A 115,343-nucleotide genomic window follows, 5' to 3' on the forward strand; every position below is an offset into this window, starting at 1 on the left:
CACAGGTCTTCAAGAACATGCATCCGGTTATGCTTACGCCTTACTGTCCTGTGTTGCACTTGATTTGACAATTGGGGATCGAAAAAAACTTCCAGATATTGGGACTTATTCCGCCGATTTTTGAAAACTTTAGTATAATGAACTTAAGCAGTCATTAGGATTATCATTTGGAGGGATATCTATGAGTCAAGAATTAAACGATTTGGCCGAAGCAATCATCGCCTACCAAAAGAAATACGATAAGACAGACGGAGAGATGGCCTTTGGCTCTCGCATTTCAGTTGAGAAGTTTCACGGCATCAAGACTGGCGAACTGCAACCAACTAGTGAAGAACAGAGCTCGTTGAAGGGCTTAATTGCTTCAAAGCCGCACTAACAACCAGCGCATTCTATTTAAGATCAAAAACAGCCGTTTCAGAAAAGTTTCGCCAGTCACCTGGCCGCCTTTCTGAAACGGCTATTTGTTTATCTTTTAAAACGTTAATCGGCCAAGCGATTCCAGGCCGTCCGGTACGCGGTGGCCGTGGCATCGTCAAACGCCACCAACCGCACGTGGGTCAGGCCGGAACTGTGAGCCAATTCATCGCCAATCGTTTGGGTCGCGACGGCCGCCGCCTCTTCCAGCGGGAAGCCATACACGCCCGTACTGATTGACGGAAAATCAACCGTGTGACAGTCGTGGGCGACCGCAACGCGTAAACTGTTGCGATAACAGCTTGCGAGCAACTCGGCCTCCCCCTGTTGCCCCCCCCGCCAAACGGGACCGGGCGTGTGAATCACCCAGGTTGCTGGCAACTTGAAGCCAGGCGTAATCTTGGCCTCGCCCGTCTCACAACCGTTCAACGGCACACAGGCCGCAAACAGCTCGGGACCCGCAGCCCGGTGAATCGCGCCGTCGACCCCGCCGCCACCCAACAACGTGGTATTGGCGGCGTTCACAATCGCATCAACTTTACTCTGGGTGATGTCGCCCCGAATTACCGTAAAATCAGCCATCCACTCACTCCTTTGACCACGGCCAGTGCCAGTGATGCTTCGGCTTGGCCGCCTGGTCATCCCGGTCCTTCAACCGCTTCATCCCCTCGCGGTACGGGTTGGCGTACAACGAGGACAAGTTCAATTTCTGACTAGCCGGCTTGGCTGGCTTTTCTGACTGCCGGTAGGGTCGGAGATCCGTTTGACACTGCGGGCAAACGTCATCGTCCGCCGTCACAGCCGCACCGCAATGCGGACAAAATTTCAACGCTGTTGCCAAGAGACTGCCTCCTATTCGTGGTGCCGTTGTTGCTGATGTGCTTGGTTCCGCGCCAGGTTTTTCTCGCGCGTTTCGGCAGCGGTCTTGGCCGCTTCGACCTTCCGCTTTTCCCGGTCGATGACCCGTTGTTTGGCCGCGGCCTTCTTCTGTTCTTCGGCGAGCTTACGCTTCTGTTGACTCCTGTAGCTAAAGTAGCTCCAAACCCCAACGGCCAGTAATGCCACCACGATTTGAATCGGAACCAGCACCCAGTTGACGTTCTTCGCAAAGAAGGCGTCATAGATGATCAACAACACCGCCATCGCGCCAACCACAGAGAGGGTGTCGCGAATCCAGCGCGGTAAATTTTGCCATTTCATGTAAAAAACTCCTTATGTACGGCAGCGCCATTCCGCGCCACCAAATTTCATTGTTTAGCTTTGGGGTTAAATCCGTGTTGTCCGCGCCTCCAGAATGGTGAAAATAAGCGTAGCACATTCGTTCCCGGCGGCGGGCTCAAACGGCCCTGCTGTGGGGCCCGGCTCCAGCCTGAGAAGCGGTCTTCCGCCTCGACTTGAAACCTCACCAAACCCGTGAGTTTCCAAGGTCGGCCCATGCTCTAAACTGAGAAAATCACTCAGTTAAGACCATCGACACAGCTGGTCGGTTTGGCCCGCCTCTGGTCACTAACAGCGGCCACGCATTTTCACCATCCCTGCGGCTAACATTGGTTTAACCCGTAACTAAACGGTTTGTCACCGACATGAGTTGTTCTCATGCCTTAACTATTTTTATCACTTGAGCTTGATTTCTCAAACTTCTAACAAAAAGACTTTAGGCAACACCGTTTTACAAATCGCCTTCGACCCGCAACTGGTGTTCCGTGAGGTAGGCGTCGAGGTAGCCGAATGACAGCTCCTCCACGTCTGCGATGCGGTAGGCCTTGCCGACCTGGTCGATTTCGTCTTCCGAAACCTCGTGGAAAATGAAGCGTTCGCCACCGACCCGACTGGGGTAACCAGTCTGACTGTCGTTATCCTTGAGTTTCACGTGGATAATCGTCCGGAACGTCGCGGCCTGACTCAGCCGTTCGCGGAACTGGTCCACCGTGGCATCAAAGAGACGTTCGTCATTTAACACCGGTTGCAGCGGTTGTTGGCGCGCCCGGTTCAGTAGCGAGAAGAGCCGCATCGTTTGGAGATAATCGGATTCGACCACGATGGCGTTCACATCGCTCAGCCGCATCAGGGTGTAGCCCCCGAATTGCCCCGACATATCGAGCAGGTTCATGATGACTGAATCGTCCGTCAACACGTTGATCTGCCCCACGAAGAAGAGGTCCTTGTTGTGCTTGGGAATCAGCGCCACCAAGGGATCCTTCCCGGCTAGCTGTTGCAAGGTATCGCGGAATTGGGTGGGATCCTCGACCGCCACCTGTTCCACGTGCGTGAGCTTTTGCAAATGGGGTGCCGCGATGCCCTGTAACGTTAACTCCTTGCCTTGAAACTCAATGACTTCAATGTCCGCGGGATTCAGAATCATCGCCGGCTGGTCAGAATAATCAAATTTATTGATCAACTGCACGCCGACCTCTTCACTCGCCACACTGGTCACTAAGCCTTCATAAAAATGTTCATCATTTTTTAAAACCAACATGATCACCAGGTGATCGACCCACGCGTGGCTCAAAACCTGCCGCCGCAAATCGCGTTGGGTGTCGAATTTCATGGTCAGCCCACCGGCTTGAATAAAGCGCTCTTCTTGCGCCGTCTTCATCCGAAAGGACATGTTGTCCAGATCATCACTAGAGAATTCGACCTCATCGATCACGTTCAGCGCCAGGAAGACCGCACCGTCCGGCAACCCAAAATCATCGTAGGTTGCAAGAATGATGCCCGTCTCACCGACCGTCGTCACGTAACCGGTGTAGACGACCTCCTGGTTCGTTTGGTAAACGTTGACCAGTAAGCGTTGGGCCAGTGCCCGGTTTAAATCATTCACAATTGAATTCACATGACGACCCCCTTTTTTAGTATACGTTATCCCCTAATAGGTAAAACGTATTTATCTGAAAATCTTACCATATATTGACAGAAATAGCCCGTCAGTAGTCGCGGCCCGTTTAGGATACGGCAGTGCTCAAGAATTGTTTGAGCTCGGCGCCCTGTAACCCGGCGCTCAGGCCCACTAATAGCTTAATCCGTGCTTTCTGCCCGTTCAGCCCCTGACACAGCATCAGCCCCATCTTGCGCAGCTCAATGCCACCGCCCTCGTAGTCATAAATGTCCTCGGCGACGCCATTATAACACCGTGACACCAGAACTAAAGGAATCTGCCGGTCTAACAGCCGTTGCACGGACGCCAGCGTTTTCGGTGGTAAATTCCCGGCACCCAGGCCTTCGATGACCACCCCGGCTGTCTCATCGTTATCGAGAAAATCAAACAGGCTCCCGTCCATCCCGGCGTAGGCCTTGATCAGGTAAACGTGGTCGATGACGTGATCAATATTGCAGGTATCTTCCCGAATTAATTTCTGAAAATAAACCGCGTGGTCCTTGGCAACGATCCCAATCGGGCCAAACGTGGGCGTCCGGAACGTGGCCACGTTAGTCGTATGGGTCTTGGTCACGTAGCGGGCCGTGTGAATCTCATCGTTCATCACGACCATCACACCATTTCCGCGTGAGGCGTCGTCTGCGGCCACTTCAATGGCGGATTGAAAATTGTACAGGCCATCGGAACCAACCTCATTAGAGGAGCGCATAGCCCCCGTCACGACAACGGGAATCGTGCTGGGGAGGGTCAGATCTAAGAAGTACGCCGTTTCTTCCAGCGTATCCGTCCCATGGGTGATGACCACGCCATCGATGCCATCCTTCTCGGCCTGGTCGATGCGTTCCTTGATCTGTAGCATCTCCACCGGCGTCATGTGGGGAGATGGCAAATTAAACATTTCATCGGTAAACAATTCCACCCGTCCGGCCAGAATCGTTTCCTGTTGGGCAATCGGGTTCTGCGCGTTCGGCACAACTTCCCCCTGATCATTTTGCGACATGGAAATCGTCCCACCGGTATGAATGGCTAAAATTTTCTTCACAGTTGTCAACTTCTTTCAGTATTAGTTAATTTCATTGAATGTTTTATGTTTATTGGTTATCCCTGGAATAATGTTGCGGTAAGTCTGGTTCGGTCACGATCATGACAGCTTGGCGCCACCTATTGCAACACGGCCAGTCGTGACGTAATCATCTACTCGACAGGCTTAGCTGGAGTTACATTCTCAACTCAGCCAACCATCGAAATACACCGACACACCCCAATCTATCGCAGCCACCAAAGCAACTTGTAGCAAAACCATCCACTCGGCGGGCTAAACCAGTGTCAGCCACAGGGCTGGGAAAACTGGGTCGGTCGTGGGAGTGACCAGGCCCAGTTTTCACCAGCCCGGAGGCGCTGCAAGAAACAAAAGGTTCGAACCAAGCCCGCCAAGTAGATTCGTTATCCACATTGTACCGTATTTGCGATAGAATTAAGTTAGAATTCAGAGAGGATGTTAAAAATGTCCAAAAGAGAAGACGAAGAAAAAGGCTACATCCCAGGCGTCCACGTCCACCCCAAAAAGTACAGCTCATCCGGGGGTATCGCCGACTGGGGCCCGCTCCTGACTTGGTTCAACGGTCTAGTCAAATCTTTGTGGAACTGGCTCAAAGGACTCTGGTCGAAACATAAGGCCTCCTAAATCGGTATTGTTATTTTTATTTTTCAGTGGTAAAGTAAATGACATTCCATTAAAAAAATAAGTGATTGCCTATATAATGCCAAGATAAGGTTGGCGAGTTTCTACCCAGAGCCGTAAACTCTGGACTATGAGCAAATTGAGGACGAAACTCTTTTTGCCGATGAAAAGAGTTCGTCGGCGAGTTTTCAGTAGCCCCCTTTTTGCAAAGGGAGCTTTTTTGTTTTCAAAATTAGCTTGGCGGCGTATGGACATCACGAGAAGGAGGAAACATTCTTGCAGTCCACAAAGTCCGCATCATCCGTTTCGTCATCAGAAAAAGGGCCAGCGTTACCCATGTGGCGCGCGGCCATTCTCGGTTTCCAGCATTTATTAGCCATGTACTCTGGTGACGTCATCGTTCCCCTACTGATTGGGGGCGCGCTTCATTTCAACGCCATGCAAATGGCCTACTTAATCAGTGCGGATATCTTCATGTGTGGGGTTGCAACCCTGCTCCAACTCAAACGCACCCCGCTGACCGGGATCGGCTTACCCGTCGTCCTCGGCTGTGCGGTGCAGGCCGTCACGCCCTTGAGCGCCATCGGAAATCAATACGGCGTCGGCGTCATGTACGGCGCCATCATCAGTGCCGGAATCTTCGTCTTTCTCAGCGCGGGCTGGTTTTCTAAAATTAAGAACTTCTTCCCACCCGTGGTGACTGGCTCACTCATCACCATCATTGGCTTCACGCTGATTCCGGTTGGCTTCCAAGACCTGGGTGGTGGGGACGCCGCGGCCAAGAACTTCGGTGATCCCAAGATGTTACTGGTCGGCTTCCTCACGATGGGCATCATTTTAGGACTAAATGCCTTCGCCAAGGGCTTTCTTAAGTCCTTGGCCATTCTGGCGGGCATCCTGATTGGGACCTTCATCGCCGGTGCCATGGGCATGGTCTCGCTAAAGGCGGTCGGCCAAGCCAGCTGGTTCCACCTGCCCCAATTTTTCTACTTTGGCACGCCCAAGTTTGAGTGGTCATCCATCGTCACCATGATCCTGGTCTCCCTGACCACCATGGTTGAATCGACCGGGGTCTTCTTCGCTTTAGGCGATATCACCGGCAAGAAGATTGGCGAACAGGATTTGAAACGTGGGTACCGTGCGGAAGGCATCGCCGTTATTCTCGGTGGGCTCTTCAACACCTTCCCCTACTCGACCTTCTCCGAGAACGTTGGGGTCGTACAGTTGTCCGGCGTGAAAACGCGGAAGCCCCTGTACTTCTCGGCCGCCTTCTTGATGCTGTTGGGTCTGTTGCCTAAGATTGGCGCACTGGCCACGGTCATCCCCGACGCTGTCCTGGGTGGCGCCATGATCGTCATGTTCGGGATGGTTGGGGTTCAAGGGATTCGGATGCTCCAACAGGTTGATTTCCAAAATAACAACAACCTGTTAGTCTCCGCCATCTCCATTGGCCTGGGCTTAGGCGTCACCGTCTATCCTCAGATTTTTCAAGCCCTGCCCCAATCCTTACAAATCGTGATGAACAATGGGGTCGTCATCGGCAGTTTCTCCGCCGTGCTCTTGAATATCATCTTCAACATGCGACCCAACCGCGCTGTAACGACCGCCCAAGCGCAGGTCAACAGCGACGCCCAACCTCAAAATAAATAAGTTGTTGCGCAAACGACTGACTGGGTTCCTTTGCCCGAGTCAGTCGTTTTTTTGAGTTAAATATAATTAACATTATACTATATTCATACATCAAATGACTTTCTTCCAATCGACATCCATGATAAGCTATTAGCACGTCTTATTTTTTCAGACAATAGCCCACTGTGTGACAGGAACCTTACAAACGGTTAAGAGTCCTTTAGTTTTTCCCCTGCATCTGCGTATAATATAAGCATGTTCGAGATAGGATTAGTCAACAATCTCAGCATTTATAGTCGGCAGTTGGTTTTACTAGATTCAATGAACCATATGCCGAAACGATTTGAAACTAAGCGTCATAGTATCTATGACAGCCTTCCAGGGATGGCACAACGTCACTCTGCTACCCAGAGTACAGAACGGACCACACGATTGTGGCTAAACCAGTGTCAGCTGCAGGGCTGGGAAAACTGGGGCGGTCGTGGGAGTGACCAGAGGCGGGCCAAACTGCCCAGCTGTGTCGATGGTCTTAATAGAGTGATTTTCTCTATTTAGAGCATGGGACAACCTTTGAGACCGGTTCTCAGGCTCAAAGTTGAGGTGAAAGCCCGCCTTTTGGCTGTAACCGGCCCCACAGCAGGGCAGTTTGAGCCCGCCGCCGGGAACGGACGCGACCAGGCCCATTTTCACCAGCCCGGAGGCGCTGACAAGAAGACATTTAACCGCAAAACAATTGATAGGAGAATTTGCCATGCTAAGCATTCAACATATCAGCAAAGAATTCGGCCCAGTCAAAGCCCTGAACGACGTCACCTTTGACGTCCCAGATGGCCAGATACTGGGCCTGATCGGCCAAAACGGGGCCGGCAAGTCGACCACCTTTCACAGTATCCTGAACTTTATCGACTACGGCGGCAGCATTCAGTGGCAGGGCCACACCCTGGCTGCCGAGGATTTCGACCACATCGGCTACCTGCCAGAAGAACGGAGCCTGATGACCAAGCTGACGATTGAACAACAAATCATTTACTTGGCCCGACTCAAAGGTCAACCGGCTAAAGTCATTCGGCCCCAAATCGACGACTGGCTTCAACGATTCGATGTTAAAGGGACCCGTAAGAGTAAGATCAACGACCTGTCCAAAGGGAATCAACAGAAGGTCCAACTAATCTGTACGCTGATTCACCAGCCCGACCTGTTGATTCTGGACGAACCCTTTAGTGGACTGGACCCGGTCAACGCCGACCTCCTCAAGCAAGCCATCGTGGCGGCCAAGGAACGCGGCGCGGCCATCATCTTTTCCAGCCACGACATGGAACACGTCACGGCCGTCTGTGACCGCCTCGTGATGCTGCGGAAAGGCAACGTCGTGTTGCGCGGGACCCTTGAGGACGTGCGTGAACAATTTGGCAAGACTGAGCTATTTGTCACGACCGACTGGACCACTGAGCAGCTTGCAACCTTAACCGGCGTCGCCAGTGTGACCCACCGGCACGGTAACCGCTACGTCCTGCATTTGACGGACGCTGCGGCCGGCCCCGCCATTTTCGATGCCCTGACGCAGGGCCATTACATTGAAGAATTTAGCCAACAGCCACCGACCCTTGATGAAATCTTCCGTTTGAAAGTGGGTGAGGAACATGTCTAAGACCTGGGTCGTCACGTTTGAAACCTACCTGCGCCAGATTAAATCCTGGAGCTTCCTGTTCATGATTCTGGGGCCATTTGTCATGATTGCCCTGACCGTCGGCATTAGCTATGTCAGTGCCAATAGCAGTCGTAGTAGCCAACAGGTCGCCATCATTAGCGATTCAAAGGTGCTTCGCCAAAGCTACCTGCAACAGCACCAGGACGGCATCAATACCAAGATCACCACGACCGCCGCGGCCAAGAAGGCCCTGAAGGCCAACCACCTGGCCGGCTACCTGACGATAAGTACCAGTGGCAAACACCTGCGCGGGGATTATCACGGGAACAAGGCCATGGCCAACGGGCTGAAGGCGCAGGTCCAAAACTTCCTGACGCAATATCAGACCATTCAGAATTACCAGGCTGCTAAGCTGAGTCCCCAACAGAAACAGGCCCTCACCCAGACGCCGGTGCTCAAGCAGCACGTGGCCACCAAGGACGGCGCCACCAACCTGGCGAAGATTATCTCCTTCTGGATTCTGATCACCATGATCTACATCATCCTAATCACCTACTCCACCATCACGGCCCAAGAGATTGCGTCGGATAAGGGCACGAAGATTATGGAAATCATCTTCTCAAGTACCACGGCGACGAGCTACTTTGTCGGCAAAATCTTAGGGATTCTGCTGGTCATCGTCACGCAGATTGCCATCTACCTCCTGGGCGGCTGGGCCGGTTATGGATTGGCCATGCACAACGCCGGAATCAAACGCCTGGTCAGTGCCAACCAATCGCTGGTCGACAGTGTCATTCACAACATCGTCAACCTGAACCTCCTGTACGTCTTGCTGGGGGTCGTCATCTACACGCTTCTGGCCGCCTACAGTGGCGCGCTGGTCTCCAAGGCGGAGGATGCTTCCAAAGCGGCACAACCCGTGGTGATGCTGGGAATGCTGGGCTTCTTTGCCGCCTTCCCGTTCCAAAACAATTTGGACGCTTTGGCCGTTAAGATTTTGTCCTACGTGCCCTTCTTCTCCTCATACTTCATGCCGATGCGGGTCATCAACGGCACCGTCAGCCTGGCGGAACAACTGGGCTCCCTGCTCGTCTTGTTAGTCACGATTGGCCTGTTCGCCCTGTACATCGGCCGCCAGTATCAACGACTGATGTTGCAGACAGACAGTGAAAATATGTGGCAACACCTAATTCACAGTTTTAAGGACTAAATGCAATAGCCATTTAGCCATTAACATTTCACGGCAACGTGCTATAATTAATGGCGTAAGTGGTATGGGCCCTTAGCTCAGTTGGGAGAGCGCCTGCTTCGCATGCAGGAGGTCGTCGGTTCAAATCCGGTAGGGTCCATTGCGTGAGTTTTATTGAGATGGTATTTAAATTAATAGAGGGTGAGCTGATTTTTTTCAGCTCACCCTCTATTTTTGTTAGACGTTACCGCCAATCATTTTCTAAAACCGAATAACCACTTTTCCCTTCGGATGGCCGTTTGCCAGATAATCTAACGCCTTATTGATATCCGTCAGCTTAAATTCAGTTGGGTCAACCGCTGGTTCAATCTGGTTGTCTTCAACAAGTTTAGTAATCTTCTTCAGTTGTTCGCCATCACTTCTCACAAAAATAAACCGATAGTCGGCGCCTGCTCGTTTGGCCTGCCAATCAATCCCGCTACCGGCAATCCCGATTAAAGCCGTTTTCCAAAATGGCATCTGATGATCTTTAGCAAACTGGCGATTAGGGGTCATGATCAAGGACAACAATCGTCCACCTGGCTTCAAAACCTGAAGCTCATGATTCAGCTCCGTCTTCCCAACCGTATCAATGACGTAATCAACGGGTTCGAGATGCTCCCAATAATTTTGTTCACGATAATCAAAATACTGTTCGACGCCCATATCCATTGCGGATTGCTTCGAACGCGCATTTCCACTAACCATGACCCGCAAACCCATTTCTTTGGCAATTGGAATGGCCATCTGTCCAAACGACCCAGAGCCACCCGGAATCATCACGCTTTGTCCGGGCCGGGCACCTAATTCTTCAGTCAAGCCTTGGTACGCGGTCAAGCCGGTTAAGGGCACTGCCGCACTGTGCACAAAGTCCAGGCCGGCCGGCTTCAGTGCCACGGCACGATAGTCGATGACCACATATTCTGCAAAGGCACCAATTTTTTCTAAAGGCAACCGTGAGTAAATTTCATCACCAGTTTTAAAGTCTTTGACGTTTTTGCCGACTGCTTCAACAACCCCCGACAATTCGTTTCCCGTCGTCACTGGCAAGGCATAGTTCTGTAACAACTTCAGATAGCCGATGCCAATTAACTTTTCCAAAGGATTGACGGCCGCTGCCTTTACTTTGACTAAGACCTCATCCTCAGTCGGCGTTGGTACGGGGATATCCTTAACAACTAATTTAAAATTTTTGTCGTATTTCAGTAATTGGGCAGCTTGCATCTTGTCAATTCTCCTTTGCTTGTTAGCGAGTAATATCGTTCTGTCTTTTTTAGTTGAGAACATCTTATAATAATTAGTTACAATAGTAAAATAAAGTTACTTTTATAAAGACAATGCCATCTACCATAAAGACACATCCTTGTCACAGTCTTGTTAATCCCATAAATTAATTTATATAATTGTCATCAATCTAAGCTATGACGCCTTTGTCCGAGATTCTCCTGTTTTTTGTAAACAAGTTTTCCAGCCTGAATCGTGGTACACTAGCACTATCTAAATAAGGAAAAGATGAGGTAACGCTATGATGACAATCATCCACCGTTTCGTCCTGACTAGCCTGTCATTGCTTTTGATTGGTGCGAGCCTATCCCCCACTGTCGTTCAGGCCGCCACGCCCTCAACGGAAACGAATTCCCCTGATACACAAACCTACAAGTTTGATTCCGCAGAATTGCCGTACAACATCATCACCGATGAACAAGGGCATACTAGCAAGATGTTCTGGTTTCCCAACGCCACTGCCCATGAGTTTACAGCAGAAGAAATCACCGATTCAGACTTTTTTACTAACAGTGTAACCGGAGGCAATCCATCGGATAATAACGTTTTCAATGTGGTTGAAGCTATGAAAGGTCTGATACAAGATGGGCTGACCGTCACCTCCGATGAACATCTAGATCAATATCTGCTTGATAAAAAAGTCTTTCCAAACATTAATACGCTAACAGACTTTACTCAAACCTATAAGACTGCAATCTACATGTATACTTGGCTTTACCAAGCCGCTGCGGATAAGGTCGTAAATCATGTTGATTTTGACTCAGCTCAAGCGCACTATGAAGCGACTTTGCAGAAGCGGCTTACAGACCTGGGTAACCTGATGGACGCGGACACGCTCGTCACCTTGAATGGTTTGTTCTCAGATAAGACCAAATACGATAGCAATCTTCCTCAACTGCTACCCTTCGCTTCCGCTAATTATTTAATGAGCTCCCCGGAAGAACTGGTTAACCTTGACCCTGTTGCATCTGAAGCGAAAGCAGCTAAGCTACTCCAAACACCCATTAAATCCTTCATTCATCATAATCCTGACGGTAAAGTCATGGCCGATGGCGTGTTGGTTTCCTATCCGCTTCTGACCCCCATTACCTATGTCTTCAAAGCACCCACCGCACCAGGACCTGGCTCAACGCCACCACCTAGTCAGCCAAGTCAGCCAGTCATTGTCCACTACCTTGATGAACAGGGCCAATCCCTCAGACCAACTAAGACCTTGACTGGCTCGCTTGGCAGTCGCTACCAAACTCAGCCCCTCAACGTCCCCAGCTACTACCTCGTCAAAACGGTCGGTCAGGAGACTGGAATCTTTACAACGAGCAAACAGACAGTCACCTATACCTACCACCCGAATATCGTCGCTCCTGTCGGGAAAAACAGTGTCGTTTACGCCACAAAAGGCCTAAGCCTTTACGCCACTCCCACCTTTACCGCTTCTGCAAAGATGACCCACTACGCGAAAAAGTCTCGAATCAATCGACCAATGTTTAAGGTCATTGACTTTGCGACCTCACGGAATGGCCTTAAACGTTACCGGGTGAAGGACCTTACTGGTAAAGGGACAACCGGATATATCACCGCCAGGTCCACTTACGTTAAGGCCGTCTACTACGCTAATAAACCTAAGCAACTCACGGTTATCAATCCCCGTGGCCTGAATGGCTATGCGCAGAAGAATTTGAGTGGCAAACGGACCCACTACCGGCAGGGACAAGTTCTTCGAATTAAACGGATCGTTACCCACAACCTGACGACGCGCTTCGTGCTCCCAAACGGTCAGTTTGTGTCGGGAAACAAGAAACTAGTTATTGCTGGCAAATACACGATGCCTAAACGGGTTCAAGCCAAGACGGCCGTCAACCGTTATGGCACAGCCAACTTGACGAACCGCAATCGGCATTATCCTAAGAAGACTCATGCAACCTTCACCGTTAAAGGTTGGGCCTACTCCAACGCCAACAACTTCCGTAAGGGCGACACCCTACGCTACAAGGTTGCCGGTGGCTACATCACCGGGAATAAGCAGTTTGTGCGTGTGATCCACTAACATCTGAACAACCTTAATAGGGCATGAGCTAAGAAATCAGCTCACGCCCCTTTTTGTCATTTTGCTTAAAATGCCTAGCCCTCTAATTCAAGAATTTGGTAATCATATCCTAAATTTTTAACGAACCGCAAGACGTCATCACTAGCCACAAAAATTGTACTGGTATTGATGTTAGGGTGGAAACTCATGCGCTTCTCACTCAGGATGGCTTTATCAAAGTAAACCTTCACGTCATGATCCTGGTTGTTCAACAATCCAAAGATGGAAACGATGCCGGGGGCCAAGCCCAGCTTCTCAAACAGCAAATCATCGTGGCCCATCTTGGCCCGCTTGGCGCCGGTCAGCTCTTCAAATTGATGAAAATCGAGCCGCTTGGCATCATCCATGACTAGCAAATAGCATTCGGTTTTCTTCTTGTTCGTCAAAAACATGGTCTTCGTCCGGACACCTTCAATGCCCTCGATGAATTTGTCGGCTTCTTCAGTGGTGTGGGCAACCGCGTGATGAACGATTTGGTACTGAATGTTCATCTTTTTTAAGGCTTCTTCGACTTGTTTGTCAGGTTCCACAGCACTCATCCCTTCGAATTCTGTATTTTTAATAGCGGTTACATTTTAACTTATCATTTATCTTAGCATTAACCTTTAGCGTTGAACACACATCGCGGCCATTTAATTTCAGCAATCGTGCCTAAGCCAAGGCCGACAAACTAGCGATAAACCGAGTCAACACCTGTGATTGCGGCTGATTCTTTCGCTGAACGTAGACGGTCGTGAGGGCTTGCTTGGCAAAGTTGGTCGGCAACACCTGTAGCTGACCCGCAGTCAGTTCGGATTGCACCACGAATTGTGGTAAATAAGCCACCCCGAGATTACTCATCACACTTCGTTTCACGGCCTCGACGCTCCCAATCTCTAACAAATTGGTGACCCGGATGTCACGTGCGGCAATGGCCGTCATGAATTGCTTGTGGTAAATACTTTCGCGGTCGTCCGTGATGACGGCACAGGCAACTTGCTGGTGGTGTCGTTGAAAATTTACCCTCTGCGGATCTAGTTGGGCACTAGCAACCAACACCAGGGGAACCTGTCCCAACCGCGTCACCGCCAAGTTATGACCATAGCCACCGACATCATAATGGATTCCCAAATCGACCGTCCCCGCAGCCACGCGTTGGGGAATCGTAAAACAATTGGCCATCTGTAACGACAACTGCACGGCCGGTAGTTGATGGTGAAACGCCTGTAACACCGGCTGCATCCGATAGGTCAACAACGTATCGGGAATGGCGATTCGCAGCTCACCGGTTAAGTCGGCCGCGGCTTTGCCATAATTTTTCATCTCGGACACCGTTCCTAAGATGCGCGCAATATCCGGCAAGATCTGCTTCCCCGCCGCCGTGAACACCATCTTACGACCAACCTTTTCAAATAATTGCAGGGATAGTTCCTGTTCTAGCTGTTTGACCTGAAAGGTTACCGTAGACTGGGCATAATTCAATTGATTCGCTGCGGCCTGAAAGCTCCCCGTTTCCGCAATGGCGCGGATGGTTTTTAAGTATTTAATATCCATGTCGGCCCACCTCTCTCACTTCAATCCATCGAAAATGTTGCATGCTTATATTGATTGTTTCAATTAGACTGAATGATTATTTTGTCCTAGTATAAGTACCAATCACATGCCTGTCAATGGCACGTAGCAGAGAGGAAGTCCCACATTGGAAATTAAACCTTACACCCCCAAATACCGCAATCAAGTGATTGCCTTAATTCTTTACCTACAAAACTATGACAATCAAGTTGATCTCTCGTTGGAAGAACAACCGGATATGGCGGACATCCCCGCCCACTATTTAAATGGTCAAGGTGGCTTTTGGCTGGCCATCAACAATCAGGACATGGTTGTGGGCACCATCGGCCTGCTGGTCGAAAATAGCCAATACGGCGTCCTCAAGAAATTCTTTGTCCATCAGGATTACCGGGGCACGGCAGCCGACGTCTCCCATCGACTATTTGCGACACTGATTGCCACGGCAAACCAGAGAAACCTTCAACATATTTTGCTAGATACACCGGCCGCCTGTCATCGCGCGCACCACTTTTATCGCAAGCATGACTTTAGAGAAATCCCCCGGACCGCTGTCCCTGTGCGCTACGACTTTCCAGACCGGGAGTCCATTTTCTTTGTTAAAGACCTGTAAGTCATTAGTCCACCAAATTTTCACCTGCCACCGTCATCAAATTAACCCTTACAAAACTATACAGTGTGCTGTACAATTTAATCATGAGGTGATGAAATGATTGATGATGGCATGGTTGCGCGCCAGTTGTTACAGCTGGCCCGTCGAATCAAGCAACGGCGAAACCGACACATTCAAGATTTAGATTTAACGACCGGACAGGGGGATGCCCTAAAGTACTTCGCAGAAAATCCTAACCAGACAATTGCGACGTTCAAAGACTACCAGGGCATCACCCATCAGACGGCCCGAGTCATCGTCCAGCACATGGTGGCCCTAGGAGTTGTCACTTTGACAGCCAATCCGCAAGATGGTCGGTCAAAATTAGTGGTGGTCACGCCGCTGGGGTTATCCAAATATGCCCAGTTAACGAAACACGGCTGGCGAACGAGTGAAGAACTTTTCGCTGGCTTTACAGCCGCAGAGCAACAACAATTTTTAGCATTGGCTCGACGCGCTAACGCAAACTTAGAAGGGAAATGATTGGGCGTGCACACACGCTTATACAGTAAGAATGTTCTATTAGTTTTAATCGCAAGTTTCTTTTACTTAATGAGTCCCATGTTGATCAATCCGGTCATCGCGGGCTTTTCAGCAAATAGTGGGGCGAGCAGTATTTTAGCCGGGGTGATTGCCGGCGCCATGAACCTAACCGCCCTCGTGTTACGGCCGCTAGCAGGTAATTTAACCGATCGTATTTCTAAATACAGCCTCACTCTAATTGGTGGCATCTCCCTGTTGGTGGCAAGCCTGGGGTATACGTTTACCACGAATGTCGCTTTAATTCTGCTTTTCCGTGTGATTAGTGGTTTTGGCTATACCTTGTGTTCAGTCTGCATGGCGACCTGGATAGCCGATCTCTTACCCGCCGACCGAATCGGTTCTGGCATGGGCATTTACGGCCTATCAAGCGCCCTGGGCATGGCTGTGGGCCCGGCATTCAGTGTCTACTTATACCAACAGTACAACTACCAAAGCGTCTTTTGGGTCGCATCTTTCTTTAGCGTTTTAATGTTGATTGTCATTCAATTTGTCAGCAACCGAGGGCTTCCCAGCCGGCCCAAGGCAACGCAGTCAAAGACAGCTAAAAAAATCCAACTGGTTCAGCCTAAGGTCGTCCCTTTGGCAATCATCTTACTCTTATTCTCCTTACCCTATTTTGCTACGGAAACCTACATCGTGAGCTATATTGCCCATTGTCACTTTGCCGTCCCGGCAGGCGCCTTCTTTCCCGCTTACGCCATTATCTTGTTAGTAATGCGCCTGCTGCTACGCGATGCCTTTGACCACATCCCGTTTAAAAAATTCTTCTGGTTATGTTTAGGCTTTAACCTATGGGGCATCATTGGACTCACCGATTTAAAAAATTGGTTGATGTTGTTCCTGGGCGCGTTCGGCTTCGCGGCTGGTTATGGCCTAATGTTCTCAATTTGCCAGGCGAAGGCGCTGACACTAGTCCCCATGTCGGATCGCGGCTTAGCCAATAGCACCTTCTACATTGGCGTGGATATCGGGATGTCGGGCGGACCGGTACTGGCCGGAATTATCACGGCCGTCTTACCCTGGACGTGGCTCTACCCGGTCATGGCACTGTCGTTACCCGTGACGGTGGTCGTTTACCTGGCCAATCGACGGCTATTAGCCTAACATTTAATGTGAAAATGTAAATTTTTAATCATTTCCAACTTTTATCAAGATAAATTGAAACTTATCGTGAAAGCGACCCGTGATAGGCGTATGATAGGAATACTGCTGTTTTTCGGCGTCCCACCAGTGGTCGGTGGGCGGTGACTGGGGCAGTCGGCTATCTTATACTTATGTGGAGTTGAAATTATTTATGCATGATTCTTTATTCATTCGGTGCATCGCCGAATTTATTGGGACGGCCATCATGGTTGCCCTGGGTAACGGTTCCGTTGCCAACGTTGAGCTCAAGGGTACCAAAGGCTATCACGGCAGTTGGCTGTTGATTGGTTGGGGGTACGGGATTGGCGTCATGATTCCCGCTCTCATGTTTGGGACCATTTCCGGGGCCCAGATCAACCCGGCCATGACGATTGCCTCGGCCGTCGTCGGCAACTTCCCGTGGCAAGAAGTACTGCCCTACGTGGTGGCGCAACTGCTGGGGGCCATCATCGGTCAGCTGGCCGTGGTGCTCGCCTACAAGCCCTACTACGAGAAAACAACGGATACGGAAGCCATCCTGGGAACCTTTTCCACGATTGATGCCGCCAATAGTAAGCTGAACGGCTTCATCAACGAATTTCTCGGGACCTTCCTGCTGGTACTGGGGGCCGTTGCCATGACCGCTGACAAATTGGACCCCCGCGCCGACTTCATTGGCCTGGGCTTCCTGGTCATGTGTCTGGTCGTTTCCCTGGGTGGTCCCACCGGTCCGGCGTTGAACCCGGCCCGTGATCTGGGTCCCCGCCTGCTGCACGCCATCTGGCCGTTCCCCCACAAGGGAAGCTCGCAGTTTGAATACAGCTGGGTGCCAGTCATCGCGCCAATTGCCGGGGCCATCTGTGCCACGGTTCTCTGGCAAACGGTTTTTAACTAAAGTTATTCAAAAAGTCATGTTCGCGCTGAACATGACTTTTTCGTTTCTATTTTTTAAACAGCCGGATAACTACGCCGCCACCTGTTCTCTGCTTCCCCGTTTTCTTTTTAAAAAAATCGCCACCTAAAACTGACTCTTCAAACTTCCAATATTCTTAATCACCACCGAAGTACTGCCATCCGGATTCGTTTCAAACGCAATCGCATCCCGGTTCTTCAACAAGCTAATCGGCACGTTGATTTCAATCCCATTATCTAACTTGATCTTTTGGCGCTCATATTTCTTTTCAAAATAGTCCGCGTTGGGGACGGTAACGACTGGTTCAATCGCCTTCTTAGTCAGTTGGTCCTTAAATTCTGCTTTAGCTTCTTCTTTCTGGTCAAACACCACATCGGCGACATAATCATTATCGATGACGCCATCCGTCTCGATACTGTCGTGAATCGCCTGTTGCGTCTTGGACGTGATGGTGAAGTCATCCCCGTCATCGTACTGTTCTGAAATTTTTTGAATCGATTTTTTGATCTGCTTAACGTTGTTCGAAACTTTGACGGGAACCGCCGCAACGTTAAGAAAATCCCGCGACATCAGCCACTTACCACTGGCACCCGTGTACTGCTGTTCACGTAACTGAACTTTATCGCCATCAATCAGGAGCATGTTCTTGACCCCCTGACCAGGCGATGGCAGGATACTATTGTTTTGAACGATGTTATTAACCAAAGCATCCTCGTCATACTCAATGTTGTGGATATAGCGCTGGGTGTAATCCAACTTGGCAATCCCAATCATTTGGCTCAAGTCCTCTAGTTCGACGTTAAAGAATAACAAGTCGCCACCGGGAATTTTTTCATTGACCTTGATACTGTCAAAATAATCCAGCGCAAATTTTTCCGTCAGTTTTTGAAAATCGTCACGCCCATTCCAGAACTGTTCGAGCATCGGAATCCGTGATAGCGCCAACTCTACATATTCACTTTTTTCAAATTTATCAATCACTTTTTCAACGTACTTGGAAATTTCAAGGTTATCCTTAGCAATCTCTTTTTGCGACAAAATAACGTTGCCGGAGTCCTTATCCAAGATGTGGTCAATCACATTTAGAATTCGCATTACTTCTCCTCATTATGCATACCGGTATTGAAATACGGTTTAGTTGCTGGTAAAACCCAGCTAATATCATTATAGCTAGTGTTGACTACGAAAGCTATCGCCACTAGCCGCTCTTATTTCGTCTAAACCAAGTGACCAAACAAGCGTATACTGGTGAAAACAAAATTGCGTTTAAAAAAAGTTTCGCAAAATGAGGCATTTCCGACTATCCTAGAGAGGTAAGCAGGATGAAAATGGAGGTCTTCAAGATGGAATTTAACGTCACACGTGACGGGTTAACTTTAGCAGGCATTTACGAACCAGCACCGCAGCCCAACGGCACGGTTGCCATTCTCATGCACGGTTTCACGAGCGACCGCGGGTACACGCCCACGGCCTTACTGGTTCAACTGGCCCAACGTTTGCGGGCAATTGGTGTCAGTACCGTGCGCTTTGACTTTAACGGCCTGGGACACAGCGATGGCGACTTCGCCAACATGACCGTTCTCAACGAAATCGCCGATGCACAGGCCGTGTTGACTGCCGTTCAGACCCGACTCAAGCCACAGCGGATCGACTTGCTGGGTCACTCCCAGGGTGGCGTGGTCGCTAGCATGCTGGCTGGTTACTACCCCGATGTGATTCACAAATTAGTGTTGATGGCGCCCGCCGCCACACTGAAGGATGATGCCATTGCCGGGCACACCCGTGGCTTGGCTTACGACCCGCACCACATCCCCGCCCAACAGCCCATGGACAACGGCATGACGCTAGGCGGCTTTTACCTCCGCACGGCCCAACTGCTCCCTATCTATGAGACCGCGCAGGCCTTCGCCGGTCCCGTCTGCCTGATTCACGGGGACGCCGACCAAATTGTGGCCCACCGCGCATCCGAACGCTACGACGCCGTTTATCAAGACAGTACCCTGCACCTCATCCCCGGCGCCAGTCATCGGCTAGACGGTGACGCCCGCGAGACGGTCCTGCAGCTAGCCACCGACTTTATTCAAGATTGATTATCGAACGCGCTCAGTCAGCGACTGGACGCGTTTTTTGTGGCTATTTTTCAGGGGATTCATCACCCAACTGGTCGTTGATTACCTCCCCTAATTATCATGACCAACCTGCTTCTTTTTTCGTTCCCTTTTCCCGAAAAACCCGCTATAATCAGTTAGGTTACACCAGATTTCGTCAAAAAATTCTAAGCATAGAGGAGGTAGCCTGATGACGCAACCGATTATTACCTTGCGCAATGTCACCAAACGTTACGGGACCCATACCATTCTAAAAAATATCAATTTGACACTGGAACCCGGGAAATTCTATACCCTGCTTGGCCCGTCAGGCTGCGGTAAAACCACGATTCTCCGGACGATTGCCGGCTTTACCGATGCCACTGACGGCGACGTCTTATTTGCGGGTGACCGCATCAACGACGTTCCCGCCAACAAACGCAACGTCAACACGGTCTTCCAAGACTACGCGCTTTTCCCCCACCTGACCGTGGCGGAAAACGTGGCCTTCGGGTTGACCCTGAAAAAACGCCCCAAACCAGAAATTGCCGAACGCGTCGCTCAAGCCTTGAAGCTGGTCCAACTGGCCGATTACGGCGACCGGGAGATCAGCGCGCTCTCCGGTGGTCAGCAACAGCGAATCGCCATTGCCCGCGCCATCGTGATGGAACCCCAAGTCCTGTTGCTGGACGAACCGCTGTCCGCTCTGGATGCCAAGCTCCGGCGACAAATGCAATACGAACTGCGCGACCTGCAGCAACGATTGGGCATCACCTTTTTATTCGTGACCCATGACCAGGAAGAAGCCCTCGCCATGAGCGATGAGATCTTCGTCATGAGTCAGGGTGAGGTCCTGCAGAGCGGCTCCCCCGTCGACATTTATGACGAGCCCATCAACCATTTTGTCGCCGACTTCATCGGGGAAAGCAATATCTTACCCGGTAAAATGATTGCTGACTTCCAGGTGGCCTTCGGGGGCCATCAATTTGAATGTGCCGACGCCGGTATCCCGGTCAACGAGGCCGTGGAAATTGTGATTCGCCCCGAGGACCTCACGCTGACCGACCCGGCCAATGCCAAGCTGACCGTGACCATCGACACCCAGCTGTTCCGGGGCGACTACTACGAAATCGCCGCCACCGACAGCCTGGGCAACGACTGGCTGATTCATTCCGTCAATCCCGCCGAGGATGGCGAGAGCGTTGGCATCACCTTCCGCCCACAGGACCTCCACGTCATGCGGTTCGGGGAAAAGGAAGCCGAATTCGACGCGCGCCTCGAGACCTACGAAACGGAGGATGAGTCCCATGACGAACCGTAAAACGTGGCTGTACTTCATCCCCTACGGCCTGTGGCTCGCACTGTTCGTGATTGCCCCGGTCGGCCTGATCATTTATCAATCCTTCTTTGACCTCGGTCACCACTTCACGGTGGCCAACTACGGCACTTATTTTCAGTCGGCCACCTATCTCAAGATGACCCTCAACTCCGTCTGGTACGCCTTCTTGATCACGCTGTTCACGGTGCTTATCAGTTACCCCACGGCTTATTTTCTTCATCAATTAAAACACCGCCAGTTCTGGCTTCTGCTGGTGATTCTGCCGACCTGGATCAACATCCTGCTCAAGGCCTACGCCTTCATCGGCATCTTCAGCCAGGCCGGCCTCGCCAATCAGTTCCTAACGTTCATTGGCATTGGCCCGCAGCAAATTCTGTTTACCAACGCCAGCTTCATTTTCGTGGCAACCTACATTCAGATTCCGTTTATGATTTTGCCAATTTTTAACGCCCTCGACGACCTCAATCCGGCGTTTATCAATGCCAGTAAGGACCTGGGAGCCAGCGCCTGGCAGACCTTTCACCGGGTGATCTTCCCGTTAACGCTGCCCGGCGTGAAGGCTGGCGTCCAGGCCGTGTTCATCCCCTCGCTCTCCCTCTTCATGTTGACGCGCCTGATTGGCGGCAACAAGGTTATCACGTTGGGGACCGCGATTGAGGAACACTTCCTGACGACCATGAACTGGGGCATGGGCTCCACGATTGGCGTCGTCTTAATCGTCGCCATGATCATCGTGATGACCCTGACCGGCGACCAGAAGCCGAAGGGAGGGACGCCCCGATGAAACGCCATTTAGCCAACACCTACTTAGTTCTCGTCTTCATTATCTTGTACGCACCCATCCTGTTTCTCATCGTCTACTCCTTCAGCCAGGGCGATACCATGACCAACTACCACGGCTTCACCTGGCGCCATTACCAAACGCTGTTCAGCGACGCCCGCATGCTGGCCATCGTGGCCAACACGCTGCTGGTGGCCCTACTGTCCTCGCTGATTGCCACATTGATTGGTACCCTGGGCGCGCTCAGCATTAATCGGACGACCAAACGCGTGACCCGCGAGTCGCTGCTGACCCTGAACAACGTCTTGATGGTCTCGCCCGATGTCATCATTGGGGCCAGCTTCCTGATCTTCTTCACGATGCTCAAGATTCCCCTGGGCTTCGGCTCCGTTCTGATGAGCCACATCGCCTTTGAGATTCCCATCGTGGTCCTGATGGTGCTACCCCGGTTGCGCGAAATGTCCACCTCCATGCTGGATGCCGCCCAAGACCTCGGCGCCACGACCCGGCAGTTACTGTCGCGCGTCATCATTCCCTTTATCTCACCAGGAATCTTCGCCGGCTTCTTCATGGCGCTCACCTACTCGCTGGACGACTTCGCCGTAACCTTCTTCGTCACCGGTAACGGCTTCTCGACGCTGTCCGTGGAAATTTACTCACGGGCCCGCCAAGGCATCAACCTCGAAATCAACGCGCTGTCCGGCGTCATGTTCCTCTTTTCTCTGTTGCTGGTTGGCGGCTACTACTGGATTCAACAGGCCAGCCAGAAACGCAAACACCGTAAGCGGGAGGTGGTTTCATGAAACGCTTAGTGACCATGGTCGTGGCCCTGCTCGCCATTTGCGGCCTGCTGGGCTACACCAGCAATCGCCTGGAACGGTCCAGTGGAAGCACCGGTGACAAGGTGCTGAACCTGTACAATTGGGGCGATTATATTGACCCCAGCCTACTGACCAAATTTCAAAAGGAAACCGGCTACCATGTGAACGTCGAGACCTTCGACAACAACGAAGCCATGTACACTAAGATCAATCAGGGGGGCACTCACTACGATTTGGCCGTGCCGAGTGAATACATGGTCGCCAAGATGAAGCGTGCCCACCTCTTGAAGCCGTTGGACCAGAGTCGGCTGACCGGTTGGCAGAACTACGATTCACAGTTTCTCAACCAGTCGTTTGACCGCGGCAATCGCTACTCCATGCCCTACTTCTGGGGCACGCTGGGCATCATTTACAACGATAAATTTGTCAAGGCCAGTCAGGTCCAGCACTGGCAAGACTTGTGGTCCCCGAAGTTTCGCGACAAGATCATGTTGATCGACTCGGCCCGCGATATCATGGGGATGTCCCTCGTGACGCTGCACAAGTCGATGAATACCACGGATCCGGCAACGTTGCTGGCGGCCGAACACAAGCTCAATCAATTGGCGCCCAACGTGAAGGCCATCGTGGCCGATGAAATCAAGATGTACATGACGCAAAACGAGGCGCCGCTGGCTGTCGACTGGTCCGGTGAGGCGGCAGAAATGCTGGCCAACAATAAACACCTGCACTACGTCGTCCCAAGTGAGGGCAGTAATCTGTGGTTTGACAACCTGGTCATCCCCAAGACGGCCCAGCATACCAACGCCATCTACGCCTTCCTCAACTTCATGAGTCAGCCCAAAAACGCGGCGCAAAACGCTGAATACATTGGCTATGCCACGCCGAATCGCAAGGCCAAGGCGCTCCTGCCCAAATCGGTTCGTGATGACCGCCAGTTCTACCCCACGCAGGCCACCATCGACCATCTGCAGGTCTATCGCGACTTGTCGCCAGCCAAGGTCGAGCTTTACAACGACCGTTATCTAGAATTCAAGATGCACCACTAGGTTGGCCTGTCAGCGGACATCGTCACCGACTGACAACTTACTAGCTGATATTAGCTTTGCTAATGATTCGAAAAAACTACGATTATCTGTACGCTTACAGATAGTCGTAGTTTTTTTGATGCAACTTATATAGGAGTCACTATTTTATCCTGGGTAAATCGTTGATTCGCTTAAGAAGTATTGGGTCTTGCCGACCTTGTACCCCGCAGCGATTTCAACCGAGTTCAGAACGTTCTTAGACTTGGCGTTGTAGAACATCGTGCCATAGAACTGATTGAGGCGCTTAATCGTTACCTTATAGCGGTAATTGCCCTTCTTGCTGACCTTACTCCCGATGGCCTTAGGCACGGCACCCTTGGTATAGAGGGTCAGCGTGCTTTTAGACTTCGACGTCTTGGTAATCTTCATGGAAGTCGTGGGGTTTTTATCTACGCCGTTCACCCTGAAGGGACTGCTCTTGTAGTATTCCAGGTAGCCATTGGGCGTCACGTGGACCCGCGCCATCTTGGCCTTGGTATCGTTCTTAGGATATTTCGTGCCCTTGTACAGGTTGCCATCGGCCATGTAGTTCCGCAAAGCCCCGTCCGGATAAGTCTTCTGGGTTGCGTAGAAGCCAAGATACTTGGGCACTGACACGTGTTTGAAATTCTTGGTTGTCGCCGGGATTGATTCCGTCATGGTTGGCGACAGCTTGTAAGTCTTGCGAATGTTATAACTCAATTGATTGATGTTGAGGCCGACCCAGGTCTTGCCATTGCTAGCACTGATGGCTTGAATCTGGACCACGGTGCCCTTAGGAATCGTAATGGTCCCCTTCTTCACCGAATTCTTGGTGACAATCTTCCGTTGCGTCTTTAAAAATTTATGCGTGGTCACGCCCAAATACTGGGTACTGGCCTGTGCCGGCAAGGTACCGACCCCACACATGCCAGCGGCGATTAGCCCCGCCACAATCCATTTGCCTTTAATCAACTTGAACATCCTCCCAAAATAAGGTTTGCACTTATTATACGCCAACCAGAGAAAAGACGGCAGTAAAAAAAGCTCGTGAATGGGCGTCTCCGCACCCACTCACGAACTTCTTTAACCGAAACTCCCAGCGATATAATCTTGGGTCACTGGAATTTGCGGATTGCTAAACATGGTCCCGGTCGGCGTGTACTCCATCACGTGACCGAGGTGGAAAAAGGCACATTGGCTGCTGACCCGTGCGGCCTGCTGCATGTTGTGGGTCACGATGATGATGGAGTATTTCTTTTGTAATTCCAACAGCGTTTCTTCCACCTTCACCGTCGAGATGGGATCCAGCGCGCTACAAGGTTCATCGAGCAAGAGCACGTCGGGTTCCATGGCAATCGAACGGGCAATACATAACCGTTGTTGTTGCCCACCAGAGAGGGACAGGGCACTCTTATCAAGACTGTCCTTAACTTCATCCCAGAGTGCGGCACCCCGCAGGCTCTTCTCGACCCGTTCTTCCAATTCTGCCTTATTCTTCAGGCCATTGGCCCGCAACGCGTACACAATGTTTTCCCGAATCGACTTGGCAAAGGGGTTAGGCCGTTGAAAGACCATCCCGATGTGCCGGCGAATCTCGTAAATGTTTACGGTCGGTTCATTGATATCCACATTGTGGTACCAGATTTTTCCCGTCACCGTGGCAATCCCATCGTTCATGCGGTTCAGTGACCGCAGATACGTGGACTTCCCGGAACCAGAAGCGCCAATCAACGCGGTGATCTGGTTCTTCGGAAAGGCCAGGTCGGCGTCATGCATGGCGTGGTTGGCACCATAGAAGACTTGTAGATTCTCAGTCTTCATGGCTAGCGATGTCTTATCATCAAAGGTTTGCACCGCTGTTTCTTCAAATGAATATTGTTTTAACATGGCTGCTCCCCCCTATTTGCTAGCCGTGACGCGCCGGTACAGGAAGTTCCCCAGTAACCGGGCACCCAGGTTGAATAACAGAACGGCAATGATCAACACAGCTGAGGCTGCAGCGGACAGTTGGGCTGCATTGTTGGCTAGCCCTTCCGTGTTAACCTTCCAGATGTGGACCGCCAACGTTTCCGCTGGTCGGAAAGGATTCAACGGACTGGCTGGATCCATGGGATTCCAGTCACCAAAGTTGGTCACAGGCGCACTTTGACCGGCCGTGTAAATCAAGGCAGCGGCTTCCCCGAAGACCCGCCCAGCACTCAACACGATTCCAGTCACGATTCCTGGTAAGGCCACTGGCAAGATGATGCCAATTTCCGTTTTCCATTTGGATAAGCCCAATGACAGGCCTGCTTCCCGTTGACTCCGAGACACGGCGCTCAAGGACTCTTCAATGTTCCGCGTTAATAACGGGAGGTTGAAGAACGTCAGCGCAATGGCCCCAGAAATAACGGAAAAGCCAATTTTAAATTTCACCACGAACAGCAAGAACCCAAACAACCCAACGACCACGGAAGGCAGTGAGCTCAGGACTTCAATCGCCGAACGAATTAAACTCGTCCGCCAGTTGTCCTTGGCGTATTCTGCCAAGTAAATCCCAGCGCCCAAGGAAATGGGCACGGAAATCAACATGGTCAGAATCAACAGATAGAAGGAGTTAAACAGCTGAACACCAATTCCGCCAGCACCACTAAAGGCATCCGTCGTCCCCGTCAGGAATGACCAGCTCACGTGCGGCAGTCCTGAAATCAGGATGTAAGCCAGTAAGAAGACCAAGATACCCACGACCGTCGCCACGATTAGATTAATCACGACCGTCGCCAAAAAATCAGTTCGTTTAGCGTTCATGTTTCAGTTGCCCCCTCTTAGCAATGACCCGCACGAGTGCGTTGAAGAATAATGACATCAGTAACAGGATCAGAGCCAAGGACCATAAGGCGTTGTTTGGCAGCGTCCCATCAATCGTATCCCCGATACCAGTGGTTAGTTGACTGGTTAATGTTGAAGCGGGTGAAATTAAGTTCTTAGGCATAATCGCCGCGTTCCCGATAACCATTTGAACGGCTAAGGCTTCCCCGAAAGCCCGGGCCATCCCAAAGATCACGGCCGTCAAAATCCCCGGCGTTGCTGAACGCAGGATGACCCGCGAAACAGTTTGCCAACGGGTTGCACCCAACGCCAAGGAAGCTTCCTTGAAGTGGCGAGGCACTGCCCGTAAACTATCGACCGTCATGGATGTAATCGTTGGCAGGACCATGACAAACAGCACGAAGGTAGCGGAAATAATTCCGAACCCGGAGCCGCCGACCACGTGGCGCATGAATGGCACCACCACGGCCAGGCCAATGAACCCGTACACAACGGAAGGAATCCCAACCAGCAATTCAATCACGGGTTGTAAGAGTTTCCGGCCCTTGTTTGGTGAGATTTCGGTCATGAAGATGGCCGTCCCAACAGCAAAGGGTGTGGCCACAATCGCAGCGGCAAAGGTCACCGCGAAGGACCCGACAATCATCGGTAAGGCCCCAATATGACCTTGATCAGGCGCCCAGTTGGTCCCAAACAAGAACTTGGTCAGGCTAACGTGGTTCTGGGTAAACGTGGCAACCCCTTTAGACGTGATAAACCAGAGCATTGACGCCACCACCAAGATGATGACCCCAATACAGAGGTAGCTAATCCCTTTACCCATCCAGTCCTCACGTGTGGCCCGCGTGGCGTGATGCAAGCGCGCTGACCAGTCGTTGGACTGCGATTTCTGTTTCTTAAGTTGAAAATTTGTTTGCTCCATCTGTTGACTCCCCCTTAAAAAAAGTGAAGGTGCTACGACCGCACCTCCACCCATGTGACTACGACAATTTGTTCGTGGCGCTTAGTTCTGGGTCACAGTTCCCTTAGCGTCCTTAGTAACTTTCATATCATGGATACTGATGTAGCCCATGTCTTTAACCAAACTGTCTTGAACAGTCTTGGAATCCATGTACTTCAGGAAGGCAGCAACGGCTTTGTCAGGCGTGCCCTTCGTGTACATGTGTTCGTAGGACCAGATCTTCCACTTGTTGTTTTCAACGTTGTTGTCCGTTGGCGTGACGTTGTCAATGGAAACAGCTTGTAACTTGTTCGTGAAGTATGAGAAGGCCAAGTAGCTAATGGCACCAGGTGTCGTGGCAACAATCTTTTGAACGGCACCGTTAGAGTCTTGTTCTTGTGACTTCACAGCGGTTGCGCCCTTGAGAACAGCATTTTCAAAGGTTGCTCGCGTCCCACTACCTTGCGCACGGTTGATGATGACGATCTTCTGGTCTTTACCGCCAACTTCTTTCCAGTTGGTAATCTTACCAGTAAAGATTTGTTTTACTTGCGCCATCTTTAAGTTCTTGATGCCGGCATCTTTGTTCACAACGGGTGCCATCCCAACAACGGCAACCTTGTGGTCAGTCAATTTGTCTGCCTTGATACCTTCTTTTTCTTCAGCGAAGATATCTGAGTTCCCAATTGAAACGGCCCCAGCTTGCACTTGGCTTAACCCAGTTCCGGAACCCCCACCTTGAACGGTCAAGTTAACCTTGCTGTTCTTAGCTTGGAAGTTGGCGCCGGCCTTGGCAGCCAGTGGTTGTAAGGCGGTTGACCCCACAGCCGTGACCTTGCCAGAAAGTGCTTCACTACTGCTACTCTTGCTGCTAGTCGAACTGGTTGCCTTACCACAGCCCACTAATAGTAAACTGATTGTTGCAATCCCCATCGCTAACTTTGTTCCCTTATTCATCTCTGTCACTCCATGTCTTTTTAAGATATAGTAGAACCACCACAACGTAAGCTAAGTCGCAAATGTTTCGTGGTGCCTCCCCTTAACTTACAAGGCCAATTCTACGTGGTGAATTTATGTTTTTCGTCGCAATCGTGTAAATTTTCGGTAAATGTTGCCGAAATCTCTATAAATTCGTTTATATTGAGATACTTAACCCCCAAACACGATTAATCAACTAATTACGGGTGATTAATTGCGTAATATCAAGAGAATGGCTAGAATTAAAGGTAAGAGGTGACCAGAAGTGGCAAATAAAAATGCAAAAGCCGCACGGCACGCCATCATCGTTGATATGAACGACTTTTTGATGGACTACGCTGCCAACAAGTTAGGGAAACAACCCGACTTGGCTGAAAAGGTAGCAGCTGCCGCAAAGAATGATCTTTCAGAATTAGACAGCCTATTTAAAGACAACGGTGTCGGTCGACGGACCAAGTACCTGGACCTCGCTGCGGGCTTTCTCCGCGACGAAGCCGATGCTGACGACGAAGACACCAGTCACGATTTTACCGCTGCTAGCGACGCCTTGGCTAAAGAAGCAATGGCTTACCTTAGCAGCCACACCAACGAGTTCGACCGTTGGGAAGAAGAATAAGCGCTGATTGAAACACAAAACACCCCACGAAAAAAATTCGTGAGGTGTTTTTATTTTGCTTTACTTCCACTGCCAGAGGTCAGCCTTCATGTTGGTCGCAATGATTTTGGCCAGCAAATCAACAAACTGATCGGGCATGTAGGCGGTCGTATCCAGTGTCGTTGCCTGGTCGTTGACCTTAGTGATGGTCAGGCCTTGATGTTCCAGCGTCAGCCCGTACTTGGGGGCAATCTGGCAGAGTCGTTCGACTTGTTCTTCGTTCACGGGAGGTCCTCCTTGTCTAGTGTCTTTACCACGAGCTTAGCCAATCCCCCCGGCCACGTCAAGTTGAACTAGTCTTTGCTTTCGCCTCCGGGATGGTAAAAATTGACGGCACCTATCGTTCCCGACGGTGGGCTCAAACTGCCCTGCTGTGGGGAACGGCTCCAGCCTGAGAAGCGGTCTGGGGCCTCGCCTTGAAACCTCGCTAAGGTTCGCGAGTTTCCAAGGTCGTCCCGTGCTCTAGGCTGAAAGGCCCTCAGCCAAGACCACCGACACAGCTGAGCAGTTTGGCCCACCTCTGGTCACTAACACTAGCAGCCATTTTTACCATCCCTGCGGCTGACACTAGCCCAGCTCCAACTTGACCTTGTCGTTTGTCTTCCTAACTATTTTCCACACCAATTGTTCATAAATAAACCCCATGACTACGGAAAAAGCCATGAGGCAGAAAAGTTTTAATTTTAAAAATAGTAATTGTTATCAGCTACCAGACATAGAAATGAACTCGCCAATGTAAGCGACCAGAGGCGGGCCAAGAGTCCCAGCTGTGTCGATGGTCTTAACTGAGTGAACTTTCTCAGTTTAGAGCATGGGACGTCCTTTGAGACTGGTGGTTTTCCAGGCTTAAAGGCGAACTGGAAGACCGCCCCTCAGGCTGGAAGCGGGCCCCACAGCAGGGACTCTTGAGCCCGCCATCAAGAACAACCTGACGACTGTCGTGAAGCAATTGGCAACACAACTGGTTCTCACAACCACCGTGTAAGCCGTGAGGGCGGCGAAAATAACGTCAGCTGTGGGAATGCCCTTGGTAGTGTTCTTAGCTGCTTAGGGCATTGGCGTCTTTGAGACGTGGCCTACGGCTCAAAGCGAGGTCGAAGACCGCTCTCTGGCTTCGACCGTCCGCCCCAGCGTTCCATGTTATTTTCGCCGCCCGGTAAGGCGCTGACAACGACTGACTTGGCGTTTAATAACAATACTTGTCTTTGGCTAATTGCTGATGAATGGCGGCGGCTAATTGGGCTTCGTCTGGACCATCCGTCACCACCTGCACAAAGTCACCCCCATGCTTCGAAAGCTCCGCGACCTCCTGGGCTCGTTTGGGATTCAGGTCCGTGTTGCGCACCCGAATCGTCGCCGTTCCTGTGTAACGCTGACAAATTTTCTGGAGCGCGGCACTTTCGTCAGTTGCGGGCATTTCTTGGTATAATGGGAATCCGATTGTTTTCATCTGTAATCACCTCTGAATTAATTGTAAGCGATTACATAGTCTTTGCCAATACCTTTTCCCATTTTTCACAAAGTCACTGACCGAACCCTTCCTACAGCCGCTGCTCTAGGAAAAATCACATGGCATTTTGGTTCACGACTTTCCGAACACGCGTTCAAACCCGGGGCAAAGTGTGGTATGATATTGCCAGAAATGGAGGCGATGGCGGCATGACCACCAAACTTGGCGTCCGGGAATTAGTGGAGTTCACGCTCCGTACCGGCGACCTCAGTGCCACTTCCGGCAGCCAAAACACGGCCTTACTGGGCGCACAGATCCACCGTCGTCTACAAAAACAACGCGGTGAAAATTATCAAAAGGAATACTACCTCGATAAAGAACTGACCCTAAACGGCGACGACTACCTGCTTCACGGCCGGGCCGACGGGGTCACCCTGACCGAAGACGCCGCCAGCATCGAGGAAATCAAGACGTCTGAAACCGTCTTTGACCAGCTGAGCGACAACACCCTGACCCTCTACTGGGCGCAGGTGAAAATTTATGCTTACCTTTTAATGGAAAAGGAATCTAATTTAGATCAGGTCACATTGACCCTGACCTACTTTCAGACCAACACGGAAACGACTACCCAAACGGACCAAATCATCACGCGTGAAGCGGCCGCGGCCTTCTTTAACCAGGTCATTACGGAATACATTACCTGGCTTAAATTCCGCTCGGACCTGCGTGAACGACGGGACCCCACCATTCAGGCGCTGACCTTCCCCTTTGGTCAGTACCGACCGGGGCAACGCGAGCTCGCCGTGGCCGTCTACAAGACCATTCTGACCAGCAAACGCCTCTTCGCCGAGGCCCCAACTGGGACCGGGAAGACCATTTCCACGCTGTTCCCGACCATCAAGGCGATTGGCGAGGGCGTGATTCAACGCATCTTCTACCTCACCGCCAAGCAGAGCACGCGGCGGGTGGCCGAGGAAGCCGTCGACCTGATGGCCAGTCAGGGACTGAAGCTCAAGAGCATCACCCTGACGGCCAAGGATAAGATCAAGTTTCCCGAGGAGGCCGACCTCCAGCCCGACGAGAACCCTTATATGCTGGGCTATTACGACCGGTTGAAGCCGGCCTTACTGGACCTCATTCAACATAATGACCAGCTCACCCGCCCGGTCATCGAAGAATACGCGCGCAAACATACGCTGGACCCGTTTGAATTTCAGCTGGATGCGAGCCTCTTTTGTGATATCATCATCGGCGATTACAACTACCTCTTCGACCCGCAAGTCCACCTTCAGCGCTTCTTTGCGACCGAAGACCCCGATAACTTTTTCCTGATCGACGAAGCCCACAACCTGGTCAGTCGATCCCGCGATATGTACTCAGCGGAAATCAATAGCCAGCCGCTGGACCGCTTAATCGAAACCAGTCGGGACCTGGCACAAGCCACGCCCAAGCTGCGACGGCGGCTCCAAGACCTGCGTGCTACCTTTAGTGACATTGCCCAACCATTGATTGACGACGGCCAAACCGACAGTACCTTTTTGATGCCGCCGGAAAACTTCGACCACGACCTTAGCCGCTTGGTGGAGGCCATTCACGACTGGTTGGTCGACCAGCCCCAGACGCCCTTCACCCAGGCCATCCTCGACTACTACTTCGCCGCCATCAGCTACCAGCGCATCGGCGAGTACTATGACGACACCTACCGCATGCGCCTCGAGCTGGACAACGGCAATATCATGCTCAAGGAGTTGTGCCTGGACCCCAGCGCCTTTCTCGCCGACAGCCTCGCGCTGGGCCACGGCGCCGTGCTCTTCTCGGCCACCCTGTCGCCCATGGACTACTACCAAAACGTATTGGGCGGCGACCAGGACAGTCTGGCCTACCAGCTCGACTCCCCGTTTGAACCCGCGCACCAAGAAATTCTAGTCACGACCTACATTCAAACGACTTACAAGCAGCGTAACGCCAATCTCGCCAACATCTTACTGGCGATTAAAAATTTGATTGATGGCAAGACCGGCAACTATCTAATTTTTTTGCCTTCCTATAGTTATCTACTCGACGTCAGCCAGGCCTTTCATCTGGCCTACCCGCACGTCAAAACCGTCTGCCAGGAATCGCAAATGGCCGAGGCTAATCGGACGGCCTTTCTCGCCAGCTTCACGGCCAATCCCAGTGAAACGCTGGTCGGCTTTGCCCTGCTCGGTGGCATTTTCTCCGAGGGTATCGACTTGAAGGCCGACCGCTTGATTGGCGTTGGCATCGTTAGTGTCGGCTTGCCCGGACTCAATCCGGAGACCAACCTGTTGCGCGACTACTTTGACGAGCGCTCCCACCGTGGCTTTGCCTACGCCTACCAGCTCCCCGGCTTGAACAACGTGTTCCAGGCGGCCGGCCGGTTGATTCGCGGGTCGAAGGACGTGGGGGTTATTTTACTGATGGATCAACGGTTCGCCAGCCCCCGCTACACCAACCTGTATCCACGCCACTGGCAACATTTCCGCCGAATTTATCGGCCCGAACAGCTCAGTCCCGCGATTGAAAATTTCTGGCATCAGGAGGTGCCCCAATGAAAACCAAACTCACTTTAGAAATGGAAGCGACCCTCTACGCCTACTGCCGAGAAGCTGGCGCGTTTGCGGTCGAAGAGGTCACCATGCCCGACGACGCTGGGATTGTGGACACCCTGAGCTACCAGGAGATGTCCGATAAATCCATCGAGTGGCGCTGCTATGAGCTGAAGGTCACCAAGAGTGACTTTCACTCGAAGGCCAAGCTCTCCTTCGTCGGCCACTACAACTATTTCGTCCTGCCGCTCAAGCTCTACCAAACGGTTCAAGACGAGATTCCACCCCGCATCGGCGTCCTGATTTACCGGCCCTTCGATGCGGAAATGCTAGCGACCGCAACCGAAGCACCCAGCACCCCGGGCTACCTGACCGTGGCCCGGCCGCCGCGTCATCAGGACCTGCAAGTCTCCGCCTCGGAACTGACGACCCGCTTCATCGCCTCGCAGGCACGGGAGGTCGGCAAGGCCAAACAGATGGCGACCGGTCTCAAACAATATTCAACCGACCGGCTCTACCAGGAATTGAAGAAACGCCATCAACATTATGATATCTACGATCCGGATGCCAACTTCTATGATCAGTTCATCGAGGATACGCAGTCGACGGCGGTCACGGCCCTTCAGAGCGAAATCGATGCCCTAAACTTAGAACGGCACGACCTCCAGCAAGAGTTAAAGGAGCAGCGGCCATGATTTATTTCCCTTACTTTCGCGGGCGGCAATTCGACCTTTTGGCCCTGAAAAATATTGCCCAACAACACATTCTGCCACCGAACATCATCCCGATTATCGAACCTGTCCGGGACATCCGGGCTTTGCCCCAGACCGTGGCGGCCTTCGTCGAACACGACCAACCGCTAGTGGTGATCGCCAATCCGACCGTCAGTGACTACGCCTTGACCCAACAAAAGCTCCACGATTGGCGGCCCTACGCGGATAATCCCCAGTTAATCGTCGGCCATATTCTGACGCCCACCATCATCCCCGCGAGTCTTCAACCAGCCGCGGAACACCGGACGTTGCTGGTCGGTCGCCAATACGATGAACTGGTTGCCGCCCAACATGCTGGCTGGCTCAACGACCCGAGCTACCTGCTAGTACCGCCTGAAGCACGGATTCGCCAGCTCATCACCCGGCCCACCGTCAGTCTCTTTGACCATGCCTGGATTCCGGAGCACGAGCGCAGTTACGCCGACATCACCGATGGCTTCTTCAGTGACGACTGGGTGCTCGCCACCCTCGACAGCTATCACGGCGTCAGTGACTACACGATTGGTGGCGCCCATTACAGCGAGCACGGCTACCCGGCCCGCGCCGTCACCCTGCACCTCACCTACTTTCAGGGTGACCAATTGCGCATCCACCGCTTCGTTTCCGATGACCGCGAAGACTTCCGCCATCCCAAGGAGAAATTTTTCCAGGCCGTTGCCAAGCTGGCCGCCTGGTTGCCAGACCACCCGGATGTCCAAACACCGGCGGCTCTGGCCCTGGCGGACTACCATGCCACGCAACATTTCCCCGGACTGGGCGTGGTGAAGCGCCTCAGCCTGGAGCACCATCTACAAACTATGGCCACTTACTTTAAAGCACACTATCCAGAATAAGGTTGTCGAGATTGCCGTTCCCGGCGGCGGATTCAACCTGATCTGCTGTGGGGAACGGTTTCGGCCTGTGAAGCGGTCCTACACCTCGCCTGAAAGCCTGGAAAGCCACCAGTCTCCCAGGTCGTCCCGTGCTCTAAACCGAGAAAACCACTCAGTTAAGACCACCGACACAGCTGTCCAGGTTGATCCGCCTCTGGTCACTAATACTGTCCAGCTATTTCTTGATTTGCGAAATCAGACCAGGCCACGAATAGTTAACATCCCCCTATGCTAGTGGAAATTGCTCACAACAAATCGCATCCTTAACACATCACTAGTTTGCGTGAGAGACCCGCTACCAGCCGTCAGACCGTGAAAATTAGTAACACTGCACAACGTTAGTGACGACCTCATTTTTAATTTGTGAAACATGACCCGTCTGCCAATCGTTAAAGCACGCTTCCACATTAATGTAGAAAAATTCATACCACAGTAGAACATTGCCAACGAATCGCTTAGTTGCATGGAAAATCCACGTCAGCCGCAGGATTGGTAAAATGAACCCGCGAGGACAATGTCAGTGACCAGAGGCAGATCAACTTTCCCAGCTGTGTCGGTGGGCTAGGCTGGGGAGAATTTCCCCAGCCTAGCCCACGGGGCAACCTTTGAGACCGCTTTTCAGGCTCAAAGTTGAGGTGGAAGCCCGCCCTTCGGCTGGAACCGACCCCATAGCAGGGAAGGTTGAATCTGCCGCCGGGAACGCCACTTTCGGCCACCGCGTTCCGGCTCAATTTTCAACAGTCAAAAGACATAAAAATAGCGCCTGGGAAAAATTTTCCAAGCGCTATCCGTTTAATTATTTAGAATTTAGCTGGTAAGACGCTGACACCTTCTGGGACCATGAAGTCCTTTTGGGCCAACGTTAACTTCCCACTCTCGGCGTCGCGACTGAACAACGAAGCGTTATCGGAGTTTTGGTTAACGACCAGCAATAAGCTTTGGTCTGACGTCCAGTTGAAGTCCCGTGGGAAGTCACCTTCCGTGGAGATCCGTTGAACCAGCGTCAACGTGCCATCATCAGCGGTGGCGAAGACAGCCAGGGAGTTGTTCCCCCGGTTTGAGACGTAAATGAACCGCCCGTCCTTGCTCATGCGAATGGCTGCGGCACCGTTGTGCGTGGTCCAGTCGGCTGGAATCGTGGAGATGATACTCTTCACAGCCAGCTTGCCGGTGGCGGCGTCGTAGCTTAACGTGGCCACGTTGCTGCTTAATTCACCAACGAGGTAAGCGACACCCTTTTTGTCATCAAAGACGATGTGCCGTGGGCCGTAGCCAGCTGGCATGTCGAGTTGACTGACGGGAGATAATTTGCCATCATCAGAAACGTCATAAACGTAAACCTTGTCGGACCCTAAGTCACAAACGACTAAGCGGTTGTCCGGCGTCAGGTCAGCGAAGTGGGGATGGGGACCGTCAGCTTGTTCAGGCGCTGGGCCAACGGGATCCTGGTCAACGACCTTATCCGTTTCCTTCAACGTCCCATCAGCGGCGATGGCGTAAACCGTCACAGCAGCCGTATGGTAATTGGCCGTGTAGACCAACTGCCGCGCTTCATCAACCGACACGTAGGCTGGTGAGGCACCCAATTCCAAGACCTGTTGAATGGCCCGTGGCTTTTCTTCAGATACATCATAGATGATCAACCCACCGTGGGTCGTGCCATCCGTTTCTTTTTTGTTGATGACGTACAGGCGCTTAGCTGCAGCCTTTGCGATGTAAGTCGGGCTCCCAGCTGATGCTAACCATTCGCAGTCCATTAACTTAGGCGCTGCGGTGTCTACGGTTACCCGGTAAATCCCACGACTAATGCGCTTGGTATAAGTTCCAATGTAAAAATCTTCCGTCATGTGTGCTGCCCCTTTCAACTTGCCAATATCACTCTTAAGTATAGCACAGCTGGCTAGTAAAGGCCGGTGAAGTCATTTTACGGGACGGAAGCGTGCGTCAGTCACCCTAGTGGTTACCAAATATCTCCGAAACTTAGTTGCAACCATCCTCTGAGATTAGTATGATGTAATGTAACCACCCGCTTAAAGAATAAGCCGTTTGACGGTCGGCTCACACTGACCGAAACCCCTTTTCTCTAAGCCAATGCACGTACCTACAGAATGACTGCCAAGAAAGGACTCACCGCACATGTCTAGTTTCGAAGGGTATCATCCCCTTTTGACACCGCTATTTCGTTTCGACTGGCTCACCCAATTCAAGTTAAAAAATGTGGCGGATCTCACCACTAATGACCTGGGGGCCACCGCCGACTGGGTCAACGCCACCATGCACGACACCATGGACCGTTCCGCGCTCACCTGGGGCATCGAACGGCGCCGGACCCACAAACTCATTGCCTGGGGCGGCTTCAGTGACCTCGACCTGACCGCTCATACCGGTAAAATTGGCTTCAACGGCAAGCGCGTGCCCGTCAACGAACAACAGGAAATTGTTGACCGACTGGTTCATTTCGGTCACGAAGAACTTCAACTGACGGACATGACCCTGACCAGCGCCGGCAAACTAGACGACGCCGTGCTGGCCGCTGCTGGCTTCGTGCAAACGGACGGCCAGTGGCGCTGGACGTTCCGCCGCTAAAATTAAGTGTAAACAAAAGCCCATTTCTGCGCGAAATGGGCTTTTTTCTTATTTCGAGGCAAAAACTAATAATCCCGTGCCACCAGTGGTGCCGGTTGGCGTGCCAATCTTACCGGCAATCTGCCACCGTTGCAGGTCCTTTTGCTGTTGGGCAGTCAGCTGCGCATCCACCGCCTGCTTGACCGCGGCCGCGTTGGTCGGGTCACTCACATGGAACCGCACCAGGTAAAGGGCACTGTAGCTAGCATTATTGGCGGTCAACAGCTGATCAAAGTCATCTTGGGAACTTGTGATCTGCTCCGTTAAAATGGGCTGATTGTCCGCTGAGGCAAAGACTTGATTGACCGCGGCCATCAGGTCACCGTCGTAGGCCGCGTGCGGGAACAACTTCATCAAATTGATGTCGGCTGGTTGGAGCCCGGCCGTCTTGGTAGCCGTTGCCCAGTTCATCGTCGCCGTCGTTGCCGCTGCGGGCGTGCTGGCCGCGGACTTCAAGTAGCCACGCCAGATCCACCCACCGTGCTGACCATCGGCGCTGTTCACGTGATAGTAAATTAAGTACTTCCCGGTAGCCACGTCGTACAGCTTTTCATGGGCATTCGTGTACCACGTCACATCCGGTAGACTGCTGTTGTACCCATACCAGGTGCCTAAATGTTTGGAGTACCGACTACCCTTTACGGCGGTCAGCGCGTGCCGCTTCATACTAGCACGCCAAACCAACCGAACGGACTTGGACCGACTGGCGGAATATTGAGACTTGGCCGAAGCCGTAACCGTCCCCAAGCCGCCGACCAAACTAATACCGACGCCTAACGCAATGATTCCTTTAACAAATTGTTTCATGTTCAAACCTCCCCGATTCTTCTTTTAGTTTAGGTGGGAAACGAGTTAAAGTCTACTGGATTTTTTCAATCGTTGCGCAAAATTAAGTAAACCCCGTAAGCAAAGAGGTAGCACCGAGGTCAGAAACGATTCTTATAAGCTTCCATCGTAAGCTGTTGTCGAGTGTGAGAGCAAAATAATTCGATGAAATTTCCAATAATAAAAGAGCCCTACCTATTGGCAAGGCTCCGCTCAGTCATTCTTAAATTTACGAGCTGAAGGTTGAAATTAAATACCTAAAGACTTGAAAAGATCTTCCTGATTGTGAGTGGTTGTTAACCTTTCAGTTTCATTAACAACATCATCAATTTCTTTTTGGATTTCAGGACGTACGTTAGACTGCGACCGTGTGAACGTAGATTGGTCCTCCATTCGTTTCTGTTCTCTAGTAACAAATAACAATCTAGCCGAAGCTATTCGATTTTGATCCAATGTTTTTACTCCGAATGCTTTTATAGCTTTAGCTTTCTGCGAGACATGTAATGCCATAATTGATTTCATTTTTAGCTTCATGAGTACTCCCTCTCACACAGATTCAATCTAAACTCCCACCAGAGCAATGGGCATGCAACTCACTGGATTAAACCGATGTTAGCCGCAGGACTGGGAAAACTGGGCCGGTCGTGGAAGTGACCAGAGGCGAGCCAAGGTGACCAGCTGTGTCGATGGTCTTAGCTGAGGTTTCTCACTCAGCTTAGAGCATGGGACAACCTTTGAGACCGCTTCTCAGGCTCAAAGTTGAGGTGGAAGCCCGCCCTTTGGCTGGAACCGGCCCCACAGCAGGGCGCCTTGAGCGCGCCGACGGGAACGGACGCGACCAGGCCCATTTTCACCAGTCCGGAGGCGATGACTACATCCGTTTAATCCTCGGTGACGCGCTGGTTTAGCTCTTCGGCGATGCTGAACGACTCGCTGTAATAAGCGTCGTGCACGCCCAGGTAGTAACACCCCAGGCTTCCCAACGCCACCACCACAAAGTCCAGCGGATATGGCAACCAGCCAACACCGCCAAACTCATGGCTCCCAACCAACGACATCACTGTCAGCCAAATCATTTCGGCCAACAACCAGCGGCTCCCTTTGAGACTCGCCCGTAACGCGCGCCAGCCAGCCGGTTGCCGCACTTCATAGTAGACGTAGAACACCAGGCCCAACGCAATCACGCCGAAGACCTCAATCGTCGTCGGCCACTTGGCCCAGTAGATCGCCAGGCTGGCTAAAATGTAAGCCAGCGGTGCCCACCAATGCAGGCCTCGCAGGCGAAATGGCCGGACAAACTTCTTGCCCTGATGCCGCAGCGCTGCCACCGTGACCGGTCCCGTTAAATAAGCAATCAACGTGGACGTGGAGATGACATTTGATAAGGCACTCCAGTTCCGGAAGCCTGCGACCAGCACGACACCCAGGAACATGTCGACAATCATCGCCCGCCGTGGCGTTTGATATTTCCGATTAATTTCACCCAACCGCGTCGGCATGTGCTTGGTGCCCGTCATCGCGGCCAGCGCCCGACTCGTGGTGGCCACGAACGAGACCCCGGTCCCAAATGGCGAGACGAAGGCGTCCAGGTACAGCAACGTCGACAGCCAGCCCAGATTCAAGAGAATGGCCAGGTCGGCGAATGGTGACTGGAAGTTGACCCCCTGCCACCCGTGCGCCAGGTTGCCAGCGGGCACGGCGCCAATGAAGGCCACCTGCAGCATCGTGTAGATGACGGTGCTAATCCCAAAGGCAATCACGATGCCCCAGAGAATGTTGCGCTCCGGATGCTCGATTTCATTGCCCATATTAATCGTCGTTTGAAAGGCATTGTAGGAGAAAATAATCCCCGCGGCGGTCGTGGCCGAGAAAATCGACGCACTACCACCTGGCATAAAGCCCGCTGTCTGGCTGAAATTGTGGGGATCAAACCCGGTCCAAATCAACACGATAATCGTCAGCGTGGGAATCAGTAATTTAAAAATTGAAATAAAACTGGTAAAACGTGTCAGTAATTTGACTGACCAAAAGTTTAACAACGTAAAGGCTAGGATGAACAAAAAGACAATGACTAACCCTTCATTGGTGATATTGCCATTTTTTAAAAATCCCCGGGTCCAGTTGGCCCATGACCACGGCCAGGACGCCATGTACTGTACGGCCGCAACGGCCTCAATCGGGATAATGGTTAAGAGCGATAACCAGTTCGCCCATCCGGCAACGAACCCCAACAAGGGCCCGTGGGAGAAGGCCGCGTACTGGCTCATCCCCCCGCTGGTCGGAAACATAGTCCCCAACTCGATATAATTCAGGGCAATCAGGCCAATGACCACGGCCCCTAAAATCCATGATAAAACTGCGGCCGGACCGGCAATCTGGGCGGCCATCCCCGCGCCAAACAGCCAACCCGAGCCAATGATGGCACTCAGCGTTAACATGACTAGCGAAAACAAACTCATCTTGCGCTTCAAGCCAAATTCCTCACTTTCAAAAAATAATCACGCAAAACAGTGCTAGGTAGCCGGTCAGACTGACCAACCCCCAAAACTAATTTTGATATGTTCGACTAATTTTACACTTGCTATCTGGCAATGCAATAAGAAAGTGCAAAGTCTTTGCTTAGAAGGCGCTGACCCATATCTCATTGCCCAACAAAAACAAAACAGGCAGCGGACGTTTCCCAAAGGATAGTCGCGCTGCCTGTCGTTAAGTTATCAGTAAAATAGCTGTCTAATAATAGAATCAATCAATACATTTCCCGCTTAAACCAGCTAGTGTCACGCGACCAATCAGCTAATGGGTTAAACCCGTGTCAGCCGCAGGGCTGGTGAAAATGGGCTCAGCCGTGGGAGTTGCCTTAGCGGGTTTCCCGCTTAGGCAACTGCTATCTTTGAGACGTGTTCTTCGGCTCAAAGTAAGTCCGAAGACCGCACCTCAGGCTTCGGACGTGCGCCCACAGCGCCACGGCCCATTTTCACCAGCCCGGAGGCGATGAAACCACGCCAGTTCAACCCATTTAGAAGAATTGGCCGACGTAGTAGTGGATAAACATCGTGATGATCCCCACGATTAAATTCCGAATAATAGCCGTCTTAACCAGCCCATGCCCCAGCTTAGCGCTCAGGAACCCGGTCAACGTCACCGAAATCAGCACGGCCACGATGGTTGCGGGCCACTGCGTCGCTGCCGGGAACAGGGTCATGGCTGCCAAGGGGAAGATGCCCCCCAGGCTAGCCGCGAACAATGAGGAGAATGCGGCGTCCCACGGGTTCATGTAATGGCCCAGTTGGATGTCATCCTTCACGTTGACCACCGTCTTCAGCGCGTCCTTGGCCATTAAGTCTTGGGCAATCGCCAGCGACGTTTCAGCGGACACGCCACGGTCTTCATAAAACTGTTGCACGGCCGCCTGCTGATCGTTGTAGTTTGATTTTAACAGTGCTGCTTCCTTGGCAACTGCGGCCTTTTCCGTATCCTTTTGCGTGCTGACTGAGGCGTATTCGCCGGACGCCATGGAAAACGCACACGCCAACAGGTCCGACAACCCGGCGATAAAAATGGTGAACTGGTTCGTCGTCGCTGCCGCCACACTGAACAGTACCCCAACGACGGTCAGAATCCCGTCGTTTGAACCCAAGACGCCGGCCCGTAAGGTGTTTAATTTTTCATCCATGGTCAGCTGTTTCTTTTGCTTCTTCGTTTTCAATTCTTGATTCGCAACCATTGTGTGTAACCTCCCTTATGCCTGACGCTTACGCAAATAACCGGCCGATGCCGTACGTGACTAACATGGTTAAGATTCCCGCAATCACGTTTCGCGCGGTCCCGTTACGCCGGTTGGCATTTCCCAAAACCGCCGCCACGTAGCCGGTAATTGACAACGCCACCACCACGGCCAGGAAGGTCCCGATGATCCGCCAACTCTTAGGTAATAAGCTAATCGACACTAACGGCAAGATTGAACCGGTCGGAAATGAAATCATCGACGCGATGGCCGCGGAAAACGGATTGGTGTACTCCCCTACGTTAAAGCCAAACCGTTCCCGCACGGTCGTCTTCACGGGGTCGTCCGCCATCATTTCCTTGGTCGCCTGTTCGGCTAAGTCTGGCTGAATACCACTGGCCAGGTATTTATCCCGGACAAAGCCGTACTCACCCTCGTAGTCTTCATCCAATGCCACCGTTTGCGTTTCAATCGCCTTACGTTGCGCATCCTTTTGCGTGTTGACCGAGACGTACTCGCCCATGGCCATCGACACCGTCCCGGCAATCATGCCGGCAATCCCGGAAATAAAGATGGCGTAACTGCTGGTCGCCGCGCCGGCCACCCCTACAACAATCCCGGCTACTGACAGGATGCCGTCGTTGGCGCCCATGACGCTCGCCCGTAACACGTTGATCCGTTGCGCCAAGGTTGCTGGCTTCTTTGCTTTCTTCATCGTATCCGCCCCCAGATAGTTTTTAACACTCATGTTTCATTTTAACACTAACAGAAATAAAAGTTTGGGATAGCTAACACTTTCCGCTAGATTAGAATCGTTATTAACTGTAACCAAAATCCATTGTACTCACCTAACTAGAAAATGTAAACTTAAATTGGCCATTTTCTTAAAATAAATACGATTCATTCTAAATAAGGCTTTTTACTGGAACTCCTGGCTAAATGTGGTTTAATAGAGTCAAACTAGATTGATTCCAAAAAAGGATTTACTGTTTCTATGGAAGATGGTTATAATGGTCAGGTCGAGTTTTTTCGGGGTGAACAGGCCCCCGACCTGCCTAACTGGCTTATCACATATAAGGAGGGACTACCCTTGGCTGGTCAGCAACAGCTTTTAACGCACGCATTACAAACTTTAAAAGAACACCACGTCCGGGTCACCCCGCAGCGGCAGGTCATCTTGACCTACCTCGTGACCCATCACAATCACCCGTCCGTCGACACGATTTTCAGTGCCCTAGCGACCGAGCTACCGAACCTTAGCATGGCGACCGTCTACAACACCTTAAACCTATTGGTGGACCTGGGGATCGTCATTGAATTGCCAAATGACAACGGCGGGATTCGCTACGACTTCTACGGACGGCCACACTACCACGTCATCTGTGAAAATTGCGGTAAGATCACCGACGTCTTCACGCCCGACTTTTCTAAAATTGAAAACGAGCTGAATCAACAGGCCAGCGAGCAAACCGGCTACCTCGTGACGAGCAATCACGTGGAGGTTTACGGGTTGTGCCCCGAGTGCCAGCAGAAGCTTCACATCGATCCGCAACGTCAGACCTGGGCGCAACAGAAATAGGCCTTGACCTTGTGTTTGGGGTTCGTTCCCGGCGGTGGGCTCAAACTGCCCTGCTGTGGGGTCGGTTCCAGCCTGTGGTGCGGGCTTACACCTCAACTTTGAGCCACAAATCGGTCTCAAAGCTTGCCCCGTGGTCTAAGCTGAGAAAGTACCTCAGCCAAGACCACCGACACAGCTGGGCAGTTTGGCCCACCTCTGGTTACTGACACTGGCCAGGCTATTTCTATCGGGCTCCGTGTCGTGTGATTTCGTTCTACTGAGTTTGATTCTATACAAGATTAAATCAACTTATACAATTACCGATGATGACTTAGCCCAGGCTTCTTGTGCCTAGGCTTTTTATTTGGTCGACCATTTTGATTGCGTGCTACGGCGCCTAGGGGTACCGGATTCTGGGAGCCCGCCTTTAGCTTGTTAGCCCTTTCAACCGTTGACTTTGCTAACTTTCACAATCATTTTCATAGAAAGCGTCCGCAGGCCCGGTGTGGCAATGTTACAGCCACATTACAGGTGACGCTAAGTTTTAATCTATTTGCAAACACCCCGAACAAACGCCGCCACCGTCGATATAAGCCGCGTAATATTACGCATAAAGCCCCGTCTGACGGTTGTCGTGGCCGCTGATAATGTATATAGTTGATAACGAATATTAAGCAATAACGACTGAGCAACCGGGGAAACCGGTTGTCGTAAAAAATAACGACGAAAGATTTGAGGGATGATCACGGTGAAAATGCATAAAATCGTTTTAACTGCACTGGCTACTCTGGGAGCCGCCGGCGTTTTAGGCTTGTCTACCACGACAGCATCTGCTAGTTCTAAGGTCAATAGTTACATTAGTAGTGAGAAAATCACACCAGCTAAGGTAACCAAGTCCATCTGGAGCGGCTTTCCAAAGAACAAGTACCGTCACGGCAAGGCTAAGCCTGAAGGGGTCGTGATTCACGAAACGGCCAACCCTTCTTCAACGATTTACAACGAAATTGCCTACATGAAGCGTAACTACAACAACGCCTTCGTGCACAGTTTCGTTGATGGCTCCCGGATCATCAACATCGCCAACACCGACTACTTAGCTTGGGGGGTTGGCTTCCCTGGGAACGCCCGCTTCGTCCAATTTGAACAGGTCGAAGTTCACAGCAAGTCCGCCTTTGCCCATGAAATTTCCAACGCGGCTTGGTACACGGCTTACCTCTTAAATGAATATAACTTGAAACCAAACGATGCCGCTTACGATGGTAAGGGGACGGTCTGGTCACATGGTTCAGTTGCCAAACATCTTGGTGGCTCCACCCATACCGACCCGGTTGGCTACTACGCTAGCGCCGGTAGCAAGTACTTCGGTCAAAAGTACACCATGGCAATGTTCTACGAGATGGTTCAGAAATACTATAACGCCATGAACGTTAAACACACCAAGTTGGTGAGCGCTAAATATACTTCAGTGAACAAACAAGCGAAGTTAAGCAGCAAGTACAAGAAGTTTAACCTCTACAACCACGTGAAGAACGTCAGCAAGAATGCCAAGCGTCAAAAGTGGTCCAAGATTTCCCCTAAGATTGGGAAGACCTACTACATCGACATGCAGGCAAAGAAGAGTACCGGCCAAACCTGGTACCGCATCAGAACTTCTAAGAATACCAAGAGCAAGACCCGCTACTGGGTTTACTCTGAAAATCTGACTGGCGTGAAGAACGTGCCAGCTGCGACGACGACCAGCTCAAGTTCCAGTGCCAGTTCCGAAAGCACGGTCCCAACTTCCGCTGCTTCTAGTACCGGTGCCAGCACGACTGAAACTAGCAGTGTTAGCAGCAGTAACTAAATAAATGTGACATCCCTGAACGGTCCCCCTTCATTGGCGGGACCGTTTTTTTGCGTTTGATCTGGCGTTTCCGTTCCCGGCGGTGGGCTCAAACTGCCCTGCTGTGGGGTCGGTTCCAGCCTGTGGAACGGGCTTCCACCTCAACTTTGAGCCACAAACCGGTCTCAAAGGTTGCCCCGTGGACTAGGCTGAGAAAAGGCCTCAGCCAAGACCACCGACACAGCTGGTCAGTTTGGCCCACCTCTGGTCACTGACACTGATCACGCAAACAAAACGGTCCTAGCCCTCTCACGTCCATTGCGAACTGTACTGACTACCAATTCTCATTTTTCTATTCATTACTCCTCACTTGTCAGCTTTATCCCTCCCACCTTAAGCAAACCTTACCGAAAACTTGCCGCCGTCTTAAGACCTCCTTGCTACAATAGCATCATTAAACCATTGGGGAGGAAACATATATGGTTACTTCAAAATTTCGGATAGGAAAATTAATCTTACTCACTAGTTTTGTCACCTGTTTAGGCACCGTGACCGCGTACACGACGGCATCGGCCGCTGACCAGTCCGCTGTCAGTGCCCTTCGCCAACAGGCCAAGACGCACCGTAAGCTCCAGAACCTCCGCGACAAGCTCGGCACCCTGCAAAAGGTCGTGACCAATGATCGGCACATCGCCTACCGCCTCGACAAGAAAGTTCGTGGCTACTACGAACTAACGGACCGCGAGAAACACACGTCCATCCTGGGTGACTTGGCATCAGAAGAACACGCGGACCGCTACAATTTTATGGCCGTTAGAACCTACTATGGCAGTAAGCAGACCCTCGTCGCCGTGCGAATGTACGACCTCTACGACACGTATAAGCCGCTCAGTCAGGCCCCCGCCCCAACACAATTGGCGGTCCCCGATTTTGACGATGAACCCATCACCGGGTACGTTCCCATCCAAGCGCTTCACGAGGTCCAACCCGTCGTTCGCCAAAAGAAATTGGCCAACGTGCCCTATTATCTCAATATGTTTGACGGCTACAACATGGCAGCTACCTATAAGATGACGGTCATGCGGGTCTGGAACGCCATTCCCGGCAGCCAACCCAACGTCACCAGCAACGATGTGAGTCCCTACATGTACCAACAGCTCTACGCCACCCGTGAAGCCACCAATAACCAGGGGCGCACATACCTGTACCTGCGCAATAAAAAAGGCGCAATTGGTTGGGTGCGCAAAAGCCATCAACTTTCTCAGGGTAAATACGTCAGCCCCGTTGACCGCCTCCTGCACGTCCAAAAGTACGAACGCCTGACCCGGCAGATTCAACCGTTAGCCACGCGACATGGCTATCACCTCTCCCAGCGCGTCTACAACGTGTACGACCGTTTCGGCCGGCTATCCCGCAGTCTGGCGATGAGCTATCTCTTTTACCCCAATCTGTTCATTATCAAAAATAATCGGGTGGTCACCGCTAAGTTCTATGACCACGACTATCACGTCCTTAAAAGCGTGCACAACGCCAAGGGCTTAAAGAAGGTCACGGTCAATCCGAAACCGGGCACGTTGGATTATTGGGACGACAATTCGCGCTACGCCACCTTCAATGACATGGGCTCTGACAAACTCTACGACCTAACCGATGGCTTGGAAGACCCCGAATCGACCTACGGGACCATCTCGGTTTCCCATACCGGTTACGCCGTCATGAAGAGTTCGGGCATGGCATCAATGGAATAGACACGAACCAAAAGACCTGCACCGGATCAATGTCCAGTACAGGTCTTTTGACTGCCTATTTAGAAGTATCTTTCATCGCCCGTTTCCGTTGACCGGCCACGGCACGGGTCATGACCCACGTCGTGATGGGCACGGTCAGAATCACGCTGACCATGGCAAAGAGAATCATCAAGATTTCAGAGACAAATATTTTATCGTTTAAGATTTCACCCACCGAGTAGTGAACTCCGGTGAACCAAATGAACAAGGCCAGGAAACCGCCGAAGAACCCGAAGAATAACGTGTTAAACGTGGTCCCAATAATTTGCTTGCCCACGGCGATGCCATCCCCCAGCAAGGCCTTTAAAGCGACCTGCGGGTGTTGCTCAAGGATTTCACTGAGCCCGGCTGAAATGGCCATGGCTGCCTCGGCAATGGCCCCCAGCGTGCTGAGAATGGCTGTGGCGGTGGTTACCTGCACGAAGTTCACCCCGACCAAGACGGAGAGGCCTTCCAGGTCCTCACTGTCCTCGGGACCAAATCCCTGGACCAACGCCCAGTGTTCGACCGGCACAATCAAAATGATCAACATGACCAGCACCACGGCCGACGCGATGAAGGCCACCGTGCTAGAGAGGTCGTCGCCACTGCTCATGAAGATGGTCAGTGCCAGCACCAGCATCCCCACGACCAGTGTGACGATCAACGGTGAAAATTGAAAGGCCACTAAAACAATGGCCAAGTACAGCAGGCCAAAGTTTAAAATCAACGCCAGAAACGACTGGGCCCCGGCCTTGCCACCGACGAGGACCATCAAAATCAAGAGGACGAGTCCCAAAACACTAATCGTACTCATGCCGTCACCTTCTTTGCCATGAACCGACTAGCCAGGAAGCTCGCCAGTGGGACCGCCAAGACGATACCAATCCCACTGATCAGGCTTTGGACGACGCCCATCGACATGTTCATCGAGAAGGTGTAGCCCCAGCTGTTGCCGTTTTTCAGGTACAGCATCGCCATCGGGAAGGTATCGGCCACGAAGATAAAGAACAGCACGTTGATCAGCGGTCCCATGATGGTACTGCCGATTTGCCGACCAGATTTAAAAATCTGCGTTGCCGACAGCTCCGGGCGTTCCCGTTTCAACGCAAAGAGTGAGGAAATGATATCCGTCGACTCGTCCATCACGGCCCCCAGGGACCCCAGCAAGGTCTCGGCCAGAAATAGCGGCCGTGGCAGTTGCGTCACGTACTGCATGGACTCGTAGTACATGCCCTTTTCGTGGGTAAAATGGAAGACCAACAACGCCGTCACCAGTGCCAAGGCCGTGCCCCCCAGCGTGGTTGCCAGGGTAATCAGCATTTGCCGGTTGGCCCCCAGCACCAGCCACAGCGTCAGCGTCGCAAACACCACGGAGAGACTGCCGAAGATCCACAACACCTGCGCCCCCTGAGTTGAGCCATTTAACAGAATTGCGATTAGGAAGAGGATTCCGTTCGCCGCCACACTCAGAAAGGCCATGAATCCGCTGAACTGCATAATCAATAGAAGTAACCCGACGACCAGCCAGATCATGAAGACTAACGGCGTGTCACGCTTCACATCCTTGGCACTCGCCGTCAAATGGGTCGCGCTGTGGGCGTGAACCACCACAAAGAGTTGGCTGCCGACGTGATAGCGCTGATCCACGGCGCCCGACCGGGAATACGTGTTGGTCACGGTCAGCCGCTGCCCCTTGTAGGTGCCGTTTAAAATTTTGCCGTGTAGCGTCTGCTTGGTCTGGCGGTCAACGTTGTGGAAATCATCCGTCTCCTTGGTCGCCGCCCCCGTGTCAACGCTGGTCACCTGCATGATGGGGTCGCTGTAAATGGCCGCATCGTGTTGGGTACCCCAGACCAGCAGGCCACCGACCAAAATTGCCAGGACCCAGGTCCACCAGCGTCCCTTTTTCGTTTTAAAAAATTGCATGTTGCCCGTCCCTTTCTCACCGGATTTGCCGCGTTGAACCCAATATACCACTTTCTGACAGGTTGAATTGGCTTCCCGGAAAATTTTAACAAAATCACAGTAACCCGCGTTCTGTCAAGGCTCCAGAGTGGTCGAACCCAGCTAAATCCCGTGAAAGCCTTGCATTTTCGAATAAAAACCAGTACACTTACAGTCGATTGTTATTTTAATTAAGCGAGGGTTTTTACAATGAGAAAAGCACATCCAAATGGCGTACAAGGCCGCCGCAAGGTTAACCGTAAAAAGGACCGTAAGCGCCGCGACGAAATTTCTGACTTACAACGTTGGTTAAAGAACAAAAAGTAAGCTGGACGCCAATACCATAGAACGCACTGACAATTTATAATTGTTGGTGCGTTTTATTTTGCTTTCAAATATTTTCTCCCTTATTCAGACCGAATGAAGGGTAAAAGAAAAAAGCCTGGGATCAACTCCCAGACTTCATGTTTGTCATTTAATTGCTACTACCTACTCTAGTTGACCAATCAATCCAACGTCCAACGGCCTGACACCACTAACAACACAGCTCGGTGAACACTTCTAGTGACACCTGCCAAGTAAGCGGGCCGAACCAGTATCAGCCGCGGGGCTGGGAAAACTGGGCCGGTCGTGGAAGTGACCAGAGGCGAGCCAAGGTGCCCGGCTGTGTCGATGGTCTTGGCTGGAGTCTTTTTCCAGCCTAGCCCATGGGACAACCTTTGAGACCGCCCCTCAGGCTCAAAGTTGAGGTGGAAGCCCGCTTCTCAGGCTGGAACCGGCCCCACAGCAGGGCTCCTTGAGCGCGCCGCCGGGAACGGACGCGACCAGGCCCAGTTTTCACCAGCCCGGAGGCGCTGACAACACCAAGAGACAGGCTTACTTGGTCATGTAGATGTAGAGGTGATCCGTTGAGAAACCAGTGTTGAACCGCACGCCATTCGACCGAATCGTCTTAGTCGTCGTGGATGAGCTGTTCTTCTTAGCATCCTTCAGAACCTTTTCAAACTTATTGATGACATACTTTGGCTTGGCCTTCAGCGTCGTCCCCAACAAGGCAAACGTGGTTCCAAAGGTCTTCTGACCGTCCTTGGTCTTCATCTGCTTGGTTGGCACGATCAGCGCTAAGCCCATCAACTTGCCATCCTGCACGTTGCCCCGCACCGTCACGTCCTGGGTGTCGATGAGATTTTGCACGCCATCCTTGGCCGTGGTTGGTAACAGGTCGTCCTTGGCCTGCTTCTTAGCGGTGACCATTTGCGCCTGTAATTGCTTGGCGGCAGCTTGTTGTTGCTTAGCAGCGGCTGCGGCGGCCATGGGGTCGGTCTTAGCTAAGGCTGTCAATTTTTTCTTAGTCGCGGCTTGGGTCTTTTGCGCCTGTTGTAATTGCTTTTGGACCTTCTTTGGCAAATGGGTCCCAATCACCATCTGGTTGTAAGTGGCCGCTAGCTTCTTGTAGTTGCCCAGGGCCGTGACCGACTTGACCGTCACCGTCTTCTTGGCGTTGCCCGCCGTCAGCTTGACTGTTTGTCGCTTGGCCGCTGCGGGGACTTGGAAGAAGTAGGTCCCGCCGTTCACCTTGACGCTGTGCTTGGCCCCACCATCGACCTGGTAGTTCACGGTCTTGGTCTTGGCGTCACCTTTAATCACCGCGGTCAAAGCCGTTGGGTGGTAACTGGTCTTGTTCGTGGTCAGTGCGTTACTCGAGCAGCCGGCAAGGGTCAAGGCTAACAACCCAACGGCGCCCAACAAAAACTTTTTCATATTTTTCCATCCCTCAATGATTAATATCCGTTTACTGGCACCGGCCATCGGTTGCACCGCTACACATATACTTGGTTTATCTTACCACATTCTTTCACACTATGGGGCAAACTTTATGCGGGACATTTCCATTTAATGTCACACTAATTTTACGAGCTCCAAAGTCCCCTGCCACCACTGATTTACCCCATTAAAAAAGTCCACCAACTCTGAAATGAGCCGTGGACTTCAATAATAGCAAGATGCAATTTTAACCTGAATTAGTCGACAACCAAGACACTCGTGTCTGAATTGTGAACGACATAGCTAGTGGTGGATCCCATGATGGCGCGCCCGAAGCCGTGGACCCCAGAACGGCCGATGACCGTCAGTGAGGTGTGTAGTTCAGCCGGCAACGTCTTGGCAATCGTGGGTTTTGGCAGGCCTACCCGGAAAGAGGTTTCGACCGGCACGCCCTGTGCTTCCACTTCTTCAACCGCACTCTCCAAGAATTTTGAAGCGGCATCCTTGAAATGGGTCACGATTTCACTACCGAATTCCGCGCCGTAGTGGGCATAGGTCTGATCGCTGGCGACGGAAACGATGAACAATTTAGAACCCAGCTCCTTGGCTAATTTGGTGGCCTCAATCAGTGCGGCGTGCGCATTTTTGCTACCATCCATTGGTACTAAGATCCGTTCATACATAATATCCCGTCCTTTCCATAGTAAACCATCCATGTGGTATCGTTTCTACATATTTATCATAACAATTAAACGGCTTACGTGGAAGCGTTTTACCTATTTTTTCACGAGATTTTTAGGGTACGCGCTGAAATGTTAGGCAATTCTCATTTCCCGACGAAATTCCACGCTTGCTCGCAAGAGTTACTTACCTTTTGTCCTTAGAATACAAGCTGAATTATCTTAACCACCCTCCGCGAGCGCAATCATTTTCATCCCCACTCTTCAGGCCGCATAATAACGGTATGCTGAGTTAGTGAAGAAGAACCGTCATTGTGCGCGATAACTTTGCTGAAGCAGCAATTCGTTTTTGGGGGAGGATTTTATGATGAAAAACGAAGATAGAGTATTCGAGACGTTTCTACGGCAATATCGGTCAATCTTTCGGGTGTTGATCAATGCGGCCGAACAGATTACCAGTCAGTATTCAGTGAGTTTTGAACAATATTTACTGTTGAAACAGATTCATGAACAACGCAACATTACGTTGAGTGAACTGGCGGATTCCACCCGGACCACCCGTTCCGCAGCGGCGCGGAAGTTACGGGCTTTACTGTTAGATGGCTTCGTAGAACAAGAAGCCAAGATGGACGATCGGCGGGTCAAGTACCTGCGCCTGACCGCCAAAGGGGCTAACGTAGAGCATGACATCCGGCAAGCCTTTCTGCAGAGCGCCACGACCTGGGAAGAGATTCCTAGCGACCTGACCGGGGAAGACATTAACCAGTTCTTTACGCAGTATCAGCAGAACATTGCGATTTGGGACCGGACGCGGCCTAAGTTCCGGCGCCCGGTTCTCCGCGCCAAGAAACCTGCTGCTGGCAACGACTAACCTCGGTTCTGGTTAAACTTGTGCTTTGTCAGCGCCTCCGGGCTGGTGAAAATGGGCCTGGTCGCGTCCGTTCCCGGCGTCGCGCTCAAGGAGCCCTGCTGTGGGGTCGGTTCCAGCCAAAAAGCGGGCTTCCACCTCAACTTTGAGCCAAAAATCGGTCTCAAAGGTTGTCCCATGGGCTAGGCTGGAAAAGAACTCCAGCCAAGACCATCGACACAGCCGGGCACCTTGGCGCGACTCTGGTCACTTCCACGACTGGCCCATTTTCACCAGCCCTGCGGCTTACACTTGTTTAACCCGGATTAGTCGTTGGCATCAGCGATTGTTGCTTGCGTTTTCTATTTGGGCGTTTTCCACCTTAACTTTGGTTACACCTCAACCAAGACCATCGACACAGCCGGGCGCCTTGGCGCGACTCTGGTCACTTCCACGACTGGCCCATTTTCACCATCCCTGCGGCTCACACTTGTTTAACCCGGAGTAGTCGTTGGCATCAGCGATTGTCGGTTGGGTTTCTGCTTTGGGTGTTTGCCATTTCTACTTTGGTTGCACCTCGACTAAGATCATCGACAAATTTGTGTTTCCGATTCGTGGTTCCTGGGGGCAACTGAGATTCAACCCAAGCCACTAGCCAACGCCAACAATCACCAGAACATTAATCGGCGTTAGTCTTTTTCCACCTAGCCCTTTTCGGCTACTGACATTTTCACCGTAACTGGTTCAAACTTCGACTATTTTCACCCACTGACAGGTTTCATCGTCGGTTCGTTTTACACCCAGTTTTACTTAAGTCTGGGAGCCCATCTGACGCTCTCAGGCTTATTTTTATGGCTTACTTGGCCATTATGAGAAATTCATGATAAAAAAGTTTCCTTTTGCGCGTGAAAGGGTTAACCTGTTCTTAACAAATAGTTTTAAGGAGGATTTCTGTATGCGACTTGATAATTATTCGTCCAACCAAACCCTGCCAACCATGGCTAGTGGCTTCCCGGTGGATACAGCTAAACTGACCGACGACCTGTACGACGCGGTCAACGGCAAATGGGCCGAACAGGCGACCATTCCTGGGGACCACTCCTCGACTGGTGGCTTCATGGACCTGGTCGACAACATTGAACACACCCTGATGAGCGACTTCGACGACCTGTTGGCTGGCAAGCTCACCCCGGCTAACCCTGAGATGGCTGAGTTCAAGAAGCTATACACCTTAGCCCTGGATGCCGACCGCCGCAACAAAGACGGCGTGGCACCGCTCAAGCCTTACCTGGCTAAGATTGAGGGTCTCAAGGACTTCGCTGACCTGAACGCCCACCTGGTTGAATGGTTCCAAACCGACCTGCCAACCCCCGTTGACATCAGCGTTGAAGCCGACATGAAGGACACCAGCAACTACGCCCTTTATTTGGACGCCCCAAGCCTGATTCTCCCCGATAAAACTTACTACGAAAAGGATAACCCCGCTGCTAAGCAATTGATGCCCGTCTTCACGACGACCGCCGTCAAGGTCTTGGTTTTGGCTGGTTATGCTGAAGACCGTGCCAAGGAAATCGTGGAACAAGCGAAGACCTTCGATGCCCAGATTGCGCCACACGTGAAGTCCGCGGAAGAATCTGCCGACTACGTTAAGATGTACAACCCATTCCCACTAGCCGACGTGGATGCCAAGATCGACAACCTCGATTTGACCAGCACCATCAAGGGCTTGATCAACGACGTGCCTGCCCAAGTCATCCTGCCACAACCGACCTACTTTGATGCCGTTAACGACCTTTTGACGCCAGCCAACTTTGATAACTTAAAGAGCTGGATGCTGGTCAACACAGTTCTCGGCGCCACGGGTGCTTTGACCGAAGACTTCCGTCAAGTCGGTGGCACTTACCGGCGGGCCCTGTCCGGTCAAAAGGAAGCGCGCTCACCTAAGAAGGCGGCCTACTACCTGGCAACCGGCACGTTTGGCCAAGTCGTCGGTGACTACTACGGTCGCAAGTACTTTGGTGAAGCTGCTAAGGCCGACGTCCGTGAAATGGTCCTGAAGATGGCGCGCGTTTATCAAAACCGGCTCAAGTCCAACGACTGGCTAAGCACCGCCACCAGCGAAAAGGCCATCGTCAAGCTGCAGAAATTAACCATCAAGGTCGGCTACCCAGACGAAATCGACCCACTCTACAGCAAGTTTACGATTGACGAGAACGCCTCACTCTTTGAAAACTTACAAAACATTACCGAAATCATCATCAAGAATCACTTTGGCCACTGGGGTCACCCCGTTGACCGGAAGCGTTGGGACATGAGCGCCAACACCGTCAACGCCTACTACTCCCCATCGAACAACGAAATCGTCTTCCCCGCTGCCATCCTGCAGAAGCCATTCTACAGTTTGGACCAACCAAGCAGCGCGAACTACGGGGGTATTGGGGCCGTCATTGCCCACGAAATTTCTCACGCGTTCGATAACAACGGCTCACAATTCGATGAATTTGGGAACCTGAACAACTGGTGGACCGACCAAGACTTAGCCCACTTCAAGGACTTGGCCCAAGCCATGATCGATGAGTTTGACGGCATCGAATTCGCTGGCCAAAAGGTCAACGGGAAGCTGACCGTCTCCGAAAACATCGCCGATGCCGGTGGGCTGAGCTGTGCCTTAGAGGCCGCCAAGTCTTCCACTGAAATCGATTTGAAGGCGTTCTTCATCAACTGGGCCAACGTTTGGCGGATGAAGGCCACGACTGAATACATGCAACTGTTGCTGTCAATCGACGTCCACGCCCCAGCTAAACTGCGGGCCAACGTCCAGGTCAAGAACCTCGACGACTTCTTCAAGACGTTCGATGTCAAGCCAACGGACAACATGTACCTGGCACCAGACAAGCGGGTTAAGATCTGGTAAGACTAGTCTCTGTCAGCGCCTACCGGGTGGTCAAAATAGGACCGGTTCGCTGTGGAAGGACGGTCGAAGCCAAAGAGCGGTCTTCAACCTTGCTTTGAGCCGCCAAAAACGCGTCTCAAAGTCACCATTTTCTGAGCAAACCACTCAGAAAATCCAACGGCTAGGCCTATTTTGACCGCCCTCTCGGCTGACACTAGTTTTAACCAGCAACTTATCCCACACTTTCTAATCCACAATACAAATAACCATAACCTTCATAGTTATGGCATCAAAAAACTCTCGTAACCATTATCGGCTGCGAGAGTTTTTTCGTGGAATCATTTTTAATTGCAACTAGTGCGCACAACCTACAGCACCTAGTCAACGCAAGAACAATTGAAACAAATCAGGCACTGTGTCTCCTCAGACTGGAACCGACCCCATAGCAGGGCCGCTTGAACCCACCGCCGGGAACGCTTGCTAAAGCCTTATTTTGACGTCTTCTTAGCCAGCCGCTTAGCATCACGTGCCGCCTTCAACTCGGCCTTTTCCTTGTTACTAGGCACTTCCTGATACCCATCCAAATGGTTTACGTAGCGGGCCATCGCGAAAAGATAATCCGATAAGCGGTTAAGGTATTTCAGAATGGCTGGTTCCAACGGCTGCTCGAGGTTCAACGCGACGGCTGACCGTTCGGCACGCCGCGCCACCGTGCGGGCATACTGCATCCGCGCGCCGGACTCAGAACCACCGGGTAAAATGAACTCCCGTAACTCAGGCGTATTGTCCATAAAGAAGTCGACTCGTTCCTCCAGCGCCGTCGTATCCGCCAAGGTGATCTCCTGGTGGCGTTTCACACTGATGTCGGCCTCCAACTGATACAGCTTGCGTTGCACCTCGCTGAGCTCAACCACCAGGTCTGGATGTGCGCCCAAGCTAGCCACCACAACGCCAAGGTAGGACTGGAACTCATCAATGTCGCCCAGGGTCACAATCTGAGCATCGGTCTTCGACACCATCTTGCCACTAACCTGCTTGGTCATCCCCTGGTCACCCACACGCGTATAAATTTTCATGTTATTAGCCACCATTTCGTTAATTTTTGGTTCACGTAATAATCGGAAAACGAATTATTAATCGTACCTCTAGCAAAATTGGATACCCCACGAAAGCTATCCATACTATTCTGAATACAACAAGAAGCGTTGATCAGAAACAATCAACGCCTCAAGCATACACATATTTAATTCAAAACACCAAACGTTAGGGTTAACACCTTCCCCAGCCGGAGGTAGCCAGACAGAGCCCCGTGTCGGTGGCATTAGCCGAGTGGTTTGCTCGGGTTAGGCCACGGCCGAGCTTTGAAACTCACGGGCTTAGTGAGGTTCAAAGTCGCCCTGAAGACCGCTCTTCGGCTTCAGGTCTGCCCACGGGAGCAGCGTCTGGCTACCGCAGGCGGCAAGGCAAGGGCATGGAAAACCTAACGGATTGGGCAGGCACCGCCGGCACAATCCGACTGGTCCACCAACTCAATATCCTTCTGATCATGGTTCCCGGTCATGGCCGCAAAGGTTTCCGCCACGTCGGCCGTGATTTCCGCACACTTTTCCGTGTAGGTGTTGGCGTCGATGGGTTCCTTAGGCGCTTGCTTGAAGTCGGCGCCGCTGTATGGCAACAGGGACGTGGACTTGATGGTGTTCCGGTATTGCATCAGCAAGTCGCTGATCTGGTCGCCCTCTTCGGGTTGGAACGTCACGGTACAACTAACCGCGTTGTCGGACCAGTACGTCTGGAGAAAGGCCTGGGTCGCAAATTGTTCGGCGATGGAGACCTCACCAGCGGACGCAAAAGCAGACTGATCGGCGTGAGCGGCCTTCACTGGGAATTCCACGCACATCGTGTTTTGACTGTACACGTCGGGTTCAACCTTGTAGCCACTCGCCTTCAGCGCTGGCAGTAAGGGGTCGCTGTCCTGGAACCGAATCCGTTGAATCAGGTAACGGGCGTAGTGGAAGTGCATCCCCTCGGAGACACCGGCTAATTTGGCCACCGTTCCGGAAGGCTTGACCGTCGTGTGCTTGATGGAAGGCTGGCACCCCAACGTGGCGGAGTAATCCTTGTCCGCCTTGACCACGGCCGCGTACAGGTCGCTGAAGCGTTTAACGGCCGTCTGATTGTAAATTGGGGCCATGAACGTCTTGCCAGTTTCCGCATCGCGCTTGGCTTCAAAACCAGTGACAACGCGTTGCTTGAAGGTCTTTAAGATCCAGTCTTGAATGCCGGACATGGAAACCCCGATGCGCCGGTTCTTCTGGATGGCCTTGCGAGAAACTTCCCAGTCATAGTGACTGAACGTGACCCGCTTGGTGTACCGGGCGCCTAAACCAAAGGCGTCCTCGAGTTGCCAGCCTTGGTCCTCGGCGACTCCGGGGAAGACTTCAAACAGGTTGCAGGGTTCCCCGTTGCTCAGGGAAATTTCACCACACGGGTTGGTGCCCTCAACGGCCTCGTCAATGCCCTCCTGACGGCCATCAATCAAGCGGCCGTAGTTACGAGACAGACCGAGGTTCACGATGCCGGGTTCCCCGTTGTGTTGAATGGAGTCGGCGATGGGCTGGTAATCGGTGAAGTCGCTATCCACGGCCACACTGTTGTTGGAGGCCCACCGGTGATGGTAAAGTTTATCCTTGTCCTGCTTCATGGTGATGAAGTCATCGTCTTCGGCGCCACCTAAGGCCAATTCAGCCGAACGCCGGACGTTCCCAGCGACGACCGTCTTGCCGATCATGTTGCCCATGTCGGTGCAGTCGACGGCGGTCAGCTTGCGGCCAACGGCGTCGTTTAAAATCGTATTAATATCAAATAACATTTCCACTAATGGCATGGGACCAGAGGCCGTCCCACCAAAGCCGTGAATCGGTGCGTCCTTGGGCCGGATGTCGCTAATGTCCAGAACGACCTTGGTCTTGCCATCGGGGTTGGTGCCGTTGAAGTGGGCATCAATCATGTTGGCGTTGGCTAAGACCCAGCCCTCACGCGTGTCTGGCAACCGGTAGTAGCGGGTGTCGGCCAAGGAATTGGCGTGCATCCAGTCGGTCTTGTCGACGGCACCCAGCTTCAGTGAGGCGTCGTAGGAGGCGCTCTCACTGTCAATGACGATGGTCAGGTCCACGTGATTGTCGACCTTAGGCATTTGCCGGACATTGTTAGGCGTCACGGAGAAGCCCACACCGCCGCCCTTCATCAGTTGGTCAAACATGAAGGAAAATGGCATCGAGGCCGCGATTTGTTCCGGCTTCAGGTAACTAGGGATAATGTGACTGTCCCCGTAAGCTTGCGGCCGCACGGCGATGAACCAACAGTTGTTCAGGGCATCCCCATTACGGTGTTGGTAGTCGGTCCCGGAGATCCACAGGTTCCGGCCAGAGGGCGTTGCGGCCAGGCCATAGATCAGTTTAAATAGGTTCTGGGCTTCGGTGGTCAATTCGGTAATCACTTGGGCATCAACGTGGTCAGCCTGCAGACGAGGGTCGAGGTTAATGTTACCTTCGACCACCCGTTGGACCGTTTCTGGCCACTCTTCGTTGCGTTGTTGGTCCGGCAGCCAACGAGCGTAGGTCCGCTTGTAGGTTACCCAGCCGAGTTCACCCCAATGTGGTGTTACTTCGTTTTCTGTTTTGGCGATAAATTCGGGCGTCAGGCGTACTGGCGCAGCGGTTTCTACGTTCATCATAACAATCTCTCCCGTTCTTTAAGTCTATACCAGATATAGTATCGCATTCGCCAAGTAAATACAATATATGGATATATTTAACTGTCCCCTGGACATTTCCACCTGAGAAGCTACTACCAAAAATGACCGAAAAAGCAACCATTTTCGTCCGCCCAGTTAATTGTAATTGGACAAACAAACTGCCCCCTACAAGAACGCCAAATCCAGCAAAGGTGAACGGCCAACACCCGACGCAGTAAACTAACTGTTTGGGACGCAATTTAATTTCAAAATCATTGCCACGCCAAAACAAAAGAATCTAAATTTTTTTCGACCACCCAATTAGCGGTCACTTTGCCAACTGCATCCCCATATCTTGGGGGTGTCCTTGCGACCTGCCCCATCCCCCACGCTATTTTCCTTAAGATTGGGCAAAGCGCTTTACCTCCGCGCTTGCGCCAACTATGATGAGATTAACTAACGCCCTGCCACCCCCTGAAGGCACCGTCTAATCCCGTTAGCCGGCTCGCAACTCAGGGGTAACCTCGACACCCAATCAGCCAGTCGTCACCGTATACGCGGCACCTCACGGCCAGTGACGACCACCTGACCCACACAACTGTCATAAGAATGAGAGATGAAACGAATGCACAAGTTATATGTAACCCAACAGCAATGGGCGCTGCAAGAACGGTTCAGCGTGCGCGACGACCACAATGACCCCGTCTACCAGGTCGTCGGCAGTAAATTTCAAATGCCCAAGTTTTTTGAGATTTTAGACTTAAACAATCAGGTCGTGGCAACCGTCACGAAGAAGCCCCTGAGCCTGGTGGCGACCTACTACCTCCAGATTGGCGGCCAGACGCTGGCCACGATTCAAAGACGCCCCACCTTCCTGCGGCCCAGCTACGATTTAACGGCAGTCGGGCTAACCGTCACTGGTTCCCTCTGGGATTTGAATTTTGCAATCAAGCGCCAAGACAAAGTCGTCGGTCGCGTCAGAAGGGCCGGCTTAAGTCTGAACAACAAATACGAAATCGTGGTCTTAGACGACGACATCCAACTGATTCTGGTCGGCTTGGTGCTAGCCATCGACTACGGCAGACACGCGGCAGCCGCCGCAGCTGTGAGCACCACATTTTAAGTGAACGCTAAAAGGACTTGGGCAATCGCTCAAGTCCCTTTTGTTTGCTTGTAGATTCGGTGGTGAAGAAAAAGTCGAGCAACGAATGGTAGCCCGACTAGGAAAATTATTTTGATGCCAACGATTCTGATTCTGAATGACTTTCAGGCAACGATTCTGATTCTGAATGACTTTCAGGCGTTGTAGCTGGCACCGACTTAACCAAAACATCGTGGACAGTCACTGTTGCCGTATCCCCGTTCAACGCAGCAGTCGCCTGCCGAATGCTTTCTTGTAAAGACGTCAGTTTATTTGTCATCATTAGTTCCTTCCCACTATGCTGAAATCGTAAACAATTTCGACATAAGAAGCAACCAACACGACTTACAGTCAGATACGTTTAACAATAAAAAAGCCGGACAACAAAAATGTCAGCCCGACTAGAAAACAATGTTCAATTAAAATACAACCTAACCCAACACCCACGAAACCCGGGTTAAACCAGTGTCAGCCGCAGGGCTGGAAAAACTGGGTCGGTCGTGGGAGTGACCAGAGGCGCGCCAAGGTGACCAGCTGTGTCGATGGTCTTAGTAGAGTGATTTTCTCTGCTTAGAGCATGGGACAACCTTTGAGACCGCCCCTCAGACTCAAAGTTGAGGTGGAAGCCCGCTTCTCAGGCTGGAACCGGCCCCACAGCAGGGCACCTTGAGCGCACCGCCGGGAACGGACACGACCAGGCCCAGTTTTCACCAGCCCGGAGGCCCTGACAACGACCAGCTTAACCCTTGGTGCTTTCGCGGAGCTTGAGCTCAGTCCCCACAGTAACCAACTGTGGCGTCGTCCGCCCAGTCTGCAAGCGGTTTTCGACCAAGTCCACCGCCGTTGCCCCCAGCAATTCCGTATTCACGTGCACGCTACTTAATTCAGGGAACACGTACTTGGCAATCGTCGTGTCGTTAAAACTAAACAGGCTGACCCGTTGTGGCACGTCGATGTTATTTTCATGCAGCGCCTTGAGTGCGCCAGCGGCCATGGGATCGTTGGTGATGAAAAATGCTGACGGCAGGTCATCCCCCAATTGGGCAATGGCCGTCTGCATTTCCTGATAACCTGAATGATTGGTGTAGTCGCCGCCAAAGACCAGCTTCGGGTTGTAGGCACCTCGGGCTTCCATTTCACGGCGGAAGGCCTTGTACCGGGGATCAACGACCTCGAGCTGCCCGTCCGTCGTCCATTCACTTCCATATAGTAACCCGACTTCTTGGTGGCCGTGCTTGGCATAAAAGTCGAGCACCTGGGTCACGGCAAAACGGAAGTCGGTGACGACACTATCATACCCGTGGCACAACTGATCCTGATCGACAAAGACCAGGTTCGGTGTCAGCTGGGACATCGCCTCGACCTGGGCGTCACTAAATTTTCCGATGGCGATAATCGCATCAACATCGGGATCAATGGCCTGCAGGTCGTTTTGAAACGTCCGGGTCGCCAGAATCCGCCGCTCCTCACAGCGTTTTTCCAGGCCTAAGCGAATCGACATGTAATACAAATCATCCAGTTCTTTGGTTTTCGAGTACCACTGGACAATGGCAATCTTCAACTGCTTACTAGGTGTGGCCGTTCGGTGCTTTAACTTGGTGTAGTTCAGTTCCTCTGCGACCTCAAAAATCTGTTTCCTGGTGGACTCACTGACTGACAGCGTTCTGTCGTAGTTTAAGACCCGCGACACGGTTGCCAGGGAGACCCCGACTGATTTTGCAATATCCTTTAGCGTGGCTGCGATTGCCATCACCCCCTTCATATCATTTTATCATTAAACTAATGCTGCGTGGTAACTGATTCCGCCTGCGGTTCGTTGACTCCGCCTACGGTAGATTAGGGACGCTTCACCCTGTGGGACCCGACTAAAGCCTGAGGTACGGTCTTTAGCCTCGGTTTGAAGCCTAGCCAAACCCGCTAGTCTCCAAACACGGTCCGTGCTGTAAGGCTGGGAAAAGGTCACCCAGTCTAACACCACTATCACAGGGTTCGGTCCCTATCTACCTCCGGCTCCGTCAGCGAACCACGGCATCAGTTACCACGGCAACGTTTACTTCTACATTCATTCAGTGGTTGCTGGCAATCCACAAGCCATTTCATGATAGTTTTTCTACCATAAAGATAGACTACATGATGTCAGTACCTACACAACAACGTATGTACCAGCTAAATCAGCGGTCACGGTTCAAATAAACAGATTAATAACCAACCAATTACCGCAACCACTAGTTCAACCAGTGAATTCTTTTAAAACGTCACATGGGGTTGAGCCGTCCAGCATGGTCAAAACCACACCGAACCACAACAACCCCATGGTTTGATTATTTAATTGATTAAAACAGTCTCCAAGATGATCAAGGCTGAAACAGCTGAAAACAGCCGCCACATAACCACAACCACCCCAGCAGCCAAGGCCAACAGCCCAGACCAGTTACCCGCAAATCTACGGGCTAAACCAGTGTGAGCCGCAGGGCTGGGAAAACTGGGCCGGTTGCGGGAGTGACCAGAGGCGAGCCAAGGTGACCGGCTGTGTCGATGGCCTTGGCTGGGGTATTTCCCCAGCCTAGCCCATGGGACAACCTTTGAGACCGCCCTTCGGCTCAAAGTTGAGGTGGAAGCCCGCCCTTTGGCTGGAACCGGCCCCACAGCAGGGCTCCTTGAGCTCGCCGCCGGGAACGGACGCGACCAGGCCCAGTTTTCACCAGCCCGGAGGCGCTGCCCACAACACAAGTTTACCCTAGATTTGCGCGATAAATGCGTCCAGGGCTGCTTGGCCCTTGGCATCGCGCTTGAAGACGCCGGCGTCTGCCAGCACCCGAGCAAACACATCACCAATTGCTTGGTGCAAAACAGCCGTAACGTTCTCTGGCGTCACTTTGTTGTTTTGCTTGATGTCATCGGCCCAGGCCTTGTGCATGTCGACCATCTCATTAGGTTGGTCAAGCAAGTACTTCGTGACTTCCGCCATTTCGTCCTTGAGTCGTGCTGGCAGGATAGCCCGCCCCATGACTTCGATCAACCCAATATTTTCCTTCTTAATGTGTTGAACATCCTGATGTGGGTGGAAAATGCCGTCAGGATACTTGTCTGACGTTTGGTTGTCTCGCAGGACTAGATCCAAAACGTAGTCGGCACCGTCACGGTACGCGATTGGCGTAATCGTGTGGTGGCGCGTATCCCCGGTGTAAGCCCGGACATCGACGGATTCATCAGAGTAACCAATCCAGCTGTTCAGTACCTTGGTAGCGGCGTTGATCAGCGGTTCTGGCTGACTCCCGGTCAACCGGATATCGGTCATTGGCCAGTTAACGACCCCGGCCTTGACCCCGGCGACACCGAGATCAATTTCACGGTCGATGCCAGCCTTCATCATTGGGAAGGTGTGCTTCCCACCTTGGTAGTGGTCATGCGTCAACATGGAACCCCCAACGATTGGCAAATCGGCGTTACTGCCGACAAAGTAGGTTGGCAGCGTCCGAACGATTTCCAACAGATTGGTAAACGTGTGCTGGTTGATGACCATTGGCCGGTGTTCCTTAGCCAAGAAGATGGCGTGCTCTGAGAAGTAGGCGTATGGGGAGTACTGGAAGCCCCAGGTTTCGCCGCCCAGCATCATCCGGATGATCCGGTGATTGCTACGAGCAGGATAGCCTAAACGGCCCAAGTACCCTTCGTTGGTCATGCACAGTTGATCCAGTGGGTAGCTAGTACTCTTCTGGGTCAGGGCTGCGGCGATGGCCTTGGGGTCCTTTTCCGGCTTCGACAGGTTGATGGTGATTTCTAATTCACCAGCGGGTGTCTTGGCTGGGAAGACCACATTTTTGGCAATGTTGCGCGTCTTAATGTAGTTGTTGGCTTGGCTTAACTGGTAGAACCAGTCGGTCGCCTTGCTAGGACTCTCTTGATACCGGTCCCAGAAACCGCGGTTGAGCGCGGATGGAAGTGGCGTCATGAAGTCCATCAATTGTGATTCCAAGATTTCCTTGGGACTTGGTGAGTCTTCGATTTTACCGTTGGCGATGGCCGTTTCGATCATGGCGTTAACCAGGTCGATCGGTTCGTCGGAAGCAGCCGCGCGGGCCACACCGTCACCAATCAAGGCGAAGATGCGGTTCGTCACGTACTGCCGGTCCAGTTCCGTGTAGGGCGCTGGGGAGGAAACAATGTGATCAATGAACGTTTGAATTGTGTCTTTAGCCATAATTACTTCGTCTCCCGGTCGTTGTAGCCTTGTGGATGCGTTTGCTTCCAGTTCCAGGCCGTCCGAATGATGTCCTCAACGTTGTCAAATTGGGGCTTCCAGTTCAAGACTTCACGGGCCTTGTCACTAGCCGCAATCAACGTACTTGGGTCACCGGCACGACGAGGGGCCATCTTAGCAGGAATTTCCTTACCCGTCACCTTACGAGCGGCTTCCAGCATTTCCTTGTTGGAGAACCCAGTTGAAGAACCGAGGTTAAAGGCATTGCTGTCGTGACCGGCCTTCAGGTATTCCAGGGCTAAAATGTGGGCGTCGGCTAAATCAACGACGTGCACGTAGTCCCGAACGTTGGTACCGTCCTTGGTTGGGTAATCGCTACCAAAGATGGACAATTCCTTCCGTTCGCCAGCGGCAACCTGCAAGATGATTGGCACCAAGTGGGTTTCTGGATGGTGGTCTTCACCAATGCTACCGTCTTCCTTAGCACCGGCAACGTTGAAGTAGCGTAAAGCCACGAACTTGATGCCGTAAGCCTTGTCGGACCAGCCCATGATCTTTTCCATCATCAGCTTGCTTTCACCATAAGGATTGGTTGGGATTTGGGGATCCGTTTCCTTGATTGGGATTTGCTTGGGTTCACCGTAAGTTGCGGCAGTTGAAGAGAAGACGATTCGCTTCACGTTATGCTTGTTCATGACTTCCAGTAAGGAAACCATGCCGGCCGTGTTGTTGTCAAAGTACTTCAATGGCTTTTCCATGGATTCTGGAACCACGGAGAAGGCGGCGAAGTGAATAACTCCTTCGATGTCTTCCTTATCAAAGACGTCGTTCAGGAATTTTTGATCCCGCACGTCCCCTTCGTAGAAGCGTGCCTTGCTGTTAACTGCGGCGCGGTGACCCGTAACCAAGTTATCAACTACGGCGACATCGTAACCCTTTTCTACTAAACGATCTACGGCGTGGGAGCCGATGTAACCGGCACCACCTAAGACTAAAACTGTCATTGATCAAATTCCTCCTCAATTATGTAGCTTCGTGGTTAACGCCTTTTGCGCCTGCGGTTGTTAGGTATTCCGCTCCTGTGGGGTGTCCCACCGAAGCCTGAGGTGCGGTCTTCAGTGGCGGTTCAAAGCCTGACCAAGTCCGTCAGTCTTTAAACGCGACCCGTGGTGTAAGCCCGGAAATTCACCGGACTAACGCCACCGACACAGGTGCTCCATACCTAACAACCTCCGGCTCTGGCAACAACCACTAACCTGCACGCACTCTTTCCATTGCCTGCCTTGGTCAGCCGTTAAAGTTGCCTCGTCGTTAACCATAAAGTTTTGGTGACATGTGTTTATTTTAAACTTGTTTGTTTTGGGTGTTAAGCTGTTTCGGTTTCTTGGCGGTTGGTAGCCGCAACTATTTCTAGTTTAGGCTCCCCTGCCTCGTTGCCGAAACGTGGCACTACCGGGCAGCTCTACTTTTCTAATTCCTTAGGACCGTCTGCAATTTCTGCGACGTAGAATTCTGCCTTGTGGCCGATGGTGTCTTCGTAGACCTTACCGACCTTTTCTTCGAAGTCCTTGACGTTGGCCTTCTTGACGATGGCAATGGCACAGCCACCGAAGCCGGCACCGGTCATCCGGGCACCTAAGACGCCTGGTTGCTTCCAAGCCGTTTCAACTAACGTGTCGAGTTCCTTACCGGTTACGGCAAAGTCGTAGTGCAAGGAAATGTGAGAGGCGTTGACCAAGTGGCCGAAGCTTTCCAAGTCGTTGTCTTGCAATGCCTTGAAGGCCTTCAACGTCCGTTGGTTTTCGAAGACGGCGTGACGGGCCCGCTTGATCAAGGTTTCATCGTTGATCAGGTAAGCGTTTTGGTCGAATTCATCTTCGGTCAAGTCACCCAACGTCTTGATGTCGAGCTTCGTTTGCAAACGACGAAGGGCTTCTTCACATTGGGCCCGGCGTTCGTTGTACTTGGAGTCCGTTAACTCACGGCGCTTCTTGGTGTTCATGATGACAACCACGTTATCACCCAAGGCAAGCGGTGCGTATTCGTAGTCCATGGTGTTGGTGTCCAAGAGAATAGCTTGGTCCTTCTTACCCATGCCGATAGCAAATTGGTCCATGATCCCGGTGTTCAAACCGAAGTAATCATTTTCAACTTGTTGGCCAACCTTAACCATTTCAACTTCGTCTAACTTCATGCCATAAGCGGCGTGAAGAATTTCACCCATCAACATTTCCATTGATGCGGATGAAGATAAGCCGGAAGCATCTGGTAAGTTCCCGTGAACAAAGAGGTCAAAGCCATGGTCGATGGTTAAGTTTTGCTTAGCCAGCTCGAACAGCATACCCTTCAGGTAGTTGGCCCAGTTGTCAGCCTTATTAAAGGCAAGGTCGTCCAGTGAGAACGTTAACATCCCAGCGTCTGGCACATTGGCCGAGTAAACGCGGAATTGCTTGTCATCACGGGCTGAGTAAGCGGCGTAGGTTCCCATGCTGATGGCAGCTGGGAAGACGTGACCACCGTTGAAGTCGGTGTATTCACCGATCAAGTTGATTCGGCCGGGGGAGAAGAACACCCGTTGTGGTGCGACATCAAATTTTTCTTGGTATTCAGTTGCTAAGCTGGCGAAATCCATGGCTATTAACTCCTTAATAAATTTTTAGTAAAACTTTACTGTAATTATCATAGTCGCTTTTACTGCCAATGTCAACGATTTTATGAAGCGCTTTCTTTATTGCTACATGGTCCTCCATGTAGCCTTGCCGGGCGGTCAAAATGAACCGGAACGCTATGGGCGGACACCCGGAGCCAAAGAGCGGTCTCCGGCATGCTTTGAACCTCTGAGGACCGAGTTTCAAAGACACCAGTTACCTAACCGGCCAGAACCGCCGCTAAGGTAACTCCCACGGCTGAGTTCATTTTGACCGCCCTCTCGGCTGATATTGTGTCCGCACGTAGCTGCCTCTTTGTTCCTGGTAACAATTTTCTACTACCTGCCTCCGTTCCCGGTGAGCTCAAGATACCCTGCTGTGGGGGCGGTTCCAGCCTGAGGTACGGGCTTCCACCTCACCTTTGAGCCTGAGATGCAGTCTCAAAGGTTGCCCCATGCTCTAAGTAGAGAAAACCACTCTACTAAGACCATCGACACAGCTGGTCACCTTGGCTCACCTCTGGTCACTACTACAACTGGTCTATTTTCACCGGCCCTGCGACTACCATTGCAGTCCGTAGCAACAAGATTACTTCACTATTCATTGATCACTTTGATTCTAGAGACACGTAATCCATGCACTAATATTACTGGTATCAATATCAGTCATCAAACAGAATCAGCTAAACCAATCGCCTATGCCATTTAACAATCCCAGACAATCTAAGTGGGAGCCGGAGGTAGCTGATAGCGAATTCTGTGTCGGTGTTCTTGAAACGAGCGACTTTCTCGGTTCTAGAACACGGGTCGCGTTGGGAGACTGATGTTATTTTGCAGGCGCCTAATCGCCTGGGCAGACCGCTTCTCAGGCTTGAGGCGGGTCCCACCAGGTGAAGCGACCCTAACGACCGCAGGCGGGAACGCCCAGCAACTCCCTCCCCCACCGCACACTGGCTAAAAGAAAAGCCCTAGGAGATTAATCCCCCAGGGCTCACATTTAACATTAGTCTTCAGTTGCGGCTTCAGCCTTTTCTTCGGCTTCTTCTTCAACTTTTTCAGTTTCTAGTTTAGATTCCAATTCCTTAACGATTTCAGCATGCTTCTTTTCTGACAAGGTTACCTTGAATTGGTAAATCAGGGCAGCCACGACCAGCAAAATCATTGGCATGTAGAAGATGAAGGAATGGAAGATGAACATCCCGTGAGCGGTAATGTCGCTAGGCTTAGCGTTACCGGTCATGCCGGCATGTACAGCGGCCAGCACAACGATCCCCGTTGAGAAGGCCCCAGCTAATTTATCAATCAAAGGACGAACAGACAACGTCACGGATTCGTTCCGCGTACCGTTCTTCCATTGCCCGTATTCCACACTGTCGGTGATGGTCATCAAGGCAGCTAAGAAAATCATTGGGTATGGGAAGAAGAAGATGGCGTCGGCAATGTACATCATGATGGCACTGCTACCGGCAAGGTTAAACAGAATGTAACCAACCAGCATCATGCAGATACCGCCGATGTAAACACCTTTACGCGTAATCTTGGAAACGATGATTGGGAACAGTGGCACGGAGAGAATCCCCAGAATAGCGGTGACAATCCCGATAACACTGTAAGCAGCGGCGTTCCCGATAACGTAACGGAAGTAGTAAATCAACAGTGAGTTGGTAACCACGTAGCTTAAGGCAAACAACAGGTATGAGAAACCTAACCACATCAATTGGTCATTTTCACCAATAACCTTGAAGACATCGCGGAACCGGGTCCGTTCAGTGTTTTCACGAATCAAGCTGGTAGTTTCCTTAGTCCCAAAGAAGGTTGCCAAGGCACCTAACAGTGAAACTAACCCGATAACCGTTGCAAATCCTAACCAACCGGCACGGGTTTGGGTACTGCCATGCGTCCCTGAGAATTGTTGTGAGAAGTAGATAACCAATGGGGTAACGACAATGATGACCCCTTGAGAACCCAAGGTAGAACCGAAACGACCAACCGTCCCGAACTTGTTACGAACCTTGGTATCAACACTCAAAGCAGGTAACATGGACCAGAAGGAAATGTCTTTGAATGAATAGAAGATATCCATGATGACGAAGACAATCCCAAAGAGCATGAAGTACAAGGATGAGTTGGAGTCCGCTAACCCAAACAGGCTAGAGAACATCAGGATCAACCCAACGGAACTGACGATGGCCCCGGCAAGCAGCCAAGGCTTGAACTTACCCATTTTGGTATCGGTATTATCAACCATCCCACCAATCATGGGGTCAAAAGCAATTTCAATTAAACGAATAATAACAACCATCGAGGTAACGATTCCGGCTTCAGCAGCGGAACCCTTGCCGACGAACAGGGCACTGGTAACAAAAATGGCAAAATAAGTATTTAGGGTTGCGTAGAAGGCATCGTGACCGAACGCCCCCAAAGCATATGAGACATATTGCTTAATCATTTTCTGTTTCACACCTTTCAACGGGAGAAATGTTGCAGACAATTAACGGCGACCACTTAGTCTTAGTGGTACCGGTGTTCGATGATCTTGGAAAGAACCTCTTCCCGTTGTTGGGCCTTCGCCATATCGAACTGGGATTCTTCCAGCCGGTTAAAGTCTTGGGCCAATAACGTTGCTTCCAGGTAAAGGGTCAGTTGCCGTTTGATGTACAACTTGTTTTCTTCATCTGGATATTGTGCGTTCCCACCTAATACCGCAGCAGCGAACACTGCTGGGTCCAACGTAATCTTGTCATCCTTCTTAGCCATTTTGAAACACCTCTGTTTTCTAAAATAAAGTTTAGCTAAATCTGGTAAAACCTGCGCCAACGGTTTAAGTAAAATGTAAGCGCTTTACAATCATTATTCTAAGGACATGTCCGGATAAATGCAACCACTTTCATTGTGTAAAAATATACTAACTATTGACGAACCATGCAATTGTAAGCGATTGCAACCGGTTGCTTTTTCTTGATAAAAAATTTAGTAAAGCACGTAGTAAATATCATAAATCCCCTGTTTTTCACGAAAACGGCCAATCGACCGTTCTGAAAGTTTGTGAAAATGAACAGACCGAGGCGAAACTGTCGTCAACAACCGGTTGTCTTTTCCTAAGCCACAGTTCCCCCTCATGACTGCCGGACAAATATCCAAGTCTAAATCACAACCAATGAAAACCAACTGCTGACAATCCAAACACCAAGCCTCCTTCCCCAACTACTGACCGAAGAACTGGCCACGACCAATAAATCCCCCAAAAAGAAAAACAGCCTGCGCCGGCCCCCTCACAGAAGGACCAGTCACAGACTGTTCACGTATAACGTTATTTAAGTTAAGTGGTACCGACCGAGGTCAGTACTACAGTCAATTTCGCAAACACCTTAACATCCTGACAACCAACCACCAACACGGAAAGTTAACTAGCTGATCCGTGTCAGTGACCAGAGGCGGGCCAAGGTGACCGGCTGTGTCGATGGACTTGGCTGGGGTTCTTTCCCAGCCTAGTTCCATGGGACAACCTTTGAGACCGAATCCCAGGCTCAAAGTTGAGGTGGAAGACCGCCCCTCAGTCTGGAACCGGCCCCACAGCAGGGCACCTTGAGCCCGCCGCCGGGAACGAAATCGAATCCGCTATTTAACGGAGTCGACGTATTGCTTGAGAGCGGACTCGTACCCTGCCAGCCGCTTTTGTGCCGCGGCATCGGTCGTGTCACTGGTCCCGATGTAGAACTTGACCTTAGGTTCGGTCCCTGAAGGCCGGATGCAGATCCAGGTGCCATCGCTCAGCCAGTACTTCAAGACGTTAGACTGTGGCAGATCAATCGTGCTGGTCGTGCCATCGGCCTCAGTCTTGGTGCTCGTCGAGAAGTCTTCCACCGTGTCAATCGTACTGTCGGCAAAGGACTTCGGCGCATTCTCACGGAACTCACTCATCAAGTGGGCCATTTGGTCAGCCCCATCGACGCCAGGGAATTCCTCAAACGTAGTCTTTTCAGCAAAGTAGCCGTAGGTCGCGTAGAGTTCTTCGATGCCGTCGTAAAGGGTCATCCCCCGCTGCTTGTAGTCGGCAGCGACTTCGGCCAAGAGCACCGTCGATTGGATGGCGTCCTTGTCCCGAACGAATGGCTTGATCAGGTAGCCGTAACTTTCCTCAAACCCAAACAGGAAGGTGTGTTCATGCGTCGTTTCGTATTCGTGAATCTGTTCGGCGATAAACTTAAAGCCGGTCAGCACGTTCTTCATTTCAACGCCGTAAGCGGCCGCAATCTTGGTGGCCAATTCGGTGGAAACGATGGACTTCACAACACGACTGTTGGCTGGCAACTGACCCGCTGCTTTGCGGGCTTTTAAAATGTAAGCCAACAAGATCGACGCAATCTGGTTCCCGGATAACAGTTGGTATTCACCATCTGGTTGGCGCACAGCGGCCCCTAACCGGTCGGCATCGGGGTCGGTGGCGACTAACAGGTCAGCGCCTTCCTTTTTCCCGAGGGCAATCGCCATATCAAAGGCCTGAGCAAACTCAGGATTAGGAAATGGCACCGTTGGGAATTCAGGGTCGGCAATGGCTTGTTCGGGCACCATGGTGAAGTTTTCAAAACCAGCACCACGTAAGGCCCGTTCGCCAATCACCTTACCGGTCCCGTGAAGTGGCGTGTAGATCAACTTCATGGTCTTCCCTACTGAGTGAACCAAATCGGCGTTGATGGTGACGCTCTCAACGTTTTTCAGGTAAGGTTGGTCAACGTTTTCACCGATGATCTGCAAGGTCTTAGCGGCCCGCAGTTCTTGTTCGTCGGCCACGGCAATCGCAAAGACATCCTTGGCGGAACGCACGAAATCGGTGATCATGTCAGAGGCCTTGGGTGGCATTTGCCCACCGTCTGGGCCGTAGATTTTAAACCCGTTGTATTGCTTAGGGTTGTGGCTGGCCGTGATCATGATGCCCATGGCCGTGTTTAAATGCCGCACCGCAAAGGACAGTTCGGGCGTGGGCCGCATGTCATCGAAGACAAAGCTAGGAATGTGGTGTGCACCCAAGACGTGAGCGGCCTCGTGGGCAAACTCACGGGAGTGGTAACGGGAATCAAAACTGATGGCGACCCCGCGTTGCTTAGTGGCGTCATCCAGAGTGTCCAGGTAACGGGCCACCCCTTCGGTAGCTTGACGAACGGTGTAAACGTTCATCTGACCGATACCAGGTCCCATCACGCCCCGCATCCCCGCGGTCCCAAAGCTCATGGGCGCCGTGAATGCGGCTTTCTTAGCGGCGTCATCAGTAGCGATGGCGTCCAGTTCATGCTTAATGTAAGGGATCATCGTTTGCTGTTGTTGCCAAACTTGATAATTATCTTGCCAACTCATGTTCAAATCTCTCCTTATGTTTTCTTGCACTTGGGTTAAACTTTGTCGTTGTCATGGTCTCCGGGATGGTGAAAACTGGGCCGTGACGGTCGCTGTCCGTTCCCGGCGGCGGGTTCAAAACGCCCTGCTGTGGGGTCGGTTCCAGCCTGAGAAGCGGGCTTCTACCTCGACTTTGAGCCACAGAGCGGTCTCAAAGGTCGTCCCATGGACTAAACTGAGAAAACCACTCAGTTAAGACCATCGACACAGCTGTGCATTTTGCCCCGCCTCTGGTCACTAACATCCACCAAGCCAGGCCATTTTTCACCATCCCTGCGGCTGATACGCGTTTAACCCGCAGCAATGTGTCTTATCTATTCAATGTGTCTATTCTATTCACTCATGGGCTAATTAGTCCATGGTATTTAAACTGGTTTTAGCTAATGGATAACCGTAATAAAAACTACAATCATCCCCTAGCTTTCACCAGCATGGATTACTCTCTAAATATATCATCAAATCCAAATATCCAACTTAATCATGTCCCGACTAACGCAAAAAGTTAATCGGACAGTCACAACAACAGCACAACCACACCCAACAAGAATGTAGCCACACCACCGTCACCAACGAATCCTACTAATACTAGCGTCAGTAACTTGCGCTAACTTTACCCGGAGGTGAACAGGTGCGGATGCCTGTGTCGAGGTTCTTAGGTCGAGCGGTTTCCTCGGCCTTAGAACTAGGGACGCCTTGAAGACTCACGGTTTGGGTGAGGCTCCAGAGCAATCAACAACTGTCTCTCGTCACAACCACATCCAACAAGAACGCAGCCACACCACCGTCACCCACGAATCCTACGAATACAACCGTAAGTCAGGTGACGCTGTGTGAGCTGAAGGCGGCTAGGCACGGATGCCTGTGTCGAGGTTCTTAGGTCGGGCGAATTTCCCGGCCTTAGAACCTGGGACGTCTTGGAGACTCACGGTCTAGGTGAGGCTCCAAGCGCCTCGGAAGACCGCACTATGGCTTCCGGGGTCGCCCCACAGGCAGGAGTACCTAGCCGCCGAAGCGGCAAATCACAGCGCAAACCTACTTACGCGTGTATTGGTAGCTGATGAAGTGGGTGACAGGTTGGTTGGCTGGCAGGATGACGTCGCCGAAGCCGTCATGGTGAATCGCATCCGGCAAAGTCTGCGCTTCCATCGCCAAGGCATTGTAGTCCCGGTCATCGGCCCGTTTAGCATCGGTTGGATTAGCCGTGAAGACGACCAAGGCGTTCCGGTCGGAGTAAACTTCGACCTCACGGTGGCCAGCAGCGTCACCGACCGTAGCGATTGGCGTGTCCTTGCTAGGTTCAACGACAAAGGCATCGTCGTATTCGACTTGACCCGTCTGGTGTAATTGGTCCAAGCCGTCCTTGATGGTCCGAGGCTTACTAAAGTCGTAGCCGGTACCAGCCGTTTTGCTCATTTCACCGGTTGGAATCTTTTCGCCGTTTAAGACCAGGCGCTTGTCCCCGCTCAACTTCAACCATTGATCGTCCAAACTGTGTTGATCGTCGGTCACGTTAAAGTAGGTGTGGACCGTTGGGTTGAACAACGTGGCGGCGTCACTCTTGGCATCAAAGGTGATGTCCAGGCGGTTTTCTTCCGTCAACGTGTAGGTAATGGTCGTGTTCATGGTGCCGGGGTATTTGTCGTCGGCTTCCGTGGACGTATGAGTCAGGACAACGCTGGCCGTGTCGGCCGTTTCCGTCGTCGTGGCATCCCAGTTGGCAAAGGTAAAGCCGTGGGGACCACCGTGACTAGCGTTGGGCTTTTCATTTTGGTCGAGGTGGATTGTCTTGCCATCGAGGTCAAATTGGGCCCCGGCGATACGACCGGCGACCCGGCCTAAGGCTTGGCATAGGTAGTAAGGGTTGTGATCGTAACCCTTTAAGTCGGGCAGGTTCACAATCAAGTTGTGCTTCTGGCCGTCTTCGACCACGCTAAATTCCTGTAAGGTCGCGCCCCAAGTCAGGATGGCCACGCGGGTCCCTTGTTGGTTCGTGAGTAAGTATTTCGTAACAGCTTGTTCATGCAATGTTCCAGCTGAGCTCTTCGTAATCTTCATAATAAATTAGCACCTCCATAAAAGAATCCGTTTTCATTGTACTCTAACCGGGCGGTAAGTACCAATTTATTTACTAAAATTTTCTAGAACTTTTACTAATAGCCATGTAATTCAGGAATCCACTTTATTCCCAATAGGCATGACGGATATTCAATAATCATAAAGTTTCACTGGACTTATCAAATGATTATTCGCTATACTGGCCTCAATCGTTCAGAACTACACAATTTGTGCTTGATAAGGAGGAAATATTTATGCCAGCTACAACTGCTGCCGCTGAGAAACTGTTACTACAAATGGTCGACGACTACACCCAACGGGAAATTAGTCCCTACGACATGTCCATGGACGCTGCTCAGGACTTCCCAAAAGGCTTCGTCGATAAGCTCACCAAGACCGGTTTCTTAGGCATTATGCTACCCCAAGAATTCGGTGGTGCCGGCTTCGGCCCCGAGGTTACGGCCACGGTGCTGAACCACATTGCCCGGGGGAACGCCAGCACGGCTGTCACCCTTGAAGGCCATTTCAAAACGATTGACCAAATCCTAAAATACGGGACGCCCGCCTTACAACAGGCGCTGCTCCCCACCGCTAACGACCGCATCTTCGCCTTTTCCATGACCGAAGCCTCCGGGGGATCGAACCCCATGGGCATCAGTTCCACGGCCACTCGTGAAGGTGATCACTGGGTCATCAACGGCGATAAAATCATGATTACTAACGGTGGCTTGGCCCAGGTCTACTGTGTGCTGGTCAAGACCGCTCCGACTGAATTATCCGTCTTCGTGGTCGATCAGGACATGCCCGGCTTTTCATTTGGGAAGCGCGAAGACTTCATCGGCCTGCGCGGTACCCCCGTTGGTGAAATCGTCATGGACCACATCGTTGTCGACAACGACCATCTGCTGGGCAAGCTCGGCGACGGTGGGGTCATCGGTGACTCTGCCCACGATGACGCCCGGATCCTGATGGGCGCCGTGCTGACCGGCATCATGGAACACGAATTGAAAATTTCCACCGACTACGCCAAGGAACGCAAGGCCGGCAATACGCCGCTGACCGAGCTGCAAGTCACCCACCGTAAAGTCGCCGATATCGCGATGCGTAAGGAAACCACGAAGCTCCTGTACCAACGGGCCGCGCAATTAAAGGCTGCGGGCCAACCGTACAGCGAGGAAGCCGCGATGGCCAAGGCCCACGGTTCCCGGGCCGCCGTGAGCGCCGGTGACGACGCCCTACAAATCTTAGCGGGCTACGGCTACAGTCGTGAATACCCCGTGGAACACCTGATTCGCGACGCCCGGGCCATGGAAATTGCCGAAGGGACCGTCGAGAAGATGCGTTCCGCCATTGCCAAAGCTGAATTTACGAAATAGGAGGTTCCCCATGAAAATTGTGGTTTGTCTCAAACAAGTCCCAGAAACCAACGACGTGACCATCGACCCCGTCACCCATAATCTGGATCGGCGTGGATTGGCCGGCGTCATGAATCCATTTGATAAGAACGCGATTGAACTCGCCTTAAACTTAAAGGACAGTCGCGACGATGTTCAAGTCGTCCTCCTCACCATGGGGCCCGACGACTACGCTGAATCCCTGCGTGAAGGCATGGCCATGGGCGCCGATGAAGGGGTCCTCCTGTCCGACCGGGCCTTTGCTGGGGCCGATACCCTGGCGACCGGCTACGTCTTGGCCCAGGCCGTGAAGAAGATTGGCGACGCCGACCTGATTTTATTTGGTCGCCAAGCCGTCGATGCCGATACCGGCCAGGTTGGCCCCATCGTTGCCGAATTCTTACACCAACCGCAAATCACCTACGCCGCCAACTTACGGCTGAGCGGCGCCAATGAGGTCACGGCCGAACGCCTGCTAGAAGATACCAAGCAGACGCTGGTCGCCCAACTTCCCGCCGTCGTCAGTGTCCGTAGCGAGCTGAACACGCCGCGCTACCCCACGCCCCGCAACATTCAATTGAGCTTTAACAAGCCGTTGACCACTTGGCATCACGACGACCTCGACCTGGACGATTCCCGTTTGGGCCAGGCCGGTTCACCGACCATCGTGACCAAGGTCTACGCGCCAGAACCCGTTAAACGGGCACTCACCCCGCTGACCGGGACGCCGAACGAGGCTGCCAGCCAATTGATCACCGCGCTGAAGCAACGTCAATTAATCTAAGGAGGAAGCTGCTATGTCAAAACCAGAATTATGGGTCATCGCGGAACGCCGCTTAGATCATATTGAACCCACGACCCAACAACTCATTACCAAGGCCAAGGGATTAGCCGGCGACCAATTTAGTGTCGTGGCTATCTTGCTGGAAGCCACCAATGATCATTTGGAAAATGAACTCACCGCTTACGGGCCCGACGAGATCCGCGTTGTCAGAGACGACCGGTTCCCCACGGCGACCGACGCGGAACACGCCGACGCCCTGCAACAGCTGGTCACCGCTTACCAGCCCAACTCGATTCTATTTGGCGCCACGATTACGGGCCGCTCAATTGCCCCCCGGCTACAGGCCAAGCTCCAAACCGGCCTGACCGCCGACTGCCTGGACCTGCGCTTCGATGACGACACCCTCGTTGCCACCAAGCCATCCTACGGCGATAACATCATGTGCGAAATCATTTGTCCCGACCACCGGCCACAAATGGCAACGGTCCGGCCCAACACCTTCGTGGCAGCGCCCGCAACCGGTGACGCAACTGTCACTACGGCCACGGTGACCTTCCACCCCGTTGACCGCCTGCAAGTGAAAGCCGCCACCCCAGTGGTCAACACGGCCACAACCGTCGGCGATGCCAGTCGCGTCGTCGCGTTAGGTCGTGGCGCCGCTAGTTCAGCTACCATCGACAGTGCCACCAAGCTCGCCGAAAAGCTCGGCGGTCGCATCGGCGTTTCCCGGCCATTAACGGACCAGGACCGCTTCACCCACGACGACCAAATCGGTCAAAGCGGCAACACGATTCACCCAGAACTGATTATTAACTTCGGAATCAGTGGTGCCGTGCAATACCTCGTGGGGATGCAAGATTCCCAGACAATCGTCGCCGTCAACGCGGACGAAAATGCCCCTATCTTTGACGTGGCTGATTATGGTTACGTCGGGGACGCCCAAGCCTTTATGACGGCGCTGCTGGCGCAATTCAACTAAAAATTTGAACACCAGCCCGCCTGCGGCTTCGATTGCTGGTCAATTTTTCGTTGAAGCATCTGTCTAATCTCATTTCGATAACTCCTTGGAACTTAAAAATCGTGTCACACCATTTAACGGTGTGACACGATTTTTAAGTACGGTCCTTTTAGTTAACGTTAATGACAGATTGACTTGCGGTAAAGAGCTTCCTCAAACCACAAACCTAGTGAACATGATAGCTCAATATCAGTGACCAGAGGCGGATCAAAGCGACCGGCTGTGTCGCTGACCTTGGCTGGAGTCGTTTTCCAGCCTAGTTCGCGGGACGACTTTTGAGACCGGTCTTTGGCTCAAAATCGAGGTGTAAGCCCGATTCTTAGGCTGGAACCGACCCCATAGCAGGGCGCTTTGAATCCGCCGGCGGGAACGGACCTTATCGCCAAACTGGTTACATCTTCAATAAGACCTGCAACAGTTCGCGAGCGGACTCGTTCAGCTTGTCTTGGGACTTGTCGTTACCCAGGTGGGTGAAGATTTCACCGACGTAGACATCGTCCGTGAACAAGCGGTCAAAGACAGCGTCGATCACTGGCTTAGTGGCGGCTTGTTCTTGAACGGGGCCAAATGGGTTGGCGAAGAAGGTCGTACTCATCCCCACTTCATCGGTAGTACCAAGCGCCTTACGCTTCCCGGCAACGAAGGTCGCCTTGGCAGACTCCTGGTCTTCGAACCGGTGAATCCCGATGGCGTCACCGTAGTTGTTGGCGTAGACCCACATATCAATTTCATGGTGGGCAACGACGCGTGGCCAGGTGTTGGCTGGGATGATAACCCGCGCGTTCTTTTGTTCAGGGTTCATGTAAACCCCACGGTCCATGTTGTTGAAGGCCACTTCACTACTCAAATCATCAAGACGGACAAAGGCCCCCGTCTCAGTCCCTTGGGCGTACAGTTTCCCGTCGGCCAAGGTAAAGCTTCCCATGTCGTCGAAAATCGTTTCGATGTTCACAATTTCCTCGTCGGCCACATTTTGCAGCGCTTCGATGGATTCGGACTTGCCGGCACCGGAGTCCCCGAAGAAGACCACCGTCTTAGTTTTCCCATTGGCAAAGGTAATCTTGACCATCGAGCCGTGGATTGGCAGCTTCTTTTCCGCAATCATGTGGAGGTTATGCAGCGTCAGGCACATCTTCTTCATGTAGCCAAAGTACGTGGTCTGGTCGTTGTAAGGTACTTGCCCCACGTAGATGCCATTGGCTTCGTCATAGAAGTAATGACCGTTCTCAGGCTGTTCGTCACTGGCAACCCCCGGCGTCCCAAATAACAGGACCAAGTCGGGCTTCTTGCCGGCGATTTCCTTGCTGTCAGCCAGTTGGAACAGGTTGGCTAAGGCAATTCCGGAGGCTAAATAGTCACGGTGGAAGTAGATGTAGGCCAGGCTCTCCCCAATTTTAGCGGGGTAGCAGAACCAGTCGTCCTCGGTCCCCTTGAAGTTTTCCAGCGGGTTGACCTTGGTCGCGGTAAATAGGCCCTTACGCTTGTTGCTCTTGGTGTGAAGCATCATTGGTGGCCGCAACATCAAGCGACTAATGAACCGAATGTCAGCTAACTTTTCGTAGCCAGCGGGTTCGGGCCACTGGACCTGTTCCAGTAAGACGCAGGCACTTGATCCGGCGCTAATTTGCCGATAAACGTGGTTAGCGTGACCCTGAAGTTTTTCTTCAATCGTCCGGTAGAGGCGAATAACTAAGTCGTTAAAATGTTGGTCGATCGTCATAAATTCACTGGTGACCACGTCGTTTTGACGCACGGTCATCGTGGCGACCCGCAAGTACGTCCGGTAGTAAGAGTACAGGTCTTCAATGCTGGCCAAGATTTCGGCTGGCTTGAATTGACTGTAGGCGTCCGGATGATCGGTCAGAATGGCCTTGACCGTATTCAAATACGTCTCGGGTGAGACCAAGTTGAAAGTGGCGGTTGGGTCAGCATCCAACGGCACCTTGTCCCGTTGTTCATCCAAGAATAGCCGAACAAAACTGGCCAGTTCCTGGCTGTTCACTAAATCAAAAATACTGGTAATAAAGCGGGCGTTATAGTTGAGAACCGCCACGCTCCGGTCTGGATTGGCATAAAAGGCTGCCAAATCAATCGGTTCTGGTGTTAGCATGCAAAAACCCCTTTCAAATATATGTAACCTAATCTTTATGGGTTGAACCAGCCCTATTGCGCCTTACCGGTTGGAAAAAATGGACCGGAACGCGGTGGGGAGGACGCCTGAAGCCTGAGGTACGGTCTTCAGACTTGCAGTGTGAAACACGGGGGAATGCAATTCCCAAAATCACCATTTCCTGAGGTTCCCCTCAGGAAATCCCACGGCTGAGTCTATTTTTTCCAACCTCACGGCTCACACTGGTTCAACCCTTTTGTCTGGCTTGTTGTTGCTTAAATAAGCTTACTTGGTTAATTTGATGACTGGTTGTTTGGGTACTTGGTTATTTCAAAACCAATCTAATCATCCCAAGGCAATCCATTAACACAAATAATCACTTCACGACTTATATACGACTAATTTCTAAAATTTCCAATGGCCAGACAGATACCATTGGGATTCGCCAACCTTAGCTGAAGGCGGGGAGACTCGGAGTTCTATGTCGGGGCTGTTGGTCGGCGGTCTTCCGGCCTTACAGCCCGGGACGACTTTGAACTCGGGTGACTTCCCCGAGTTCAAAGCGAGGTGAAAGACCGCTTCTCAGGCTTTCACCGGTCCCCATAGAAACGGAGAGTCTCCCCGCCGAAGCGGTCCAGTTTGCGAGTCCCAGAAAGGTATCTTAATAGGTAATTCTAGCCTAAATTGGGGCCCGTGGGAAGTGACTTCTCAGTCCGCCGCCGATTTAAATAATTGAAACAACTGACGCAACGTGTCGTGCTGGGGATTATCCGCGCGATACATGGCGTAGATCACCCGTAAGTCCTCGGGCACGTTGACGGGAATTTTCACCAAATTAAAGGCCTCTAAGTACAGCGTATCCGCCACCAGGCCGACCGCTAGCGACGATTGGACCATCCCCGCAATGGAAATTTCATCGGGGTAGTCCGCCTTGACCGTGAGCTGGTCGATAACCCCCTGTCGTTTGAGCGTTCGCCGAACCTTTTGGCCAATCAATAGCTCTGGTGTATAGGTCAACACGTCGTAGCCAACAAGGTCGCTCAGTTCCAACTGCTCGCGCCCGGCCAACGGATGGTCTGGGCTCACCACAACAATGAACGCCTGCTTCAGTAGCGGTTGGTACAGGACCCCCGTCTCGCGACTGTCCGTGGCGGCAATGCCCAGATCATATTGTTTCGCCGCCAACCCCGTCTGAATTTTCTCGGTGGGCACGCTATGGAGTTCAAAGCTGATTTGCTTGGTGTGCGCCTGTTCAAACTGATGCAAGACCTTCGGCAAGTAGGTGCCGATCACCGTGGGAATACAGCCGACCCGAATCGTGACGGGCCGTGTGGCAGTAGCTGCCTGGATGGTCGCCACCCCATCGTCCAAAGTTTGCAGGCTCTTTTGAACCACCTGTAAGAGCTGACTACCTGTGTGAGTCAACACAATGTGACGTCCCTGCTTCGCAAAGAGCGTCAGGTCCAATTCGTCTTCCAGCTTGTGAATGGCGTTGGTCAAGCTCGGCTGACTAACGTGCAACTCCCGGGCAGCCTGCGTATAGTTCTCCAACCGGCCAACGCATTCGAAGTAACGTAACTGATTTAAATTCATAGGCGCCTCCTGTTCTATGGTTCACAATCTATAGTCGCTGACTATCAATCCCCGACCAATCGGTATTGGTATTTTCTCCTCCTACACCTTAACATAAAGGGCGTAGAAAACGTTTTCTAATTCGAACTTATTCCCATTCATCCCCACATTTATAATCCCGTCAGGCTCACACAGTTTTTAAAATCAAAGACACCCCCAACTCATAATAAAAGGTCACCTTAAACGGGCGACCAAACTTATGGCTTGTGACAGTGTCAGCCGCAGGAAGATTGAAAATGGGTCCAGCCGTGGGAATGCGCTTAGCCGCGACCTTTGCGGGTTAGCGCATTGGTGTCTTTGAAACTCGCTCCCCAGAGGTTCAAAGCATCCCAGAGACCGCCCTTTGGCTCTGGGTGTCCGCCCACAGCGTTCCAATCCCATTTTCAATCTTCCGGAGGCGCTGAACCCGACAAAGACAACTAAATGTGGCGACATTCTATTTAAGGCGGTGTTTTATTATGGAAGCAACACACACGACGCAAGTATCCGGCCACCGGCGGCTCATCTTCACCGCGGCCTTCATCATCATCTTCTGCTGTTCCGCATCCGCAGCGTTTTCCGTTTTCGCCGACACACTGGTTAAAGCAACCAGCGCCACGGCTTCCCAGGTTGCCCTGACGCTGACCATTTATCAATTTTTCATGGCAGCCTTTGGGATTCTCTCCGGTCGGATTATCGACCACTCTTCACCGAAAAAACTCATGTACGTGGGTGGCTTCATCTTCGGCCTCGGCTGGTTCTTAGGGGCCTTCGCCCACAACATCTGGTTCCTGTACTTCTCCATTGGGATTCTCGCCGGTAGTGGGAACGGGCTGCTCTACAACCCTTCCCTGCTGACCACGCTGAAATGGTTCCCCGAAAAGCGTGGGACCATCTCCGGCTTGCTGCTGGGGGCCGCTTCTCTCGGGCCGCTGGTCTTAGCGAAGGCTGGGGCTTGGCTCTGTGACACCATGGGCGCCAACGGCTTGATGCCGATTGGAATTGCCTACTTAGCCCTGATTTGGTTAGTCGGCTGGTTAATGGCATCACCTGAAACGCCGAAGTCCGACGACAACCAACCTGCTCCCGCAACCACTGGGAAGTCGCCTAAAGAAATGATGGGTTCCTTAAATTTCTGGCTGTTACTCTTACTCTTCGCGATTGCTTGTACAGCCGGCATCATGTTGATTGGGTCCCTGTCCTCTATCGCGCAAATTCAATTACAACTGACACCAATCGTTGCCGCTAACTTCGTCGTGGTCAACACCTTAGCCAACTTCTTTGGCCGGATGATCACGGGTCGTGCGGTTGATAAATTAGGAGAAACCCACACGTTACTGATTATTCTGTGTCTCACGATTATTGGTCTGGCCGGTTTACGCTACGCCGAAAACGTTGCCGTCTTTACCCTGTTCTTGATCATTCTCGGCGCCTCATTTGGCGGTGTGCTGGTCGTCTTCCCAACCTTAACCGGTAAGACGTTCGGCCAAAAGTTCTCGGGCACCAACTACGGCATCATGTTCTTCGGTTACGCCATTGGCGCGCTGATTGGCCCACAAATTGCGACGCTGTCCATGAACGCTTCCGCCGGCACCAAGGCCTACTATGGTTCTTATCTGGTTGCCATTGGCGTGGCTGTCGTGGGGATTCTGATTGACCTGTACCTGATCCACCAAGGCATCGGCAAGCACGTCAACGCCGAAACGACCTAAACGCTGGTCATTGGTTGTCCACCTGGCCGCCAACTCCGGGCAGGTGCTCCCACCCTCTGAGGCACGTTCGAAGCCTGTGAAGCGGTCTTCGAACTTAGGTTTAAGCCTCACAAGAACCGTGAGTCTTAAACCTATCCCCTGCTGTAAGGCCGGAAAGTCACCGGTCTAACACCAGCGACACAGGGTTCCGCACCTGCCCAGAGTTGGCTCAGACTAGGCGATACCAATGACAGAGATTAGTCATTTCGCATTAACAATCAACTAGATAGTACAGATTGACGACTAAACTTAATTTACGATTCATCTATTCAGCATGAAATTGACTTAACAATTACCACAATAATTGAAATAGATTGATGCGCCCGATTGATGTACTTAAACTCATGCAAGCCGCTCAAGCTGTGTAAATTGTGCGCACACAACCAATCGCATAAACACTATCCAGCATTGATTGAAATTGACTTGTTCCAGTCAAAACAAGGTTAGCCGCAGGGATGGTGAAAATGAGCTCAGCCGTGGGAGTTGTCTTAGCGGTTTACCGCTTAGACAACTGATATCTTTGAAACGTGCTCCTCAGCGGTTCAAAGTAAGCTCGGAGACCGCTCTTTGGCTCCGGGCGTTCGCCCACAGCGTCACGGCTCAGTTTTCACCATCCCGGAGGCGCTGATAAAAACCGTTTAACCCGCTCAAAATCATTTGGAGGTCTCATTTATGGAAATTGATGGACATACAAAATTAGTTGGCTTGATTGCGCATCCCGCCGGGCACTCCAAGTCCCCCGCCATGCACAACGCAGCCTTTGACCAAGACGATATCAACGCGCGCTTCCTCGCCTTTGACGTTGAACCCGACCAGCTCCCCGCTGCGGTCAACGCGTTACGTGCCTTTAAAATGCTGGGGGCCAGCGTCTCCATGCCGTTCAAGCAGGCTGTGATTCCCCTGCTGGACCACCTCGACAAAACGGCTGAACTGGTCGGCGCCGTGAACACCGTCGTCAACCACGATGGCGAGCTCACCGGTTACACGACTGATGGCATTGGCTTTGTGGAGGCCTTAAAGGACGACGGGGTCAGCCTCGCCGGACAAACCATGACGCTGGCAGGCGTCGGTGGTGCCGGGACGCCCATTGCGATTCAGGCCGCACTTTCTGGACTGAAAACGCTGAACGTCTTTAATATCAACGACCCCTCGGTCAAAAACGCCCAACACATCGTCAAAATCATCAACGAGCAGACCGACTGCCACGCCACCTTCTATCCCCTAGAGGACCGCGACCAGTTTAAGCAAAGCATCAGTGAGAGCGACGTTTACACCGATGCCACTGGCTTGGGGATGGGTAAGCTCGTCGACAAAACGTTGGTAGACGACCCGAGTTGGTTCCATCAAGACATGACGGTCTTCGATACCGTCTACGCACCCAGCGTGACGAAACTCATGGGCGTGGCAAACCAGGCCCACGTGGCGCACGTCATCAATGGTCAGGGCATGCTGCTCAACCAAGGTGCCGCAGCCTTTAAGCTGTGGACCGGACAAAAGATGCCGCTGAAAGACATGTCACTTTAGAGGAGGAAATTCACATGGCAGAATGGTTAGGCTTAGAAGAAAAAGTTTGCGTCGTCACCGGTGCCGTCGGTGGCATGGGCGCTAAAATTTGTGAGGCGTTGGCCGGGCAACACGCCACGGTTGTCGCCTTGGATATGGACCAAGATAAAACGGCTGACCTGATCACCAATCTGATCAACACATACCACATCGCTGGACTGGCGGTCACCTGTGACGTCACCAAGGAAGCCAGCGTCCAGCGCGCCGTTGACCAAGTCAAGGACACCTTTGACCACGTTGACGTTGTCATCAACACCGCGGGAATTTTAAAGTTCGACCCGCTGGAAGACCTGGACTACGCCACCTGGAAACAAGTGTTGGACGTTAACCTCAACGGCTACTACTTAGTCACCCACGAATTTGGTAAATTAATGATCGAACAGAAACATGGGACCTTCGTTCACATTTCCACGGTTGCCAGCGATATTCCCGAAACTTATAGTGGCGCTTACAGTACCAGTAAGGCCGGCGTCAACATGCTGTCGAAGCAGGTCGCCGCTGAATGGGGGATGTTCGGCATCCGCAGTAACGTCCTCGAACCCTGCCTGGTCAAGACACCAATGTCGGCAGCCTTCTACGCGGACCCCGAGGTTGAAAAGGGCCGGAAGACGTTGACCGCCAGCAAGCGGATCGGAACGACCGACGACATCGCTAACGCCATCCTTTTCCTGGCCAGCGACCGTTCCAGTTACATCAACGCCGCCGGCCTCGCCATCGATGGCGGCTTCAGCGTCATGATGCAGAATCAGATCCCCAAGCCCGGTGGCCGCCGCGGCTTTGCGGAGACTCACTAATCTTTAGCTAGACTAAAAGCACCGTTTCATTTCCCAAATATTGGGAGACAAAACGGTGCTTTCTCTGTTTTAATTTAATGGATTAATGACTCGAGGTCCGTGAACGTAAGCGCTGGACCCGCGGACTGCTCGCCTTGACGGGTTGATTTAACAAAATCACGCCAATAATAATGGCCATAAACCCCACCACTTTAAATCCGGTCAAGACCTCACCAAACGCCCAGACGCCAATCAGGCCAGTAATGGCCGTGCCGACGCCAGCCCACATGGCATACGTCACCCCTAATGGATGCTTTTGCATGGCGAGTGTCACCAAAATCAATAAACTAAAGTACCCTTGGGTAATACATTAATACCAATTATTAGTTTTGCACAATTGAGTGAAATAGGGTATTCTAGCCTCAAGCTCGTAATGAAACCATACTGGAGGAGAATGAATTATAGAACGGCTGACCACTGTTCGTTACTTTAGAATATTTCCAATAAAGTAATGGAATTGATTTGTCCACCACGAAGGTACACATACGGACTATATATTTTCATGTACCGCGTGCCGCACATACTACTAATCAGATTAAGGGGAATGAATCATGAAGAAGATACTTGTTAGTTCATTATTACTGGGAGCCGTAATCGGCGGAATGACCGGTTTAAGCTCAGCAAAAGCTCATGTGTCATCATACAAGGTTTCCAAACTAAATAGTATGCAACCCACCTCTTACTACGCCAAGAGCTCCAAAAGTGGCTATCTATGGAATAAGGCTCACACTAAACGTCAACATAATTTGAAAAATTATCCCAAAACAACCTGGTATGCTACTGGCAAATACACCATGAAATCTGCTAAAAACAGTGGTATTTACCTGCAAGTCGCAAATGGAAGTGGTAAGGCCAAAGGCTATGTCTGGACCGGATACATGAAGAAAGGCGTTAATCCTGCCTACCCTCAAGGCACTATTGTAGGACCTACTGGGGTGTCCATGAGCACTTTCAATGTCGATAAGAAATTAAATCAACAACTATTAAGTTTATTCCCAGGGAGCATCCAAGACAAGACACTACAAAAGCTCGCAAACCTGAACTACATTTATCACAATATTAGTGACGGATTTTACGACTATGGCAATCTCATGCTTGGTGATGACATTGATAGCGAAATTGGTTTAAGTAGTCGCACCTTAATTAAAGATAAAAGCACTGATTTTAAGACATTTGAACAGAACCAAATCATTGCAATCTTAAAAGAACGAGGTAAGACCGTTTCGGATTTCAAAAATTACCGCATTGGAGCATATGCTTTTCCAAAGCACAGCAAATACTACGGCGAATTCTCAATTGTCATCTTGCCTCCTAAATAACAAAACGGGTTTGGGGCAAAAGTTCTTAGATCTCAATTAAAAATTGGTCCTAGAAATCTATCTGTGATTTCTAGGACCAATTTTCTATAACGACCTGTTTTCCGGTCTCTTAATCCCATTAATATTAATTATCCGAGCAAATTCTTATCAATTCTAAAGGGCTAATGATAATTAGATCCATCGTTACGACATCTATTAAAGTTACATACAGTTGATTCAAGGGCCCTCTCTTCCTTTCTTGGCTACTCAAAATAATTAGCAGGTCTAGTTTAATTATTTTGAAGTTATTATTCTCTGCTAGGGTCAATCAGCCTCAATTCATCACTATAATCTAAGCAGTACTTGACGCAACATTCATTTAAAAACGACGATTCTGAGCAATCGTTAACTCTCATTGCCGGCCATCATTCGTATTTTGCACCGACTTCGTTACCGCTCCTAACTCATCAAGTCAGCGCAAAATATACGCGTTCGTGCGTGGACAATCTCGCAATACGTCTTCTAAATACCTCTTTACACCTAATTTCATAATGGCCCTCCCCTAAAACGATAAAAATATTGTTCACGCACAGGCGCACAGACACTACTCGAAACAGTATATTGATGGCAAACTCGTGTCTACCCAATATCAGTTTTGCACAATCGACTGAAATAAGGTATGCTGTTTTCGGAGTCAGAACATTTAATAAAACAAAGGGGTTTGACGCATGAAAAAATTACTTTTTAATTTGTTACTGGTAGGTGCCATAATCGGGGGAATGGCCAGCTTAAACTTAGCAAGCGCTCACGCATCAACATACAAAGTTTCTAAGCTGAAGACCATGTCACCTACTTCATATTACGCAAAAAGAGCAAAAAACGGCTACCTATGGAATAAGACGCACACGAAGCGACAACATAATCTAAAGAACTATCCCAAAACCACTTGGTATGCCACCGGAAAGTATGCTATGAAATCCCCTAAAAATAGTGGTACTTACCTGCAAGTTACAAATGGTAGTGGTAAAGCAAAAGGGTATGTCTGGACTGGTTACATGAAGAAAGGTGTCAATCCAGCTAACCCACAAGGTACGATTACCGATCCATTTGGGGCCTCAATGAGCACCTATAACGTGGATGACAAATTAAATCAGCAGTTGATTAGTCTATTCCCCGGGTCGGTGCCAGATAAGGCACTGCAAGCAGCCGCAAATTTTTTCTTCATGTATATTGGTGGCCAAGGTGACAACTATACGAGTGTTATTGAAAAAGCGGTCGGCTGGGAAAATGAACCGTCAGTAACCCGATTCGTTCCTAGCGTCTCTCTAAAGAAGTCTGACAATTTCATTGTTTTAGAGAAGTCTCAGTTGAAAGATCGTCTGTCCAAACAAAATAAAAGATTTACAGACTTCAAAGGCTATCGCATTGGTGCTTACGCGTTTCCTAAACATAGTAAAAATTATGGTACGTCAATGATCCTCTTAATGCCTTCAATCTAGCTACAAAATGCCGCGAACCAAGATTTATGGTTCTATGACGCAGCAAACGTTAAAGGAAGAATCCAAATGAGTCGGCCCTTAAAACTATTGGCTAAAATGTTTATGCTTGAACAGGAAATGGCAACACTTCTCCCCGCGTTCTAGAGAGTGCCGGCGACGTGATCAATTGCGAGGTCTCCTTAATAAATTCTGAAGATGAATTGATCAAGCAGATGAGTTGCCTAAAAACCAGCTTGGCAAAGTAATTACCTATGCGTAAAATCAGCGAGCCACATTGAATGAAATTATTGAACATGGTGAGTTTGATCTCAGTAAAAACGCCGCCGAACGCAACACGAAGAGTCTAGTGATTGGACAAAAAACTGACTGTTCAGCACTAGTCCAGCTAGAGCAAAAGCTACAACCGTTTGGATGACATTAATTGAATCGGCCAAAGCAAGTGGTGTTAATCCACGAGATTACATCCTTTATCTTTGAGAAAACATTCCCCAACTGCCGGCATTCGCAAAAGAATCTGAACTAGCAACTTATTTACCATGGAATTTTACACAGCGACCGGTTGACCACTGCGAATTAAACGCAACAGCTGCCTAAAGTATGGAAATAAAATGGCGTGTCCTCAAAACTATCTTATTTTTAGCTTGTAATTCAACACGGTCAGTTATTAGGCGCTTACTGAAAATCGTATCGTACCTTTGATCTTCTATATAGATTTACAATCTAAAAGCACCGTTTCATCCCCCAAATATTGGGAGACGAGACGGTGCTTTCTCTGTTTTAATTTAATTTAATTAATGACTCGAGGTCCGTGAACGTAAGCGCTGGACCCACGGATTAACTGGCCGCGGACTGCTCGCCTTGACGGGTTGATTTAATAAAACAACGCCAATGATAATGGCAATAAACCCCACCACTTTAAATCCGGTCAAGACTTCACCAAACGCCCAGACGCCAATTAGGCCAGTAATGGCTGTACCGACACCAGCCCAGACCGCATAGCCCACACTGAGGGGGAGCTGCCGTAAGGCTAACGAGAAACTAAAGATTGCTAGTCCGTAGAGGAACATCCCCGCAATCCCAATCCACCGATGAGTGAACCCATCTGAGAATTTCAACAAGCTTGTCCCGACAATTTCGACACCGATGGCGAATACCAACTGTAACCATGCCCGCATCGTGCAGACCCCCTTTTAGCTATTTAATAGAATCACGCCAACAACAATGGCCAATAAGCCACTAATCCGGCTGAGACTGAGCCGTTCCCGGTACACTACAACGGCCAAAATAACCGTCGCCACTGTGCCGAGACCTGCCCACATGGCATACGTCACCCCTAATGGAAGCTTTTGCATGGCGAGTGTCACCAAAATCAATGAACTAAAGTACCCCACTAACACCATGATCGAGGGGATTAAATTCCGAAACCCGTTTGCTTGCTTCAAGAAAAAGCTGCCAACAACTTCCATAAAAATACCACCGAACAATAATACGTATGCCATATCTATCACCTCGCTAAAATTTTCGCTGTGGTCCTATTCTAAAGAAAATTTAAGCAAAAGGCAATCAAAAGATACGCCTGGCTGATTACAGTTTTGTGACAAACAGATAGCGGTATCTAGCCATTTAGCCGAATACCGTTTCGTCAGCTTAAATTCGCGAATAGCCACTCGAAGATTGGCCTAGGCCATCCACCATTTTGCCGTCATCGCTAACCAAAGTCTCCTAGACTAACCTCGCCAGATGGCGTACAGTAATCCCAATACCTATTTAGGAGGCTTCCCATGGACGTTGAAACTTTTTGGCAGCACTTCAAAGCTGCCCACCCCGAAATTACCACGACTCACCACGATACCTATGCCTTTGGCGCAACCGACGAATCCGCTGACCTGCTGGCGCACCTAATTAAAATTGGTCAGAAGACCGCCACGACTTCGGCGCTCGACCTCTATGAAGCCGACGAGCCGCTCCCCTTTGTGGGCGAGTACAACATCATTTTAGACGCCCACGACCAACCCGTTTGCATCACGCAGACCAAGGTCACCGAGGTCGTGCCCTTTGACCAAGTCACCCAAGAGCACGCCTACCACGAGGGTGAAGACGACCGCACGCTGACCACGTGGCGGCGGGAACACCGTGCCTTCTTCACCGCTGCCTACCACGAGATGGGCCGCACCTTTAATGAACAGATTCCCTGCTTCTGCGAAGTCTTTGAACGCGTGGATTAGGACATGAGAAAAGGAGTCGCCTCGCACGAACTGTGTGGGACGACTCCTCTTTTATGTCAAAAATTAAGCAACGGCCTTAGACTTCCGACCGTCACGCAACATGGCTGCGAAGATCCAACCGACCACGGCGACCGCCAGGAAGGTGGCGAAGACCGCATGATAGCCGGCAAGGTTCGCCGCCACGTGACCCGCCGTCTTCAAATGACTGGCCGTAACGGTGGCAAGAATCAAGGTAGCCACGGCAACCCCGGTCGACCCCAGAATCTGCCGCACGGTGGTAATGACCGCCGTCCCGTGAGAGATCAACTGGTCAGGCAGGGAGTTGGCCCCCAACGTGACCGCGGGCATCATGACGAAGGCGTTGCCCCCTTCAATCAGGGTGGCCGTTAAGATCATCGCCAGCAGCGACTGTTGGCCACCGACCAGCGTCAACCACAGCCAGCCCAGCACGATCATGCTCATCCCAGTCAGCATCGTGGCCTTAAAGCCAATTTTATCCGCCAATTTCCCCGTAACGGGGTTTAGCAGGCTCAACACAACGGCCCCCGGGACCAGCGCCATCCCCGAAGCAAACGGCGAGATGCCCAGCACTTCTTGGTAGTACAGTGGAAAGACAATCGTGACCACGATCAAAGCGATGTAAGATGCCCCGGTCAAGAGCACGGCCAGGTCAAAATTAACCGTCTTCAGCACCCGTAAATCCAGGAGCGGTGCGTCGACATGAAATTGCCGGTAAACGAAGTAGGCCACCGCCAGTAAGCTGATGACCAGCAGCGCGCCCATGGCCGTCCAGTTGACCGCCGTCTTGCCAATTTGGTTAACGACGTACAGGATACCAATGAAGCCGACACTGCTCAGCACGGACCAGTAGTCCAGCTTGGCCTTGTGTTGCGGCATGACGTCCTTGATGGTTTTCAACGCGACCAGGAACACAATCGTGATGATGACCATGAAGACCACGAACAGCCCCTGCCAGGTGGTGTAGCGCAACACGATGCCGGAGATGATTGGGCCAACCGCTAACGCTGACCCCATGACCAATCCGGCGAAGCCCATGACACCGCCCCGCTGAGCTTCCGGCGTGATCCGCAACATGACCGTCTGGTACGACGGGAACATGATGCCGACCGCCATGGCCTCCATCACCCGGCCCAGCATCATCAACGGAAAGCTGGTTGCCAAATAAATGATGAACGTCCCGACGTCAAATAGTGCCAGCACGCTGACAAATAAGACCGGAAAGCGGATGTTATTTAACAGCCACGGGCTGACGGGCATCATGACCACCATCACCAGCATGAAGCCGGTCGTGAGCCATTGGACCGTGGACGCCGGCACGTTGAAGTATTTCATCAACGTGGGGTACGCCGTGGACAGTGACGACTGGCTGATGGACATGGTGAAGGTCCCCGCCAGCAGCGTCCAGATAAATGCTAAATGGCTGTACGCTCTTCCCTGTAAATCGATTGCCTTTTCCTGCACTTCTCTCACTCCTCTTGCTACTTTAGAAACATTATTAACTGACTTCTATCCTAGTCCTTTTCCCGCGCGCTGTAAACCAAACCCGCGACCCTTGTTGAACGAAGTTACTTATTGGGTAATTTTTGGTACAATGGGATTATTAAACGGGATGACCCGTTGCGGACTACGCAAAGAATTGAGGGCAAATAATGGACTTAGTAGCATATTTAACCGATGAAATTGATTTTCTAACGGAACAAATGAACCGGGCTAAGGATGAAAAGGACAACGCCATGAACTTCTTGTGCGATGCCCGAATCACCGAAGCCAAACGCATCTTGGAACAGGTCAACACTGGTAAGATTACCAGCTTGAAGGCCTAGTTGCCGTAACCGGACACGCCCCGCGTCCGGTTTTTCTTTTGGTTTCTTTTTTGCGCGATGCTAGGTTGCGGAAACCCGGTTTCCACCTGCGGCGGGTCAGTCCCGTTCCCGGCGGCGGGCTCAAACTGCCCTGCTATGGGGCCGGTTCCAGCCAAAGTTCTGGCTTCCACCTCAACTTTGAGCCTGAGAAGCGGTCTCAAAGATTGTCCCGTGGGCTAGGCTGGAAAAGAACTCCAGCCAAGGCCACCGACACAGCTGGTCAGTTTGGCCCACCTCTGGTCACTCACAATTGCGCACCCATTTTCAACCGCGCTTACCACCTCATCCCCCTCACATAAGTCCATCACGATAAATGACTTATCGTCGACACCTTATTGCGGATCAATAATTAAACAACTGATACCTTTGGACCGTAAATTCCGAGTCACCGGGACTGCCCGCCTCCGGTTCCAACAGATTGTCCGCTGACCTAGCATGTGCTAAAAGATTTGGTCGTTGACAGTTTGATTGGCTGTGAGGCAGCGTTGTCTACCATTACCGCTAACGCCGACAATTCAAAGCTCCCAATCCCAATCTATGGTCATCACATTGGCAACCATACCGACCGTGGTAAAAATTTGATTGCCAACACATTATTACGGATTAACTGCAAAATTAGTCGGAGGGCTGGGAAAACTGGGCTGGTTGTGGGAGTGACCAGAGGCGGCCAAGGTGCCCGACTGTGTCGATGGTCTTAGCTGGAGTTCTTTCCCAGCATAGTTCCATGGGACCAACCTTTCACACCAGCTCATCACCCCACGCGGTCATCACATCGGCAACCATCACCGACCGTGGTAAAAATCTGGTTGCCAACTCATTGTTACGGATTAACTGCAAAGTTAGCCGCAGGGCTGGGAAAACTGGGCCGGTCGTGGAAGTGACCAGAGGCGCGCCAAGGTGCCCGGCTGTGTCGATGGTCTTAGCGCTCATGAGATAACCCTTCACACCAGCTCATCACATTGACAACCCCACCGACAGCAATAAAAATCTGATTGCCACCTCATTGTTACGGCTTAACTGCCACGTTAGCCGCAGGGCTGGTGAAAATGGGCTCAGCCATGGGAGTTGCCTTAGCGGGTCCCCCGCTTAGGCAACTGCTATCTTTGAGACGTGCTCTTCGGCTCAAAGTAAGTCCGAAGACCGCACCTCAGGCTTCGGACGTGCGCCCACAGCGTCACGGCCCATTTTCACCAGCCCGGAGGCGATGACAAAGACAAATAAAACCGTACCAAACCAATTTCAAAAAGATTTTAACCGCATAATTCGCTGAAAAGGTGAAATTGGTGTACATTAGAAGTAGATACAAATTTTAGGAGGTAACACGTTGATAACCATTAAATCAGACCGTGAAATTGAGAAAATGGCCGAATCCGGTGCCGTTTTAGCTGGTGTCCACAAGGGCTTACGGGACATCATTAAGCCAGGTATTTCTAGCTGGGAAATTGAACGTTTTGCCAACAAGTACATTGAAGAACATGGGGCCAAGCCTTCCGAAAAGGGCTTTGAAGGCTACAAGTATGCCACCTGTGTCAGTGTGAACGATGAAGTCGCCCACGCCATCCCCCGCAAGGAATTGTTGCTTAAGGAAGGCGACATCGTGGCCGTTGACATGACCGTCAACCTGGACGGCTTTGAAAGTGACTCTTGCTGGACTTACGCTGTCGGCAAAATCAGTCCTGAAGCCCAACACCTGATGGACGTCACCAAGAAGTCCCTCTACTTGGGTATCGACCAAGCCGTTGTCGGCAACCGGATCGGTGACATTGGTCACGCCATCCAAGCCTACACGGAAGGCCAAGAACACATGGGCGACGTCCGTGAATTGATTGGCCATGGGATTCAACCAACCATGCACGAACAACCAAACGTCCCTAACTACGGGGAAGCTGGCAAGGGCCTGCGGTTACGTGCCGGCATGACCATCACCATCGAACCCATGATCAACTTGGGCACCTGGGAAATTGCCACGCGCCAAACGGCTGACAAGTCATGGGACTACTACGTCACGGCTGACGGTTCCCTGTCCGCCCAATACGAACACACCTTGGTCATCACTGACGACGGTCCTAAGATCTTAACGTCACAAGACGACGCCATCGACGAAAAGTACCGGCTCTAATCAGCTAGTCTTGATCGATTAAGCTAAAAAATGAGAGTGAGGATTGGTTTCCTCACTCTTTTGTTTTACACTAAGGTCATTGGTAAGTGTAGAACAAATATAGGATTATTAAGGACTCAATTGAAGGATTGACGTTATGAAGACGTTTGGCCTGCTCGCTCAGCTCACGTAGACAAATAAGCTACCACAAGCCAGGCGAAACCCAAGACCAATCGGATAAATAATCATCCACGTCACGGGTCAAACCAGTGTCAGCCGCAGGGCTGGGAAAACTGGGCCGGTCGTGGAAGTGACCAGAGGCGTGCCAAGGTGACCGGCTGTGTCGATGGCCTTGGCTGGAGTTCTTTTCCAGCCTAGCCCATGGGACAACCTTTGAGACCGCCCCTCAGGCTCAAAGTTGAGGTGGAAGCCCGCCCTTTGGCTGGAACCGGCCCCACAGCAGGGCTCCTTGAGCTCGCCGCCGGGAACGGACGCGACCAGGCCCAGTTTTCACCAGCCCGGAGGCGCTGACAAAGACAATTGTTTAACCCAAGTAAATATTAATTAGGAGGTTGGCTTGTATGGCTTTAACCAATCAGACACCCGAAGACCAGGTGCAAGACATTTTCAACCGCATCGCCCCACAGTACGACCAAATGAACAGCGTGATCAGTCTGGGAACCCACCGCATCTGGCGGCAACAGGTGATGAACGCCATGACGCTGCGGCCCGGCGACTTTGCGCTCGACCTCTGTTGTGGCACGGGCGACTGGACCCTGTCCTTGGCGCAAGCCGTGGGTCCCGCCGGCCAGGTCGTGGGCTTAGACTTTAGCGACGTCATGCTGCAAGAGGCCAGCCGCAAGGTCCGCGCGGCCCACCTGAGCGACCGCATCACGCTGCGTCAGGGAGATGCCATGCACCTGCCCTACCCGGGCAACAGCTTCAACGTGGTCACGATTGGCTTTGGCCTGCGCAACGTGCCGGACGCCAACCAAGTCCTCCGGGAAATGGCGCGCGTCGTCAAGCCCGGCGGCCAAGTCGTTTGCCTGGAAACGTCGCAACCCACTAATCCGGTGATTCATGCCGGCTGGCAGCTGTACTTTGGCCACGTGGTCCCGTTGATGGGCCGTTTTGCCCATCATTATCAGGCCTACAACTACCTGCAACGCTCGACACACAAATTCGTCACGGTGACGGAATTGGCCACCATGTTTCGTACGGCCGGCCTCCAACGAGTCCACTACCACCAGTTCAATCTGGGCGCGGCGGCAGTCCATTTGGGCACAAAGCCTTACCGTTAAAATAGTCACAAAAATAAGGTATTCCCATTAGCGTTGAAATAATGGGAATACCTTATTTGTTTTACTGCCTAAGCGTTCGCGGTAAAAATAATCTAGATATCAAATTTCGCAATCAGCTTTAAGAGTTTCTCGTTACTGTTTAACCGGGCAAAGGCCGCGGCATCTTGCAAGTCCTGCTTGATGGCCGCCACATCCCCGTCCTGGGCTCGCGCATTGATGGCGCGTTGGTACAGAATACGAGCCAGGTAGTAGGTCACGTGATACCGGGCGCAGACCTGAACGCCGTAATTTAAGAGCTCATCGCTGGCCTTGAGGTCCCCCGTTTGGCCGTAGAACTGGCCCGTGTAGTAAATGATGTTCAGGGACCGCCAAATGTTGTGATTGTTTTTAAAGGTCAGGTTGTGAATCTCGCTGGCCACCTTGTTGAAGTAGAATTCGGCGCGCGTCGTGTCGCCATCCTGATCGTAGGCCACGCCCATCCCGGTGTACGCCAACAGCGAGTACATCGAGTGGTGACCCTCGTCAAAGCGGTTTAAAATTTGTGAGAAATCATACAGTGCGTCTGCGATACTCCCGCCGTTGAGAGCCGTCACGTAGCCGCGGATAAAGTAAAAGCGCATTTGAAAGTTGAGGGTGCCGCTGGCTGGGTCGCCCAACTTGGCCAGGCTCTCCTGGGCAGCATCGTATTCCCCGACCAACAACTGAAATTCCGCCTGTTCCAACGCTTGGGAACGGACAGAGTCTTCATCGTGATTGAGCGGGAAGAGGTCATTTAACGTCAGCTCGAGCCGGTCACAGAGTTGAAGCAAAATCTTGAGTGACGGCACCTTGCCGTTGCGTTCGAACTTACTGAGCGTGGCTTGGGTACAGATGCCCTGCGCCAGCTGGTCCTGGGAAAGGTGGAGCCGTTTACGCGTTTCGATAAATATATCAATATTCATTACTTGTGCCATCCCTTAAAACGTTATGGACCTATTATAACAACAAATGGCCCTAACGCCTAGCTCTGCCAGCCATGATTTTCGCGATCCCAATCCCGTTTGCGACTGCCGGAAACAAAGGGATTCCCCGCCACGATGTAGCGCAGGGGCCGGTCGTGCCAGCTCCCATCGCTGACGCCGACCCGCGACGTGGCGGTCACATGGCGCGGCTGGCGGGTAATGGTCGGGGTAATGGTTAAATTATTGGCGCCCAACATCGTGCGGTTCAGGTCCTTGGATTGCAGGCCCAACGCCGCCGTCAGCTTGCCCGGACCATTGGTCACATCTGGGATCGGCTTGTCGCGGTGTTGCTGCATCAGGTCCAGCCCCTGGTGGGGTTCGATGCCCCGAATCAGGATTCCTTGCGGCGTGCCGGCCGCCTGAGTCGCCACGTCCAGCATGTAGTAGCCCCGCAGAATGTAAATGTAAATAGTTCCCGGCGCATCATACAACGCTGCGTTAGCCGCCGTGTAGCGGCCATTAAACGCATGTGCGGCCGTGTCCTGTTCCCCGAGATAGGCCTCGGCTTCAACAATCCAGCCGCTCATGGTGCCCGCCGGCGTTTGATAAATTAATTCATGGCCCAGTAACTCTTGGGCAATCTGGGCCGTGGGCCGCCCCGTATAGAAGTCGCCTAACGAATCTGTCATGACTTTTCTCGCCTCCCTTTCGCTATGGTAGAATTGACGCATGGAGATGGTCAAATATGGCAATTAAATTGGAACGGATTTACACCAAGCCCGCTGACTTAGCCGGCTACCGGATGCTGGTCGATCGACTCTGGCCCCGCGGCATTTCAAAGGTCAACGCCCAACTCGCGTCCTGGGAAAAGGAAATGGGTCCGTCGACCGAGCTGCGCAAATGGTTCAACCACGAGCCGGAAAAGTTCCCGGTCTTTCAGGAAAAATACCTCGCGGAACTCGAAGCCAACGCCGCGTTACCTGATTTTCTAGACCTCGTTGCCAGCCAACTGGCCACGCAGGACGTGATTTTCCTGTACGGCGCCAAGGACGAAACGCACAACCAGGCCGTCATTCTCAAGGCCTTCGTGCTTAAGCGTCTGGCTGACCGAGTGCCTGCAGCACGGCTGGCAGACTAAGCGCCGCCGTGCTGGGGAGTTGGGCATCAGCGCCGGGTAACGGATCGGCATTGATTGCCACCGTCAAGCATCCCGCCCGCTTGGCCGACTGCACCCCGGTCACGGTGTCTTCGAACGCGACACAGGCTGTGGCCGGTAGATTCAACAACTGAGCCGCTGCCAAATACACGTCGGGGGCCGGCTTGCTGGCCTTGAGACTGCCCGCCGGGACAATGTGCTTAAAGATATGAGTTAACTGAAGTCGTTCGATTTCGGCCGGCGCGTTGGTCGACGCTGAGGCCAAGGCCAGTGGATACCCAGCCGCGACGAGTTCATTGAGAAACGCCGTGACCCCAGGCAACCGATTGGCTGGCGTCATGGCCGCCACGTACTGCCGGTATAGGTCGTTTTCGTGATCCGTAATCGTCTGCATTTCCGCCGGCGTGAACGCGCCTTGCCGGTTGGCCGAAGCCAGAATCGTTTGCAGGGAACCCAGGCGACTCATGCCGGGCAACACCTCGGCCAAGTTGGTCGTCCACGGAATGTCCAGTTCAGCCGCAATGGCCTGCCAGGACGCCAAATGATACTGCCAAGAATCGGCAATCACGCCGTGGAGGTCGAAAAGAAATCCTTGAATTTTCGCCATGCTCGTTCCCCCTATTTAGCCAAGTGGTTGGACGTTGCTGGCGCCTTACCGGGCGGCTCTGATACGTTCAACCACACTTTTGGTCTTTGATTTAACCTTTAAGATATTTCAATTATACACCATCACTTCACTCTTATTCCTTGGCAATTGCCGTGACAGTGACATGATTTAACTGTCCATTTAGACAGTCATAAAATCAATAGAGACGTAGACCTATCATTCACGATAGTCATCTACGTCTCTATTTAATTGCTAAACCAAAAGAAGGTCAGCCACCAAATAGCAGCCAACCTTCATCGATTTGTTTAAACTAACGAATGACAATCACCGACACATCGGCCTTCTTCGTCAACCGCAACCCAATGGCACCGGGCTTACCGTGACTAGCAAAGTCCACGTCGGCACCGGAGACGATTAGGTCTGGCTGAAAGTCCGGCACGATTTTTTGCAAGATCACGTCGTCCACGTCGCCGCCTTCAGCGATGATGGCCCGAACTTCTTCGACACCAAAGGCCGTGGCCTTCTTGGCGTACTCCTGAACAACGCGACGCAAGTGTTCACGCTTTTCGTTCAGCTTATCCGGCATCAAAGATTCATAAATACTAATGTCATTACTTTCCAGAACGGAAGCAATTCCCAGGTGAGCACCGTAGTCCTTCGCCATGGTCATCGCAAACCGAAACGCCCGACTGGTCGATGGACGATCATCCTCATCGATCGTAATCAAAATGCGTCGGAAAAACAGCGGATCATTACTTTCATCTGCCATAATCAGTTAATTCCCTCCAATGAATGATTCGGCCCCCATTGTATCATATCTAGCAATGAAACTGGGACTTAATCTTTTCATTTAATATCAGATTCGTGTGGTGGTGTTACTGAAACCGGTCCTCGTTGGTTCTATCGGTGGTCCACCTAAAGACGATAAAAGGCCAGGACACCAGGTCCCAGCCTCATACTTTTTCTAATCAAAATCTGCTATAGGGAATGAACTTAAGTCCTTAGGCATTTTTGTGGAAAATTTCACCTTTCCATTACGATAGACTGTAGCCGTACCATCGTCCCCCATAGTCATAACCTGAGCAAACTTCCTGTTTCTTTTAGACCTTGTCTCCTCAGACTAAAGACCTCCACTCCTTGCTAGTGACTAAGCATTTGGCGTCCTTTACAATCTGCCTGAATCAGGTTCTTACTTAAAATCAGATAGAGGATAACTCGCAACGTCTTTCGGCATATGTGTGTTGAATCTAACCTTTCCACTCCGATAGATCCAGATAGTAGCTTGACTATCAGTCCCATACGTTCGTACCCGAACCATTTTCTTACTCTTTTGCTTATAAAAATGCACGGTTGACCACGATTGCTCATCAAAATCATGTGAAACGGTAAAATGTGTGCGTAACTTTTTCTTACTGGTAATCTTCTTCCAAGGTTTACGCCAATACTCATAGGTCTGCGCTCTAACTGCTTTCCCATTCTTAAAATTAAACACAATGGGCCGATTATCCATTCCTATTGTTAGAATACGCAAAGTATGGCGTTTCTTGTTACGAATTTGATAAACACGTTGCGATAATGCCGTACTATCATTCACATCAACTCGTGTGCCCGTCGATTTTTTACTCTGCTTTTTCATCACCATTTTTTCGTGACCTTTGGGGTTAAGAAATTGCTTACCAGGATCACGATAATACCCAGCAACTAAAGTTTTTGATGACTTGTAGACCCACCCCAAAGAGCGCTTGGCAGTCTCCAAATAAACATAATGGTTCCCCTTGTATGTGACTAACTCTTTCGTCGCATACAATTGAGTTGATACTAATCGGTCAAATACGTGGGAAACATAAGTATAGTGCTTTGTATTAGCTGGCGCAGACCAAATCCGATGAGCATAGGGATTACCAACGTAATACGGTTGCTTTTGTGAGTAAGTCCATTCAGATTTTACCGTTGAAAATTGCTTGAGGCCATCGGCTTTAACAACACCGAAATCATTATCACTGATATAATCTGCAGAACCTTCTGGACTTTTAGCATTTTCAAAACCATTTGCCGCATAGCTAAACACACGAAAGTACGTTCCAGTAGTCGTAACATACTTTTTTGTTGCCCCAAAAATACTTCCCCGAGCTGTTACATTATCAGAAATAATACCGTCCTTAGAACCATAATCTTTCAGATTATAATAAAAGACCGTCTTTTTATTTGCTACTTTGTATGCAATATCTGGATTCATCTTCTCAGTTGAGAGAATCTTCCCAGCTAATGATGGCTTTGATGTGGAACTAGCTTTTGACAGGCTAGTCTTAATTTTCGAAGATGAGGAAGCTTTTGCCCTCTGCGATGATTGGGCTGTACAGCCCACTTCAACTATACCTATGAAAATGCATAAAAGAACAACAAACCTCTCTTTGAACACAGTATTATTCCCCCATAACTAATTCTTTCAACCGACCTAATACTTTCTGCCTGACCGTTCATAATCAAGGATTCATCATCCTGATAACAGACTGTAGTTTAGCAGTTCTGTACATTTTTTTAACTGAAGTAATCTCCGATCCTTCAGTGCCACATGATCCCTTCCGTATGCATGCTAGCAATCTACTTCACCTTTTAATCTTTTCACTTCATACGATAACTTGCATAGGTTCAGTAAAAAATGCTTGTAGCAGAATCCACATGATTTTTCTCACGGTTTCCTTCAGATGTTGCACAGCCAAACTGTTACTCAGTTCACAAATAGATGCTCATCATCTCAAAAAAACAACACGGACAGCGCTATGATTAATCTTTCATTGTATAAAAACCATATTGAAAGCAGTGAATTAATACGTTTATAATACTGCACCTCCCATGAACCAATTGCAAGCTAATATGACAAAGCATTTTAAAAGTTGACTATTCTAACTATCAATTTTCATGGAACACATCTACTGTTCAATCAGTACGAGTGAAACAGCCTTTAACTGAGGATTGACCTAGTACGCTGCACAAAAAAGGCCAGGACACCAAGTCCCAGCCTCACGATACAAATTCAATTAATTTTAATTCAGTCCACCCGACTAATAATCACTCACCGACCAGCGACCCAAACTAGTGTCAGCCGCAGGGCTGGGAAAACTGGGCCGGTCGTGGTAGTGACCAGAGACGAGCCAAGGTGCCCGGCTGTGTCGATGGGCTAGGCTGGGGTATTTCCCCAGCCTAGCCCATGGGACAACCTTTGAGACCGCTTTTCAGGCTCAAAGTTGAGGTGGAAGCCCGCTTCACAGGCTGGAACCGACCCCACAGCAGGGCGCCTTGAGCTCGGCGGCGGGAACGGACACGACCAGGCCCAGTTTTCACCAGCCCAGAGGCAATCAAAAAACTAGTTAGCGTGGTCTGGTGATAAGATCATTGGGCCGCGGACGGCGCGTGGTAATTCAACCGTAATCCGACGAACAACAACGGGTTGTGGCACCACCACAGGGGCGACCTTAGGCTTAGCTGCCAGCATATGCCAAATGGAATGCAGCAGCAGGATGCAGACAAACATCAGTGGGAAACCGGCAATCGTTGACACGGTTTGCACGGTCTTGAAGCCCCCGACCATCACAATCCCGAAGGAGAAGATGATGAAGACAACCACCCAGATCATCCGGTTCCAGCGACTAGGTTCCTGCCCGTCATCCAAGTGTAAACTCGTGAAGGATGACACGATGAAGGCGGACGACGAAATCGTCGTGGCCAAGAAGATAAAGCAGGAAATACAGTACAATGCCAGAATGATCATCTTAAATGGCAACGTCGCAATCACCGTGGCAACCACGGCGGCTTGACCCTGTGTGTTTAAGATGTGGACCAAGTTAACGGCCCCGGTCTGTTGGAGCCACAAGGAGTATCCACCAAAGATGGCGTAGAAACTCATGCACCCCAAGGCCCCGTAGGTTAACATGCCGACTAAGACCTGACGAATCGTCCGACCCTTAGAAATCCGGGCAATGAACAGCCCCATGACGGGCATGTAAGACAACCACCAACCCCAGTAGAAAATGGTTTCCTGCTGAGCAGTGGCGTCCCCACCATTAGGTAACGTGTTGGTCGACATCGCGATAAACTTTTGCGCCATCAACCCAATACTGTTGGTTTCAGAATTTAAAATGTAAACCGTTGGTCCGATAATTAAAATAATGGCTAAGAGACCCAGCGCCGTCCAGATGTGGGCGGAACTTAACCGGTTGATTCCACCGTTTAACCCGTGGAATACCGTGACGGCAAATAAAATAAACAGGATAATGAAGAGCTCAATTTTTAGCATCAAGTTGTCTTGAACACCTGTAAGCCGGCTCAAAACTTTGGAAATAATCGGAATTTCCATCCCGACGGATGATCCGATCCCACCCATGATTCCAAAGACGACCAGGAAGTCAACGATGTGGCGAGCCACAATCTTGCCCTTACTGTCTCCTTGCAAACTGGTGATAGCGGCACTGACCCGTTGGACCTTGCCGTGCTTCACGTACAACACGTAAGCAATCGCAATCGTGGCCGGCGCGAACATCATCCACGCCATTGGCCCCCAGTTGAATTGCCCCATCATGTGCGCTGCGCTGTAGGCGTTGCTCGAGAATGGCTTGAAACCAAACGCCGGGTGCTGCAGGTAGCGCAATGGATCAACGATGGACAGCATCAAGATACTGGCATCAATCGCCGTTGCGAAGACCATGCTCCCCCACTGGAAGTTGCTGTAGTGGGGCTTGTCTTCAGGGTCACCTAATTTCACCTTACCAAACTTACCAAATGCCAAATACATAAAAAATAAAAAGTTGACCACGTACACCATCATATAAGCCCATGACATGCGAGTATCAATCCAATTCAAGATTGAGCTAAGGGTAGCCTGTAACTGGCCACCACCTAAAATAAATAGCAATGACGCGAGAATAAATAAAACGATGGTTGGTACGAATACTAACTTATCAATATTTTTACGCGCTAAAATAAATAATCCTCCTCATTTGTTTCCTGCGAGCCAAGCTCCCAGCGGATGGTGCCTCAATTAGATTGTACGAAAAAAGCGCGGTTCCAGGGTCGTTATCCGAGCTACCTGTACAGCGCGCTACCGTTGAATACAAATTGCTTTCGAAAATCTTCTTAAAGCGATATCCAAAGTCTATTATACGCGGTCGAATTAATTAGTAAAATCTTGCTGGACGATAAGTTTTTTCTGCGGCAAATAAACCGGTTACATGCCACGTCATGTTAGGAATCTAAGAATTTGATTAGAATTTCTAGATTTCTGAAAATGGCCTTACTTTTGCAACTTATCGGGCCATTCTTGCAAAGCCTTGGCATTACCAGTTTCACTGTTGTCAATTTCCTTGATGACGCGGGCAGGGTTGCCGGCAATCACCACGTTATCCCCGAAGGATTTGGTGACCACGGAACCGGCGCCCACGACCACGTTGTCCCCCAACGTCACGCCGGGCAGAATCGTAACCCGGCCACCGAGCCAGGCGTTATCGCCAATGGTAATCGGCGCACCCATTTCAACATCGTGGGTCCGCGCCATCGCGTTCAACGGGTGAACCGGCGTGTAGAGCCCAATGTTGGGGCCAAAATAACAGTTGCGGCCGATTGTGATGGGACAGGTGTCCAGGAAAGTCATGTCGTAGTTGCCGTAGAAGTGGTCGCCGATGTGAATGTTCCAGCCATAGTCAAACGTAAAGCTGGCCTCAACAAAGAAGTCATCCCCGGTGTCGCTGATCAATTGCTTGTAAGCGGCATTGCGCTGCTGATTGTCTGGTAATTGGTTCGCCGCCTGCAAGGTCTTGCGGGCTAGTACTCGACGGTCGATCAGTTCCTTATCAAATTGGTCATAGGGTTGTCCCGCCGTCATTTTTTCGCGTTCAGTTGCCATAATTCAAATCACTCCTCTGTTTCCATGATAACACTCTGCTTCTTTTGGTGTTTTGGGTTCGAGGCATGAGGGTCAAGGTCAAAAGCAGTGCAGAGGCGTTCCGCCTGCGGCTGGCAGGGACCAGTACGCCTCTGGGGCACGGGGCAAGCCAAAGAGCGGTCTTGCCCCTCGCTGGGAGCCTCGCAACCCCCGAGTCCCCCAGACGTCCCGTGCCCTAGGCTGAGAAAGAACCTCAGCCAATGCCACCGACACAGGCGGTGGTCCCTGCCAGCCTCCGACTCCACAGGTTGTGCTCTGATGTTGACTTGGGTTGAGACCTTCGAAGCGGCGTGTGGTGGGCTCGGCCGCTATTGGCGCACCGAGTCGACGTAAGTGGTAACAAAATGTGATGTCAATTTCATCATTGGTCTCTGCCCAATCCATTACAGAAATGATGTAAACAAAAAGGTCGCCCACCAGCGTTAACTGCTAGACTACCAACAAGACATATACAATTTCAAGTAATAACTGCCGCATCCACGCGACACACCACACCCAGGAACTAACGCGTCGCGGGTTAAACCAGTGTCAGCCGCAGGGCTGGGAAAACTGGGCCAGTCGTGGCAGTGACCAGAGGCGAGCCAAGGCGACCAGTCTTATTTAAAAGGCCGTCCACCAGTATTAACTGATAGACGACCAACAAATACATCTAAAATTTCAAGTAATGACTGTCACATCCACGGCACACCACACTTAGGAACTAACGCGTAGCGGGCTAAACCAGTGTCAGCCGCAGGGCTGGTGAAAATGGGCTAAGCCGTGGGAGTTGCCTTAGCGGGTCTCCCGCTTAGGCAACTGCTATCTTTGAGACTCGGTCCATGAGGCTCCAGACGTGCGCCCACAGCGTCACGGCCCATTTTCACCAGCCCGGAGGCGCTGTAAAACACACAGTTTACTCAGCTCAGTACGCGTTATTCCGCAGTGTCAGTAGGTGTGGAAGAGACGGGCATGTCTTGTTCGCTGAGAATCCAAGTAATCCCGTAAGCATCCACAATCTGCCCCATCTTGCCACCCAACGATTGTTTGGCAAACGGACTGATGACCTTAACATCAGACTTCACCAATCGCTGGTACAGCGCATCCAACGCTTTCACACTGGCACTGTCGTCCTCGTTGACCGCTAACATTAGCGAAATCAATGTGGACGATGTTGGTTGCCCCATTAACGCATCGGCACATTGAATATCTAACCCCATGATTTGAAAGCCACCGCGCATCGTCATTTTTTCCAGGTCGACCGCTGGATCTAGGCCGAACCGTTCTGCTTCCGCCACCGTTGGACTGACCCGGTAGGCATTGGTTGCGCCGAATACACTCTGATAATACGCAATGGCGTCTTTGGCATTTTCAAACTCCAAGTATGGAATTAATTTTGCTTGCATCGTCGGTACCCCATTCAATACTAAATTTTTGGTAAATCCAGACTAGTCCCTGAATTCTCGGGTCCTAGTTCCCCCAATTAGATAACCCGCACAAACTTTCTAGGTCTCATTATACCCTTAATTATCTCCAAACGGTAGGTTCCGCAAACTTTCAGCAATGTCCGCCACCGATTGTGCCGTCGTCTGGTGGGACTGTGTGGTCGCACTAGACTGTGCTGACGTTGGCTTGGCTGCCGGTGTCGGTGTCGGTTTGGCCACTACTGGTTTAGATTTCGTGACTGGTTGCGTCTTGGTCACCACTTCATGCCGGTGCGTGACCGGTTGTTGCTCGGCATCACGCCGCATGCCATCCATCGTTTCGTTTAATAAATGATCGACGAACACGTTCCCCTGGTTAGTCGCGTGGCCCTTGGTCCAGCGATAGTTGAGATTGCTAAATTGTGGCAACAGGCGATCCACGTCTTGCCAGAGTTCCGCGTTGACCAGTGGTCCGGCACTACGCTTCCAGCCGCGGCGTTTCCACCCGGCGAGCCAGCCCTTGTTGACGGCATTTAAAACGTACTGAGAATCCAGCACAAATAGGATGCTTTCAGTCGTTTGACCTAGGTCGACCAGCTTCTGCAGGGCGTTACGAAAGGCCATGATTTCCATTCGGTTGTTGGTCGCGCCAAATTCACCGGCGGAACCGGTCTCGATGGCATCGGGTAATTCGATGCGGTAGGCCCAGGCCGCCTTGTCAGCGTCCTTCACGTGCCCGCCAGCGACGTTCCCGGTGTTTCGCGAGCCACCATCGGTATAGACCGTGATTGTGGCTGACACGGGCGCTGAAGCCGATTTAGGCGTGGCTGTTCGGCGCGTTTTGGCTGCGCGATGGGCTGGCGTGTTCACTGCGCTGCCCTGCATAAAGGCCTTGGCCTCAGCCTCGGTGGTAAAACTTTTGTACTGTGCGCCAGAAAACCCATTAACTTGTTTCTGCGTTTCCGGCCACGTGCGGTAGATGCCCGGCTGCTTGCCGCGTCTGACCGCATAGTATTTTTGTGCCAAATGTATCCCCACTTTCGAACTAATTCTTAGCTAGTTTACCATACTTTTTCCCATGGCTATTGAAATCCGCTATTACCAAATTTATGGACACGTCACCATCAGCCACCCCTCACCTAAAACTTTTTTGCGTAAATCTTAATAATCCGGAAAAACTCGTGAATTTAGAGCGTAAATTGTTTTCATAACTTTTAGATTATGCTAATCTAGAAGGTGTGAAACAATGACCGGAGAACGACCATTTTACAATGTTTTTACTATTTTGAGGGGGTTTTTCATGAAGAATCCGATCCGTGCGACCATCATAACCGTCGACCAAGCTCGTGCCATGCTGAAGGACCAGCGTGAACAGCGCGATGAACGTTTTCCGCAACTAGCAGTCTCCGGTCAATACATCTTACCAGACTATCGGTTAACCCGTAAGCGGGAAGCCTTTAAGATTCGGCGCCACACATTTTTGAAGAAGCATTTCCGCTCCTACGTGGCGTTCGACTCCGACAACGGCCAGACCCTGTGGATTCACAACTTCCCCAGCCTGTCCGAGGCCTGCTTCTGGTTAAACACCGGCTTAAAGCCTGGCGACACCGACTCGACCAGTTCCTATCAGGAATGGAAGACCGAACACACTGCTGAAATTGAGGTTCTGAAGGAACAACTCAGAACCCAACACCACGAAAAGAAAAAGCCCGTTGCGGCGCCGAAACCAGCGACCGTAACCGTCAAAAAGACCAAGCACGTCAAGAAATAAACGCGCCTGGCAATCAAAACGTCATCCCTGGCAATCGCTAGGGATGACGTTTTTGTTTACCCAAAATTAAAAGACCCGCTCCCCCCAACCAAGATGGCTGAGGGGAACGGGTCTCGTTGCATTTATTAGGTTAATCATTCGTAAGACGCAACGCTGACTACCCGGCAGATAGTTCCACTAGCCAATAATAGACAAGCACACCAGCGAAGACCGGTCCCCACAAGTCCACGGACTAAACCAGTGTCAGCCACAGGGCTGGGAAAACTGGACCAGTCGTGGGAGTGACCAGAGGTGAGCCAAGGTGCCCGGCTGTGTCGATGGTCTTAGCTGAGCGATTTCCTCAGCTTAGCCCATGGGACAACCTTTGAGACCGCACTTTGGCTCAAAGTTGAGGTGGAAGACCGCTCTTCGGCTGGAACCGGCCCCACAGCAGGGCTCCTTGAGCTCGCCGCCGGGAACGGACGCGACCAGGCCCATTTTCACCAACCCGGAGGCGTTGTACCAACACCTAGTTTAGAGATCTAAGTGAACTTGCTTAGGGTCGGTCTTGACGATGATCTTGCCGTGGTGGATGGAGTAAAGCACCTCCGACCGCTGGTTCAAAGCGTTATAGAAGTTATCATTGTTCATCACAACCAAGTTCGCTGGCTTGCCGACTTCGATACCGTAGTGGTCGGTCACGTGCATGGCCTTGGCCCCATGGGTCGTCACGAATTGGTAAGAATTCATGATGTCGTCGTAACCCATCATTTGCGTGACGTGAATCCCCATGTGCAGGGAATCCAGCATGTTGCCATCACCCATTGGGTACCAAGGATCCTTGATGTCATCTTCACCGAAGGCCACGTTGACGCCGGCTTCGTTCAATTCCTTAACCCGGGTTAAGCCACGACGCTTGGGATACGTGTCAAATCGACCGCCCAAGTGGGTGTTGATCAATGGGTTAGAAATCATGTTGATGTGTGACATTTGTAAGAGACGCATTAATTTGTAAGCATACGCGTTGTTGTAAGACCCCATGGCCGTGGTGTGACTGGCCGTTACTTGGTCACCCAAGCCGGTTTCGAGGGCTAAGGTCGCCAACGTTTCCAATCCACGGGAAGCGGGGTCGTCGATTTCGTCACAGTGGGCGTCGACTAACTTGCCGTACTTTTGCGCCAGTTCAACGGCGAAGTGTAGGGATTCGACGCTGTATTCACGGGTGAATTCGAAATGAGGAATGGCCCCAATGACGTCAACGCCTAATTTAGCGGACTGCTCCATCAATTCCTTACCATGAGGGAATGAAAGAATCCCCTCTTGAGGGAAGGCAACCAATTGGAGTTCGATGAAGTCTTTGACCTCGTCGCGCACTTCAATCAGGGCCTTCAAAGCGGTCAGGCTAGGGTCGGTGACGTCCACGTGGGAACGCACGAACTGAATCCCGTTGGCAGCTTGCCGTTCCAAAGCCTGGCGAGAACGGGTCTTGACGTCTTCAATGCTCAACGTCTTCTTGCGTTCTGACCAGATACGAATCCCATCGAAGAGGGTCCCGGATTGGTTCCATTCGGGGTCTCCCGCCGTCATCGTACTGTCCAAATGGACGTGTGGATCAACGAATGGTGGTAAGACCAATTTACCCTTGGCATCAATCACCTGTTCATTATCTTTTGGTTCTAAATGGTCAGCGATGGCGGTAAACTTCCCGTCCTCGATGCGAATATCTTGTGGCTGCTTTGCGTTTTCGATGTGCCCTTGTTGAATTAACATGCGCGTTAACCTGCCTCCTAAATTTCGATTAATAAAATCCCGGAATGGTCAAGCCCAACGCTAACAAGGAACCGTCCGTGACGATACCCGCAATAACGGCAATAATTGCCACCGTCGCCGGTATCAGTGCCCATCGTGGCCCCCGTCGTGCCGAGTGAACCAACCCATACAAGCTTATCACAGTTAGTCCCAATCCGAGCGTTAAAGTCAGTGGTTCGTTGGGAATTACCAAATAAAGCTGGTCAAAGGCCCCGGCAATGGCCACCCAACTCGCCACCGCCCCGATGAAACTCCATTCTAAAACCAGTCGCGCTCCGAATGTCATGCGCCCCATCCCCCTTTTGCTTGTTGCTAAACTATCTGTGGTGTTTAGTAGCAATTTTTCTACATTCTATGCTATCCTAAATCTAATCAATTTATGAAAACGGAGGTCTGATTACATTATGCTAAATTCTTATCCCCAAGCTCTCACCATCGCCGGGTCCGATAGCGATGGTAGCGCCGGCATGCAGGCTGATCTGCACACCTTCTTCGCCCGCAACGTTTATGGTGCGTCCGTCATCACCGCCTGTGTGGCGGGAAATTCTTACGGTATCCACGCGAGCGTGCCGATGCCAACAGATTTTATTGATCAAGAGTTCGCTGACCTAGCTGACGACTACCACATTCGTGCCGCCAAGACGGGGATGCTCGCCGATTCCGAACTGATCGAAGATGTGGTCAAGAATTATCAGGCCGCCGATTTTGGCCCCTTAGTGGTCGACCCCGTCATCATGACGAAGCACGGTAACCAGTTGTTAGAGGAAAGTGCCTTTAACACCCTGCGGACAAAATTAATTCCACTGGCAACCGTCCTGACACCAAACTTTTACGAAGTCCAAAAAATTGCGGAAATGACCATCAACAGCGATGCCGACATGATTGCCGCCGCGCAGAAGATGCAGGCCATGGGTGCCAAAAACGTGGTCGCCAAGGGCAGTCACGCCGACACTAACCAGCAAGCCGTCCGTGACTACGTGCTCCTCGAGTCCGGCGAAGGCTTCTGGCTCAGCGAACCCTACCACGAAACGGACCGGGTCAACGGCACCGGTGATTCACTATCCGCCTGCATCACGGCCGAGTTGGCCAAGGGCACGCCGATGAAGACCGCCATTGCCATTGCCAAGCAGTTCGTGAACACCGCCATTGGGAGTCCGATTGAGGTGGGGCACAAGTTCGGTCCCATCAACCACTGGGCCGCCCAGCAACGCGAATACTAATTGGTTCCAAGCCCAGCTATTTCGGCTGGGCTTTTTTGTTTACTCCGGCGACAGTGAAAATGACTCGTGGTCCTGTCCGTTCCCGAGGGCGGATTCAAGACGCTCTGCTGTGGGGACCGGCGCCAGCCTGAGGGGGCGGTCTGGCGCCTCGCCTTGAAACCTCGCAAAGGACCGCGAGTTTCCAAGGTCGTCCCGTGCTCTAAACTGAGAAAAACACTCAGTTAAGACCACCGACACAGCTGTCCGTTTTGATCCGCCTCTGGTCACTCACAACGACCATGACATCTTCACGGTCGTGGAGCCAAACATTAGCCGCCAAATATGTGGTTGTCACAAATGTATCCGCTTTGCTTAGTATTTTTTTATTGTAGTAACAATGCGACAATGTTAAATTCAAAAACAAGCCACCGGTATTGGTTTAACCAATGTCAGTGGAGCTGGAGGCTGGTGGGGTGGCGAGGCCTGTGTCGGTGATGTTGGCTGGGGTCCTTTCTCAGCCTACATCACGGATGACCTTTGAGACTTGTGTTTTTCAAGGCTCAAAGGCAAGATACAAGACCGCTTCTCAGGCTTGTATCGGTCCCCTCAGGCGCTGCCACCCCACCAGCCGCAAGCGCAACGAATTCAACGGCTAAACCAATTACCACCGGTCGGGGCGCCAGGTGCGGCCGTCTACCTCGCCGCGCAGCTGGTCACTTCGCCGTTCCTGCTCGCGCACCAATTCGGCTAACGCCAGCCAAAACGCCCGGTCGGTGAACTTCCCCTGCTGTTCAGCTAATTTATCAATTTGAAGTTGAAGCCATTGTGCATGTTCAGTCATCTTCCTGCTCCTTAATCAGCGACAAGGTGTCCGCCAATGCGTCGATATCATCTTTTTGTTGGGCAAATTCGGCTTCGATCAACCGCCCCGTCGCCTGTTGTTCCGGTGGCAATTGCTTGATCATTTCTGGCAAACGTTCGGCAAACCAGGTTTGACGGTCGCCCAAACTATCGGGCTGTTCCTGCGTCAGGTAGCGCTGGTAGTCCACCACTAATTGAAGTTTTTCGGGTTCTTCAAGGTAGGCAAACTGGTGAATGGCAAAGATGGGCAGCCAGGTCATTTTGGCCCGTTCGGCAACTGCGGCCAGCGGCGCCAAGGCTGCGTCCAACGTGATTTGCTCGGCACCGCCCCGTTGAAAGGCCTTGCCCGGCATCCCAGTGGTCACCACGATACCCAATTCCTTATCGGCCAAGGGATAGCGGTGGTCGCCATACACGAACGTCCGGGTCAACACGGTGTCCTCCCACTGCTTGAGTCCTGCGGGGGCCGCGTACCAATACAAAGGAAATTGTAAAATGATGCGGTCGGCGTGACGCAATTGGTCCTGTTCCTTTGCCACGTCTAAGGTTGGTTGGCTTTCAATATGCTCCCAAATAATGTCTTCATTCGCCGGCAGACTGGCCTTCAAAAATTGTTGGCTGGTCGAATCCGCTAGGTGGGGATGGGAGACTAACACAAGGGTCGTCATGGCCTCAGCTCCTTTTCTATTTTCTCTAGAACTACTGTATCACAAAATAGTGAAACGACTGAAACCAACGCCCGGTTAGTTTGGCTATTTTTGTGAAACCGTTTACAAAAATAATAAACTCCTGTATAATTGCTCGCTGATCAAATGATTAACTTAATTCAAGGAGGAACACACATATGGCAATTCAGTGGGACGTACAGGGTAAGAGCGTCATCATCACCGGTGGTGCGGGCGGTATCGGCCTCGGCATGGCGACGGCCTTTGTTAAAGCGGGCGCACAGGTTTTAATCGTCGACGTGAACGACGAACATCTTCAAGCCGCCGCGGAAAAATTAGCCGCCTTCGGCACGATTGAAACGCTTAACGTGGACATTTCTACATACGAGAACGACCAGAAGATCATTGAAACGGCACTCGCAAAATTTGGCAAGCTAGACGTTTTAATCAACAACGCCCACGCTTCCCGGCAGAAGCCGTTTGACCAGCTGACTGACGAGGACTTTGCGTTGTCCTTCAACACCAGTTTCAACCCAACGCGGCATTTGATGCAATTGGCCCATGAATCCCTAAAGGCCACGCAGGGTTGCGTCATCAATTTTGCCTCCGGTGCCGGTATCCGTGGCCAACAAACGCAGGCGGCCTACGCTGCGGCTAAGGAAGCCATCCGGGGATTGACCCGCGTCGTTGCCCATGAATGGGCCCCCGATGGCATTCGCCTGAACATCATTTCCCCCATCGCTGAAACCGAGGGCGTCAAGCAGTGGCACCAGGCTGCACCGGAACAATACGACCACTTGGTCAACAGCATTCCGCTGCATCGCCTGGGTGACCCCGAACAAGACATCGGTTCCGTCGCCCTCTTCCTCGCCAGCAGCGCCAGCGCCTACATGACCGGCCAAACGCTGATGGTCGACGGTGGCGATATTCAAATGTACTAAATAATTGCTGTTCAACTTAATATGAAGCCGTCACGCTGGAGTGTTTTCTGTGTGGCGGCTTTTTGAGTCGTATCCTTAGATTAAGAATAAGCAAACTACATGACTTGAAAACACCACAATTACCTGCCGAACAAGCATAAGAACGTCGAAAATGCGTGGCAACTGTCAGTGACCAGAGGCGAGCCAAGGTAGCCAGCTGTGTCGGAAGACCGCCCCTCAGGCTGGAGCTGTTCCCCACAGCAGGCTGCCTTGAGCTCACCGCCGGGAACGAAAATCGACCGCACCCATTTTCGGCCAAAAGAAAAACGCCTAGCTGGAACACTAGACGTTACCCAAAATTAACTTAACCGACGATTTGAATCGTCATGGAATTTGTCACGAGTTGCCAGATGCTTGCTCTTCTTACGGAAAGCATTCCGGTTATTCAGATACAACTGACTAACCCCGGCAATTAAAATGATCATGATAATAATAGCTACTGCATGCATCAGAATTCCCCCCGTCAACATTAGGTTACAAATATATTATCCTAATGTTACAGGAAGATTGCAAGTTGTATGGACCAGTCGTTACAAATTCTTGATAATTTTAGCGATTTACTTACTTTCTGACTGACTCTTTGCGCTACTTGATGATTTCTGTTCGGACTCTTTTTTCTCGGATTCCTTTTTCTCTTTGTGCTTCTTCTGAACCTTACGCACCTGATCCGAAATCTGGGTTGACGGATTGACCGTCTTTTTCCCGGACAAATTAGACACTGGGTAGGCAATGAAGAGAACCACGGCAGAGATAATTAAGTAACGAATATTTTTCTTGCGGTCGCCGAGCGCTTGTGTAATTTGGAAGAAATAATAGATAAGTAAAATAGCCGCGAAAAAGACAATAGCCTCGGCAACGATATGAACGACACCCAAGGGAAACCCTCCTTCTGTGATTTAGCCTAACTTTACTGGAACGACCGGTCTCTGTCAACTAACGGCGCAGAACAGTGATTGACACGGCTACGTTGCTTCTCTATAATTAAGGAGTTATTGGGATTTTGTCGCAATAGCTCAGCTGGATAGAGCAACGGTCTTCTAAACCGTAGGTCGAGGGTTCGAATCTCTCTTGCGACATCACAATTAAATGGGTTATCAAAAAGGTTGGGACCAGGTCCCAACCTTTTTCGTATCCATAACGATTTAGTCTTCGTACTTGCCAACAACGGGTAAGTTCTTCAAAACCTTACGACCGTGAGGCGACTTGCCATCGATCACGCTGGTCAGTTCTTGACCGGCCAAGTTACCGTGGTGCTTGCCACCGGTCCAGGCTTCGACGCCACTGACATCGTACACGACGCCCGCAATCGCCACGTAGGCTGGTTGGCCATCTTGACCGTTAAACTTCGCTAATTCTGCTTGATTGAAAACTTTTTCTTCACTCACACAACTCACCGCCTAATAGATTTAGCCTTATCGTAAACTGAGTTGGCAAACAATACAAGTAATTCGCTTGTCAGGTGATAACCTTTGCGTAAATTTCAAAAATTTGGACGCAAAAAAACCACTAACCGAAGTCAGTGGTTTTTTACTAAGCACGATTTAGGCTAATGTAAATTAGTCAACTACCGTAACGTTAGCAGCTTGTGGGCCACGGTCGCCTTGTTCTACATCAAGGGATACGTGTTGGCCTTCTTCAAGAGTCTTGAAGCCTTCGCTGTTGATAGCGGAGAAGTGAACGAAAACGTCTGAGCCGTTTTCCAAAGTGATGAAGCCGTAACCTTTATCAGCGTTGAACCATTTAACAGTACCTTGTTCCATAAGAATGAAACCTCCATGCGCATAGCGCAATAATATTTGCATTTGAAAGCTGGGGTAAAAAGGAGCCATTCTTATAAGAACGTCGAGCCTTTACTTCCGAACCATAAATACATTAGTCATAGAATAACAGGTATTCCCGAGAATAGCAAATGCAAAGTGTCGAAATCGGCAAACTTTTTAGCGACCCCTATAAAGCATTCACTGTTAACCATGTTTGTGCCGCAAGCACCTCATGCGGCGTCAGCTGGTGAGTTCCGCCCGTTATTTCCATCGTCGTTTCCGCCTGAATCTCGTCAAAACTTTTTAAAACTTTTTTTACCGTGGCGACCGTTACCAGCGGATCATGTTCCCCCGCCGACAGCCAAGCCCGATAACCGGGTCGCTGAACTGGCAACGCCACTGGTAACTGCAACGGATGGAAGAGCAACGCCGCCTGCCCCGGAATTTGCCCCGTTAGGACCCCGTAGGCAGCCATGGCCGCACCATTTGAATAACCGACCACCACCAGCCGCTCAGCGTCCCAGCGGTGCTCCTGGCAGACCTGCTGGACCTG

General features: G+C 51.4%; 102 protein-coding genes, 2 tRNA genes, 1 pseudogene and 1 riboswitch (1 of these 106 running past the window's edge). Of the genes and pseudogenes, 44 read left to right on the top strand and 61 right to left on the bottom strand.

Going from position 1 to position 115,343, the window contains the following annotated elements:
* Window positions 1-181 precede the first annotated feature (181 nt).
* Window positions 182-376, top strand: a complete 195-nt coding sequence (locus JUF13_RS03525) for an LBP_cg2779 family protein (RefSeq protein WP_203637752.1) — start codon at window positions 182-184, stop codon at window positions 374-376.
* 104 nt (window positions 377-480) lie between these two features.
* On the opposite strand, the gene JUF13_RS03530 is transcribed toward JUF13_RS03525, so the two are convergent.
* From JUF13_RS03530 to JUF13_RS03550, 5 genes are all read right to left on the bottom strand, one after another.
* A complete protein-coding gene (locus JUF13_RS03530) occupies window positions 481-996 on the bottom strand; it encodes an O-acetyl-ADP-ribose deacetylase (RefSeq protein WP_203637753.1) in 516 nt (171 codons plus the stop codon).
* A gap of 4 nt (window positions 997-1,000) precedes the next feature.
* Window positions 1,001-1,255 (bottom strand): zinc ribbon domain-containing protein, encoded by a 255-nt coding sequence (locus tag JUF13_RS03535; RefSeq protein WP_203637754.1) that lies wholly within the window; start codon window positions 1,253-1,255, stop codon window positions 1,001-1,003.
* A gap of 11 nt (window positions 1,256-1,266) precedes the next feature.
* A complete protein-coding gene (locus JUF13_RS03540) occupies window positions 1,267-1,614 on the bottom strand; it encodes a hypothetical protein (protein ID WP_203637755.1) in 348 nt (115 codons plus the stop codon).
* 469 nt (window positions 1,615-2,083) lie between these two features.
* On the bottom strand, window positions 2,084-3,247 hold the full coding sequence (locus tag JUF13_RS03545) for a hypothetical protein (protein WP_203637756.1): 1,164 nt from the start codon (window positions 3,245-3,247) through the stop codon (window positions 2,084-2,086).
* Between the two features lie 109 nt (window positions 3,248-3,356).
* Entirely contained in the window at window positions 3,357-4,340 is a 984-nt protein-coding gene (locus tag JUF13_RS03550) for an asparaginase (protein ID WP_275404343.1), read from the bottom strand.
* A 453-nt stretch (window positions 4,341-4,793) separates the two neighbouring features.
* Here JUF13_RS03550 and JUF13_RS03555 point away from each other — a divergent pair, with 453 nt between their 5' ends.
* From JUF13_RS03555 to JUF13_RS03575, 5 genes are all read left to right on the top strand, one after another.
* Window positions 4,794-4,973 (top strand): hypothetical protein, encoded by a 180-nt coding sequence (locus tag JUF13_RS03555; RefSeq protein WP_203637758.1) that lies wholly within the window; start codon window positions 4,794-4,796, stop codon window positions 4,971-4,973.
* A gap of 49 nt (window positions 4,974-5,022) precedes the next feature.
* A riboswitch (purine riboswitch) is annotated at window positions 5,023-5,121 on the top strand.
* A gap of 185 nt (window positions 5,122-5,306) precedes the next feature.
* Window positions 5,307-6,620 (top strand): nucleobase:cation symporter-2 family protein, encoded by a 1,314-nt coding sequence (locus JUF13_RS03560; RefSeq protein WP_203638026.1) that lies wholly within the window; start codon window positions 5,307-5,309, stop codon window positions 6,618-6,620.
* A 730-nt stretch (window positions 6,621-7,350) separates the two neighbouring features.
* Complete coding sequence (locus tag JUF13_RS03565) at window positions 7,351-8,247, top strand: ABC transporter ATP-binding protein (protein WP_203637759.1); 897 nt, start codon at window positions 7,351-7,353, stop codon at window positions 8,245-8,247.
* The gene (locus JUF13_RS03570) at window positions 8,240-9,457 is read left to right on the top strand and encodes an ABC transporter permease (RefSeq protein WP_203637760.1); all 1,218 of its coding nucleotides are present in this window, start codon (window positions 8,240-8,242) and stop codon (window positions 9,455-9,457) included. Before JUF13_RS03565 ends, JUF13_RS03570 begins: the two co-directional genes overlap by 8 nt.
* A 66-nt stretch (window positions 9,458-9,523) precedes the next feature.
* A tRNA-Ala gene (locus JUF13_RS03575) sits at window positions 9,524-9,596 on the top strand.
* A gap of 101 nt (window positions 9,597-9,697) precedes the next feature.
* Here the strand turns inward: JUF13_RS03575 and JUF13_RS03580 are convergent.
* Window positions 9,698-10,699, bottom strand: coding sequence for an NADP-dependent oxidoreductase (locus JUF13_RS03580; protein ID WP_203637761.1), 1,002 nt, complete (start codon window positions 10,697-10,699; stop codon window positions 9,698-9,700).
* Window positions 10,700-11,000: 301 nt separating this feature from the next.
* Between JUF13_RS03580 and JUF13_RS03585 the strand changes: the two genes are divergently transcribed.
* Window positions 11,001-12,803 (top strand): DUF5776 domain-containing protein, encoded by a 1,803-nt coding sequence (locus JUF13_RS03585; RefSeq protein ID WP_203637762.1) that lies wholly within the window; start codon window positions 11,001-11,003, stop codon window positions 12,801-12,803.
* A gap of 74 nt (window positions 12,804-12,877) precedes the next feature.
* Here the strand turns inward: JUF13_RS03585 and JUF13_RS03590 are convergent, their stop codons facing one another.
* Complete coding sequence (locus JUF13_RS03590; protein WP_373301397.1) at window positions 12,878-13,333, bottom strand: YbaK/EbsC family protein; 456 nt, start codon at window positions 13,331-13,333, stop codon at window positions 12,878-12,880.
* 160 nt (window positions 13,334-13,493) lie between these two features.
* A complete protein-coding gene (locus tag JUF13_RS03595) occupies window positions 13,494-14,375 on the bottom strand; it encodes a LysR family transcriptional regulator (protein WP_203637764.1) in 882 nt (293 codons plus the stop codon).
* Window positions 14,376-14,520: 145 nt separating this feature from the next.
* Between JUF13_RS03595 and JUF13_RS03600 the strand changes: the two genes are divergently transcribed.
* The 4 genes from JUF13_RS03600 to JUF13_RS03615 all read left to right on the top strand — a co-directional run bounded on the left by JUF13_RS03600 (window position 14,521) and on the right by JUF13_RS03615 (window position 17,602).
* Complete coding sequence (locus JUF13_RS03600; protein WP_203637765.1) at window positions 14,521-15,003, top strand: GNAT family N-acetyltransferase; 483 nt, start codon at window positions 14,521-14,523, stop codon at window positions 15,001-15,003.
* A 96-nt stretch (window positions 15,004-15,099) separates the two neighbouring features.
* On the top strand, window positions 15,100-15,525 hold the full coding sequence (locus JUF13_RS03605) for a MarR family winged helix-turn-helix transcriptional regulator (protein WP_203637766.1): 426 nt from the start codon (window positions 15,100-15,102) through the stop codon (window positions 15,523-15,525).
* Between the two features lie 6 nt (window positions 15,526-15,531).
* Window positions 15,532-16,689 (top strand): MFS transporter, encoded by a 1,158-nt coding sequence (locus JUF13_RS03610; RefSeq protein ID WP_203637767.1) that lies wholly within the window; start codon window positions 15,532-15,534, stop codon window positions 16,687-16,689.
* 190 nt (window positions 16,690-16,879) lie between these two features.
* Window positions 16,880-17,602 (top strand): MIP/aquaporin family protein, encoded by a 723-nt coding sequence (locus JUF13_RS03615; RefSeq protein WP_125763317.1) that lies wholly within the window; start codon window positions 16,880-16,882, stop codon window positions 17,600-17,602.
* Between the two features lie 123 nt (window positions 17,603-17,725).
* Here JUF13_RS03615 and JUF13_RS03620 read toward each other — a convergent pair whose 3' ends face one another.
* A complete protein-coding gene (locus JUF13_RS03620; protein WP_203637768.1) occupies window positions 17,726-18,715 on the bottom strand; it encodes a nucleoid-associated protein in 990 nt (329 codons plus the stop codon).
* 248 nt (window positions 18,716-18,963) lie between these two features.
* Between JUF13_RS03620 and JUF13_RS03625 the strand changes: the two genes are divergently transcribed.
* The 5 genes from JUF13_RS03625 (at window position 18,964) to JUF13_RS03645 (ending at window position 23,697) form a co-directional block, all read left to right on the top strand.
* Window positions 18,964-19,710 carry an alpha/beta hydrolase gene (locus JUF13_RS03625; protein WP_203637769.1) on the top strand — a complete coding sequence of 249 codons (747 nt, stop codon included), beginning with the start codon at window positions 18,964-18,966 and terminating at the stop codon, window positions 19,708-19,710.
* Window positions 19,711-19,918: 208 nt separating this feature from the next.
* Window positions 19,919-21,028, top strand: coding sequence for an ABC transporter ATP-binding protein (locus JUF13_RS03630; RefSeq protein ID WP_203637770.1), 1,110 nt, complete (start codon window positions 19,919-19,921; stop codon window positions 21,026-21,028).
* Window positions 21,015-21,830, top strand: a complete 816-nt coding sequence (locus JUF13_RS03635; RefSeq protein WP_225893633.1) for an ABC transporter permease — start codon at window positions 21,015-21,017, stop codon at window positions 21,828-21,830. Before JUF13_RS03630 ends, JUF13_RS03635 begins: the two co-directional genes overlap by 14 nt.
* Window positions 21,827-22,630, top strand: coding sequence for an ABC transporter permease (locus tag JUF13_RS03640; protein ID WP_203637772.1), 804 nt, complete (start codon window positions 21,827-21,829; stop codon window positions 22,628-22,630). Before JUF13_RS03635 ends, JUF13_RS03640 begins: the two co-directional genes overlap by 4 nt.
* The gene (locus JUF13_RS03645) at window positions 22,627-23,697 is read left to right on the top strand and encodes an ABC transporter substrate-binding protein (RefSeq protein WP_203637773.1); all 1,071 of its coding nucleotides are present in this window, start codon (window positions 22,627-22,629) and stop codon (window positions 23,695-23,697) included. The genes JUF13_RS03640 and JUF13_RS03645 overlap by 4 nt, the downstream gene beginning before the upstream one ends.
* 144 nt (window positions 23,698-23,841) lie before the next feature.
* Here JUF13_RS03645 and JUF13_RS03650 read toward each other — a convergent pair whose 3' ends face one another.
* The 5 genes from JUF13_RS03650 to JUF13_RS03670 all read right to left on the bottom strand — a co-directional run bounded on the left by JUF13_RS03650 (window position 23,842) and on the right by JUF13_RS03670 (window position 28,402).
* Window positions 23,842-24,669: a hypothetical protein gene (locus JUF13_RS03650; protein WP_203637774.1), complete on the bottom strand. Its 828-nt coding sequence runs from the start codon at window positions 24,667-24,669 to the stop codon at window positions 23,842-23,844.
* Window positions 24,670-24,780: 111 nt separating this feature from the next.
* Window positions 24,781-25,584 (bottom strand): phosphate ABC transporter ATP-binding protein PstB, encoded by an 804-nt coding sequence (pstB, locus tag JUF13_RS03655; RefSeq protein WP_125763333.1) that lies wholly within the window; start codon window positions 25,582-25,584, stop codon window positions 24,781-24,783.
* Window positions 25,585-25,596: 12 nt separating this feature from the next.
* Window positions 25,597-26,484, bottom strand: a complete 888-nt coding sequence (gene pstA / locus JUF13_RS03660) for a phosphate ABC transporter permease PstA (protein WP_125763335.1) — start codon at window positions 26,482-26,484, stop codon at window positions 25,597-25,599.
* On the bottom strand, window positions 26,474-27,328 hold the full coding sequence (pstC, locus tag JUF13_RS03665; protein WP_225893636.1) for a phosphate ABC transporter permease subunit PstC: 855 nt from the start codon (window positions 27,326-27,328) through the stop codon (window positions 26,474-26,476). Before pstC ends, pstA begins: the two co-directional genes overlap by 11 nt.
* A gap of 180 nt (window positions 27,329-27,508) precedes the next feature.
* Entirely contained in the window at window positions 27,509-28,402 is an 894-nt protein-coding gene (locus tag JUF13_RS03670; protein WP_203637776.1) for a phosphate ABC transporter substrate-binding protein PstS family protein, read from the bottom strand.
* A gap of 286 nt (window positions 28,403-28,688) precedes the next feature.
* Between JUF13_RS03670 and JUF13_RS03675 the strand changes: the two genes are divergently transcribed.
* Complete coding sequence (locus JUF13_RS03675) at window positions 28,689-29,039, top strand: hypothetical protein (RefSeq protein ID WP_203637777.1); 351 nt, start codon at window positions 28,689-28,691, stop codon at window positions 29,037-29,039.
* A 60-nt stretch (window positions 29,040-29,099) separates the two neighbouring features.
* Here the strand turns inward: JUF13_RS03675 and JUF13_RS03680 are convergent, their stop codons facing one another.
* Window positions 29,100-29,303: a hypothetical protein gene (locus tag JUF13_RS03680; protein WP_203637778.1), complete on the bottom strand. Its 204-nt coding sequence runs from the start codon at window positions 29,301-29,303 to the stop codon at window positions 29,100-29,102.
* Window positions 29,304-30,264: 961 nt separating this feature from the next.
* Entirely contained in the window at window positions 30,265-30,528 is a 264-nt protein-coding gene (locus JUF13_RS03685) for an HPr family phosphocarrier protein (RefSeq protein WP_203637779.1), read from the bottom strand.
* Between the two features lie 209 nt (window positions 30,529-30,737).
* On the opposite strand from JUF13_RS03685, the gene JUF13_RS03690 reads away from it, so the two are divergent.
* Genes JUF13_RS03690 through JUF13_RS03700 form a run of 3 tightly spaced genes read left to right on the top strand, consistent with a single transcriptional unit; the run spans window position 30,738 to window position 34,701 of the window.
* Window positions 30,738-33,101: an ATP-dependent DNA helicase gene (locus tag JUF13_RS03690; RefSeq protein ID WP_203637780.1), complete on the top strand. Its 2,364-nt coding sequence runs from the start codon at window positions 30,738-30,740 to the stop codon at window positions 33,099-33,101.
* Window positions 33,098-33,790 carry a hypothetical protein gene (locus tag JUF13_RS03695; protein WP_203637781.1) on the top strand — a complete coding sequence of 231 codons (693 nt, stop codon included), beginning with the start codon at window positions 33,098-33,100 and terminating at the stop codon, window positions 33,788-33,790. The genes JUF13_RS03690 and JUF13_RS03695 overlap by 4 nt, the downstream gene beginning before the upstream one ends.
* A complete protein-coding gene (locus JUF13_RS03700; protein WP_203637782.1) occupies window positions 33,787-34,701 on the top strand; it encodes a sce7725 family protein in 915 nt (304 codons plus the stop codon). Before JUF13_RS03695 ends, JUF13_RS03700 begins: the two co-directional genes overlap by 4 nt.
* An 839-nt stretch (window positions 34,702-35,540) precedes the next feature.
* On the opposite strand, the gene JUF13_RS03705 is transcribed toward JUF13_RS03700, so the two are convergent.
* The gene (locus JUF13_RS03705) at window positions 35,541-36,587 is read right to left on the bottom strand and encodes a lactonase family protein (protein ID WP_203637783.1); all 1,047 of its coding nucleotides are present in this window, start codon (window positions 36,585-36,587) and stop codon (window positions 35,541-35,543) included.
* A gap of 289 nt (window positions 36,588-36,876) precedes the next feature.
* Between JUF13_RS03705 and JUF13_RS03710 the strand changes: the two genes are divergently transcribed.
* On the top strand, window positions 36,877-37,326 hold the full coding sequence (locus tag JUF13_RS03710) for a GNAT family N-acetyltransferase (RefSeq protein WP_203637784.1): 450 nt from the start codon (window positions 36,877-36,879) through the stop codon (window positions 37,324-37,326).
* Between the two features lie 48 nt (window positions 37,327-37,374).
* Here the strand turns inward: JUF13_RS03710 and JUF13_RS14400 are convergent, their stop codons facing one another.
* The 5 genes from JUF13_RS14400 to JUF13_RS03735 all read right to left on the bottom strand — a co-directional run bounded on the left by JUF13_RS14400 (window position 37,375) and on the right by JUF13_RS03735 (window position 42,629).
* On the bottom strand, window positions 37,375-38,172 hold the full coding sequence (locus JUF13_RS14400) for a hypothetical protein (RefSeq protein ID WP_225893632.1): 798 nt from the start codon (window positions 38,170-38,172) through the stop codon (window positions 37,375-37,377).
* A gap of 267 nt (window positions 38,173-38,439) precedes the next feature.
* Complete coding sequence (locus JUF13_RS03720) at window positions 38,440-38,724, bottom strand: hypothetical protein (protein ID WP_203637785.1); 285 nt, start codon at window positions 38,722-38,724, stop codon at window positions 38,440-38,442.
* Window positions 38,725-39,071: 347 nt separating this feature from the next.
* The gene (locus JUF13_RS03725; RefSeq protein ID WP_373301396.1) at window positions 39,072-40,661 is read right to left on the bottom strand and encodes an APC family permease; all 1,590 of its coding nucleotides are present in this window, start codon (window positions 40,659-40,661) and stop codon (window positions 39,072-39,074) included.
* Between the two features lie 545 nt (window positions 40,662-41,206).
* Window positions 41,207-41,914: a VIT1/CCC1 transporter family protein gene (locus JUF13_RS03730; protein WP_203637786.1), complete on the bottom strand. Its 708-nt coding sequence runs from the start codon at window positions 41,912-41,914 to the stop codon at window positions 41,207-41,209.
* 28 nt (window positions 41,915-41,942) lie between these two features.
* Complete coding sequence (locus tag JUF13_RS03735; RefSeq protein WP_203637787.1) at window positions 41,943-42,629, bottom strand: VIT1/CCC1 transporter family protein; 687 nt, start codon at window positions 42,627-42,629, stop codon at window positions 41,943-41,945.
* 375 nt (window positions 42,630-43,004) lie between these two features.
* On the opposite strand from JUF13_RS03735, the gene JUF13_RS03740 reads away from it, so the two are divergent.
* From JUF13_RS03740 to JUF13_RS03750, 3 genes are all read left to right on the top strand, one after another.
* Window positions 43,005-43,493, top strand: coding sequence for a Fur family transcriptional regulator (locus JUF13_RS03740; RefSeq protein WP_225418118.1), 489 nt, complete (start codon window positions 43,005-43,007; stop codon window positions 43,491-43,493).
* A 733-nt stretch (window positions 43,494-44,226) separates the two neighbouring features.
* Window positions 44,227-45,315: a peptidoglycan recognition protein family protein gene (locus JUF13_RS03745; protein ID WP_203638029.1), complete on the top strand. Its 1,089-nt coding sequence runs from the start codon at window positions 44,227-44,229 to the stop codon at window positions 45,313-45,315.
* 458 nt (window positions 45,316-45,773) lie between these two features.
* Window positions 45,774-47,042, top strand: coding sequence for an SH3-like domain-containing protein (locus tag JUF13_RS03750; RefSeq protein WP_203637789.1), 1,269 nt, complete (start codon window positions 45,774-45,776; stop codon window positions 47,040-47,042).
* Window positions 47,043-47,097: 55 nt separating this feature from the next.
* Here the strand turns inward: JUF13_RS03750 and JUF13_RS03755 are convergent, their stop codons facing one another.
* From JUF13_RS03755 to JUF13_RS03770, 4 genes are all read right to left on the bottom strand, one after another.
* Window positions 47,098-47,877: a YibE/F family protein gene (locus JUF13_RS03755; RefSeq protein ID WP_203637791.1), complete on the bottom strand. Its 780-nt coding sequence runs from the start codon at window positions 47,875-47,877 to the stop codon at window positions 47,098-47,100.
* The gene (locus JUF13_RS03760) at window positions 47,874-48,989 is read right to left on the bottom strand and encodes a YibE/F family protein (protein ID WP_203637792.1); all 1,116 of its coding nucleotides are present in this window, start codon (window positions 48,987-48,989) and stop codon (window positions 47,874-47,876) included. The genes JUF13_RS03755 and JUF13_RS03760 overlap by 4 nt, the downstream gene beginning before the upstream one ends.
* Before the next feature lie 894 nt (window positions 48,990-49,883).
* The gene (locus JUF13_RS03765) at window positions 49,884-50,768 is read right to left on the bottom strand and encodes a hypothetical protein (protein WP_203637794.1); all 885 of its coding nucleotides are present in this window, start codon (window positions 50,766-50,768) and stop codon (window positions 49,884-49,886) included.
* A gap of 260 nt (window positions 50,769-51,028) precedes the next feature.
* Window positions 51,029-51,454, bottom strand: coding sequence for a universal stress protein (locus JUF13_RS03770; RefSeq protein ID WP_125763373.1), 426 nt, complete (start codon window positions 51,452-51,454; stop codon window positions 51,029-51,031).
* Window positions 51,455-51,818: 364 nt separating this feature from the next.
* Here JUF13_RS03770 and JUF13_RS03775 point away from each other — a divergent pair, with 364 nt between their 5' ends.
* Together JUF13_RS03775 and JUF13_RS03780 are read left to right on the top strand one after the other, a co-directional pair.
* A complete protein-coding gene (locus JUF13_RS03775; protein WP_203637796.1) occupies window positions 51,819-52,322 on the top strand; it encodes a MarR family winged helix-turn-helix transcriptional regulator in 504 nt (167 codons plus the stop codon).
* A gap of 931 nt (window positions 52,323-53,253) precedes the next feature.
* Window positions 53,254-55,212, top strand: a complete 1,959-nt coding sequence (locus JUF13_RS03780) for a M13 family metallopeptidase (protein ID WP_373300829.1) — start codon at window positions 53,254-53,256, stop codon at window positions 55,210-55,212.
* Between the two features lie 467 nt (window positions 55,213-55,679).
* Here the strand turns inward: JUF13_RS03780 and JUF13_RS03785 are convergent, their stop codons facing one another.
* Both JUF13_RS03785 and nrdJ read right to left on the bottom strand, forming a co-directional pair.
* A complete protein-coding gene (locus tag JUF13_RS03785; RefSeq protein WP_203637798.1) occupies window positions 55,680-56,267 on the bottom strand; it encodes a cob(I)yrinic acid a,c-diamide adenosyltransferase in 588 nt (195 codons plus the stop codon).
* 404 nt (window positions 56,268-56,671) lie between these two features.
* A complete protein-coding gene (gene nrdJ / locus JUF13_RS03790; protein WP_203638033.1) occupies window positions 56,672-58,921 on the bottom strand; it encodes a ribonucleoside-triphosphate reductase, adenosylcobalamin-dependent in 2,250 nt (749 codons plus the stop codon).
* Between the two features lie 628 nt (window positions 58,922-59,549).
* Here nrdJ and JUF13_RS03795 point away from each other — a divergent pair.
* The gene (locus JUF13_RS03795; protein WP_203637800.1) at window positions 59,550-60,047 is read left to right on the top strand and encodes an LURP-one-related/scramblase family protein; all 498 of its coding nucleotides are present in this window, start codon (window positions 59,550-59,552) and stop codon (window positions 60,045-60,047) included.
* Window positions 60,048-60,153: 106 nt separating this feature from the next.
* Here JUF13_RS03795 and JUF13_RS03800 read toward each other — a convergent pair whose 3' ends face one another.
* The 9 genes from JUF13_RS03800 to JUF13_RS03840 all read right to left on the bottom strand — a co-directional run bounded on the left by JUF13_RS03800 (window position 60,154) and on the right by JUF13_RS03840 (window position 74,359).
* Complete coding sequence (locus tag JUF13_RS03800) at window positions 60,154-60,348, bottom strand: hypothetical protein (protein ID WP_203637802.1); 195 nt, start codon at window positions 60,346-60,348, stop codon at window positions 60,154-60,156.
* 456 nt (window positions 60,349-60,804) lie between these two features.
* The gene (locus tag JUF13_RS03805; protein ID WP_203637804.1) at window positions 60,805-61,815 is read right to left on the bottom strand and encodes a LacI family DNA-binding transcriptional regulator; all 1,011 of its coding nucleotides are present in this window, start codon (window positions 61,813-61,815) and stop codon (window positions 60,805-60,807) included.
* Between the two features lie 987 nt (window positions 61,816-62,802).
* Window positions 62,803-64,266 (bottom strand): UDP-glucose--hexose-1-phosphate uridylyltransferase, encoded by a 1,464-nt coding sequence (locus JUF13_RS03810; protein WP_203637805.1) that lies wholly within the window; start codon window positions 64,264-64,266, stop codon window positions 62,803-62,805.
* A gap of 2 nt (window positions 64,267-64,268) precedes the next feature.
* Entirely contained in the window at window positions 64,269-65,270 is a 1,002-nt protein-coding gene (gene galE / locus JUF13_RS03815; RefSeq protein WP_125763388.1) for a UDP-glucose 4-epimerase GalE, read from the bottom strand.
* 458 nt (window positions 65,271-65,728) lie between these two features.
* Window positions 65,729-66,898: a galactokinase gene (locus JUF13_RS03820; RefSeq protein WP_125763390.1), complete on the bottom strand. Its 1,170-nt coding sequence runs from the start codon at window positions 66,896-66,898 to the stop codon at window positions 65,729-65,731.
* Window positions 66,899-67,916: 1,018 nt separating this feature from the next.
* Entirely contained in the window at window positions 67,917-69,362 is a 1,446-nt protein-coding gene (locus JUF13_RS03825) for a glycoside-pentoside-hexuronide (GPH):cation symporter (protein WP_203637807.1), read from the bottom strand.
* Between the two features lie 62 nt (window positions 69,363-69,424).
* Window positions 69,425-69,670, bottom strand: coding sequence for a hypothetical protein (locus tag JUF13_RS03830; protein WP_203637809.1), 246 nt, complete (start codon window positions 69,668-69,670; stop codon window positions 69,425-69,427).
* An 861-nt stretch (window positions 69,671-70,531) separates the two neighbouring features.
* Window positions 70,532-72,265, bottom strand: a complete 1,734-nt coding sequence (locus JUF13_RS03835; RefSeq protein ID WP_203637811.1) for a phospho-sugar mutase — start codon at window positions 72,263-72,265, stop codon at window positions 70,532-70,534.
* Window positions 72,266-73,336: 1,071 nt separating this feature from the next.
* Window positions 73,337-74,359, bottom strand: a complete 1,023-nt coding sequence (locus tag JUF13_RS03840) for an aldose epimerase family protein (RefSeq protein WP_203637813.1) — start codon at window positions 74,357-74,359, stop codon at window positions 73,337-73,339.
* Between the two features lie 254 nt (window positions 74,360-74,613).
* On the opposite strand from JUF13_RS03840, the gene JUF13_RS03845 reads away from it, so the two are divergent.
* Genes JUF13_RS03845 through JUF13_RS03855 form a run of 3 tightly spaced genes read left to right on the top strand, consistent with a single transcriptional unit; the run spans window position 74,614 to window position 77,516 of the window.
* A complete protein-coding gene (locus tag JUF13_RS03845) occupies window positions 74,614-75,735 on the top strand; it encodes an acyl-CoA dehydrogenase family protein (protein ID WP_203637815.1) in 1,122 nt (373 codons plus the stop codon).
* 10 nt (window positions 75,736-75,745) lie between these two features.
* Window positions 75,746-76,537, top strand: coding sequence for an electron transfer flavoprotein subunit beta/FixA family protein (locus JUF13_RS03850; RefSeq protein ID WP_203637817.1), 792 nt, complete (start codon window positions 75,746-75,748; stop codon window positions 76,535-76,537).
* A gap of 13 nt (window positions 76,538-76,550) precedes the next feature.
* Window positions 76,551-77,516 carry an electron transfer flavoprotein subunit alpha/FixB family protein gene (locus JUF13_RS03855; protein WP_203637819.1) on the top strand — a complete coding sequence of 322 codons (966 nt, stop codon included), beginning with the start codon at window positions 76,551-76,553 and terminating at the stop codon, window positions 77,514-77,516.
* A gap of 430 nt (window positions 77,517-77,946) precedes the next feature.
* Here the strand turns inward: JUF13_RS03855 and JUF13_RS03860 are convergent, their stop codons facing one another.
* Both JUF13_RS03860 and JUF13_RS03865 read right to left on the bottom strand, forming a co-directional pair.
* Window positions 77,947-79,665: a phosphoenolpyruvate carboxykinase gene (locus tag JUF13_RS03860; protein ID WP_203637821.1), complete on the bottom strand. Its 1,719-nt coding sequence runs from the start codon at window positions 79,663-79,665 to the stop codon at window positions 77,947-77,949.
* Window positions 79,666-80,373: 708 nt separating this feature from the next.
* On the bottom strand, window positions 80,374-81,258 hold the full coding sequence (locus JUF13_RS03865; protein WP_203637822.1) for a LysR family transcriptional regulator: 885 nt from the start codon (window positions 81,256-81,258) through the stop codon (window positions 80,374-80,376).
* Window positions 81,259-81,755: 497 nt separating this feature from the next.
* Here JUF13_RS03865 and JUF13_RS03870 point away from each other — a divergent pair, with 497 nt between their 5' ends.
* The 3 genes from JUF13_RS03870 (at window position 81,756) to JUF13_RS03880 (ending at window position 85,384) form a co-directional block, all read left to right on the top strand.
* A complete protein-coding gene (locus JUF13_RS03870; RefSeq protein ID WP_203637824.1) occupies window positions 81,756-82,988 on the top strand; it encodes an MFS transporter in 1,233 nt (410 codons plus the stop codon).
* Window positions 82,989-83,699: 711 nt separating this feature from the next.
* A complete protein-coding gene (locus JUF13_RS03875) occupies window positions 83,700-84,551 on the top strand; it encodes a quinate/shikimate dehydrogenase (protein ID WP_203637825.1) in 852 nt (283 codons plus the stop codon).
* 14 nt (window positions 84,552-84,565) lie between these two features.
* Window positions 84,566-85,384, top strand: a complete 819-nt coding sequence (locus JUF13_RS03880; protein ID WP_203637826.1) for an SDR family NAD(P)-dependent oxidoreductase — start codon at window positions 84,566-84,568, stop codon at window positions 85,382-85,384.
* 82 nt (window positions 85,385-85,466) lie between these two features.
* Here the strand turns inward: JUF13_RS03880 and JUF13_RS03885 are convergent.
* Window positions 85,467-85,721, bottom strand: a pseudogene (locus tag JUF13_RS03885) (DMT family transporter); the annotation flags it as partial.
* Between the two features lie 253 nt (window positions 85,722-85,974).
* Between JUF13_RS03885 and JUF13_RS03890 the strand changes: the two are divergent.
* Both JUF13_RS03890 and JUF13_RS03895 read left to right on the top strand, forming a co-directional pair.
* Window positions 85,975-86,742 carry a D-alanyl-D-alanine carboxypeptidase gene (locus JUF13_RS03890; protein WP_203637828.1) on the top strand — a complete coding sequence of 256 codons (768 nt, stop codon included), beginning with the start codon at window positions 85,975-85,977 and terminating at the stop codon, window positions 86,740-86,742.
* A gap of 707 nt (window positions 86,743-87,449) precedes the next feature.
* Window positions 87,450-88,220 (top strand): D-alanyl-D-alanine carboxypeptidase, encoded by a 771-nt coding sequence (locus tag JUF13_RS03895; RefSeq protein ID WP_203637830.1) that lies wholly within the window; start codon window positions 87,450-87,452, stop codon window positions 88,218-88,220.
* 791 nt (window positions 88,221-89,011) lie between these two features.
* On the opposite strand, the gene JUF13_RS03900 is transcribed toward JUF13_RS03895, so the two are convergent.
* The gene (locus tag JUF13_RS03900) at window positions 89,012-89,395 is read right to left on the bottom strand and encodes a DMT family transporter (RefSeq protein WP_125763421.1); all 384 of its coding nucleotides are present in this window, start codon (window positions 89,393-89,395) and stop codon (window positions 89,012-89,014) included.
* A 15-nt stretch (window positions 89,396-89,410) separates the two neighbouring features.
* Entirely contained in the window at window positions 89,411-89,719 is a 309-nt protein-coding gene (locus JUF13_RS03905; protein WP_020089766.1) for a DMT family transporter, read from the bottom strand.
* Between the two features lie 282 nt (window positions 89,720-90,001).
* On the opposite strand from JUF13_RS03905, the gene JUF13_RS03910 reads away from it, so the two are divergent.
* Window positions 90,002-90,445, top strand: coding sequence for an ASCH domain-containing protein (locus tag JUF13_RS03910; RefSeq protein ID WP_203637831.1), 444 nt, complete (start codon window positions 90,002-90,004; stop codon window positions 90,443-90,445).
* 63 nt (window positions 90,446-90,508) lie between these two features.
* Here the strand turns inward: JUF13_RS03910 and JUF13_RS03915 are convergent, their stop codons facing one another.
* Window positions 90,509-91,927 carry an MFS transporter gene (locus tag JUF13_RS03915; RefSeq protein WP_203637832.1) on the bottom strand — a complete coding sequence of 473 codons (1,419 nt, stop codon included), beginning with the start codon at window positions 91,925-91,927 and terminating at the stop codon, window positions 90,509-90,511.
* Window positions 91,928-92,115: 188 nt separating this feature from the next.
* Between JUF13_RS03915 and JUF13_RS03920 the strand changes: the two genes are divergently transcribed.
* From JUF13_RS03920 to JUF13_RS03930, 3 genes are all read left to right on the top strand, one after another.
* On the top strand, window positions 92,116-92,289 hold the full coding sequence (locus JUF13_RS03920; protein ID WP_164511281.1) for a hypothetical protein: 174 nt from the start codon (window positions 92,116-92,118) through the stop codon (window positions 92,287-92,289).
* 1,363 nt (window positions 92,290-93,652) lie between these two features.
* On the top strand, window positions 93,653-94,447 hold the full coding sequence (map, locus tag JUF13_RS03925; RefSeq protein ID WP_125763427.1) for a type I methionyl aminopeptidase: 795 nt from the start codon (window positions 93,653-93,655) through the stop codon (window positions 94,445-94,447).
* Between the two features lie 560 nt (window positions 94,448-95,007).
* Entirely contained in the window at window positions 95,008-95,727 is a 720-nt protein-coding gene (locus JUF13_RS03930; protein WP_203637833.1) for a demethylmenaquinone methyltransferase, read from the top strand.
* Window positions 95,728-95,819: 92 nt separating this feature from the next.
* Here JUF13_RS03930 and JUF13_RS03935 read toward each other — a convergent pair whose 3' ends face one another.
* Window positions 95,820-96,668 carry a helix-turn-helix domain-containing protein gene (locus JUF13_RS03935; RefSeq protein ID WP_203637835.1) on the bottom strand — a complete coding sequence of 283 codons (849 nt, stop codon included), beginning with the start codon at window positions 96,666-96,668 and terminating at the stop codon, window positions 95,820-95,822.
* 59 nt (window positions 96,669-96,727) lie between these two features.
* Window positions 96,728-97,357 (bottom strand): DNA-3-methyladenine glycosylase, encoded by a 630-nt coding sequence (locus JUF13_RS03940; RefSeq protein ID WP_203637836.1) that lies wholly within the window; start codon window positions 97,355-97,357, stop codon window positions 96,728-96,730.
* A 56-nt stretch (window positions 97,358-97,413) separates the two neighbouring features.
* On the opposite strand from JUF13_RS03940, the gene JUF13_RS03945 reads away from it, so the two are divergent.
* Window positions 97,414-97,806 carry a DUF488 domain-containing protein gene (locus JUF13_RS03945; protein WP_203637837.1) on the top strand — a complete coding sequence of 131 codons (393 nt, stop codon included), beginning with the start codon at window positions 97,414-97,416 and terminating at the stop codon, window positions 97,804-97,806.
* On the opposite strand, the gene JUF13_RS03950 is transcribed toward JUF13_RS03945, so the two are convergent.
* The 7 genes from JUF13_RS03950 to JUF13_RS03980 form a co-directional block, all read right to left on the bottom strand.
* Window positions 97,760-98,431, bottom strand: a complete 672-nt coding sequence (locus JUF13_RS03950) for an HAD-IA family hydrolase (protein WP_203637838.1) — start codon at window positions 98,429-98,431, stop codon at window positions 97,760-97,762. The genes JUF13_RS03945 and JUF13_RS03950 overlap by 47 nt on opposite strands.
* Window positions 98,432-98,741: 310 nt before the next feature.
* Window positions 98,742-99,200 (bottom strand): universal stress protein, encoded by a 459-nt coding sequence (locus JUF13_RS03955; protein WP_125763438.1) that lies wholly within the window; start codon window positions 99,198-99,200, stop codon window positions 98,742-98,744.
* 420 nt (window positions 99,201-99,620) lie between these two features.
* Window positions 99,621-100,850, bottom strand: a complete 1,230-nt coding sequence (locus JUF13_RS03960; RefSeq protein WP_203637840.1) for a hypothetical protein — start codon at window positions 100,848-100,850, stop codon at window positions 99,621-99,623.
* 945 nt (window positions 100,851-101,795) lie between these two features.
* The gene (locus JUF13_RS03965; protein ID WP_373300830.1) at window positions 101,796-103,409 is read right to left on the bottom strand and encodes a BCCT family transporter; all 1,614 of its coding nucleotides are present in this window, start codon (window positions 103,407-103,409) and stop codon (window positions 101,796-101,798) included.
* A 309-nt stretch (window positions 103,410-103,718) separates the two neighbouring features.
* Entirely contained in the window at window positions 103,719-104,327 is a 609-nt protein-coding gene (locus JUF13_RS03970; RefSeq protein ID WP_125763442.1) for a sugar O-acetyltransferase, read from the bottom strand.
* A 950-nt stretch (window positions 104,328-105,277) separates the two neighbouring features.
* A complete protein-coding gene (locus JUF13_RS03975; protein WP_203637841.1) occupies window positions 105,278-105,748 on the bottom strand; it encodes a VOC family protein in 471 nt (156 codons plus the stop codon).
* A 117-nt stretch (window positions 105,749-105,865) separates the two neighbouring features.
* Window positions 105,866-106,792 carry a ribonuclease H family protein gene (locus JUF13_RS03980; protein ID WP_203637843.1) on the bottom strand — a complete coding sequence of 309 codons (927 nt, stop codon included), beginning with the start codon at window positions 106,790-106,792 and terminating at the stop codon, window positions 105,866-105,868.
* A 274-nt stretch (window positions 106,793-107,066) separates the two neighbouring features.
* On the opposite strand from JUF13_RS03980, the gene JUF13_RS03985 reads away from it, so the two are divergent.
* Complete coding sequence (locus JUF13_RS03985; protein ID WP_203637844.1) at window positions 107,067-107,537, top strand: hypothetical protein; 471 nt, start codon at window positions 107,067-107,069, stop codon at window positions 107,535-107,537.
* 513 nt (window positions 107,538-108,050) lie between these two features.
* On the opposite strand, the gene codA is transcribed toward JUF13_RS03985, so the two are convergent.
* Complete coding sequence (codA, locus tag JUF13_RS03990) at window positions 108,051-109,286, bottom strand: cytosine deaminase (protein WP_203637845.1); 1,236 nt, start codon at window positions 109,284-109,286, stop codon at window positions 108,051-108,053.
* A 28-nt stretch (window positions 109,287-109,314) separates the two neighbouring features.
* Window positions 109,315-109,611, bottom strand: coding sequence for a hypothetical protein (locus tag JUF13_RS03995; RefSeq protein WP_225893659.1), 297 nt, complete (start codon window positions 109,609-109,611; stop codon window positions 109,315-109,317).
* Between the two features lie 118 nt (window positions 109,612-109,729).
* On the opposite strand from JUF13_RS03995, the gene thiD reads away from it, so the two are divergent.
* A complete protein-coding gene (gene thiD / locus JUF13_RS04000) occupies window positions 109,730-110,545 on the top strand; it encodes a bifunctional hydroxymethylpyrimidine kinase/phosphomethylpyrimidine kinase (protein ID WP_203637848.1) in 816 nt (271 codons plus the stop codon).
* Between the two features lie 640 nt (window positions 110,546-111,185).
* On the opposite strand, the gene JUF13_RS04005 is transcribed toward thiD, so the two are convergent.
* Window positions 111,186-111,365 carry a hypothetical protein gene (locus tag JUF13_RS04005; protein ID WP_203637849.1) on the bottom strand — a complete coding sequence of 60 codons (180 nt, stop codon included), beginning with the start codon at window positions 111,363-111,365 and terminating at the stop codon, window positions 111,186-111,188.
* Window positions 111,358-112,053, bottom strand: coding sequence for an NAD(P)H-dependent oxidoreductase (locus JUF13_RS04010; protein ID WP_203637850.1), 696 nt, complete (start codon window positions 112,051-112,053; stop codon window positions 111,358-111,360). The genes JUF13_RS04005 and JUF13_RS04010 overlap by 8 nt, the downstream gene beginning before the upstream one ends.
* Before the next feature lie 176 nt (window positions 112,054-112,229).
* Between JUF13_RS04010 and JUF13_RS04015 the strand changes: the two genes are divergently transcribed.
* Window positions 112,230-112,991 carry an SDR family NAD(P)-dependent oxidoreductase gene (locus JUF13_RS04015; protein ID WP_203637851.1) on the top strand — a complete coding sequence of 254 codons (762 nt, stop codon included), beginning with the start codon at window positions 112,230-112,232 and terminating at the stop codon, window positions 112,989-112,991.
* Between the two features lie 338 nt (window positions 112,992-113,329).
* Here JUF13_RS04015 and JUF13_RS04020 read toward each other — a convergent pair whose 3' ends face one another.
* Together JUF13_RS04020 and JUF13_RS04025 are read right to left on the bottom strand one after the other, a co-directional pair.
* Window positions 113,330-113,479 (bottom strand): hypothetical protein, encoded by a 150-nt coding sequence (locus JUF13_RS04020; protein WP_164511283.1) that lies wholly within the window; start codon window positions 113,477-113,479, stop codon window positions 113,330-113,332.
* A 108-nt stretch (window positions 113,480-113,587) separates the two neighbouring features.
* Window positions 113,588-113,905 carry a hypothetical protein gene (locus tag JUF13_RS04025; protein ID WP_203637852.1) on the bottom strand — a complete coding sequence of 106 codons (318 nt, stop codon included), beginning with the start codon at window positions 113,903-113,905 and terminating at the stop codon, window positions 113,588-113,590.
* Window positions 113,906-114,032: 127 nt separating this feature from the next.
* Here JUF13_RS04025 and JUF13_RS04030 point away from each other — a divergent pair.
* Window positions 114,033-114,106 (top strand) — tRNA-Arg (locus JUF13_RS04030).
* 66 nt (window positions 114,107-114,172) lie between these two features.
* Here the strand turns inward: JUF13_RS04030 and JUF13_RS04035 are convergent.
* The 3 genes from JUF13_RS04035 to JUF13_RS04045 all read right to left on the bottom strand — a co-directional run.
* The gene (locus tag JUF13_RS04035; protein ID WP_203637853.1) at window positions 114,173-114,415 is read right to left on the bottom strand and encodes a cytochrome b5 domain-containing protein; all 243 of its coding nucleotides are present in this window, start codon (window positions 114,413-114,415) and stop codon (window positions 114,173-114,175) included.
* A 171-nt stretch (window positions 114,416-114,586) separates the two neighbouring features.
* On the bottom strand, window positions 114,587-114,790 hold the full coding sequence (locus JUF13_RS04040; protein ID WP_024746588.1) for a cold-shock protein: 204 nt from the start codon (window positions 114,788-114,790) through the stop codon (window positions 114,587-114,589).
* 187 nt (window positions 114,791-114,977) lie between these two features.
* Window positions 114,978-115,343, bottom strand: partial view of an alpha/beta hydrolase gene (locus tag JUF13_RS04045; protein WP_203637854.1) — the 3' portion only. 249 nt of this gene lie beyond the right edge of the window; 366 of the gene's 615 nt are visible here — the last part of the coding sequence; its start codon lies beyond the right edge, outside the window; its stop codon occupies window positions 114,978-114,980.

Origin of the sequence: Levilactobacillus wangkuiensis, from assembly GCF_016861605.1 — a bacterium.
Lineage (GTDB): Bacteria > Bacillota > Bacilli > Lactobacillales > Lactobacillaceae > Levilactobacillus > Levilactobacillus wangkuiensis.

Bases quoted from the DNA above. Each gene is read 5' to 3' on its own strand.
- JUF13_RS03525 (WP_203637752.1), top strand. From the start codon at position 182: ATGAGTCAAGAATTAAACGATTTGGCCGAAGCAATCATCGCCTACCAA.
- JUF13_RS03530 (WP_203637753.1), bottom strand. From the start codon at position 996: ATGGCTGATTTTACGGTAATTCGGGGCGACATCACCCAGAGTAAAGTT.
- JUF13_RS03540 (WP_203637755.1), bottom strand. From the start codon at position 1,614: ATGAAATGGCAAAATTTACCGCGCTGGATTCGCGACACCCTCTCTGTG.
- JUF13_RS03555 (WP_203637758.1), top strand. From the start codon at position 4,794: ATGTCCAAAAGAGAAGACGAAGAAAAAGGCTACATCCCAGGCGTCCAC.
- JUF13_RS03560 (WP_203638026.1), top strand. From the start codon at position 5,307: ATGTGGCGCGCGGCCATTCTCGGTTTCCAGCATTTATTAGCCATGTAC.
- JUF13_RS03565 (WP_203637759.1), top strand. From the start codon at position 7,351: ATGCTAAGCATTCAACATATCAGCAAAGAATTCGGCCCAGTCAAAGCC.
- JUF13_RS03570 (WP_203637760.1), top strand. From the start codon at position 8,240: ATGTCTAAGACCTGGGTCGTCACGTTTGAAACCTACCTGCGCCAGATT.
- JUF13_RS03580 (WP_203637761.1), bottom strand. From the start codon at position 10,699: ATGCAAGCTGCCCAATTACTGAAATACGACAAAAATTTTAAATTAGTT.
- JUF13_RS03585 (WP_203637762.1), top strand. From the start codon at position 11,001: ATGATGACAATCATCCACCGTTTCGTCCTGACTAGCCTGTCATTGCTT.
- JUF13_RS03590 (WP_373301397.1), bottom strand. From the start codon at position 13,333: ATGAACATTCAGTACCAAATCGTTCATCACGCGGTTGCCCACACCACT.
- JUF13_RS03595 (WP_203637764.1), bottom strand. From the start codon at position 14,375: ATGGATATTAAATACTTAAAAACCATCCGCGCCATTGCGGAAACGGGG.
- JUF13_RS03605 (WP_203637766.1), top strand. From the start codon at position 15,100: ATGATTGATGATGGCATGGTTGCGCGCCAGTTGTTACAGCTGGCCCGT.
- JUF13_RS03615 (WP_125763317.1), top strand. From the start codon at position 16,880: ATGCATGATTCTTTATTCATTCGGTGCATCGCCGAATTTATTGGGACG.
- JUF13_RS03620 (WP_203637768.1), bottom strand. From the start codon at position 18,715: ATGCGAATTCTAAATGTGATTGACCACATCTTGGATAAGGACTCCGGC.
- JUF13_RS03625 (WP_203637769.1), top strand. From the start codon at position 18,964: ATGGAATTTAACGTCACACGTGACGGGTTAACTTTAGCAGGCATTTAC.
- JUF13_RS03630 (WP_203637770.1), top strand. From the start codon at position 19,919: ATGACGCAACCGATTATTACCTTGCGCAATGTCACCAAACGTTACGGG.
- JUF13_RS03635 (WP_225893633.1), top strand. From the start codon at position 21,015: ATGACGAACCGTAAAACGTGGCTGTACTTCATCCCCTACGGCCTGTGG.
- JUF13_RS03640 (WP_203637772.1), top strand. From the start codon at position 21,827: ATGAAACGCCATTTAGCCAACACCTACTTAGTTCTCGTCTTCATTATC.
- JUF13_RS03645 (WP_203637773.1), top strand. From the start codon at position 22,627: ATGAAACGCTTAGTGACCATGGTCGTGGCCCTGCTCGCCATTTGCGGC.
- pstB (WP_125763333.1), bottom strand. From the start codon at position 25,584: ATGTTAAAACAATATTCATTTGAAGAAACAGCGGTGCAAACCTTTGAT.
- pstA (WP_125763335.1), bottom strand. From the start codon at position 26,484: ATGAACGCTAAACGAACTGATTTTTTGGCGACGGTCGTGATTAATCTA.
- pstC (WP_225893636.1), bottom strand. From the start codon at position 27,328: ATGGGTAAAGGGATTAGCTACCTCTGTATTGGGGTCATCATCTTGGTG.
- JUF13_RS03670 (WP_203637776.1), bottom strand. From the start codon at position 28,402: ATGAATAAGGGAACAAAGTTAGCGATGGGGATTGCAACAATCAGTTTA.
- JUF13_RS03685 (WP_203637779.1), bottom strand. From the start codon at position 30,528: ATGAAAACAATCGGATTCCCATTATACCAAGAAATGCCCGCAACTGAC.
- JUF13_RS03690 (WP_203637780.1), top strand. From the start codon at position 30,738: ATGACCACCAAACTTGGCGTCCGGGAATTAGTGGAGTTCACGCTCCGT.
- JUF13_RS03695 (WP_203637781.1), top strand. From the start codon at position 33,098: ATGAAAACCAAACTCACTTTAGAAATGGAAGCGACCCTCTACGCCTAC.
- JUF13_RS03700 (WP_203637782.1), top strand. From the start codon at position 33,787: ATGATTTATTTCCCTTACTTTCGCGGGCGGCAATTCGACCTTTTGGCC.
- JUF13_RS03705 (WP_203637783.1), bottom strand. From the start codon at position 36,587: ATGACGGAAGATTTTTACATTGGAACTTATACCAAGCGCATTAGTCGT.
- JUF13_RS03710 (WP_203637784.1), top strand. From the start codon at position 36,877: ATGTCTAGTTTCGAAGGGTATCATCCCCTTTTGACACCGCTATTTCGT.
- JUF13_RS14400 (WP_225893632.1), bottom strand. From the start codon at position 38,172: ATGAAACAATTTGTTAAAGGAATCATTGCGTTAGGCGTCGGTATTAGT.
- JUF13_RS03720 (WP_203637785.1), bottom strand. From the start codon at position 38,724: ATGAAGCTAAAAATGAAATCAATTATGGCATTACATGTCTCGCAGAAA.
- JUF13_RS03730 (WP_203637786.1), bottom strand. From the start codon at position 41,914: ATGGTTGCGAATCAAGAATTGAAAACGAAGAAGCAAAAGAAACAGCTG.
- JUF13_RS03735 (WP_203637787.1), bottom strand. From the start codon at position 42,629: ATGAAGAAAGCAAAGAAGCCAGCAACCTTGGCGCAACGGATCAACGTG.
- JUF13_RS03745 (WP_203638029.1), top strand. From the start codon at position 44,227: ATGCATAAAATCGTTTTAACTGCACTGGCTACTCTGGGAGCCGCCGGC.
- JUF13_RS03750 (WP_203637789.1), top strand. From the start codon at position 45,774: ATGGTTACTTCAAAATTTCGGATAGGAAAATTAATCTTACTCACTAGT.
- JUF13_RS03755 (WP_203637791.1), bottom strand. From the start codon at position 47,877: ATGAGTACGATTAGTGTTTTGGGACTCGTCCTCTTGATTTTGATGGTC.
- JUF13_RS03760 (WP_203637792.1), bottom strand. From the start codon at position 48,989: ATGCAATTTTTTAAAACGAAAAAGGGACGCTGGTGGACCTGGGTCCTG.
- JUF13_RS03765 (WP_203637794.1), bottom strand. From the start codon at position 50,768: ATGAAAAAGTTTTTGTTGGGCGCCGTTGGGTTGTTAGCCTTGACCCTT.
- JUF13_RS03770 (WP_125763373.1), bottom strand. From the start codon at position 51,454: ATGTATGAACGGATCTTAGTACCAATGGATGGTAGCAAAAATGCGCAC.
- JUF13_RS03775 (WP_203637796.1), top strand. From the start codon at position 51,819: ATGAAAAACGAAGATAGAGTATTCGAGACGTTTCTACGGCAATATCGG.
- JUF13_RS03780 (WP_373300829.1), top strand. From the start codon at position 53,254: ATGCGACTTGATAATTATTCGTCCAACCAAACCCTGCCAACCATGGCT.
- JUF13_RS03785 (WP_203637798.1), bottom strand. From the start codon at position 56,267: ATGAAAATTTATACGCGTGTGGGTGACCAGGGGATGACCAAGCAGGTT.
- nrdJ (WP_203638033.1), bottom strand. From the start codon at position 58,921: ATGAACGTAGAAACCGCTGCGCCAGTACGCCTGACGCCCGAATTTATC.
- JUF13_RS03795 (WP_203637800.1), top strand. From the start codon at position 59,550: ATGCACAAGTTATATGTAACCCAACAGCAATGGGCGCTGCAAGAACGG.
- JUF13_RS03800 (WP_203637802.1), bottom strand. From the start codon at position 60,348: ATGATGACAAATAAACTGACGTCTTTACAAGAAAGCATTCGGCAGGCG.
- JUF13_RS03805 (WP_203637804.1), bottom strand. From the start codon at position 61,815: ATGGCAATCGCAGCCACGCTAAAGGATATTGCAAAATCAGTCGGGGTC.
- JUF13_RS03810 (WP_203637805.1), bottom strand. From the start codon at position 64,266: ATGGCTAAAGACACAATTCAAACGTTCATTGATCACATTGTTTCCTCC.
- galE (WP_125763388.1), bottom strand. From the start codon at position 65,270: ATGACAGTTTTAGTCTTAGGTGGTGCCGGTTACATCGGCTCCCACGCC.
- JUF13_RS03820 (WP_125763390.1), bottom strand. From the start codon at position 66,898: ATGGATTTCGCCAGCTTAGCAACTGAATACCAAGAAAAATTTGATGTC.
- JUF13_RS03825 (WP_203637807.1), bottom strand. From the start codon at position 69,362: ATGATTAAGCAATATGTCTCATATGCTTTGGGGGCGTTCGGTCACGAT.
- JUF13_RS03830 (WP_203637809.1), bottom strand. From the start codon at position 69,670: ATGGCTAAGAAGGATGACAAGATTACGTTGGACCCAGCAGTGTTCGCT.
- JUF13_RS03835 (WP_203637811.1), bottom strand. From the start codon at position 72,265: ATGAGTTGGCAAGATAATTATCAAGTTTGGCAACAACAGCAAACGATG.
- JUF13_RS03840 (WP_203637813.1), bottom strand. From the start codon at position 74,359: ATGAAGATTACGAAGAGCTCAGCTGGAACATTGCATGAACAAGCTGTT.
- JUF13_RS03845 (WP_203637815.1), top strand. From the start codon at position 74,614: ATGCCAGCTACAACTGCTGCCGCTGAGAAACTGTTACTACAAATGGTC.
- JUF13_RS03850 (WP_203637817.1), top strand. From the start codon at position 75,746: ATGAAAATTGTGGTTTGTCTCAAACAAGTCCCAGAAACCAACGACGTG.
- JUF13_RS03855 (WP_203637819.1), top strand. From the start codon at position 76,551: ATGTCAAAACCAGAATTATGGGTCATCGCGGAACGCCGCTTAGATCAT.
- JUF13_RS03860 (WP_203637821.1), bottom strand. From the start codon at position 79,665: ATGCTAACACCAGAACCGATTGATTTGGCAGCCTTTTATGCCAATCCA.
- JUF13_RS03865 (WP_203637822.1), bottom strand. From the start codon at position 81,258: ATGAATTTAAATCAGTTACGTTACTTCGAATGCGTTGGCCGGTTGGAG.
- JUF13_RS03870 (WP_203637824.1), top strand. From the start codon at position 81,756: ATGGAAGCAACACACACGACGCAAGTATCCGGCCACCGGCGGCTCATC.
- JUF13_RS03875 (WP_203637825.1), top strand. From the start codon at position 83,700: ATGGAAATTGATGGACATACAAAATTAGTTGGCTTGATTGCGCATCCC.
- JUF13_RS03880 (WP_203637826.1), top strand. From the start codon at position 84,566: ATGGCAGAATGGTTAGGCTTAGAAGAAAAAGTTTGCGTCGTCACCGGT.
- JUF13_RS03890 (WP_203637828.1), top strand. From the start codon at position 85,975: ATGAAGAAGATACTTGTTAGTTCATTATTACTGGGAGCCGTAATCGGC.
- JUF13_RS03895 (WP_203637830.1), top strand. From the start codon at position 87,450: ATGAAAAAATTACTTTTTAATTTGTTACTGGTAGGTGCCATAATCGGG.
- JUF13_RS03900 (WP_125763421.1), bottom strand. From the start codon at position 89,395: ATGCGGGCATGGTTACAGTTGGTATTCGCCATCGGTGTCGAAATTGTC.
- JUF13_RS03905 (WP_020089766.1), bottom strand. From the start codon at position 89,719: ATGGCATACGTATTATTGTTCGGTGGTATTTTTATGGAAGTTGTTGGC.
- JUF13_RS03910 (WP_203637831.1), top strand. From the start codon at position 90,002: ATGGACGTTGAAACTTTTTGGCAGCACTTCAAAGCTGCCCACCCCGAA.
- JUF13_RS03920 (WP_164511281.1), top strand. From the start codon at position 92,116: ATGGACTTAGTAGCATATTTAACCGATGAAATTGATTTTCTAACGGAA.
- JUF13_RS03930 (WP_203637833.1), top strand. From the start codon at position 95,008: ATGGCTTTAACCAATCAGACACCCGAAGACCAGGTGCAAGACATTTTC.
- JUF13_RS03935 (WP_203637835.1), bottom strand. From the start codon at position 96,668: ATGAATATTGATATATTTATCGAAACGCGTAAACGGCTCCACCTTTCC.
- JUF13_RS03940 (WP_203637836.1), bottom strand. From the start codon at position 97,357: ATGACAGATTCGTTAGGCGACTTCTATACGGGGCGGCCCACGGCCCAG.
- JUF13_RS03945 (WP_203637837.1), top strand. From the start codon at position 97,414: ATGGCAATTAAATTGGAACGGATTTACACCAAGCCCGCTGACTTAGCC.
- JUF13_RS03950 (WP_203637838.1), bottom strand. From the start codon at position 98,431: ATGGCGAAAATTCAAGGATTTCTTTTCGACCTCCACGGCGTGATTGCC.
- JUF13_RS03955 (WP_125763438.1), bottom strand. From the start codon at position 99,200: ATGGCAGATGAAAGTAATGATCCGCTGTTTTTCCGACGCATTTTGATT.
- JUF13_RS03970 (WP_125763442.1), bottom strand. From the start codon at position 104,327: ATGGCAACTGAACGCGAAAAAATGACGGCGGGACAACCCTATGACCAA.
- JUF13_RS03975 (WP_203637841.1), bottom strand. From the start codon at position 105,748: ATGCAAGCAAAATTAATTCCATACTTGGAGTTTGAAAATGCCAAAGAC.
- JUF13_RS03985 (WP_203637844.1), top strand. From the start codon at position 107,067: ATGAAGAATCCGATCCGTGCGACCATCATAACCGTCGACCAAGCTCGT.
- codA (WP_203637845.1), bottom strand. From the start codon at position 109,286: ATGTTAATTCAACAAGGGCACATCGAAAACGCAAAGCAGCCACAAGAT.
- JUF13_RS03995 (WP_225893659.1), bottom strand. From the start codon at position 109,611: ATGACATTCGGAGCGCGACTGGTTTTAGAATGGAGTTTCATCGGGGCG.
- thiD (WP_203637848.1), top strand. From the start codon at position 109,730: ATGCTAAATTCTTATCCCCAAGCTCTCACCATCGCCGGGTCCGATAGC.
- JUF13_RS04005 (WP_203637849.1), bottom strand. From the start codon at position 111,365: ATGACTGAACATGCACAATGGCTTCAACTTCAAATTGATAAATTAGCT.
- JUF13_RS04010 (WP_203637850.1), bottom strand. From the start codon at position 112,053: ATGACGACCCTTGTGTTAGTCTCCCATCCCCACCTAGCGGATTCGACC.
- JUF13_RS04015 (WP_203637851.1), top strand. From the start codon at position 112,230: ATGGCAATTCAGTGGGACGTACAGGGTAAGAGCGTCATCATCACCGGT.
- JUF13_RS04020 (WP_164511283.1), bottom strand. From the start codon at position 113,479: ATGCATGCAGTAGCTATTATTATCATGATCATTTTAATTGCCGGGGTT.
- JUF13_RS04040 (WP_024746588.1), bottom strand. From the start codon at position 114,790: ATGGAACAAGGTACTGTTAAATGGTTCAACGCTGATAAAGGTTACGGC.